At 54.1% G+C, this 115,343-nt stretch carries 100 protein-coding genes and 1 tRNA gene (1 of these 101 running past the window's edge); 53 read left to right on the top strand and 48 right to left on the bottom strand.

Annotation, left to right across the window (positions count from 1 at the left end; all coding sequences use genetic code 11):
* The 5 genes from IFT53_RS14565 to tssA all read right to left on the bottom strand — a co-directional run.
* Window positions 1-403, bottom strand: the 5' portion of a protein-coding gene (locus IFT53_RS14565; protein WP_192065665.1) for a type VI secretion system accessory protein TagJ. The gene continues 422 nt to the left of window position 1, outside the view; 403 of the gene's 825 nt are visible here — the first part of the coding sequence; the start codon lies at window positions 401-403; the stop codon falls past the left edge of the window.
* Window positions 400-1,794 carry a type VI secretion system contractile sheath large subunit gene (gene tssC, locus IFT53_RS14560; protein ID WP_192065664.1) on the bottom strand — a complete coding sequence of 465 codons (1,395 nt, stop codon included), beginning with the start codon at window positions 1,792-1,794 and terminating at the stop codon, window positions 400-402. Before tssC (IFT53_RS14560) ends, IFT53_RS14565 begins: the two co-directional genes overlap by 4 nt.
* 61 nt (window positions 1,795-1,855) lie before the next feature.
* On the bottom strand, window positions 1,856-3,337 hold the full coding sequence (gene tssC / locus IFT53_RS14555) for a type VI secretion system contractile sheath large subunit (RefSeq protein ID WP_192065662.1): 1,482 nt from the start codon (window positions 3,335-3,337) through the stop codon (window positions 1,856-1,858).
* A 93-nt stretch (window positions 3,338-3,430) separates the two neighbouring features.
* A complete protein-coding gene (gene tssB / locus IFT53_RS14550; RefSeq protein ID WP_192065660.1) occupies window positions 3,431-3,940 on the bottom strand; it encodes a type VI secretion system contractile sheath small subunit in 510 nt (169 codons plus the stop codon).
* Between the two features lie 66 nt (window positions 3,941-4,006).
* Window positions 4,007-5,065: a type VI secretion system protein TssA gene (gene tssA / locus IFT53_RS14545; protein WP_197980261.1), complete on the bottom strand. Its 1,059-nt coding sequence runs from the start codon at window positions 5,063-5,065 to the stop codon at window positions 4,007-4,009.
* A gap of 219 nt (window positions 5,066-5,284) precedes the next feature.
* Here tssA and tssH point away from each other — a divergent pair, with 219 nt between their 5' ends.
* From tssH to comJ (IFT53_RS14490), 11 genes are all read left to right on the top strand, one after another.
* Window positions 5,285-7,945 carry a type VI secretion system ATPase TssH gene (gene tssH / locus IFT53_RS14540; protein ID WP_192065658.1) on the top strand — a complete coding sequence of 887 codons (2,661 nt, stop codon included), beginning with the start codon at window positions 5,285-5,287 and terminating at the stop codon, window positions 7,943-7,945.
* Window positions 7,946-8,005: 60 nt separating this feature from the next.
* Window positions 8,006-8,482, top strand: a complete 477-nt coding sequence (locus IFT53_RS14535; RefSeq protein ID WP_042619944.1) for an Hcp family type VI secretion system effector — start codon at window positions 8,006-8,008, stop codon at window positions 8,480-8,482.
* A gap of 142 nt (window positions 8,483-8,624) precedes the next feature.
* Window positions 8,625-9,125 carry a hypothetical protein gene (locus tag IFT53_RS14530; protein ID WP_192065656.1) on the top strand — a complete coding sequence of 167 codons (501 nt, stop codon included), beginning with the start codon at window positions 8,625-8,627 and terminating at the stop codon, window positions 9,123-9,125.
* A 46-nt stretch (window positions 9,126-9,171) separates the two neighbouring features.
* On the top strand, window positions 9,172-11,283 hold the full coding sequence (tssI, locus tag IFT53_RS14525; RefSeq protein ID WP_192065655.1) for a type VI secretion system tip protein TssI/VgrG: 2,112 nt from the start codon (window positions 9,172-9,174) through the stop codon (window positions 11,281-11,283).
* A gap of 7 nt (window positions 11,284-11,290) precedes the next feature.
* Window positions 11,291-12,004, top strand: a complete 714-nt coding sequence (locus IFT53_RS14520) for a hypothetical protein (RefSeq protein ID WP_192065653.1) — start codon at window positions 11,291-11,293, stop codon at window positions 12,002-12,004.
* A gap of 223 nt (window positions 12,005-12,227) precedes the next feature.
* A complete protein-coding gene (locus tag IFT53_RS14515; protein ID WP_192065651.1) occupies window positions 12,228-12,611 on the top strand; it encodes a PAAR domain-containing protein in 384 nt (127 codons plus the stop codon).
* A 5-nt stretch (window positions 12,612-12,616) separates the two neighbouring features.
* The gene (locus IFT53_RS14510; protein ID WP_192065649.1) at window positions 12,617-13,837 is read left to right on the top strand and encodes a hypothetical protein; all 1,221 of its coding nucleotides are present in this window, start codon (window positions 12,617-12,619) and stop codon (window positions 13,835-13,837) included.
* On the top strand, window positions 13,834-14,328 hold the full coding sequence (locus IFT53_RS14505; RefSeq protein WP_192065648.1) for a hypothetical protein: 495 nt from the start codon (window positions 13,834-13,836) through the stop codon (window positions 14,326-14,328). Before IFT53_RS14510 ends, IFT53_RS14505 begins: the two co-directional genes overlap by 4 nt.
* An 8-nt stretch (window positions 14,329-14,336) precedes the next feature.
* Complete coding sequence (locus IFT53_RS14500) at window positions 14,337-14,786, top strand: hypothetical protein (protein WP_192065646.1); 450 nt, start codon at window positions 14,337-14,339, stop codon at window positions 14,784-14,786.
* 84 nt (window positions 14,787-14,870) lie between these two features.
* Window positions 14,871-15,434, top strand: a complete 564-nt coding sequence (gene comJ / locus IFT53_RS14495; protein ID WP_192065644.1) for a competence protein ComJ — start codon at window positions 14,871-14,873, stop codon at window positions 15,432-15,434.
* 73 nt (window positions 15,435-15,507) lie between these two features.
* Complete coding sequence (gene comJ, locus IFT53_RS14490) at window positions 15,508-15,981, top strand: competence protein ComJ (protein ID WP_192065642.1); 474 nt, start codon at window positions 15,508-15,510, stop codon at window positions 15,979-15,981.
* A 56-nt stretch (window positions 15,982-16,037) separates the two neighbouring features.
* Here the strand turns inward: comJ (IFT53_RS14490) and IFT53_RS14485 are convergent, their stop codons facing one another.
* The 11 genes from IFT53_RS14485 to argH form a co-directional block, all read right to left on the bottom strand.
* Entirely contained in the window at window positions 16,038-17,567 is a 1,530-nt protein-coding gene (locus tag IFT53_RS14485; protein WP_197980260.1) for a tripartite tricarboxylate transporter permease, read from the bottom strand.
* Window positions 17,567-18,007, bottom strand: coding sequence for a tripartite tricarboxylate transporter TctB family protein (locus tag IFT53_RS14480; RefSeq protein ID WP_192065641.1), 441 nt, complete (start codon window positions 18,005-18,007; stop codon window positions 17,567-17,569). The genes IFT53_RS14485 and IFT53_RS14480 overlap by 1 nt, the downstream gene beginning before the upstream one ends.
* Before the next feature lie 10 nt (window positions 18,008-18,017).
* Window positions 18,018-19,007, bottom strand: a complete 990-nt coding sequence (locus tag IFT53_RS14475) for a tripartite tricarboxylate transporter substrate binding protein (protein WP_192065639.1) — start codon at window positions 19,005-19,007, stop codon at window positions 18,018-18,020.
* Window positions 19,008-19,089: 82 nt separating this feature from the next.
* A complete protein-coding gene (locus IFT53_RS14470; RefSeq protein ID WP_192065637.1) occupies window positions 19,090-19,332 on the bottom strand; it encodes a sensor histidine kinase in 243 nt (80 codons plus the stop codon).
* Window positions 19,333-19,417: 85 nt separating this feature from the next.
* Window positions 19,418-20,515: a sensor histidine kinase N-terminal domain-containing protein gene (locus IFT53_RS14465; RefSeq protein ID WP_192065636.1), complete on the bottom strand. Its 1,098-nt coding sequence runs from the start codon at window positions 20,513-20,515 to the stop codon at window positions 19,418-19,420.
* Window positions 20,512-21,180 carry a response regulator gene (locus IFT53_RS14460; RefSeq protein WP_192065634.1) on the bottom strand — a complete coding sequence of 223 codons (669 nt, stop codon included), beginning with the start codon at window positions 21,178-21,180 and terminating at the stop codon, window positions 20,512-20,514. Before IFT53_RS14460 ends, IFT53_RS14465 begins: the two co-directional genes overlap by 4 nt.
* A gap of 151 nt (window positions 21,181-21,331) precedes the next feature.
* Window positions 21,332-22,354, bottom strand: coding sequence for a ribosome small subunit-dependent GTPase A (gene rsgA / locus IFT53_RS14455; RefSeq protein ID WP_244656331.1), 1,023 nt, complete (start codon window positions 22,352-22,354; stop codon window positions 21,332-21,334).
* Between the two features lie 172 nt (window positions 22,355-22,526).
* Window positions 22,527-25,166, bottom strand: coding sequence for a TIGR02302 family protein (locus IFT53_RS14450; protein WP_192065630.1), 2,640 nt, complete (start codon window positions 25,164-25,166; stop codon window positions 22,527-22,529).
* Between the two features lie 155 nt (window positions 25,167-25,321).
* Window positions 25,322-26,590 carry a diaminopimelate decarboxylase gene (gene lysA / locus IFT53_RS14445; RefSeq protein ID WP_192065628.1) on the bottom strand — a complete coding sequence of 423 codons (1,269 nt, stop codon included), beginning with the start codon at window positions 26,588-26,590 and terminating at the stop codon, window positions 25,322-25,324.
* Window positions 26,591-26,601: 11 nt separating this feature from the next.
* Window positions 26,602-26,799 (bottom strand): LPS translocon maturation chaperone LptM, encoded by a 198-nt coding sequence (lptM, locus tag IFT53_RS14440; RefSeq protein ID WP_192065626.1) that lies wholly within the window; start codon window positions 26,797-26,799, stop codon window positions 26,602-26,604.
* 137 nt (window positions 26,800-26,936) lie between these two features.
* Window positions 26,937-28,337 (bottom strand): argininosuccinate lyase, encoded by a 1,401-nt coding sequence (gene argH / locus IFT53_RS14435; protein WP_192065625.1) that lies wholly within the window; start codon window positions 28,335-28,337, stop codon window positions 26,937-26,939.
* A 24-nt stretch (window positions 28,338-28,361) separates the two neighbouring features.
* Between argH and tlpA the strand changes: the two genes are divergently transcribed.
* Window positions 28,362-29,030 (top strand): thiol:disulfide interchange protein TlpA, encoded by a 669-nt coding sequence (tlpA, locus tag IFT53_RS14430; protein ID WP_192065623.1) that lies wholly within the window; start codon window positions 28,362-28,364, stop codon window positions 29,028-29,030.
* 12 nt (window positions 29,031-29,042) lie between these two features.
* Here tlpA and IFT53_RS14425 read toward each other — a convergent pair whose 3' ends face one another.
* The 7 genes from IFT53_RS14425 to IFT53_RS14395 form a co-directional block, all read right to left on the bottom strand.
* Window positions 29,043-29,924, bottom strand: coding sequence for a 3-hydroxybutyryl-CoA dehydrogenase (locus IFT53_RS14425; RefSeq protein ID WP_192065621.1), 882 nt, complete (start codon window positions 29,922-29,924; stop codon window positions 29,043-29,045).
* Between the two features lie 120 nt (window positions 29,925-30,044).
* Window positions 30,045-30,974 (bottom strand): electron transfer flavoprotein subunit alpha/FixB family protein, encoded by a 930-nt coding sequence (locus tag IFT53_RS14420; RefSeq protein ID WP_192065619.1) that lies wholly within the window; start codon window positions 30,972-30,974, stop codon window positions 30,045-30,047.
* Between the two features lie 25 nt (window positions 30,975-30,999).
* On the bottom strand, window positions 31,000-31,746 hold the full coding sequence (locus IFT53_RS14415; RefSeq protein WP_192065618.1) for an electron transfer flavoprotein subunit beta/FixA family protein: 747 nt from the start codon (window positions 31,744-31,746) through the stop codon (window positions 31,000-31,002).
* A 229-nt stretch (window positions 31,747-31,975) separates the two neighbouring features.
* Window positions 31,976-32,704 (bottom strand): rhomboid family intramembrane serine protease, encoded by a 729-nt coding sequence (locus IFT53_RS14410; RefSeq protein ID WP_192065616.1) that lies wholly within the window; start codon window positions 32,702-32,704, stop codon window positions 31,976-31,978.
* 22 nt (window positions 32,705-32,726) lie between these two features.
* Window positions 32,727-33,314: a cob(I)yrinic acid a,c-diamide adenosyltransferase gene (locus tag IFT53_RS14405; protein ID WP_192065615.1), complete on the bottom strand. Its 588-nt coding sequence runs from the start codon at window positions 33,312-33,314 to the stop codon at window positions 32,727-32,729.
* A 17-nt stretch (window positions 33,315-33,331) separates the two neighbouring features.
* Window positions 33,332-33,529 carry a twin transmembrane helix small protein gene (locus IFT53_RS14400; RefSeq protein ID WP_042619921.1) on the bottom strand — a complete coding sequence of 66 codons (198 nt, stop codon included), beginning with the start codon at window positions 33,527-33,529 and terminating at the stop codon, window positions 33,332-33,334.
* A 68-nt stretch (window positions 33,530-33,597) separates the two neighbouring features.
* Entirely contained in the window at window positions 33,598-34,431 is an 834-nt protein-coding gene (locus IFT53_RS14395; protein ID WP_192065613.1) for an SDR family oxidoreductase, read from the bottom strand.
* A gap of 187 nt (window positions 34,432-34,618) precedes the next feature.
* Here IFT53_RS14395 and IFT53_RS14390 point away from each other — a divergent pair, with 187 nt between their 5' ends.
* Window positions 34,619-35,527, top strand: coding sequence for a YihY/virulence factor BrkB family protein (locus IFT53_RS14390; protein WP_192065611.1), 909 nt, complete (start codon window positions 34,619-34,621; stop codon window positions 35,525-35,527).
* Here the strand turns inward: IFT53_RS14390 and gluQRS are convergent.
* Window positions 35,498-36,394, bottom strand: a complete 897-nt coding sequence (gluQRS, locus tag IFT53_RS14385; protein ID WP_192065924.1) for a tRNA glutamyl-Q(34) synthetase GluQRS — start codon at window positions 36,392-36,394, stop codon at window positions 35,498-35,500. The two genes, IFT53_RS14390 and gluQRS, sit on opposite strands and share 30 nt — an antisense overlap.
* Window positions 36,395-36,440: 46 nt before the next feature.
* Here gluQRS and IFT53_RS14380 point away from each other — a divergent pair, with 46 nt between their 5' ends.
* Together IFT53_RS14380 and IFT53_RS14375 are read left to right on the top strand one after the other, a co-directional pair.
* Window positions 36,441-37,088, top strand: a complete 648-nt coding sequence (locus tag IFT53_RS14380) for a DNA-3-methyladenine glycosylase family protein (protein WP_192065609.1) — start codon at window positions 36,441-36,443, stop codon at window positions 37,086-37,088.
* Window positions 37,089-37,188: 100 nt separating this feature from the next.
* Window positions 37,189-37,746 (top strand): HNH endonuclease, encoded by a 558-nt coding sequence (locus IFT53_RS14375; RefSeq protein ID WP_042619917.1) that lies wholly within the window; start codon window positions 37,189-37,191, stop codon window positions 37,744-37,746.
* A gap of 5 nt (window positions 37,747-37,751) precedes the next feature.
* Here the strand turns inward: IFT53_RS14375 and IFT53_RS14370 are convergent, their stop codons facing one another.
* Window positions 37,752-38,267 carry a disulfide bond formation protein B gene (locus IFT53_RS14370; protein ID WP_192065608.1) on the bottom strand — a complete coding sequence of 172 codons (516 nt, stop codon included), beginning with the start codon at window positions 38,265-38,267 and terminating at the stop codon, window positions 37,752-37,754.
* Window positions 38,268-38,513: 246 nt separating this feature from the next.
* Between IFT53_RS14370 and IFT53_RS14365 the strand changes: the two genes are divergently transcribed.
* Window positions 38,514-38,598: transfer RNA gene (locus IFT53_RS14365), tRNA-Leu, on the top strand.
* Window positions 38,599-38,684: 86 nt separating this feature from the next.
* Here IFT53_RS14365 and IFT53_RS14360 read toward each other — a convergent pair.
* The 3 genes from IFT53_RS14360 to IFT53_RS14350 all read right to left on the bottom strand — a co-directional run bounded on the left by IFT53_RS14360 (window position 38,685) and on the right by IFT53_RS14350 (window position 40,042).
* Window positions 38,685-38,912 carry a site-specific integrase gene (locus IFT53_RS14360; RefSeq protein ID WP_192065922.1) on the bottom strand — a complete coding sequence of 76 codons (228 nt, stop codon included), beginning with the start codon at window positions 38,910-38,912 and terminating at the stop codon, window positions 38,685-38,687.
* Between the two features lie 44 nt (window positions 38,913-38,956).
* On the bottom strand, window positions 38,957-39,463 hold the full coding sequence (locus IFT53_RS14355) for a hypothetical protein (protein WP_192065607.1): 507 nt from the start codon (window positions 39,461-39,463) through the stop codon (window positions 38,957-38,959).
* A gap of 87 nt (window positions 39,464-39,550) precedes the next feature.
* On the bottom strand, window positions 39,551-40,042 hold the full coding sequence (locus IFT53_RS14350) for a hypothetical protein (RefSeq protein WP_192065606.1): 492 nt from the start codon (window positions 40,040-40,042) through the stop codon (window positions 39,551-39,553).
* 572 nt (window positions 40,043-40,614) lie between these two features.
* On the opposite strand from IFT53_RS14350, the gene IFT53_RS14345 reads away from it, so the two are divergent.
* From IFT53_RS14345 to IFT53_RS14335, 3 genes are all read left to right on the top strand, one after another.
* Window positions 40,615-40,920, top strand: coding sequence for a hypothetical protein (locus tag IFT53_RS14345; protein ID WP_192065604.1), 306 nt, complete (start codon window positions 40,615-40,617; stop codon window positions 40,918-40,920).
* Between the two features lie 144 nt (window positions 40,921-41,064).
* A complete protein-coding gene (locus tag IFT53_RS14340) occupies window positions 41,065-41,841 on the top strand; it encodes a hypothetical protein (protein WP_192065600.1) in 777 nt (258 codons plus the stop codon).
* A gap of 53 nt (window positions 41,842-41,894) precedes the next feature.
* Window positions 41,895-42,209, top strand: coding sequence for a hypothetical protein (locus tag IFT53_RS14335; protein ID WP_192065598.1), 315 nt, complete (start codon window positions 41,895-41,897; stop codon window positions 42,207-42,209).
* Between the two features lie 70 nt (window positions 42,210-42,279).
* Here the strand turns inward: IFT53_RS14335 and IFT53_RS14330 are convergent, their stop codons facing one another.
* Together IFT53_RS14330 and IFT53_RS14325 are read right to left on the bottom strand one after the other, a co-directional pair.
* Window positions 42,280-43,644 (bottom strand): glycosyltransferase family 61 protein, encoded by a 1,365-nt coding sequence (locus tag IFT53_RS14330; protein ID WP_192065597.1) that lies wholly within the window; start codon window positions 43,642-43,644, stop codon window positions 42,280-42,282.
* Window positions 43,645-43,658: 14 nt separating this feature from the next.
* Window positions 43,659-44,873, bottom strand: coding sequence for a hypothetical protein (locus tag IFT53_RS14325; RefSeq protein WP_192065595.1), 1,215 nt, complete (start codon window positions 44,871-44,873; stop codon window positions 43,659-43,661).
* A 384-nt stretch (window positions 44,874-45,257) separates the two neighbouring features.
* Between IFT53_RS14325 and IFT53_RS24135 the strand changes: the two genes are divergently transcribed.
* Window positions 45,258-45,749: an acyltransferase family protein gene (locus tag IFT53_RS24135; RefSeq protein ID WP_192065594.1), complete on the top strand. Its 492-nt coding sequence runs from the start codon at window positions 45,258-45,260 to the stop codon at window positions 45,747-45,749.
* A complete protein-coding gene (locus IFT53_RS14315; RefSeq protein WP_192065593.1) occupies window positions 45,674-46,123 on the top strand; it encodes a hypothetical protein in 450 nt (149 codons plus the stop codon). The genes IFT53_RS24135 and IFT53_RS14315 overlap by 76 nt, the downstream gene beginning before the upstream one ends.
* Here the strand turns inward: IFT53_RS14315 and IFT53_RS14310 are convergent.
* Together IFT53_RS14310 and IFT53_RS14305 are read right to left on the bottom strand one after the other, a co-directional pair.
* A complete protein-coding gene (locus tag IFT53_RS14310) occupies window positions 46,107-47,288 on the bottom strand; it encodes an acyltransferase family protein (RefSeq protein ID WP_192065591.1) in 1,182 nt (393 codons plus the stop codon). The genes IFT53_RS14315 and IFT53_RS14310 overlap by 17 nt on opposite strands.
* 842 nt (window positions 47,289-48,130) lie before the next feature.
* Entirely contained in the window at window positions 48,131-49,915 is a 1,785-nt protein-coding gene (locus IFT53_RS14305; RefSeq protein WP_446737678.1) for a methyl-accepting chemotaxis protein, read from the bottom strand.
* Between the two features lie 436 nt (window positions 49,916-50,351).
* On the opposite strand from IFT53_RS14305, the gene IFT53_RS14300 reads away from it, so the two are divergent.
* The 19 genes from IFT53_RS14300 to IFT53_RS14210 all read left to right on the top strand — a co-directional run bounded on the left by IFT53_RS14300 (window position 50,352) and on the right by IFT53_RS14210 (window position 72,126).
* Complete coding sequence (locus IFT53_RS14300) at window positions 50,352-51,029, top strand: isochorismatase family protein (protein WP_192065587.1); 678 nt, start codon at window positions 50,352-50,354, stop codon at window positions 51,027-51,029.
* Between the two features lie 22 nt (window positions 51,030-51,051).
* A complete protein-coding gene (locus IFT53_RS14295) occupies window positions 51,052-51,978 on the top strand; it encodes a polysaccharide deacetylase family protein (RefSeq protein WP_192065586.1) in 927 nt (308 codons plus the stop codon).
* Window positions 51,978-52,901 carry a polysaccharide deacetylase family protein gene (locus IFT53_RS14290; RefSeq protein WP_042619914.1) on the top strand — a complete coding sequence of 308 codons (924 nt, stop codon included), beginning with the start codon at window positions 51,978-51,980 and terminating at the stop codon, window positions 52,899-52,901. The genes IFT53_RS14295 and IFT53_RS14290 overlap by 1 nt, the downstream gene beginning before the upstream one ends.
* Before the next feature lie 36 nt (window positions 52,902-52,937).
* Window positions 52,938-54,344: a 3-isopropylmalate dehydratase large subunit gene (gene leuC, locus IFT53_RS14285; RefSeq protein ID WP_192065584.1), complete on the top strand. Its 1,407-nt coding sequence runs from the start codon at window positions 52,938-52,940 to the stop codon at window positions 54,342-54,344.
* A 7-nt stretch (window positions 54,345-54,351) separates the two neighbouring features.
* Complete coding sequence (gene leuD / locus IFT53_RS14280) at window positions 54,352-54,969, top strand: 3-isopropylmalate dehydratase small subunit (RefSeq protein ID WP_192065582.1); 618 nt, start codon at window positions 54,352-54,354, stop codon at window positions 54,967-54,969.
* Window positions 54,970-55,025: 56 nt separating this feature from the next.
* Window positions 55,026-56,243 (top strand): ABC transporter substrate-binding protein, encoded by a 1,218-nt coding sequence (locus tag IFT53_RS14275; protein ID WP_192065581.1) that lies wholly within the window; start codon window positions 55,026-55,028, stop codon window positions 56,241-56,243.
* 67 nt (window positions 56,244-56,310) lie between these two features.
* On the top strand, window positions 56,311-57,180 hold the full coding sequence (locus IFT53_RS14270; RefSeq protein ID WP_192065579.1) for a branched-chain amino acid ABC transporter permease: 870 nt from the start codon (window positions 56,311-56,313) through the stop codon (window positions 57,178-57,180).
* On the top strand, window positions 57,177-58,154 hold the full coding sequence (locus IFT53_RS14265) for a branched-chain amino acid ABC transporter permease (RefSeq protein ID WP_192065577.1): 978 nt from the start codon (window positions 57,177-57,179) through the stop codon (window positions 58,152-58,154). Before IFT53_RS14270 ends, IFT53_RS14265 begins: the two co-directional genes overlap by 4 nt.
* Window positions 58,147-58,887 (top strand): ABC transporter ATP-binding protein, encoded by a 741-nt coding sequence (locus tag IFT53_RS14260; protein WP_192065575.1) that lies wholly within the window; start codon window positions 58,147-58,149, stop codon window positions 58,885-58,887. The genes IFT53_RS14265 and IFT53_RS14260 overlap by 8 nt, the downstream gene beginning before the upstream one ends.
* Window positions 58,880-59,581: an ABC transporter ATP-binding protein gene (locus tag IFT53_RS14255; RefSeq protein ID WP_192065573.1), complete on the top strand. Its 702-nt coding sequence runs from the start codon at window positions 58,880-58,882 to the stop codon at window positions 59,579-59,581. Before IFT53_RS14260 ends, IFT53_RS14255 begins: the two co-directional genes overlap by 8 nt.
* Window positions 59,582-59,642: 61 nt before the next feature.
* The gene (locus IFT53_RS14250; protein ID WP_197980259.1) at window positions 59,643-60,536 is read left to right on the top strand and encodes an isocitrate lyase/PEP mutase family protein; all 894 of its coding nucleotides are present in this window, start codon (window positions 59,643-59,645) and stop codon (window positions 60,534-60,536) included.
* 16 nt (window positions 60,537-60,552) lie between these two features.
* Window positions 60,553-61,953 carry an FAD-dependent oxidoreductase gene (locus tag IFT53_RS14245; protein ID WP_192065569.1) on the top strand — a complete coding sequence of 467 codons (1,401 nt, stop codon included), beginning with the start codon at window positions 60,553-60,555 and terminating at the stop codon, window positions 61,951-61,953.
* Window positions 61,954-61,972: 19 nt separating this feature from the next.
* Window positions 61,973-62,746, top strand: coding sequence for an aspartate/glutamate racemase family protein (locus IFT53_RS14240; protein WP_192065568.1), 774 nt, complete (start codon window positions 61,973-61,975; stop codon window positions 62,744-62,746).
* Window positions 62,743-63,519, top strand: coding sequence for an aspartate/glutamate racemase family protein (locus IFT53_RS14235; protein ID WP_192065566.1), 777 nt, complete (start codon window positions 62,743-62,745; stop codon window positions 63,517-63,519). Before IFT53_RS14240 ends, IFT53_RS14235 begins: the two co-directional genes overlap by 4 nt.
* Window positions 63,520-64,239: 720 nt before the next feature.
* On the top strand, window positions 64,240-65,028 hold the full coding sequence (locus IFT53_RS14230; protein WP_192065564.1) for a metallophosphoesterase: 789 nt from the start codon (window positions 64,240-64,242) through the stop codon (window positions 65,026-65,028).
* Window positions 65,029-65,179: 151 nt separating this feature from the next.
* Window positions 65,180-66,874 (top strand): type I secretion system permease/ATPase, encoded by a 1,695-nt coding sequence (locus IFT53_RS14225; RefSeq protein WP_192065562.1) that lies wholly within the window; start codon window positions 65,180-65,182, stop codon window positions 66,872-66,874.
* A gap of 1 nt (window position 66,875) precedes the next feature.
* Window positions 66,876-68,198: an HlyD family type I secretion periplasmic adaptor subunit gene (locus IFT53_RS14220; RefSeq protein WP_192065560.1), complete on the top strand. Its 1,323-nt coding sequence runs from the start codon at window positions 66,876-66,878 to the stop codon at window positions 68,196-68,198.
* Window positions 68,199-68,407: 209 nt separating this feature from the next.
* Window positions 68,408-70,675 carry a polysaccharide biosynthesis tyrosine autokinase gene (locus IFT53_RS14215; RefSeq protein WP_192065558.1) on the top strand — a complete coding sequence of 756 codons (2,268 nt, stop codon included), beginning with the start codon at window positions 68,408-68,410 and terminating at the stop codon, window positions 70,673-70,675.
* Window positions 70,676-70,767: 92 nt separating this feature from the next.
* A complete protein-coding gene (locus IFT53_RS14210) occupies window positions 70,768-72,126 on the top strand; it encodes a TolC family protein (RefSeq protein ID WP_192065556.1) in 1,359 nt (452 codons plus the stop codon).
* 235 nt (window positions 72,127-72,361) lie between these two features.
* On the opposite strand, the gene IFT53_RS14205 is transcribed toward IFT53_RS14210, so the two are convergent.
* The 6 genes from IFT53_RS14205 to IFT53_RS14180 form a co-directional block, all read right to left on the bottom strand.
* The gene (locus tag IFT53_RS14205) at window positions 72,362-73,873 is read right to left on the bottom strand and encodes an O-antigen ligase family protein (RefSeq protein ID WP_192065554.1); all 1,512 of its coding nucleotides are present in this window, start codon (window positions 73,871-73,873) and stop codon (window positions 72,362-72,364) included.
* A 141-nt stretch (window positions 73,874-74,014) separates the two neighbouring features.
* Window positions 74,015-75,010, bottom strand: a complete 996-nt coding sequence (locus IFT53_RS14200; protein WP_192065921.1) for an NAD-dependent epimerase — start codon at window positions 75,008-75,010, stop codon at window positions 74,015-74,017.
* 39 nt (window positions 75,011-75,049) lie between these two features.
* Window positions 75,050-76,357, bottom strand: a complete 1,308-nt coding sequence (locus IFT53_RS14195; RefSeq protein WP_192065551.1) for a UDP-glucose dehydrogenase family protein — start codon at window positions 76,355-76,357, stop codon at window positions 75,050-75,052.
* Window positions 76,358-76,474: 117 nt separating this feature from the next.
* Window positions 76,475-77,434: a glycosyltransferase family 2 protein gene (locus IFT53_RS14190; protein WP_192065550.1), complete on the bottom strand. Its 960-nt coding sequence runs from the start codon at window positions 77,432-77,434 to the stop codon at window positions 76,475-76,477.
* Window positions 77,435-77,533: 99 nt separating this feature from the next.
* Window positions 77,534-78,868, bottom strand: coding sequence for a lipopolysaccharide biosynthesis protein (locus IFT53_RS14185; protein ID WP_192065548.1), 1,335 nt, complete (start codon window positions 78,866-78,868; stop codon window positions 77,534-77,536).
* A gap of 151 nt (window positions 78,869-79,019) precedes the next feature.
* Window positions 79,020-85,253 (bottom strand): cadherin domain-containing protein, encoded by a 6,234-nt coding sequence (locus tag IFT53_RS14180; RefSeq protein ID WP_192065546.1) that lies wholly within the window; start codon window positions 85,251-85,253, stop codon window positions 79,020-79,022.
* 211 nt (window positions 85,254-85,464) lie between these two features.
* Here IFT53_RS14180 and IFT53_RS14175 point away from each other — a divergent pair, with 211 nt between their 5' ends.
* Window positions 85,465-87,774 carry a cadherin domain-containing protein gene (locus tag IFT53_RS14175; RefSeq protein WP_192065545.1) on the top strand — a complete coding sequence of 770 codons (2,310 nt, stop codon included), beginning with the start codon at window positions 85,465-85,467 and terminating at the stop codon, window positions 87,772-87,774.
* A 20-nt stretch (window positions 87,775-87,794) separates the two neighbouring features.
* Here the strand turns inward: IFT53_RS14175 and IFT53_RS14170 are convergent, their stop codons facing one another.
* Both IFT53_RS14170 and IFT53_RS14165 read right to left on the bottom strand, forming a co-directional pair.
* A complete protein-coding gene (locus IFT53_RS14170) occupies window positions 87,795-89,180 on the bottom strand; it encodes an O-antigen ligase family protein (RefSeq protein WP_192065543.1) in 1,386 nt (461 codons plus the stop codon).
* Between the two features lie 74 nt (window positions 89,181-89,254).
* Window positions 89,255-89,968: a serine O-acetyltransferase gene (locus tag IFT53_RS14165; RefSeq protein WP_197980258.1), complete on the bottom strand. Its 714-nt coding sequence runs from the start codon at window positions 89,966-89,968 to the stop codon at window positions 89,255-89,257.
* Between the two features lie 352 nt (window positions 89,969-90,320).
* On the opposite strand from IFT53_RS14165, the gene IFT53_RS14160 reads away from it, so the two are divergent.
* A complete protein-coding gene (locus IFT53_RS14160) occupies window positions 90,321-91,511 on the top strand; it encodes a glycosyltransferase family 4 protein (RefSeq protein WP_192065541.1) in 1,191 nt (396 codons plus the stop codon).
* A gap of 55 nt (window positions 91,512-91,566) precedes the next feature.
* Window positions 91,567-92,715 (top strand): glycosyltransferase, encoded by a 1,149-nt coding sequence (locus IFT53_RS14155; protein ID WP_192065539.1) that lies wholly within the window; start codon window positions 91,567-91,569, stop codon window positions 92,713-92,715.
* Between the two features lie 60 nt (window positions 92,716-92,775).
* Here IFT53_RS14155 and IFT53_RS14150 read toward each other — a convergent pair whose 3' ends face one another.
* The 3 genes from IFT53_RS14150 to IFT53_RS14140 all read right to left on the bottom strand — a co-directional run bounded on the left by IFT53_RS14150 (window position 92,776) and on the right by IFT53_RS14140 (window position 96,620).
* Window positions 92,776-94,122, bottom strand: coding sequence for an HlyD family type I secretion periplasmic adaptor subunit (locus IFT53_RS14150; RefSeq protein WP_192065537.1), 1,347 nt, complete (start codon window positions 94,120-94,122; stop codon window positions 92,776-92,778).
* Window positions 94,122-95,789, bottom strand: coding sequence for a type I secretion system permease/ATPase (locus IFT53_RS14145; protein WP_192065535.1), 1,668 nt, complete (start codon window positions 95,787-95,789; stop codon window positions 94,122-94,124). The genes IFT53_RS14150 and IFT53_RS14145 overlap by 1 nt, the downstream gene beginning before the upstream one ends.
* A gap of 231 nt (window positions 95,790-96,020) precedes the next feature.
* Window positions 96,021-96,620 carry a transglutaminase-like cysteine peptidase gene (locus tag IFT53_RS14140; RefSeq protein WP_192065534.1) on the bottom strand — a complete coding sequence of 200 codons (600 nt, stop codon included), beginning with the start codon at window positions 96,618-96,620 and terminating at the stop codon, window positions 96,021-96,023.
* Between the two features lie 381 nt (window positions 96,621-97,001).
* On the opposite strand from IFT53_RS14140, the gene IFT53_RS14135 reads away from it, so the two are divergent.
* The 5 genes from IFT53_RS14135 to IFT53_RS14115 all read left to right on the top strand — a co-directional run bounded on the left by IFT53_RS14135 (window position 97,002) and on the right by IFT53_RS14115 (window position 103,290).
* Entirely contained in the window at window positions 97,002-98,198 is a 1,197-nt protein-coding gene (locus IFT53_RS14135) for a polysaccharide biosynthesis/export family protein (RefSeq protein ID WP_192065532.1), read from the top strand.
* 119 nt (window positions 98,199-98,317) lie between these two features.
* Window positions 98,318-99,001 (top strand): hypothetical protein, encoded by a 684-nt coding sequence (locus IFT53_RS14130; protein ID WP_192096935.1) that lies wholly within the window; start codon window positions 98,318-98,320, stop codon window positions 98,999-99,001.
* A 100-nt stretch (window positions 99,002-99,101) separates the two neighbouring features.
* Entirely contained in the window at window positions 99,102-101,384 is a 2,283-nt protein-coding gene (locus IFT53_RS14125; RefSeq protein ID WP_244656330.1) for a polysaccharide biosynthesis tyrosine autokinase, read from the top strand.
* Complete coding sequence (locus tag IFT53_RS14120; protein ID WP_192065528.1) at window positions 101,371-102,093, top strand: hypothetical protein; 723 nt, start codon at window positions 101,371-101,373, stop codon at window positions 102,091-102,093. Before IFT53_RS14125 ends, IFT53_RS14120 begins: the two co-directional genes overlap by 14 nt.
* Window positions 102,094-102,261: 168 nt before the next feature.
* Window positions 102,262-103,290: a hypothetical protein gene (locus IFT53_RS14115; RefSeq protein WP_192065526.1), complete on the top strand. Its 1,029-nt coding sequence runs from the start codon at window positions 102,262-102,264 to the stop codon at window positions 103,288-103,290.
* Between the two features lie 748 nt (window positions 103,291-104,038).
* On the opposite strand, the gene IFT53_RS14105 is transcribed toward IFT53_RS14115, so the two are convergent.
* Together IFT53_RS14105 and IFT53_RS14100 are read right to left on the bottom strand one after the other, a co-directional pair.
* The gene (locus IFT53_RS14105; protein WP_244656329.1) at window positions 104,039-104,698 is read right to left on the bottom strand and encodes a sugar transferase; all 660 of its coding nucleotides are present in this window, start codon (window positions 104,696-104,698) and stop codon (window positions 104,039-104,041) included.
* A 1,063-nt stretch (window positions 104,699-105,761) separates the two neighbouring features.
* On the bottom strand, window positions 105,762-106,529 hold the full coding sequence (locus tag IFT53_RS14100; protein ID WP_082249989.1) for a GntR family transcriptional regulator: 768 nt from the start codon (window positions 106,527-106,529) through the stop codon (window positions 105,762-105,764).
* A 368-nt stretch (window positions 106,530-106,897) separates the two neighbouring features.
* Here IFT53_RS14100 and IFT53_RS24130 point away from each other — a divergent pair, with 368 nt between their 5' ends.
* On the top strand, window positions 106,898-107,137 hold the full coding sequence (locus IFT53_RS24130) for a prolyl oligopeptidase family serine peptidase (protein WP_192065523.1): 240 nt from the start codon (window positions 106,898-106,900) through the stop codon (window positions 107,135-107,137).
* A 199-nt stretch (window positions 107,138-107,336) separates the two neighbouring features.
* Window positions 107,337-108,131: an SDR family oxidoreductase gene (locus IFT53_RS14090; protein ID WP_192065521.1), complete on the top strand. Its 795-nt coding sequence runs from the start codon at window positions 107,337-107,339 to the stop codon at window positions 108,129-108,131.
* A gap of 46 nt (window positions 108,132-108,177) precedes the next feature.
* Here IFT53_RS14090 and IFT53_RS14085 read toward each other — a convergent pair whose 3' ends face one another.
* Window positions 108,178-109,143: a magnesium and cobalt transport protein CorA gene (locus IFT53_RS14085; RefSeq protein WP_192065519.1), complete on the bottom strand. Its 966-nt coding sequence runs from the start codon at window positions 109,141-109,143 to the stop codon at window positions 108,178-108,180.
* Between the two features lie 340 nt (window positions 109,144-109,483).
* Here IFT53_RS14085 and IFT53_RS14080 point away from each other — a divergent pair, with 340 nt between their 5' ends.
* Window positions 109,484-109,927 carry a hypothetical protein gene (locus IFT53_RS14080; RefSeq protein ID WP_192065916.1) on the top strand — a complete coding sequence of 148 codons (444 nt, stop codon included), beginning with the start codon at window positions 109,484-109,486 and terminating at the stop codon, window positions 109,925-109,927.
* Between the two features lie 212 nt (window positions 109,928-110,139).
* Here the strand turns inward: IFT53_RS14080 and IFT53_RS14075 are convergent, their stop codons facing one another.
* Together IFT53_RS14075 and IFT53_RS14070 are read right to left on the bottom strand one after the other, a co-directional pair.
* Window positions 110,140-110,859, bottom strand: a complete 720-nt coding sequence (locus tag IFT53_RS14075) for a hypothetical protein (RefSeq protein WP_197980257.1) — start codon at window positions 110,857-110,859, stop codon at window positions 110,140-110,142.
* A gap of 113 nt (window positions 110,860-110,972) precedes the next feature.
* Complete coding sequence (locus tag IFT53_RS14070) at window positions 110,973-112,439, bottom strand: metal-dependent hydrolase family protein (protein WP_192065518.1); 1,467 nt, start codon at window positions 112,437-112,439, stop codon at window positions 110,973-110,975.
* Between the two features lie 323 nt (window positions 112,440-112,762).
* On the opposite strand from IFT53_RS14070, the gene IFT53_RS14065 reads away from it, so the two are divergent.
* Window positions 112,763-114,595 (top strand): sensor domain-containing diguanylate cyclase, encoded by a 1,833-nt coding sequence (locus IFT53_RS14065; RefSeq protein ID WP_342365812.1) that lies wholly within the window; start codon window positions 112,763-112,765, stop codon window positions 114,593-114,595.
* Window positions 114,596-114,952: 357 nt separating this feature from the next.
* Entirely contained in the window at window positions 114,953-115,300 is a 348-nt protein-coding gene (locus IFT53_RS14060; RefSeq protein ID WP_192065516.1) for a hypothetical protein, read from the top strand.
* The last annotated feature ends 43 nt before the right edge of the window (window positions 115,301-115,343 follow it).

Genomic DNA, 115,343 nt, shown 5'->3' with positions numbered 1-115,343 from the left:
CGGCACGCTTCTCATCCAGCTCGGCCAACGCCTTGCGTGCGGCTTCCAGCTGACCTTCACGAGTAGCGATATTGGCCCTGATGGCAAGCTGGTCCAGCTCGGATGGTCCATGTGTAAAGTCCGGAACGGCACCCTTCTCGAACCACGCTACCCGCGCCGCCATGGCCCGCAAATGCTGGCGGAAAAGGGAAAAGCCGACGGCATCCTGAGGGGAGAAGGTCGAGGCCACATTGCATTGGGCGTCCGCCTTCTCAAGTTCACCCGCCAGTATCAGAAGATCGATGTAGAGATAGCGCCCCTCTTTCTCGGATGCGTTTTTCTTCACATGGTCCCGAGCATGGGCAATCGCTTCCTGTAATTGGTCGGCATCGATGAGGCGGGTGATGTCGTCGCGAAGTGTCATGCTTGTATCCTTTGTGGCTCAGGCGAAGACCGCGTAATCGATGCGGTTGGCGTGGTTGTCTCGGCGATGAGGTGAAAGCTGGTGGATACGTCGTCCAGCTGGAAATGCGGCTGCAGCCGCACCGTGCAGGAAAAGCTCCCCGGCTTTCCGGGGATTTCGTAAACCTTGATGCCTGCTGAGCGCAGCGGATAACGGATGCGAAGCGAAGCTTCGGCATCGTCGTTGCCCAAAGTGTAGGACGACAACCAGTTTTCCAATTTGCGCTCAATCGTCAGGGCATCGCTGAGCTGGCCGATATCGTCGCGCATGATGACCTTGAGGTAGTGCGAGAAGCGCGAGGCGCAGAGCACATATTGCAGCATGGCGGCCAGCCGCGCGTTCTGACGGGCGCTTTCCTTGGAATAGTGGCCGGGGGCGTGAAGGGACTGATTGGCATTAAAAATCGCCATGCTCGACAGATATGTCGTTGAGACAGGCACGATGCCGAGATCGGAAAATTGCTGCTCCTGTCCCATGGTCAGCTGCATTTCCACCGGCGGCTGGGCGGAAAGGCCGTTGCTCTCGATGCCCAGATCAAGCGGTGGCAGCTGCCAGGACGACAGCATTCCGCCGTCGATCTCATCCTGCGTTACGCCGCGAATATCGGCAAACCAGCCTGAATCGATGAAGTTGCGCACCACCACTGAGGCGAAGGCGAAAGCGGGGTTGCCCCACAGCAACGTATCTCCGTCTTCGCCAATGTGTTCGCGAAATGGAAACGGGTCTTCGCGTCGGCGGGAAAAGGGTTTGTGGGGCGAGCGAAGCAGGATGCGCGGCGCAACGAGGCCGATGAAGCGGCTGTCATCACGGGCGCGCAAGGCATTCCAGCGCAGGCGCGATTTCTCCTGCTTCAGCCATGAGAAATCCTGCACGCGGGCCAGTTCCGAAAAATCTTCTAATCCGATTGTGGACGGAGAGGCACCGGCAATGAACGGGCAGAACGCGGCAGCAGCCACCATGCCGATCTGCGACAATGTGGTGATGCCGTCTACACCATCAATATCCTCAGGGGAAAATGCGTAATCACCCACCATCAGGCCGATGGGCTCTCCACCCGGCATGCCGAATTCACGATTGTAGACAATTTCAAAAAGATGGCTCTGGTCGAAGTCGGTCGCTCTCTCCATGCTGCGCGCCAGTTCACGCCAGCTGGCATTCAAAAGCTTGATCTTGACCTCAGGGCTACGGCTCGCCTCGCGCACGATCATGGCAAGGCCACGCCACCGTGCTTCCATGGCCTGAAAATCGGCATGGTGCAGAATAGCGTTAACCTGGCGGTTCAGCGCGTCGTCGATCAGCGCGATGAGCTGATCGGCCTGACTGCGAATGTCCGAAACGGACCGTGGCGGCATGAATGGGCTCCGGGCAAGAAGGCCGGGATGGGGGCGGGAAAGCCCCCATCACCTGTTTGGTTCAGTTCTTGGTTGGAATACGAGCAACCATTCGCAACGATGTGGTCAGTTCTTCCATCTGCAACCACGGACGCATCCATGCGACTGCGTTATACGCACCCGGCTTGCCCGGAATTTCCTGAACGGTCACCTTTGCGTCCCGCAGAGGATATTTCGCCCGCGACTCTTCGCCCGCCTCGTCATTGGCGTTGACGTAGTTGGAGATCCAGCGGTTGAGCCAGACTTCGCAATCGGATGCTTCCATGAAGGAGCCGATCTTGTCGCGACCCATGACTTTCAGGTAATGCGCGAAACGAGAGGTCGCCATCATATAGGGTAGGCGTGCGGAAACTGCGGCATTGGCAGTTGCTTCCGGGCGGTCATAGAGTTTCGGCTTATGGGCCGTTTGCGCTCCGAAGAAGACGGCATAATCCGTGTTCTTGTAATGGCACAGCGGCAGGAAGCCGAGCTTGCCAAGTTCAGCATCGCGACGGTCGGTAATGCCAACTTCAGTCGGGCATTTCAGATCCAGATCGCCGTCATCGCTGGAGAAGACATGCATAGGCAGGTTTTCAACCTTGCCGCCATTTTCGGCCCCGCGAATGGCCGTGCACCAGCCATATTTGGCGAAGGCGTCTGTCAGCTTCGTTCCCATGACGTAGGAAGCGTTCATCCAGCAATACTGGTCGTGCGGCAGGTCACCATTCGGGGAACCATTCGTCTCATCATAGGCAAACTCGTCCACAGGATTTGTCTTCGGGCCATAGGGCATGCGCGCCAAAACACGTGGAAGGGCCAGCGTGACGAAGCGTGAGTCGTCGCTCTCGCGGAAACTACGCCATTTCGCATATTCCACCGTGTCGAAGATCTTTTCTAGATCGCGCGGCCGTGCCAGGTCGCGGTAATCGTCAAAGCCGAACATGTGCGGGCTCGCAGCCGAGATGAAAGGCGCAAAGGCGGCAGCGGCAATGGATGACGCGCCCTGGAGCAGCTGGATATCATCGAACGAATTGTCGAATTCGTAATCTCCGATGATGGCACCCATAGGCTCGCCACCGGGTGTTCCGAACTCGTCTTCGTAGATGGATTTGAACAGCCGTGACTGATCAAATTCCACAGCCTTTTCAAGATCGCGTCCCAACTCACGCTTGGATGCGTTGAGAACGCGGATTTTGAGGTTCACGCTGGTTTCGGAATTTTTGACGAGGTAGTTCAGCCCGCGCCATGTGCCCTCGAGTTTGGTGAATTCCGGGGATTGCATGATGGCCGAAAGCTGACTGGATATGGCCTTGTCGATTTCGGCAATGGCCTGGTTCAACGTAACGGTCAGGTTGCGGTCATATTTGACGGTGCCTTTCAGCGCCTGGTCAGTCAGCGTGCGCAGCAGATTCTGGGCGCGATCCGGTTCGGTCTGGCGAGTGGCAGCGACAACCTTGGACAGCAGACCGCCGTCCTGTTCGGTTGTTGCCTGTGTCTCATTCTTCAGCAGGCTCTCAGCGCTCATTTTTCAATCCTTCCAAATGCGGCTTCTTTCGCCGCTAGAACAGGTGAAGCCCCGTGCGCCGGGGCCATCAAAGACAAGTTGAACCGCAGCGAATTACTGTGGTGCGCCATTTTTCTCTTTCAGTTCGGATACGAGCTTGCCGAGATCCGTCTTATTCTGAAGGATGTCCTCCAACAGCCGCTCAAGGTCTTCGGACCTGTCCGCCTTCGACAGAAGGTCACGCAATTCATTGCGCGCATCGAGCAACGCTTTAAGCGCAGGCACCTGGTCGACAACCGATGCCGGAAGGAAATCGTCCATGCTTTCGAACTTTAGGTTCACCTGTATATCGGTGCCATCGTTATGCAGCGTGTTGGGGACGGCAATGTTCAGACCAGGTGTCATACGGCGCATGACTTCATCGAAATTGTCGCGGTCGATCTGAACGAATTTCCGCTCGCCGAATGGCTTCAGCGGCTGCGTCGGGTTGCCGGAAAAATCGCCGAGAACGCCAACCACGAATGGCAGTTCCTTCACCACCATCGCGCCTTCGGTTTCCACCTCGTATTTAATGTGAACGCGGGGCTTGCGAACCCGCTCCAGCTTTTCGTGCACACTTGCCATTCAAACCTCCTTGATGCCTTTTGGGCATTGCTGACTGAAGAGAGCGCACACGCTCCCGTGGTTTCACTATTTTCCGTTGTTCTCGCCGCCGGGCTTGATGCCCGCAGCCGTCAGCACAGCGTTGCGTGCCTGCGCCTCGGGTAAAAGCTCCGCGAGCAATTCTGAAAAATCCATGCGCCCCCTGCGAACCAGTGTTTCAATGGCCAGCGATATTGGAGAATGTGGCTCCATTCGGCGGAAATAACGCGCAACTGTAAGAAGAGTTTCAAACGCGTCGTCCCGTGAAGCGATTTCTTCTGGATTTTTTATCGCTGGTTTCTGAACCGCTGGCTGTGCTGGTGCGCCGCCATCCTCCGCTATCCGTGCAATCTCGCCGACGGCAGCAGGAATTTCGTCGCGCCCGCCAAGCGCGCGGATAGCGGCTGCGACCTCGATCAGGGCGTTGCGAATGTTGGAACTGGCAGGCGCATTCGCCCCGCATTTCTGCGACAGGATCGTGCTGATCTCATCAAACAGCGACAGACACGCATTGACCTGCGCAAGATGGGCCGACATGGCCGCAATGCCTGCTTCGGACGCCGCATTATACAGCTCCTCCTTGCGTTTGGTTTCGGATGACCTTTGCGCCAGCTGGAAATCCCACAGCGTGTTCTCACCGAATTTGCCGCCAGGAATGAGAGAGCTGAGGCGCAGAGGCTGAATGAGCGTTCCCTCGCTTCCAATGCCGTTCAAACCGGCAAAGGGTGCAAATCTTTCGTCATCATCCTCGTCGCTGATAGAGCGAACCGACTCCCACTGGTTGCAAAATATATCATATGTAACGCGGTAAACTTCACGCAGCCCGAGAAAGCCCTTTAAGCGTAGTTCTGCTTCAGCAAGCCATGCTAATATTTCAACGTCGCGACTTTCCGAATATATAATTTGCAATCCGAGATTGCTGACCTCTATCCATTTATTAGAAACCCGAAGAACTTCTTGTGGTGAGACAGTGCGCTCTTCTGCTCTTGCTTGGTTTCTTTCGTCTTTAATTTTGTAATATAGTTCGCGAGTTCTTTGGTTGGAGCGAATATTTTCTCCACAATCGCCAAGGTATTCTTTAACTGAAATGTCTTCATTGAGATCCAAAGCCAGTTTATCCCCCGTAAAAAATGATAGTTCTGTGACAGTTACTTCCGTTACGTAAGGTTATTCACTGAACAGACTTATGGAAAATGAGGCATAATTGTGACCACCCTTTTTTAAACTCGCCAAATAAAAATGCAACTTTCGGCTAGACAAGCGAGTTTTAGCAACCTAACTATGCCACGTCACGTTGTGGAATGATCCAAACTGGAGGCTCGCTGCATGTCGCAAATTGATCTCAATCGCCTTGTAGAAGCGCTTGAGCCGGGGTTGCGCGTGTCGCTTGAAAGCGCTGCATCTATAGCTGCGCGGCGCGGTCATCAATTTGTAGATATTTCTCACTGGTTGTGTGCAGTTGTGGAATCGGACACCAACGCTGACCTTTTCCAGCAACTTCAGATACCGACAGACAAGCTCCAATCCGAGATTGATCGTGCTCTCGATGAGGCTGCGATTGGTGATGGAGAAGCGCTGGCGCTCTCGCAAAACGTGTTGACTGCAGGACGTGAGGCCTGGCTTCTGGCATCCCTGCAGGATGGCCGCCCAAAGATTGCGCTGCTGCATCTTTTGCTGGCTTTGGACGAGGACGCATCGCTGCGCAGCATGGTCCGCGCCGCTTTTCCGTCGCTTAAACTCATGGATCGCGGCGCTTTAGAGCGTTTGCGAAGCGAAGATGTGTCGCAACCGACAGAGAATCGGACAGATCCGGCGCTCGGCGGTGCTGGCAAAGAGCAGAATGATTTCTTGCGCCTCTACACGCAGGACATGACGGACGATGCGCGGACGGGAAAGCTGGATCCTGTCATTGGCCGTGACGACGAACTTCGCCAGATGGTTGATATCCTGACTCGCCGTCGGCAGAACAACCCTATTCTGGTGGGAGAGGCTGGCGTTGGCAAAACCGCAGTCGCCGAAGCTCTGGCGCTGGAAATCGTGTCAGGCAACGTGCCCGAAAAATTGCGAAATGTTCGGCTGTTGAGCCTCGATCTGTCGCTGCTTCAGGCCGGGGCTGGCGTTAAGGGAGAGTTTGAGAGGCGGTTGCACGGGGTGATTGACGCGGTAAAGCGTTCAACTGATCCCATCATTCTTTTCATCGATGAAGCACATGGTCTGGTTGGTGCGGGTGGCGCCAGCGGGCAGGGCGATGCAGCAAATATATTAAAGCCTGCACTTGCCAGAGGTGAAGTTCGGACTGTCGCCGCCACCACCTGGGCTGAATACAAGAAATACTTCGAGAAGGATGCGGCTCTGACCCGGCGGTTCCAACCTGTGCATGTGCGCGAGCCGGATGAAGCGACGGCCATTCGGATGTTGCGTGGTGTTGCGGATAGTTTTGTGCAGCATCACGGCGTCGTTATCCGCGATGAGGCGATTGTCGCCGCGGTGCAATTGTCCGCTCGTTACATGCCCGCCCGCCAACTGCCCGACAAGGCCGTCAGTTTGTTGGATACGGCATCTGCCGCTGTGTCGCTGGCACGCCAGACGCTTCCTGAAAAGCTGCGATCCATGGAGAATGAACGAACACTCCTTTCCACCGAACTGGAATGGCTGGCGCGTGAACCAGCAAGCGAGGACATAACCGCCCGCATTTATGCGACTAAGTCCGAAATTGGAAATCTGGACACGGCTATTGAAGGGCTGCACTCGCGCTACGACGCCGAAATCGCCGTGCTGAGTGCTCAAGAAGACGACAAGGGCAGGGCGCCCGATAGTTCTGCCAAAAAGAAGCGCAAAGCTTTGGCAATCGCCCCTGACAACAGTGACGAGAGGTTGGTCCCGACCGTTGTTGATAGGGAAATGATCGCCGCTGTCGTCTCGCGCTGGACTGGTATCCCCCTCGGCAAGTTGCTGGCGGACCAAATCGAAAGTGCGAGATCGCTTGACCAGCGCATGAAACAACGGGTTGTGGGTCAGGATTGGGCGATTGATCGTATTGCCGATGCCATGCGCGCCGCCCGCGCCGGTCTGTCTGATCCGCGTCGCCCGCCTGCAGTGTTCCTGCTGGTTGGCATGTCAGGCACGGGCAAGACTGAAACCGCGCTTTCGCTAGCTGACATGCTCTACGGCGGTAACAGCCACCTTACGACGATCAACATGTCCGAATTCAAGGAAGAGCATAAGGTCTCGCTCCTTCTCGGTTCACCCCCCGGTTATGTCGGGTACGGTGAAGGCGGCGTGTTGACTGAGGCGGTCCGCCGCCGCCCGTTCGGGGTCCTGTTGCTGGACGAAATCGACAAGGCACATCCCGGCGTTCAGGATATATTTTATCAGGTTTTCGACAAGGGCATGTTGAAGGACGGCGAGGGCCGGGACATCGACTTCAAGAACACGACCATCTTCATGACGGCGAACACAGGTTCGGAACTGTTGACTGCGCTCGCTGCCGACCCGGATACGATGCCGGATGGAGAGGCGCTTGAAGCGCTGCTCATGCCGGAACTGACGAAACAGTTCAAACCGGCATTCCTGGGACGAACGGTCATTCTGCCGTTCATGCCTTTAGGGCCGGAGCAGCTTTCCCGTATCGTCGATATGCAGATCGCTAAGGTCAGCGGACGCGTTCACGATGCTTACGGCACGGAGTTGGCTCTTTCAGATCGCGCCCGTGATGCGCTGGTCGGACGGGCGGGCTCGAGCGAAATTGGCGCACGCGCCATCGAAATCATGATTGGCAGGGATTTGTTGCCGCCACTCTCCAGTTTTTTCCTCGAAAAGGTCATCGCTGGTGAGAAGGTGAAGCGGATTACTGTCGATTTTGGTGAAAGCGGTTTCGACATCATTGTCGGAGCGGCTGGGGAAAGTGATGAATTCGCAGCAGCCAAAAAGGGTGCAGTGGATAAAGTTGCCGCGTCGGATGGGAAGTCCCGGCGCATGCGGCAGTAGTTGAGAGGCAAACACGACCTCGGAGCAAGAGGTCTTTCATTAGCTACAGGAGCATTAAGCATGCCAATTTATTTGCAGATCGACGGTATTCAGGGTGATGCGACTCACGAAGAACACCGGAAGTGGATGGATATCGAGGCCATTCACTGGAATGTTTCCCGCAACATGAACACCTCTGCTGGTTCTGCTGCAAACCGTGAAGCCTCCGAGCCCACCATTTCGGAAGTCATTCTCACGAAAGTCAGCGACTCGTCCTCCACAAAGCTTTTCAGCGAAGCGTGCTCTGGCCGTCAGGGCAAGCTTGCAACGATCCATCTCGTTACCACGGGTGACCCAGGCAACACCTACATCCAGTACCTGCTGACGAACACACTGATCGCCAGCTACTCCGTCGATTCCAGCGGTGATCGCCCCGTGGAGACCATCAAGCTCAACTTCACCAAAATGGAAGTTAAGTACACGCCTGCCGATGAAAACAACACGCAGCAGGCGCCAATGATCGCTTCTTACGATCTGGCAACAACCAAGGCCGGCTAACAAATCGGTTTGGCCCGGCGCTTCCATAGGGCGCCGGGCCAGCTCTTGCGTCATCGCAGTTCCGACAGTTCGGATACGCGCAGGTTCCATTTGTGCCAGGTGTTTACCGTCCGCTCTCGGACGCTGCTGGGAGAAGTTATCAATGCCAAATTTCGCTGTTTCAACGGACTCTTTCGTCGTGCGCCCGGTGCGCCAGGATGAGGTCGTACCTGTTCAACGCATGGGTAAGGGTCCTGACTCATCCTATATGTCTCTGCCGGATGGGCCTCGCCAATTCAATTCGCGGATGGCCGCTGGCGGTGCTGTCGCTGCAGTTTTCAGCCAGATCTCGGGTGGGGTCAATGAATACTCGCTATCGGTCTGGCTCAAGAAGTGGCTGAAGGCGAATGATGCCAAGATCAAGCAAGCCCTTCTCCAGAAAGGCCACGGTGCATTCGCCTTGCAGGTCAATTACGCGATCGGCAATTCCTTCGGTAATCAGGTGTTCATGTCGCGAGACATCTACCTGCTGGGAACTGCGCAATCGGGAAAAGAGATCGGCACCGTTTTGACGCCTGAGCTGATGTTCGGTCCAAAAATCGATGACGTCCCAAACAACGCGACGAAGTTCAAATATGCATATCTCGTCGGAGAGCGTCTCTAATTGCGTTGAGCTCGAGATTTTTGCGTATGTATAGCGGAGATAGACTGTGACCGAACAACCATCGTCGTCCGATTTCATCCAGGCCAGTCGTGTTTTGAAGGTCAAGTCGCCGCTCGGCGAAGACCAACTGCTGCCCGAGCGGATGGTCATCAACGAGGGTGTTTCGCAACTGTTCGAGATACAGCTGAATGTCCGTGCCAAGAAGGAAGCAGTGAAGCCGGAAGAGCTGATCGGTCGCTTGGTCGATGTGTCAATCGAGGTGCAACAGGGCGATGGCGAAGAAGGAAGCGGCATCCGCCGCCCCTTCAACGGTTTGGTGACCGACCTGCATGAGGGGCCGCCGATCACTCGTGGTCTTCGTTCCTACGCCATGACCATCCGCCCGCAAATGTGGCTTCTATCCCGCCGCTCCGATTGCCGCATCTGGATGGACAAGACATCGGTTGATATCGTTGAAACGCTTTTTTCCGAGCACGGCATTCCCGCCCCGGATACTTCAGGCATCATCAAAGTTCCGCCTGTGCAACACTATAGCGTGCAGTTCAACGAAGATGACCTGTCTTATTTACTGAGACGTTTCGAAGAAGATGGGCTGTTTTACTGGTTTAGCCACGAGGACGGTTCTCACAAGCTGCATGTGGCCGATACCGCCAATGGATGGCTTGGACCATCACCTTCAGCACAAGGCGAAGGCAAGGTGAGGTTGGCACAGGGTTCTTCGGATCGCAACCATATCAATGACTGGGCACGCCGCTTTTCCTATGTCTCGGGCCAGCGCGCCGGTGCAGATTGGAATTTCGAGACACCTGGAATGGTGCCAGGCAATATGACGCCGTCACTTGTACAGATGCCGGACGCGACCAAGCGTGAGCTTTATGAATATCCCGCCCGCATCAAGACCGTGGAAGAGGCAGAGCGCGCCCAAAAGCTGCGTGCGCAATCGATCGAAGCCGACCACGACCGCGTCTTCGGCGGATCGACCTCCCGCATTCTCGAAGCCGGTCGCCGCTTCACCCCATACGAGGTTGCCCACCCCGAACACGAATACGAAGAACACGTCATCTTAAAAGCGAGCCACACCATTGTGGATCGCTCCTATGAGACCAACAGCAACGAGCCGGAATACCGCAACACCTTCGAAGCCATCCCCGCCCGCGTACCCCTCACCCCGCACCGCTCGACGAAACGCCCGAAGATTGAAGGCACGCAGGTCGCCATCGTCGCCGGTCCCGAAGATGAAGAAATCCACCCGGATCAATACGGCCGTATCAAGCTGTGGTTCCCGTGGGACCGCAAGGCCAAAAAGGATGGCACCGATACTTGCTGGGTCCGCGTCGCCCAAAACTGGGCAGGCTCTACCTGGGGCGGCCAGATCATACCGCGCATCGGCATGGAAGTGATGGTTGCGTTTGTGGATGGTGATCCGGATAGGCCTTTGGTGACGGGGGTGGTGCCGAATGCGCGTCAGACGGTGCCGTATGATTTGCCGGCTAACAAGACGCGTTCAACATTCAAAACCAAGACGCACAAAGGGCATGGCTTCAACGAGTTAAGATTTGAGGATGCGACAAATGAAGAAGAAATTCGTGTTCACGCCCAGAAGGATATGAACACTATCGTGAAGAATCATCGTTCCGCTGTAGTCGAACAGAACTCACTTGATACCGTTGGGCGAAACAGGATGAGTGAAACAGCTGGCTCGGCATACAATGTTGTAGGCGGATCTATGACGCTAAACATTGGCCCAAGCCAATTCGCATCATCCGCTGTTCATAATCTGGGAAACTTGACAAATAAGGTATCGGCCGGAGCTTACACTTTGGTCAACAACATGATGCCAATATCCGATCCAGGAGATTACACCGTCGGAATAGACGGTCGCCACACGGTTTCGGTCGGTCGCGGAGCTTTCGAATTCATCAAGGGTGATAAGACCGAGAACATTGGAATGAATTATTCGATCGTAACGAGAAAAAACAAAAGTGAGAACGTTAACGGCAATTTCACTGTGACATCAGGTGGAGCTTACTACCTTTCCTCAGCCAAATCACTCACGCTCAGATGCGGAAAAGCAAGGCTTTCAATGAAAGCAGATGGCACGATTACGTTAGACGGCGTGACGATCTCGATTAACGGTCAGAGAATCAATCTAAATTGAGGTAGTTATGTCGTTATCGGCCGAAGAAAATAAAGTATTGGTGAGGTACTGCGGGATTTTCGCGGTTGACCAGACGCACATTGCTGACAACCGAAAACATGCCTTCGGAATTCTTGGCGCCATGTATGCTTATCCATCTGTTCGCAGTCAGTCTGACCGACACAAACTACGGGATGCTACGCTTCAAGAAACAGCACGCGTATGGGGACAAGACTCGCTTTTCTTTGCCGACGTCATCCGGATTGTTTCGCTCTCTATGCACCAAGCTGAATATTATGTACGGCGCCACAAGAGTAACGACGAACTGATAGAAGAGTTCGGATACCAGTTGATCGCTGTGATAGTTCTGGAAGTCATAGGAGTGGGGGGGCTTGGGGGGGCGGTTCGGGGCTCCTTTAACGCCGGTGCAGCGAAAGCCATCAGTGAAAACAGTCTTCGGGCCGGACTTGAAGCCGCAAAACGGCGGATGCTTTTGGGAGCTGGAAGCGCAGTCTTGGAAGCCGCCGCCATAAGATGGGGGGCGGCTTTGGGTATCTGGGCGGCAGCATTCGTTGCAGCTTTACTTATCGCTCATGAAGTAATGGTAAGTAACCTCGAGGAAATCAGGTCAGAAATAACCGAGCGCCATGGAAAAGGGGAAGCTTCAGATGAAGAGTTGGAAAAAGTACAGAACACATCGTTCCTAGACATAATCAACCGAGGTCTAGAGCCTTACTGGTAGAGGTAAAATGAAAAAATATGGATTCTTGAAGGCTGTCTTCAATATCGTCTTGTTGTTTTCACTGCCAGGGGCATTTGTTCTGGGCCAGAATAATCCGTCGACGACTATCACTCCTTTGTATCCATATGTTGCGATGCAACTTTTCTGCGCCTGTGTAGTAGCGACCGCATTTTGGTGGCTCTTTGTGAGAGATCGATGAGTATCAATGAGAGGAGGATGCAACTTGCCCCCAGCCCACCGCCGCACTGACAGAGGCTCCGGCCACTCCTGCCACTTCCCGCCAACCCTCGCCACTGGCGGGAGCCCCAATGTCTTCGTCAACAACAAGCCGTTGATGCGTGTGGGTGATGCCTATGTGCCGCATGGTTGCCCGGTGTGCCCGGAGCCTGTCCATGGGCGCAAGTTGGCTGCTGGGTCATCCACTGTCTTCATCAACGGCAAGCCTGCCGGGCGTATCGGTGATGCTATTGATTGTGGCGGGCAGGCGCAGACGGGTTCGGGCAATGTCTTCATCGGTGATGAGGGTAGTTCCGGCTCCGGTGGTGCGGGCGGGACGGAGTGTCAGAAAAGCATGGCGTCTCAGTCGATGCCGATGGTGCGAGGGTAGATTTCATGACACCTGATGCTATTGACGAGACCCAACTGTCTTCAGTCGCTCAGGCTTTGCTGAAAAGTGTTTCAGAACTTGTGTCCGATCCAGACCACCGCGTTTACGTCGCAATGGACGGATCCCAATTTGATGATCTTCCCAAGCTGTTGAAGGCAGCCAATGTCTCTCACAGGCCGCTCTATCGTTACGGAGGTGGTGACTATACGGTTATCGTCGGAGGTCCATGGCTGATCGACCCGTATCAAGCCGCGCTCCCCAAAACGATTGACCAGACCTTGGTCGATGAGGGCGCAGACTACATTTCTGATGAGGACCTCGAGGCACACTCTGCCGCACTTTCTGCAAACATGGTCTCGGCGCTTGAGGCGGGTGATGCGACCGGCGGCGGAATGCTGCCTGCACAGTTTAGCCATGCCCCGGGTTTGGTCATCGAGCGTCTTCGGCAAATCGTGGCGCTTTGCGATGGAAAGCCCGCGGCTGTTTTCTGGTCGGGTGAAAGATCTTTGAATTCCGAGGACCTCTATAAACACCTGCGGGGCCTCAACCGCATATCCGTGCCGAAAAACTGGAAAGATAACCAGTCTCCAAACGAAGTGTCGCGCGTCCGGAATGACGAGGAGGTTGCCACCGCAGGCGATGTGTGGCCGTCAGAACACCTGACATCCGCCGGGCAGGAAATGGTCATCTTCAGACACGCGGACGCAAATGTCATGATGCAGATGATCCCGGCTCTGGATGAGGCTCAACTCGCGCGTCTGTTCGGCCCCGCGACGCAGATTATCTTCGCGCCGGATAAGGTTTGGGGCGGCGGCGTCAAGAGGGCAAGACAAGCGTCGTCTGCGCAACATCACGGCAAAGACGTACTGAGGCTTTCCCCAGTTCAGATTAAGAATATCTCTCTGCTGCGAGATGAAGTATCCTCCCAACGCATTTCACACTATCTGGAGCGGAATGCTTCAAGCCACCTGCGTCACCTCAAGCAGCAAGATCGTGACCGCTGGATAGCATCGCATATGACAGAAGCGAGATCGCTCGGCGTGCGGTCTGAAGCGGATCTCGGTCGTTGGTGTTATTTGCAGGCCATCGCTAAGGGCCAGCTCATGCGCCAGCCCGGTGTCGTCGAGTACATGAGAAATGGCGGTGAACACGCGCCCGACACCAAGGTTCGCTTGTTATTCAGGTCGGTGGAAACCGCAGCAAGCAACAGCGAGGTGTCTTCATGACATCACTTGCGCTAGGCGCTCCACTTCTGGCAGGTGGGCCACCAGGCTGGGTTGCTTATGGTCTCCTCGCCGTCGCCACCATTGGCGGCATCTATATCGTCAGCGAAATGTCAGAGGCTGATAGTGACGCGAGCAACACGTTGAATAACAGTGATGCATCTGAATGCACGGGAGATTGCACCGAGGAGAAAGCAAAGAAAGAAGAAGAAAAAATCGCTGAGATGGATGCAGATTCGGTTCAAAAGCCCGGTGATAAGGACTTCAACAAGGACCGGGCCGGCACGTTCGATGATGCAAATAAAGACTTCGATGACCTCGTAGAAGGCAACGAGGTTGACAAGGGCAACGGTGTACGAATTGGTAAGCTCACTGATGGCCGCACGGTGACGGTCAGGCCCAATAGTAAAAGCAACGGCCCTACACTGGATATCATAAAGCCGAACGGAAGACCCTTCCGGAAATATAGATATCCCGGCAGCCCGTCGAGTTGAGGTTTACGATGAAATTTGATCGCTTTGGTATCGATGAAGAGTTCTGCGCGGAGAACGATTACAAGATTTTTTTCGGCGTTGATTGGTTGAGCGATGAAGAATATGAGTCTTTCGATGAGTTCTTTGCGGGTCGCGACCTGTTTATTACGGTCGCTGGAAAGCCGGACGACCACGTAAAAGTACAATCCTTTTCAGAAGCTGTAAAAACTGAAAGCGAATTTGTAGATCAGGACAAATTCATTTTCTCTCCCGGATACGCGTGCATCTACGTCAGTGACGACAGGGATATATTCGTCGTCGCCTCATCTCCAGAGAGAATTGGTAAGCTAATCTCGAGTATATCGGATAAGGGCGGTGTAACGTATTCGGCACTGGTGAAAAACGGAACTAATTCTCCCAAAAAACAGGTTAAAGAATTTTTCGATCATTGGCGCACCTTCAATGTTGAAGTCTCTTGATGTTGAATATTTTCACCGGTGTTGTGATGATTCAAAGTATTATTGCGAGATATGAGTCGTGAATTACTTGAGAAATGCGCCAGCATGACCAAGAAAGGCTTTAGTTTTCCGGTAAAAACACTCCGGAAAAACTTGAGGCCGGTGCGCAGGGTGATGACAATCACGAAAATTACTCCTCTTTTTATAAGCCACCAGCAACTGGCAGTTTTCAATCACGGTCTCGACAATCCATTTAATGATTGGAAACCGCGTCACGTCTCGCAAGGGTTTTCCTGGCGCGCCGAGAGCGTCTCGTTCAGAGTGCCCGAAGGTGAGAACTACATTGTGGAAGTGCTTCAGAATTCGGAGGCGTCAGCCCTCGTTGGTGAACCGACGCGGATCATTCTGACGCCGTTTGTTCGGATCAAAGACAATTCCGTTACTGTTGGCTCTATCACGGAAGAAAAAAGGGTCTCGATTGGAGAGGCCGCGAAATATCAATTGTTTTTTGAACTGCTGGCTCGCGGCGTTCACGAGTGGAAGCAGTTCGAGCACGGCATTCGGCTTAGGTTTGTAAAAGACGATAATCCTGTATTTGAAATTCGCAAAGCAGACAACGAAATGGATGTGTCGTCCGAATTGGAGTTGGTGGCTCAGCCCGCGGAATAGATGTCTCTGGCTGATCTGGAAAATTCATGTTCTTATATTCTGAATATAATTTTCTAGCCGCGAGATTTCTGCTGTGCTTACAGAATTCGATTTAACAATATTGTACACCCAACTTGTCGTTCATCACGCTGAGCTGCACCTGCCGGGCTTGCTTTGGGATGATGATCACGTAGATCAAGGCTTTGCTTGGTCGGACGGCATAGTCAGTTTCGGAGTGCCGGATCACGATGGGCAGTGCTTGCTTCGCGTTAATGTCTCTGATGAACTGAAACTGGATGCTGGCGCTGAGTGGGCGGTTCAGGTTCCTTTCGAGGTGAGTGCACTTTTGAAGATCGGTACGGTCACAAATATGCGTGACGTCTTCGTGCCAAAAGGGCTTTATATCCTTGTTTTTCAAGCCTTGCCCGGCTCCGCCATGCCGGGCGCTGGATATACCTACGTGCTGTGGCTGACGTTTATAAAGTCTGCGGAGCCATCCTTTGAAGTTCTAAAGCAGGGGCGACTTGCCACCGACAAGGTGTTGCGTATGGATGCGCAGCGCACCTGACAAGTCGTACCTGCTTTTGCTTCTCCGGTGAGATGGGACCGAGGATGTGCGCGTCCTCAGTCGGTTTCCACCGCGCTCTTTTCCCGCCATTTTCTAAACCGTGGCATCAGAAGGGGTGTGAGCAGGACAGCGACAGCCATGACCCAAAGAGCGATAGAAATTGGGCTAGACCAGAGGATCGCCACGTCACCCGCAGAGAGGGAGAGTGCCCGCCTCAAGCACTGCTCCAGTATTTTTCCAAGCACGAGCCCGAGAATGAGCGGTGCCATGGGTACGCCAAACCGTCTTAGGAAATAGGCTCCCACGCCAAGCACCACCATCACCACCAGATCAAAAGTGGTCGACTTGCCGGAATAGACGCCGATGGTGCTGATGATTACGATGAAGGGCACAAGCACCCAGGCTGGCACGGAGAGCATTTTTGCAAACAGGCCGACTAAGGGAATGTTGATTGCCAGCAGAATGATGTTGCCAATGAACAGTGATGCAATCAGGCCCCATATCAGATCCGGCTGCGAGCGAAAAAGTGCAGGTCCGGGTGTGATATTGTAGAGCGTGAGGACACCGAGCATGATGGCGGTAGTCCCCGAACTTGGAATACCCAGCGTCAGCATAGGGATGAAGTTGCTGTTCGAAGCGCTGTTGTTGGCGGCTTCAACAGATGCGAGGCCGCGCATATCACCTTTGCCAAAAAGGCTGCCTTCAGGATCACTCCGCTCAACCACGCGCTTTTCGGTGGTGTAGGAGAGTGCAGAGGCAACCGTTCCTCCAGCACCGGGGAGGATACCCACGAAAAAACCAATCAGAGATCCACGCAGTGTCGCAGCATTGGTGAACTTCATCTCTGCACGGTTGAAAAGCTGTCGCCCAAGCTGCTTGATGCGCGGGGCGGCTCCACCTTTCATGCTCTCAAGCATGATCAGGAGTTCGCTGATGGCGAAGAGACCGATGACGACGGTGGCAAACTGGACGCCATCCACGAGATTGGGTGAGCCGAAGGTGTAGCGATAGACGCCGGAATTTGCGTCAATGCCCACTGTCGAAATTGCAAGGCCAAGCATAATGGCAAGCAGTGCCTTGACGGGTTGGTCCGTCAGCAGGCCTGTCAGGCATGCGAAGGCAAACACCATCAGCGCAACATATTCTATAGGGCCAAAGGCGAGCGCCCAGCGCGCCAGAACGGGAGCCGCCAGTACGATGCCGACGGTGGCGATCGCTGACCCGACGAAGGACGTCCAGGCAGATAGCGACAGAGCGATACCCGCCTTACCCTGCCGAGCCAGCGGATATCCTTCTATGGCGGTCATGACGGCCGACGCTTCGCCGGGAACGTTCAGAAGGATTGCACTAATTCTGCCGCCATATTCCGAGCCGATGTAGATTGCGGCCATCAGGATCAGGGATGACTCCGGTGTGAGACCGAGTGCAAAGACAACGGGAACCAGCATGGCAACGGCGTTGATCGGGCCAAGACCAGGCAATACGCCAACCATGGTCCCGACAACGGCCCCAATGGCAGCCAGGAAAACATTGGTTGGCTGCAGCGCAATGCCGAAGCCATGGCCCAGATAAGACAGGGTTTCCATCAGATCATTCCCCCCAAGGGCCCAACGGGCAAGATAACGTCCAGGACTTTGTCGAAGAGGAGGTAGGATGAAACGGCAAGCAGCACACCTGTGATCGCGCCCTGCCACCACAGCGCTCCAAACACCATCGCAATCGGAACCATCATCACCGTTGTCGATAGGACAAAGCCGAGTGGCTGGAAAAGGAGAGCGTAGGACATAAGGCAAACAGCAAGAACGAGGATCGGGCGACTGATGCCCGATCCGTCTGTCGTATCAGCTTGCCCGGGTTTCAGCACAAGCAGCAACCCGCATATCGCAGTGACGCCTGCGGCCATCAATGGAAATGCGCGTGGTCCTACCGGTTCGTAGGCAAATGGCGCTTGCAGATTATAGCCATTAGCTATCATGAAAGCGGCCAACGCTAGCGCTGCGACGCCGAGGAAGCGATCCTGTGTCATTGTTGCAATCCTACTTTGTCGTCAGGCCAAAGTCGGCGGCAAGTGTTTTATATGCGGCGACCTGTTTGTTGACGAATGCAGTGGTTTCGTCCGCCGTCATCGGCAATGGAAACAGATTGCGTTCCTCAAGCAGCTTTGCATATTCTGGAGACTTCATGGTCGCGGCAAAAGCATCACCCCACCATTTGTAATCCGCATCGCTAACCTCTGGTCCGACATAGAAGCCGCGTGCGATGGGCCACTTGATGTCAAAACCCTGCTCGACAGCGGTCGGCACATTGGCGAGCTTCCCGGCAAGGCGCTGCTCAGAGAAGATGGCGAGAAGTTTCAGCGGTGCGCCGCCATCGATTGCCGCCTGGCTGTCACCGACATCGTTCATGCAGACGTGGACATGGCCGCCTTGAAGAGCCGTCGCGCAATCACCGCCACCTTCGAACGCGACGAACCGCATGGCTTTGTAATCAACGCCCGCAGCCCGTGCTGCCATGGCCGCTTTCATCCAGTCCTGACTGCCGATAGTGCCGCCTGCACCGATGATGACAGATGTCGGATCGGCTTTGATGGCAGCCATCAACTCGGTGAGGGATTTGTGTGGGCTGTCCTGTTGCACGACGACAGCGCCGTAGTCGGTTCCAATATTGGCAACCCAGCGAACATCTTTTTCGGAATATGCGCCGAATTTCCCTTGGGCAATATTGAGAAGCGAGCCGGCAGAGAAGGCAACGATGGTACCGGGTTCTGCGCGGCGCTGGCCAACGATGGCATTATACGCAACCGCGCCAATTCCGCCCGGCATATACGAGACGCGCAACGGTGCCTTGAGTGCGCCAGACTTCTGCAGGGATGCCTGGGCGAGCTTGCAGGTAATGTCGAAACCACCGCCAGGCTGTGCCGGTGCGATGCATTCAGGTTTTGCGGGTTCCGCAAGCGCGATAGTTGGAATAGTGAAAACAGCAGATAGAATAGCGGCCGCGGACGCTGCGCGAATATAGGCGCTCATAAAAATCTCCTCCGGAAATCAAGAATGCGGACCTCCATCCGCATTGCCTCCGCTATATCCGATTGCAGCTTTCAATCAGCTTTCAAAGCGGGGACGAGTTTAGATTTGGCAAGGAGATGCGGACGATGAGCCCGCTCTTATCTGCGCGATTGCGCACCTCCATCGTTCCGCCGGATGCACGCGCCACGGTCAAGGCAATTGCCAGACCAAGGCCGCTGCCATCGCCAGACCTCTTTGTGGAACCCCGTCTAAAACGGGTGCCGGCATGGGAAATCTCTTCTTCGCTCATCCCTGGACCCTCGTCCATGATCATCGATGATGGCATGTTTTTCGTCCGCCAGCAGTCGAATGGAAATGACGGATTTAGGTGGCGAATAAGCAATAGCATTATCGATGATATTGACGAGTGCCTACTGCAAAAGCCCGGCATTGGCGCGAACATGCACAGTGTGGGGTGGTGGGTCGAACACACATTCCATGCGTCGGGCGCGGATGCGAGACCACAGCATTCGAACTGTGTCGGCTATGGTCTCTTCAAGCGATATTCGCTCCTGTGGATATGTGTCATAGCCATGGGATGTTCGTGCGCGAGCAAGTGCCAGAAGCTGGTTTGTCGTGCGGACAGAGCGGTCAAGCACATCGCGTGATGATGTCAGCGTCTTTCGAACCTCGTCCAGTTCCGTCTGATGAAGCGCAACATCGATCTGTGTTCTCAAAATCGCCATTGGCGTTCTGAGTTGGTGAGAGGCATCGTCTAGGAATCGCCGTTGCTGATCGGCCTGCTCGACATTGCGCTGCATCAGCCGATTGACCGCCTCCACCAATGGGCGCACTTCAAGCGGCAGAGACGCGACTTCAATGGATGTCAGATCGTCCGGTTGCCGCTTGTCGATTGCTTCACGCAGACGGTTGAGTGGCTTTACTGCCACATAGACACCAACAGCCAGCAGAACGGACAGCGCCACTATGACCAGCAGATCGCGCAGAATGGCGCGCGTGATCAATTCATTCTGAAAGCCGATGCGCGATCCTTTCGTTTCGGCAACCTGAATGATGATCTGCGTACCGTCCGGCGCCTTTGACGAAAGAGGGCGCTTCAGTGAGCCGAGCCGGATTTGCTGACCAAGATAGGTCTCATCCTGAAACCGCAGTTCGCCTTTCGCAAGGGCTGGAGCAGGTGGAAGCAGGACATCACCGATTTGAACCAGACCATCATCTGTATAGACGTTGAAATAAACCGCGCCCTGAGCCGTCAGCTCGAAGAATTTGAAAAGCTGGTAGGGCTGTTCAACGCCCACCCCTCCGCTTTCGGTGGAAATATTGGCGTCGATGGCCCGTATTGCACCGGCCAGAGAGCGATCATAGGCGCTGTCTGCAAGTTCGTTGATTGTGGTGGCGCTGAACCAGAGCGTAGACATCATGCCAAGCATCAATGCTGGCAAAGTCCACATGACCAGCGTGACAATCAGTCGGCGACCGGCCTGGTCTTTCCGCGCTTGCCCTCTCACGTCGGGTCGACCTCGAGAACATATCCGAGGCCCCTCAGGGTACGGATGTGAATATCATCGCCCAGCTTCTTGCGAAGGCGGTGGGCGATGACCTCCACGGCATCCAATTGGATGTCGACGTCATAGGAAAACATCCGATCGATGATTTTCTGTTTCGACATGGGCTCTCCCGCATGTTGAAGAAGAATACGGAGCATCGAATGCTCCCTCGGTGTCAGTTCCAGTGGCTCGCCATGAAGGGAAAAACGCTGTTCGGAAGAATGGTAGCTGAGCGGACCGGATGAAAATGTGCCAGCATTCTTACCATGCGAGCGGCGCACGAGAGCCACCAGTCTCGCCTCCAGCTCCTCGACAGCGAAAGGCTTTGCAAGAAAATCATCGGCGCCCTGATGGAGGCTCTCTATTCGTTCAGCCAGTGTGTCTCTTGCTGTGAGGATAAGCGTTGGCGTGGCATCTCCACGCGCTCGCATGGTCGATAGCAACGATCGACCTTCCATTTCCGGAAGTCCCAGATCGAGGATAACAGCGTCAAATTCTTCTGTCTGGAGACGCTGGTTGGCGATGGCCCCATCTTCCGACCACTCCGTCATGAAGTTGTAGCGAGCCAATGCTTTCAGAAGCCACTCCGCAAGCTCGGTATCGTCCTCAATCAGCAATATCTTCATCAACAGCTCCGTCCGAACGGGATGAGAGGGCCTAAGCTTTTTGCGATCTAAACAACGGATTTATTGGTGAGAGGTTACAATCGCTTACCTGCCCACAGTTCGGCGTGTGCCGCACGCCACCGCATGTTGCCGGTCGATCAATTGCAGGCACTCAGTATTTCTTTTTTTTGATCGTTTTGTTGCCCTTGGCCCCGGTGGCAACGGGTGTCCTGTCGCGATTTTCGGACAACAAGCTGCGCCAGCGTTTGACACGTTCGCCATCAAGTTCTCCACGCGCGACCGCGGCCTGAACGGCGCATCCCGGCTCATGGGCGTGAGTGCAATCGCGAAATCGACATGAGGGGGCCAGCTCGGTGATTTCTGCAAACAGCGTATCGATACCGTCGCTGGCATCGCTGACAAAAAGTGTCCTGATGCCCGGCGTATCGATGATCCAGCCGCCATTGGACATGGCATGCAGTGATCGTGCCGTTGTCGTGTGGCGTCCCTTCGCATCCTGCTCGCGGATGGTCCCAGTCTTCTGCATTGCGTCTGGTCCAAGGCCTGAAAGCGTGTTGACAAGCGTTGACTTGCCGACTCCCGACGAGCCAACCAAAGCCAAAGTCTGACCTTCACCACACCACGGCCGTAACGCGGAGACCGCATCGGCTGAACGAGCATTCAGCACAATAACGGGCAGATCCCGCTGCAGCGCCTCTGCTTGTTGCTGAAACGTTGTTGCGTCGTCAGTGGTATCAGCCTTGGTCAGCACGATGACAGGATTTGTTTCGGCCTGATTGGCCATAACGAGATAGCGCTCCAACCGCGTGAGGTTGAAATCTGCGTTGCATGACGTGACAATCAACAGCGTATCGATGTTGGCTGCGGCGAGCTGGTGGCCGTGACCGCCCTCCAGCCGACGTTGAAACACGGATTTTCTTTGTAGCCGTAAGACAAACATGCCCGTTGCAGGGTCAGTCAGCACCCAATCTCCCACAGCGAAGTCTGCAGTGTTGGAATTGGGAGGTAGTTCAAGCTCGACTTGCCCGTTGACATTGACAGCTTCAATACGGGCGCGGTGAACAGAGGCAATGCGCGCGGGTACCAGGTCCACCTGATCTTGCTTGACCTGATCTGCGAAGAAATCTGACCATCCCAGCGTTTCCAGTGAGAATGGCGGGTTGGAAAGGGCCAAATCGTGATCCTTGTGTCGAGCGCGCAGGGCATACGGCATGATTGAGCTGTTTGATGCTGCGTTCTATACTGAAAATAGAGCAACTGCCACAGACACAGCACCGTTCTCATCATCTAGCAAGATGTTTGCGCAGGAGACCAGGTTGTCGCCGTCGGGCACTCCGCTGTACAGCTTACTGAATGTCCAGTAGGCGCTCCAGATAGCGACGCTCGATCTCGCCGGGCGGGTTGTTGCCCAGCTTCTCTCGGATGGCTTCTAGTATTTCGCGGGCACGCTGAACGTCGATTTCATCGGGAACCCGGACCTGATTATCGCCAAAATCCGGGCCGTTGCTTTCGCGCGGCCTTCCAAGCGGATCGCGACCGTTCTGGCCGCCCTGTCCCATCATGCCTTCTTGGCCTTGGCCGGGCTGTTGACCCTGCTGGCGCATCGCCTGCATGATCTGGCCCATCATATCCTGCGCGCCCTGACGCAGCGCATTCATGGCGTTACCCTGTCCTTCGACAGCCTGTTCGCCCTGTCCATCGCCAAGCGCCTGGCCTGCGCCCTTCATTTCCTGTTCGGCCTTGCCGAAGTTCTGGCCGGGCTCCATACCCAAATCGCGCAGACCCTTCTGCAATTCACCGAGTTGCTTTCCAAGTCCGTCCTGCTGCTGGCGCAGCTTCTTCAAGGCTTCGCGCAATTGCTCGGCCGTCATCTTGTCTGTCGGGTTCTGCTGTGGCTGGCCCTGTTGGCCATTTTCACCCATTTGTGGATCGCCACCTTCTTGCGCCCCAGGCTGATCGCCTCGCTGCATGCGATCACGCAGTGCCTGATCCAGCTTGAAGGTCTCGTCCATCAACTTTTGCTGTTGCTGCATGATCTCCCCAAGCTTGTCGACTTGCTGGCGCAACTGGCTGTTTTGCTGCTGCTGTTGGCCTTGCTGCCCGCGCTGTGGACGACCGGCCTGAAGATTGTTCATCATGCGCTGCAATTGCGAGAGCATTTCCTGTGCTGCTTCGCGGTTGCCGGAACGCGCCAGATTTTCGATCTGGTTCATCATGTTTTCCAGATCGCGCTGACGCAGCACGTTCTGCGCCTGCTGGTTCATGTTGTTCTGCGGAGTGTTCTGCATGCGTTGCGCAAGTTCACGCATGAACTCGTTCATGGCGTCGCGAAGCTCCTGCATCAGCTTGGCGATCTCTTCGTCGCCCGCTTTGCGATCCATGGCATCCGCGAGGGCATCCTGTGCATCGCGCAGTCGCTTCTCGGCTTGTGAAAGATCACCGTCTTCAATGCCGAGTGCGATTTCCCACAGGTAATCGGCGGTGTTTTTCAGCATCTCCTCATTATACGCAAGCTTCATGCGTGTCTGTGCAGACTGCAGCAGAAGGTAATGCGTGGAGTTTGGAATTGTCTCGGCAGGTCTCATGCCCACGGCTTCGTTGAAGGCGACGGCTTTGGGCATCTGTCGTGTGTCGAGTGAAAAGATCTGGCGCTGCTCCACAATGGATGCGGCCAGAGGCTCTGAAAAATTCCTGCCGGGAAGCGTCAATTCCTGTGGAGGGCTACGACCGATTTGTCCGGCACCATCTGTCGCGACAAGGGTTATACGGACCCTTTTGCCGGCCATCGGGTGCTCTGTCAGGTTGCGACTGGTCACACCCTTCATGTCGCGGGGATTTTGGCGCGGCAGGTCCAATTTGAATTCTGGCGGGGGATATAGCGGCGTGGCGCCTGTTTCGACGCCAAGGGGTTCAATCACCGCATGGGCCTCACGAATGCCGTAGTCATCCTTGGCAGTAAAGCCGATTTCCAATGCGCCATTCACCGCACGGCGCGGCAGATTATCAAACGCAATGGTCGGAGTTTGATCCGGGATAATATTGAATTGCCAACGCTGGCCATTCGCTTCCACCAAGCCGCTTTCCGACACATCCATGCCGTAGGTGCGTGGTGCGCGTGGCGCTGAGGCGTCCTTGGTTTCAGCTGTCGCGACGGTTTGCGCATCGGCCTTTTCAGCGCCTTCGGGGATAAGCGTTTTCACCTCTCCACCCACATCCGGCTCAAAGGTAATGACCTCTTCGCCACTGCCGCCTGTCATGCGAATGGTGAGCCGCGATCCCTGCGGAAGAGACACGACATCATTTGTTGCGGCATTGGTGCCTGTTAGGAAGATCGGCGCGCGTCCAGTATAGGAGGGCGGAGTGGCCCAGGCATCTAGGCGAATATCCGGATTGGTCAGTCCGCCTGCGGGACGGTTGCGAAAAGCATCAATAAAGTCCCCGGCACCATTTGAGAACGAGAAGCCGAAAGCCCCAAACAGCACAAGCGCTGGAATGGCGCGCAGCGCCATAGGGTCCTGGCGGGCGATGTCAGGCTTTGGCAGCCCCGCATCGAGCTCCGCAATCCGCTTTGCCATGCGCAGTTGATGCTCTTTCCAAAGCGCCCGCGCAAATGGCGTATCGAATGCGGGCTCGTCTTCCTGAACGCCGACGGGTTGGTGAGCCAGGCCATTGCGCTCTTCCAGCAAGCGGGAGGCCTCGTCCTTCGTCGGCCATTTCAGGCGAGCAATCGGCAGAAGTGAACTGATGAACGCAAAGATGAGAACGAAAACGATGGCGAGGCGCAGCAGATCGGGCATCTGCCGGTAAAGGCCGAACCATGACAGGGAGACGAACAGCGCGGCGATAGAAAGCGGGAGCAGGGTTTTGGGCGCGATCCGCTCTGAAACAATGACCAGCTTTGCGATCAGACGTTTGGAAGCAACGCGCCGCGCAAGGTCAGGCCTGTTTTCGAAAGCCCCTTTTCCGCCCTTTCCCGATGTGGTCATCAATCCGTTCTCCCGGTTCTGGCCACCCGATTTCACCATCCCGAGACAGCAAAACATTTCCGTGCAACGAGCGTCAGGATAACACTCTTTATGGCGAAGACGAGGGGAAGCCGACACTAACCCCCGTTATTAAAGGCCTATTCGCTCAATTGTGATCACTCAAGCCAGGCGGGCACAGAATCCAGGGCGATCAGTTCCTCATAGGTCCCGCGAGGGCGCACGACATGAAACTCGCTTCCTTTGACCAGAACTTCAGGCACCAGCAGGCGAGAATTGTAGGTTCCGGCCTGAACGGCGCCGTAGGCACCGGCGGAACTGACAGCAATCAGATCACCCGGCTGCGGTGCCGCCATATCTCTGTCGAGCGCCAGATAATCGCCTGTCTCGCAGACAGGGCCGACAATATCAGCCTTGATTCGCGGTGCGTCGGGCGCGGGCTGCACAACGGGGCGGATGCCGTGATAGGCTTCATACAAAGTTGGACGGATGAGGTCGTTCATCGCGCCATCGACGATGACGAATGTCTTTTCGCCGCCATCCTTCACATAGATGACTTCTGTGACCAAAATTCCCGCATTGCCGACAATCAGGCGACCGGGCTCGGTCACGATCTTGCAGTCCAGGCTCTTCAGCTCGTTCTTGACGATGTCGGCATAGGCATCTGGCAGGGGTGGCGGATTGTTGTCGTCTCGGTAGGGAATGCCAAGGCCGCCACCAATATCCACATGGCTGATCGTGTGGCCATCGCCGCGCAGCGCTTCCACAAGCGCACGGAGCAATCGGAACGCAGCCTCGAACGGCTGCAATTCGGTAATCTGGCTGCCGATATGCATATCAATGCCGCTGACCTCGATGCCGGGCAGGGAGGCCGCATGGGCATAGACCGCGCGGGCCCGCTCATAGGGAATGCCGAACTTGTTTTCCTTCTTGCCCGTCGAAATCTTGGCATGGGTACCAGCATCGACATCGGGGTTGATGCGGAAGGAAACGTGAGCCTTCTTGCCGGCCTTGATGGCGCGCAGGTTCAGAACCTCCAGTTCGGGTTCAGACTCGATATTGAAACAGTAGATGCCTGCACTCAGCGCGAAATCCATTTCGGCTACGGTTTTGCCAACGCCTGAGAACATGATGCGGTTTGCTGGAACACCTGCCGCCAACGCACGGCGCAACTCGCCACCGGAAACGACATCAATGCCAGCGCCAAGCTTTGCCAGCGTTTTGAGAACGGCCTGGTTTGAGTTTGCCTTCATGGCGTAGCAAACCATCGCATCCACATCGGCGAAAGCATCAGAAAACACTTTGTAATGCCGCTCCAGCGTCGCTGTGGAATACACGTAGAACGGTGTTCCGACAGCCTTGGCGATTTCAGGCACAGCAACGTTTTCGGCGTGAAGCACGCCGTCGATATAGTGAAAATGGTTCACAGCGATGGACCTTAAAGAAGCTTGTCGAGAATAAACGGCCGCTCTGGTGTTGGCTGCACCTTGTCATCCGTCGAGCGGATGTTGCGCTGTTCCCGGGGCGTGCTTGGCGGATCGATATCGCCTTTGCGGCCGCAACCTGAAAGAACGAGGCCGACGGCAAGCGTCATGCCGACTGGAACAATGAAACTACGCAAGGTTTTTAAAAACATGGGCCTATCCAAAGGAAATCTCTGCATTCCTGATAACGAAAAACAGGGCACTTGTGCACCCTGTTTCTTTTGATGCTGGCATAACGTTGCCGTGCTGGGCATCTGCGGCTGTCCGCTGCCCTGCACGTTGGGCAGTATCAGTTCTTGGTCCGCCACCAGGCGATCTGTTTGCGCACTTCCGATGGTGCCGTGCCGCCGAAGCTGGTGCGGCTGGCCACAGAGGCTTCAACCGACAGGACATCGAAAATGCCATCCGTTATCGCCGGATTGATGGACTGCAATTCTTCCAGCGAAAGGTCGCTCAAATCGCATCCCTTCTTTTCTGCTAGCGCAACGGCGTGGCCGGTGGCGTGGTGGGCATCGCGGAAGGGTAGGCCTGCCTCACGCACCAGCCAGTCGGCCAGATCTGTGGCGGTCGAGTAGCCGGAACCCGCCGCTTGGCGCATCTTGTCGGCGCGCACTTCCAGGTCGCGAACCATGCCGGTCATGGCGGCGATGGCAAGCTCCAGGCTTTCAGCGGAATCGAAGACCTGTTCCTTGTCTTCCTGCATATCCTTGGAATAGGCCAGCGGAAGGCCTTTCATGATGGTCAGAAGAGCAATCAGCGAACCGTTGATACGACCGGTCTTGGCGCGAACCAGCTCTGCAGCATCAGGGTTTTTCTTTTGCGGCATAATGGAGGAGCCGGTTGAGAAGGCATCCGACAGACGGATGAACCCGAATTGCGGTGTCGACCAGATGACGATTTCTTCGGCCAGACGCGACAGATGCGTAGCGCAGATCGACGCAATCGACAGAAACTCCAGCGCAAAATCGCGGTCGGATACAGTATCGATCGAGTTGCGGGTCGGTTCGCGGAAACCGAGCGCCTTTGCCGTCATATGGCGGTCGATGGGGTAACCGGTGCCGGCCAGTGCGGCAGCGCCAATCGGGCTCTCGTCCATATGTTCGATGGCGTGGCGAACACGCGCGCGGTCCCGGCCGATCATTTCCACATAGGCCATGCAGTGATGGCCAAAGGTCACCGGCTGGGCGGTCTGGAGGTGGGTAAAGCCCGGCATGACGGTGTCGGCATGTTCTTCGGCGCGATCCAGAAACGCCTCGATCAGTCCCGTCAACATGGCTTCGGTCTTCTGCAGCTCTTCTTTCACCCAAAGGCGGAAATCGAGCGCGACCTGATCGTTGCGCGAACGGGCCGTGTGAAGACGTCCAGCTGCCGGGCCGATGAGATCGGCGAGGCGCGCCTCGATGTTCATGTGAATGTCTTCGAGCTTGCGCGAGAACACGAAGGAACCGGCCTCGATTTCTGACATAATCGTGTTGAGGCCGTGAATGATCTTGTCTTTATCTTCGTCAGAAATAATGGCTTTTGCGGCTAGCATCGTGGCATGCGCTATTGAGCCGCGGATGTCCTGCGCATAAAGCTTCTTGTCGAAGCCTATTGAGGCATTTATCTCTTCCATGATGGCAGAGGGACCGGAAGCGAAACGTCCGCCCCACATCTGGTTGGAAGATTTCTGTTCGGTGCCATCAGCCATGTTTTGCCTGCCCTGGAGTATTCAATGACAGAAAAAAGGCCTTTCAGGCTTCCTTCCGCCAGACTTGTTGCAATTGCTGCCCTGGCCGGCATCGTCTGCGGCGCGGGCGTCGTGATGTTCAGGCTTATTGGGTCTGAAGATCAGGTTCAAGGGGAAGTCGCGGCACAATCGGGTTTATGTGAAGGTGCGGCACAGCGGATTGCGTCCTTGAAGCCATTTCTGAAGGGTGATGTCGCGGCCATGTCGGCAAGCGAACGCCCTCGCGTCGTTCCCCTGTCCTTCAAGGGGCCGGATGGGGCGGCGATGTCCCAGGCAGACTTCAAGGGCAAGACCGTTCTTCTCAATCTCTGGGCCACGTGGTGCGTACCATGCCGCGAGGAAATGCCAGCGCTGAATGCTCTGGAAAAGGAGAAGGGGGCGGATAATTTCGAGGTCGTCACCATCAACATCGATACGGGTGACGATGAGAAGCCAAAAACATTTATGAGCGAATACGGGATCGATTCGCTTAAGCTCTACCGCGACAGTTCAATGGGCGTGTTCAACGCCCTGAAAAAGGAAGGCCTTGCGTTCGGCCTTCCCGCTACATTGCTGATCGATGAAAGTGGATGCCTGCTCGGCTCCATGAACGGTCCAGCTGCATGGGACAGCCAGGACGCCAAGGCACTCGTGGAATTTGCGAAAGCAAAGTAAGTCTGGTTCGATTTACCGTGTCGGGACCGGTGTCTCGCCACGGTAATCGTAAAAGCCGCGACCAGACTTGCGGCCAAGCCATCCAGCTTCGACATATTTCACCAGCAGCGGGCAGGGGCGATATTTGCTGTCGGCCAAGCCATCATGCAGCACCTGCATGATCGACAGGCAGGTGTCGAGGCCGATGAAGTCTGCCAGTTGCAGCGGTCCCATCGGGTGGTTTGCGCCGAGCTTCATGGCCGTGTCGATGGCTTCGACCGAGCCGACGCCTTCGTAAAGCGTATAGATCGCTTCGTTGATCATCGGCAGAAGAATACGGTTCACGATGAAGGCAGGGAAATCTTCCGCCACCGTAATCGCCTTATCGAGCGAGCGAACAAAGTTCTTGGCTGTCTCAAAGGTCTGTTCGCCGGTGGCGATCCCGCGCACAAGCTCCACCAACTTCATCACCGGAACTGGGTTCATGAAGTGGATGCCCATGAATTGCTCAGGGCGGTCGGTGGCAGAGGCAAGGCGTGTGATAGAAAGCGAGGACGTGTTCGTTGCCAACAGCGCCTCGGGCTTCAGCACCGGGCAGATCTGCGCATAGATCTTGCGCTTGGTTTCTTCATGTTCCGTTGCAGCTTCGATCACCAGATCCATCGCCGCAAGGTCGTTGACGTCGGAAGAGCCGGAGATCAGCGCGAGTGCTGTCTTGCGCTCCTCGTCCTGCATCTTGCCGTTGCTGACCTGCCGAGCCAGATTGCCGTTGATGGTTGCGAGACCTGCCTCGATGCGGTCCTTGGCAAGGTCATAAATGTGAACCTTGTAACCGGCCAGTGCCGAAACATGCGCAATGCCGCACCCCATCTGACCGGCTCCAATAATACCGACATTCTTGATTGGGGCTGTCATGGTGTATTTCTCCTGTAGGGCATGGTCTGGGCACTGCGGCTCGGCCGTGATGTTACGCATATTGCCGAAAAACGAAAGCGGCGCGTTGGAAAAACGCGCCGCTTTCAAAAATAGACGGGATCAGAGTGCTTTTTCAAGCTCGGGTAGGGCGTCGAAGAGGTCAGCCACGAGGCCGTAATCCGCGACCTGGAAGATTGGCGCTTCTTCATCTTTGTTGATGGCAACGATGACCTTGCTGTCCTTCATGCCGGCGAGGTGCTGAATGGCACCGGAAATACCAGCCGCGATGTAAAGCTGCGGCGCGACGACCTTGCCGGTCTGGCCCACCTGCCAGTCGTTGGGTGCATAGCCTGCGTCGACAGCTGCACGGGATGCGCCGACGGCAGCACCCAGCTTGTCTGCGACGGGCAGCACCAGTTCCTTGAACTTTTCTGCCGAACCCAAGGCACGTCCGCCGGAAATGATGATCTTTGCAGATGTCAGCTCTGGACGGTCAGAGGATGCCAAGGCGTCCGATACGAACGAGGAAACGCCTGGATTTTCTGCAGCGGCTGCCACTTCAACCGGAGCGGAACCGCCTGATGATGCGGGGGCAAATGTTGCCGTGCGCACAGTGATAACCTTTTTCGCGTCTGTCGACTGAACGGTCTGAATGGCATTGCCAGCATAGATCGGGCGCTTGAATGTATCAGCCGAGATGACTTCGATGATTTCAGACACCTGCGCAACGTCCAGATGTGCAGCCACGCGCGGCAGAACATTCTTTGCCGATGCTGTCGCTGGTGCGATGATGACGTCATAGGAGCCAGCAAGCGAAACGATCAGCGCAGCCAGCGGCTCCGCCAGCGCGTTGGCATAGGATGCGTCATCCGCAAGCAGGACCTTGGAAACACCGGCAAGCTTGGCAGCTTCATCGGCGATAGCCTGTGCACCGGAACCAGCAACGACAATCGTCACGTCGCCGCCGATCTGCGTTGCCGCCGTCAGCGTTTTTGCTGTCTGGTCGGAAAGGGTCGCGTTGTCGTGTTCTGCCAGAAGAAGAATGGCCATGGTATAATCTCCCTTTCGCTTATCCTTAAATGACGCCGTCAGCTTTGAGCTTCGACACCAGTTCGGCAACAGAGCCAACCTTTACGCCAGCCTTGCGGCCTGCGGGCTCTTCGGTCTTCAAAACCTTGAGGCGTGGGGCAATGTCGACTCCGAAATCAGCCGGTGTCTTCTTGTCCAAAGGCTTTTTCTTGGCCTTCATGATGTTGGGCAGCGATGCGTAACGCGGCTCGTTCAAACGAAGATCCGTCGTCACAACTGCGGGAAGCTTCAGCTCAACCGTCTGCAAACCGCCGTCGACTTCGCGGGTGACGGCGACCTTACCGTCCGATGGTTCGACCTTGGAGGCGAAGGTGCCCTGGCCCCAGCCCAGAAGAGCGGCCAGCATCTGGCCCGTCTGATTGCTGTCATCGTCGATGGCCTGCTTGCCCACGATCACCAGACCCGGAGCTTCCGCTTCAACGACGCCCTTGAGGAGCTTTGCAACGGCCAGCGGCTCGACGGCTTCATCCGTCTCGATCAGGATGGCGCGGTCTGCACCCATGGCAAGCGCGGTGCGAAGGGTTTCTTCGGCTTTAGCAGGGCCAATCGAAACGACGACGACTTCCTCTGCCTTGCCCGCTTCTTTCAAGCGAAGCGCTTCTTCAACGGAAATTTCGTCAAACGGGTTCATCGACATCTTGACGTTGGCAAGCTCTACGCCTGAACCATCCGACTTGACCCGGATTTTCACGTTATAGTCCACGACACGCTTTACAGGGACAAGGATCTTCATCGATAACCTTCCTTCAACTCCTGACCACAGGCGTAAACACCGCATGGTCCTCCTGACAATCAAGTTGCGACATGGATACGCATTTTTTCCGTGAATTCAACGGAGCAATGCTCATGATCTCATGCGCTGTGGAGATATCTTACGTTAACGTGAACGTAAATATCAATCCTCGTTCCAATCTTCATGGATTACCATCGCAACGCCGTCCCGTTTGCGACACGACGCAGACCTACGGCCGGTTATTTACATGCTCGACAGCGCGTGGTGTGACAATTTCACGATCGAACAGCGGAACATCGCGTCTGCGCAGAATGATGACGAGAACGGCACCCGCCAGAATACCGCCCACATGCGCGCCCCAGGATACCTGCTCCTGCAGTCCGAAGGCGAGCATAAAGAATTGCTGACCGATCCAAAGCGCAAGCGGAATGTATGCGGGCAGGGGAATCGGAATTCGCATGAATACTAAAATCCACACACGCACCCTGGGGTGCAGCAAAAGATAGGCGGCGACAACGCCAGAGACCGCACCTGAGGCACCAATCAGCGGACCTTGCGAAGACGGTGAAACAACTCCGTGGAACAGCGCGCCCGCAGCCGCGCAGGCCAGGTAAAAGACTAGAAAGCGAAAATGCCCCAGCGCATCCTCCACATTATCCCCGAAGACCCAGAGGAACAGCATGTTGGAGGCCAGATGCCAGAAGCTCAGATGCATGAAAGCATAGGTGACGGCTGTCATCTGATCTGGAATGATTTGAAGTGCGGGATCGAGTTGCGCGCCGTCAAAAATCACAGCGGGAATGAACCCGAACCCAAGCATCGCGGCATTCCCGTCCTGGATGCTGGCAAATACATCTACCAGCACCCAGACGAGGACATTTGCTGCAATCAGCGACAGGGTGACCCATTGCAATTTGATATGCTTGAGCGAATTCGCATCGTGCAATGGAATGAACATGCGAATATGCCCTGTTTGTCGATTAGCGGTTCTTACCTGGAACCCACAATATGTCAGGAACATCCGATTTCGTCGCGTTGTTGGCGTATCGCGCCGCAACGAACAGAAAGTCGGAGAGCCGGTTGATGTATTTCAGCGCGGCAGGGCTGACGACTTCACCATCCATCCGCGAAAGCTCCACCATCTGGCGCTCCGCCCGTCTCGACATGGTTCGGGCAAGATGGAGATAGGCCGCTGCTGGGGTGCCGCCGGGCAGAACGAATGATTTGAGCGGTGAAAGATCGGCATTCAGTGCATCGATCTCATTTTCCAGACGCGTGACCTGTGTCTCCACGGCTCGCAAAGGCTCATAGGAAAGAACTTCGCCGGTTTCAGGCGTTGCGAGGTCAGCACCAAGATCGAACAGATCGTTCTGGATGCGAAACAGCATATCATGGAGTTCAGGCAGGCCTGATGTGTGCAAACGCGCAACGCCGATGGCGGAATTCGTCTCGTCCACGGTGCCGTAGCTTTCGACGCGCATGTCATATTTTGTGCGTCTCGGTCCGGAAACCAGCGCCGTCGTGCCGTCGTCACCGGTGCGGGTGTAGATTTTATTCAGCTTGACCATTTTTTACTCCTGCGATCCTATCGCCCGCCGCCTGTCAGCCACAGCACGAACATGATCAGTATGATGGCAATCGCCTGCAACAGCAGTCGCAACTGCATAAGCTTGTTGGATTTGTTGGCATCGGTACCTTTGAGCATGTTGAACAGCCCGCGTATCAACACAAGCACAACCAGACCCATCACGATGACTGCAAGAACCGTTGCGAAACTGGACATGCTCTACCTTCCCGAAAATGCCACCTGTGCCTATTACGTGCGTTGTAGCTGATTGGATTACGCGAATGCTAGTCGAACTTGCGCAGCAGACGGTAAAACAATCCGGCAGGCAAAAGCCGCTTCAGGATCATGGCTTGCTTGGCCGGTGTGGTGACCAGATAGTGCGGCTTGGGGTTGGGTGCAGTCAAAGCATGTTTCAGTTGTTTGTAAACCGCATCCGGTCCAAGCTTGTGCTTGTTCGGCGGTCCCCTGCCATCCAGCCGGGCCAGCTGTCGCTTATAGTCTTGCGCATGGGCGGAGTTTTCGAGATCGATATTTCCCCTGATATGGGCCAGCGCCGTTGCCGTGAATTTCGAGGCAATAGGGCCCGGTTCGATCAGGCTGACATGAATGCCGCTGCCTTGCAGTTCCATGCGCAATGTCACGCCCAAGCCCTCAAGCGCAAATTTCGATGCCGTATAGGCACCGCGAAAACGGTAGGGTACGAGGCCGAGAATGGACGAGCAATGAACGATGCGGCCTTGGCCGCGCTGGCGCATGAAGGGAATGACTCGGCATGTCAGGTCGTGCCAACCAAAGACATTGGTGTCAAACTGCTGGCGGAGCACATCGACCGATAGATCTTCGACAGCACCCGGTTGGCCATAGGCTCCGTTGTTGAACAGCGCGTCGATCCTACCGCCGGTCTTTGCAACGACCTCGTCGACCAATGCGGCGATGGTTTCCGGCTTTGTATAGTCCATCAGCACGGTCTCTATGCCCTGCTGCTCAAGCGCTTGCGCATCTTCCAGCCGCCGCACGGTAGCAAAAACCCGCCAGCCGTCATGGTGAAGCGCTTGCGCGCAAAATGCACCAATCCCAGATGAACAGCCGGTGATGATGATGACCGGTTTTTCAGTCATGGAAGGTCTTTCTTCAGAACGAACATCGCATAAAACATCGGTAATATCAGCGGGCAAATTTCCGTAGCGCGCAATTCTTTTTCTGAATCTTTGGAACCGGCGCACGGTTTCACGCGCTGTACAAGCGATGCTTGCCTTCCCATATATTGCCGTGGGTTACAATTGAAATGTCGATTTAGGAGGTGACATGGTCGCCGCATTGGACATCGTCCGTAAGGTCGCCTGGGACGCCTATATCCACTTTGCAGAGGACGACGGCTGGGCAATGGCGAGCCATGTGGCACTGTCCATCCTGCTCGCCTTGTTCCCCTTTCTCATCTTCGGAACAGCGCTTGCCAGTTTTCTGGGCGCCGATCAGTTTGCCGCAACGGCCGTCCATATCATCTTCGATACTTGGCCGGAGGCCATTGCAGCCCCTCTTGCTGCACAGGTCCAGCAGGTCCTGACCATTCCGCGTGGTGGATTGCTGACGATTTCGGTGCTCGCGGCAGCCTATTTTGCGTCCAACGGCGTCGAAGCCATCCGAATTTCACTCAATCGCGCCTATCGGGTCAGCGAGACGCGCTGGTGGTACGTCACGCGTCTGCTCAGCCTGTTCTATGTCGTCATCGCCGTGACAATATTTACGGTCATCAGCATTGTTCTCGTTGCCGTTCCCGTGGCGCTGTCTTTCGCTGAAACCCGCTTTCCGCTTTTAAAAGACTTCCTGGAAACGGTCTCCAATCTCGGACTTTACGGTACGATCATCGTGCTGGCTGTGGGGCTGGCGGCGGCGCATTTGTGGCTTCCAGCGGGAAGACGGCGGATATGGGATGTTTTGCCCGGCATCGTCCTGACACTGCTCTTCTGGGTTATTGGTGCCGCCATATTCGCCTATTACCTGGCCACCTTCGCCAATTACGCCGCGACCTATGCCGGTCTGGCATCGGTCATGATCGTGCTGGTCTTTCTCTACATGGTCGGCGTCATCTTCATGCTGGGCGCGGAGGTCAACGCGGCCTTGATGAAGTACCGCGTTCGCCACATCATCAAGGCGGGTTACCACAGCGGCAGCCTGCGAGAAGCATTAGATGCCGAGGAGGCTGCGGATATCTGACGGCCGCAGGCCGCGGTCGCGAAGGGCATTCAACGAGGTGCTCGCAATGCTCTTGGAAAGCTTCTTGCCCTCATCATCAAGGATGAGGCCGTGATGATGGTACTTTGGGGCAGGCAGTGAGAGCAACTCCTGCAGCAACCGGTGAACGGATGTTGCGTGGTATAAATCCATGCCGCGAACCACGTCAGAAACATCTTGCAACGCATCATCCAGAACGACAGACAGATGATAACTCGACGGCGCGTCAGAGCGAGAGAGCACGACGTCGCCCCATGCCGCAGGTTGCGCTTGAACAGTCGTCATCGTCCCTGTGCCGTTTTCCTTCCAGGTAATTGGATGCTGAAGCGTCGAAATCGCCTTGCCCATATCCAGCCGCCAGGCATGTTTGCTACCCGAAGATAGAAGCCTTGTGACTTCCGCGGATGATCGTTGCTTGTCCAGCGGTGGGTATAGAGGCGCCCCGTCGGGGTCGCGTGGCCACGTTTTGCCGCCAGCCTCGAAGCTCGCCACAAAGGCTTTCGTTTCCTGCCGGCTCAAGAAGGAAGGATAGGCCAGTCCCGCCTCGATCAAATGTTCGAGCCCTTCTTTGTAATGCTCGAAATGATCGGATTGCCTGCGCACAGGCATTTCCCATCCAAGACCGAGCCATTCAAGGTCCGTATAGATCGCTTGTTCAAACTCAGCCGTGCACCGTGTGAGATCAATATCCTCAATCCGCAGCAGAAACCGTCCGCCCGTGGCCTTTGCCATGTCGTGATTGAGAATCGCAGAAAACGCATGGCCAAGGTGAAGCCGCCCATTGGGGCTGGGCGCGAAACGAAAAACCGGGTTTTGACCTGAAAGCAAAGACATGGTTTCTTCTGCCATGGTTTCTGGTGCTTCGCCAAGATGAAGTCCTGTGTGGTGAGATGCCTTGGTCAAGATCATTCGAAATGCTGATGATATCGAAGAGGGGTTGGCGGTGCTTTTGCAAATCGACCCCCGCCTTGAAAGCGTGGCCGCAATAGCGGGGCCGTTGCCTTTGCGGTTGAGCGAACCTGGATTTGCCGGTCTGGCGCACATCATCGTTTCGCAGGTCGTATCCCGCGCCAGCGCGGACGCCATATGGCGCAGGATGCTGGAAAATATGGAGGTGGTGACTGCGCAAAATTATCTTGCGGCAGTAACCGGCATCGAGCCGCAATTCGGGCTTTCGCGGGCAAAAGCGAAAACCTTGCATGGTGTTGCCAGCGCCATAGCCAATGGCTCGCTGGATCTCGGCAGCCTTGATGCTCTTGATGAAGCCCAAGCATTTGCTCGGCTCACCGCGCTTGATGGCATTGGCCCGTGGACTGCTCAGGTCTATCTGATGTTTTGCATTGGACATGCCGATATCTTTCCATCCGGTGATGTGGCGTTACAGGCTGCGGTTGCTGGAGCGTTTCAGATGGATGCTCGCCCCAGCCAAAAAGTGCTGGCAGAAATCGCGATGCGTTGGTCGCCTTACAAATCCATCGCAGCCCGGCTTTTCTGGGCCTATTATGCATCCACAACGCGCCGAGAAGCGGTTCCAATCGCCTGAAATAAGCCTTTCTTTGAGAGCTTCATTTATGGGCTTCACAATCCTGTAACAACAGACCTAATATACAAGATGTAGATGCAGAATCGGTCAGGAGACGCCCTTGACGATTGCCGTTTCACCACAGGCTTTGCCTGCGCTCGTATTGAACGCAGACTACCGGCCACTGAGTTATTACCCCTTGTCGTTGTGGTCCTGGCAGGACGCGATCAAGGCAGTGTTTCTTGACCGCGTGAACATTATTGCAGAATATGATCACTCGGTATGTTCACCAAGCTTCTCCATGCGGTTGCCGAGTGTCGTCAGCCTCAAGACATATGTGCAGCCCACACGAAATCCCGCATTCACACGTTTCAACGTGTTTCTGCGGGATAAATTCGAGTGCCAATATTGTGGCTCGCATGATGACCTGACGTTCGATCACGTCATTCCTCGTGCGCATGGTGGGGAAACGACCTGGCAAAACGTTGTTGCGGCCTGCTCGCCCTGCAATCTCAAAAAAGGCAGCAAGCTGCCCAAGATTGCAGGCATGATACCGCATCAGAAGCCATACCAGCCGACGGTGCAGGACTTACACAATAATGGCCGGTCATTCCCGCCTAACTACCTGCACGAAAGCTGGGTGGACTATCTCTACTGGGATACCGAATTGCAGCCGTGATCGGCTTAAGCAGCCTTGCGGGTCGCGCCAAAGAAGGCGATGCCCGCAAGCAGAACGCTTGCAATCACGTTCCAGCCGGCAAAGGAGAGGCCAAGCACACGAAGCGCCGCGTCATTGCACGATGGCGGTTTGACGGCGTTAAGGTCGCTCAGTAAACTGCCGGCATTGGTGGTAATCGATGGCGCGCCGGTAGCGCAAGTAATCGGCCCCGCCCAGAAGCCCCATTCCACGCCGGAATGATAAACACCAAGTCCTGCACCAATCACCATGGCAATGCCAACGAGTATGAGTGCCGCGCGCGTGATCCAGACAGGCAGTTTGAAAAGGCTGGCCGCAATGGCCAAAATGCCGACTGGTATGGCGTAATAATAGGGATCTCGCTGCAAAAGGCAAAGCGCACAAGGCGTATAGCCGCCAATATGCTGAAAGCCGAGCGCCGACCCCACGGTAAAGATCATCCCCGCTGTCACCGCAATCGCCGACATGCTGCGGTTTTTCTCAGGTGAGACTGAACTTGCCATGATCTTTTCCTCAATATTCGACGCGAGATTTAAAAGCACCTGATCAGGTGAAAAACAAGGCGGGACCGGGTATTTTCGAATTAACACGCAAAGCCTCTATTCGACTCTCCACGCGCTTGCAAATCACCCGCACCCGAGAGCCTCAACAAAGTTTCACCAAACCAAGATTTTCGCAAAAATCTGTTGACCTGACACCATCGGTTCGTATAGTCCCGCCGCATACCAAGGAACAAGATTTCCAAAGTTGCCCCTTTGGCGGAATTGGTAGACGCGCCTGACTCAAAATCAGGTTCCGAGAGGAGTGCTGGTTCGATTCCGGCAAGGGGCACCACTACAGCTTAAAATTAATTGAAATCGTTGAGCTTTTAAGGTGTTTTTGCCCCACCTTTTACTAACCCCTGATCGCGTGGGACATTTTCAGTGATGATTTGTTCCGGCACCAGATTCGTTACAGCATTTTTTGGCGGTGCGTTTTCGGTTCGCATTCTTCGTGTAAGTTGTTGTCTGCGCTTTCGTTACCCAGCCATAAATCACCATCAATTCCTCGTCGGTCGCGCCGTTTTCTGCGGCTATTGTTGCGCCCGTTTTTCGCAATCCGTGGGTCGAGCAATGAAAGAGGCCAGCCTGATCACACCAATTACGCATCTTGTTGCCAAGCCCGTTTACAGTGAATGGCTTATTGAACTCAGTCACAAGGAAAGTGAGATTTTCGACCGGGCTTTCTCAATGGTTTTTTGGAGTTCCGGCAAGACTGGAATCTCCACAAGTGCGCGGCTTGATTTTCGTCTCTTTCCGGGCCTGATCGTCAGCCAGTTATCCTTGACGTGCTGCCGCCCAACAATTGAGAGGTCTGCCAGCCGCAAGCCTGTGTACATCGCGAGATGCAACATGAGGCGTCCTCGGGTGCCTCCGGGGTGATGTCCTTCGTACTGGCGGATCTTGCTGATCGTCAAAGTGTGTGTTGCCTTATCGATTTTCAATCTTCTAAAGCGGGTGGCTGAGTTCGTCTCAGCAAGCCCCACCTCGATTGCCCATGTGAAAAGAGCGGATAACGACTTAATGACGTTATTTCGTGCGCCTGGTGTATTTCTCAGTTCGTCACGAATTTCCGTCACATGGCGGCGTTCCATTTGCGCAAATGGTAGATCGCGCCGGCGCGTCTTGCCCAGCTTGCTCTCGCAGATCTCTTCATACATGCGTGCACGACGACCGTAGAGCCCCGGATTGATCTTATCTCCGATGCGGCGTTTGTATGCGGTGACAAGCCACTCGAATGTGCCCTCTTAAGCTGCGCGGACAAGAACCGGGGGTTCTTCAACTTCATTGGCCGGAATGTAAGGAATGCCAAGGCGAGCGCATGCCACCTCCTGTTCAAAGTCGGCTGTGCCGGGTATTTCACGTAATCTTACTTTCGGCTTGCCCAGCGCCCTGAAATAATAGCGCGGTTGCTTCTTGCGAAAACCACGGTCAACGCTAACGCCCTTCGGCAGGTTGTTATACTTCCTTGGCATTGTCCCATGCGTTCCCGTTAGACCTACTGAGGTCAAGATTCTCGACTGATTTTTATGCGGAATGGCTTTGAAGCTCGCAACGAGTTCATCGGCATCCCAAATATTACGTGTCGCTATGGTACGAGGCTGCGGCATTGTTCCAGCCTCTACGGCTTTGTCAAACAGTGTTGGCGAAATCCCGACCATTGCTGCCGCCTGTTCTCGATTACGCCCAAGAACCAAGGGCAACGGGCAAGCAGTGATGCGTTCTGTTTTTTGCGCCATCACAGCACTACCCCGTTTCCGCGTGGACAATGCTGTATGGAAACCAAAGTGAGCCTCCATGCTCGACCAAGGCAGGTTTGGCAACGATCCCCTCCGTGCTTTCGTCATATCTGGTCGATGGCGAAACGTACCGATTTCGCTTGAGGGCTTGGGGTGGCGGCACGCCATCAGCGTGGACTGATTACCAGTTTGCGACTGCTACGTCTGATCCCGTCGCACCTGCGGTTGTTTCTTGTGCAACGGTTACGGAAGGCGTGGGGCGTGCAATGTTCGAATGGAGTGCGCCGAATTCCGCAAATTACTACGCTTGCCAAATCCGCATTGGGACGACCAATAATATCAACTCGTCAAATCTGGTTGCCACCGAGTATGGGCCACCCAGCGCCGTCGATAACCGCACTGTGCTGGGCCTCTCTGCTTGGGCGTATTACGGGTGGCTTCTTGCGATAAACCCTTCCGGCCGTGCCGCAGCACCCGTAGCAATCGGACCCTTCACCATAACCTGACCGCATATGTGCGCCGTTGAAGACCTAGCGAGCCTGCATGCGGGCCGCTTTTGCATGGAGAATTTCATGGCATTTTTGATGAGGGCTGGAGACGTCTGGCGAGACTTCGTGACTTCCGGAGTTCCCAGCTCCGGTAAATGGAAACCGAACAAATCTGACGTCCGTGGACGGGGACCCTGGGTGGAAGGCGTTATCTCAGCCTTCTTCTCCACCGGCGGCAAGATTTATCAAACGCGTGCGCTGATGAACGCTGATCTCACGCCCGCGGCGAATTCGATTGCCTGGGTAATGCAAGATGGTGTTGTCGCAAACAATGGTGTCTATCGCAAGGTGGGGGGGCGCTGGCACAGGTTCGTGGGTGCGTGTTGGTGATCTGCCTTATTCATTCATCTTCGCTTCAAACCCTAGCGCTGGTATTGCCAATTCAATTCAGGCAACGACCTCTATTCCGGTTTCTTCAAGTGCGTTGGTTATCTTGGACTTTCGCGACTTATCTTCCCTGTTAGTGATGGGATCGTGCTTGACGCTTCGTCATTTCAGCACACTTTTAACCTGACAGGATTTTCTATGTTGGCTGGCTCAGAGGGAACGCGCACGGGATTGAAAGTGCGGAACACCTTTGCTTACTTTGGCGAGTATAACGACAAGAACAATTTTGATATCGATCTTCGCGGCGCTGACGGCATGGGGAACCAGAAATTCGCGGGAACAGCTATCGATTTTTTTAACGTCAGCAAGGTTAAAGGCCGGGGCTCTATCTCTGGAACGGTACGCGCTGCGACTGATGCGAACGATGCGAACTACAAGAGTTTTGGCGTCGGCCTTCGTTTGGCGAGCGATACAGATCCAGACAACAATCCAGCAACCCCGAATTCAACAGAACCGGGCTATGGCACTCAGTATGACATCGTTATGAATTTCGATTTAATGGGCTTGGCCGTCGAAATTGGTAAGGGCATTCAGGACGTGTCGTTTGGCCCTGGATCCAAAATGCTGATTGGTTATACGGTGCTTGAAGTCCTCCCCGGCGTTACAGAAGTCCGTCAAATCAACCTTACAGACGTTACGATATCTGGCAAAGGCAACTCGATACGGTTGCGTTCCGGCGTTTCCGCTTTAAGCGTTCAAGGTGGCTATATCGGCTTCGTCTCTGGCAAAAATGGCATCATTTTTGAAACCAACACAGGCGCGTCTAGTGGCGCTGGGTCTGAGTCTCGGGCGTTAAATTCAACGCCGATACGGGTGGCGCTTCTGACGCGATGTACATTAACACAAAGTTCAACTCAATCGTGATTGGCCCCAACTCCTACAATGGCATAGACGGTAGCACCGCTAGGGCGAACCAAGTGCCGCCCAAGCTCGACAAAGGCGCGGTAATGCAGCTTACTTCGAAGACAACGGCCGTCACGCTCAACAAGCGCCAAGGTGTCATACCAACAAACTTTGCAGCTCTGGCGGCTGGCGCTTCTGCTGTGTTTACGTTGAATAATTCTCGCTATTTGGTTGGCGACGTTGTTGTGGTTAGCACCAACAATCTGAACGATTTCGCTCGTGCAGGCGGCAACGCGAATGGCGTGATTAGTGTTGCAGTGAAGAATGAGACCGCCGGTGCGCTTGGTGATCCAGTATTCATCAACTTTGAAATTCGCCCTGCGAGCTGATCAATCAAGGTATTTAGAAGAGTAGTAGGCATCCTCGCGTTTCGTGAGGGTGTCTTCTATTCCCGAAGCCTTAGACAGCCGGTTGATCTTGAAAGCGCCGATCCCGAGTAGAACTGCGATGATCGCCAAGAGGGCGTTGGTTATCATGATGGGACCTTTCGGATTTTGCCGCCTCGACGGCTTCGTTCAGCAGCTTGAGGCTGATTTTGAAATTCTTATGATAAATGGTGCCGCTGCTGCTCGCAACCTGGGGGCCGAGAACAAAATAAAGCTTGTGCCCAGCTGCAAGCATCAAGTTGACCCAATAGAACCAAGTTGCGTTTGGATAGCGTGGCGAAAGCATAATCACGGACAGGCCGGGTTTGCAGAAAACAAGGTTGGCGCACGCAGCACCGAGGGCTGAAACAACTATCTCTGCATCTTGGAGGGCCATAACCTGCTCTTCGAACGACAGCGCATAGGTATCAACAACATCGAACGCTTGCTTGCGCAGTTCCCCCTCAATAACTGCTTCATTGGATATATGCCTGCCGTTGCCTGTTGTTCCTTGGCGTCGCTGCAAGAACACAAGCCGTGGATCGACAGGTTTAGAACCGCGAGTGACTGGCTTAGTCTGTGTCGATTTCGGTGCCACGTACTGCGAGCATTCGGAAAGGGCGAGATTGCGGAGAACCTCAAGAGCATCAGGCGAAAACTGGAATTGGTCTCTATCAGGAGGCGCGATTTTACCAGTGGCAAAAAATTGGCGGGTTTCTGGTGGGGTAAAGCTTGGCGACGTTACGGAAAACAGTCTTTTGAGCTTGACCCGTTCTGCATCACGAACCGGGATCACTTCTCTACCGGTGGCATTGAGAACGTCTAAGGCATCCATCATCTTTTCATGTATGGGTGAATCTACGAGAAGCGGAAGGCCTTTGAGTTCTGGAAGCGTGTTGATGATCGCAAGCCGCGTCAATACCTCGAGGATCCAGTGCGCGTAGTTCCCATTGCACTGGCCTAACAGGCTGATGGCAGTGTCTACCTTTCTCGTCTTGCTTCGGAAGAGCATTTTAACCCGACCGCGCTTTAGGTTTACGCGCGCGCGCTTTTCCCCCTCAAGCATGAATGCGTAAAGCGCTGGATCGAATGGGCTGGGGTAAAGAGCATTGCTGCCGTGCAAGACGAGCTCAGACCGCCCTATTGCCGTTACATTTTCGAACTCTGTAAGCGTAACCCTTGGAGCAACCTGCTGGCCTTCGTATAGGGTCAAGTCAACACTATCGATGCCGCCGAAGAATTTTGGTTGCGGCCCCGAGATAACTGATCGATCAAGCAAAGTAGTGTGCTTGATCCCATACCGGTCTGCGAAGGTCTCCATAAGCTGAAGTTGATAAGCTCGTGCATTCAGCCTCCACTTGGCAGCTCTGAATATCTTGCTCAGAATTCGTAATTTCATAATCTAATCTCGGATCAACGAGGTTTCAAAAACGACAGAAAGTTCCGTCTCGGTTTGCTCGCATTGCTACTGAAATGCTGCTCTTTAAGGGCAATGTTTTTTTCATCCAGCATAGCGATATGGGCTCTGAGTGAACGTATTGTTTCATCTTGCATTTCGATGTGCGCACGAAGCGACGGCACCAGGGCATTGCTTTCTGCGATCCGACCCTTTGCCGTCTCAAGTTCTGAAAGGCTTTTGCTAAACTCGTTGGCTAACTTTCCAGAGAAGCGCCAGAAATTCTCATAAGACATAATGAGAGTTTCTTGTGCTTCCTCAACAAGCTTCTTGCCAGATTCGGTCTGCGGAATTGCGAATATTTCGGGGAATGCACTCAGGGTATCTCTGAGTATTTCAGTTCCACCGATATCCACCAAGGAGAACGACTTGGTTTGCTTTGCACTGCTGAAGTCAACAGCCAGCCCGCTTGAATCCTTGATCAGCTTCTCAATTCTATTGCGGACATCGTCGTCAGCGGCGAGCTTGTCAATGTCGACGATGTCTGAGGCATGGTCTGCAGCGCGCGCGTACAGATAGAGGTGTAACAGGCAGAAGGCTAAGAAGTTCTTCGGGTCAGTTGGGGAGCGAGATTCTGTGGCGTAAACGCGCCCGATCTTGTTTGCCAGCTCGTCTCCATGGCTGCCGTTCAAAGCCAGCCAGATGGTTTGGATGAACCCGCTGTCACCCTTTAACCACTGATCAGTGTACGAACACCATTGATCGAAGATGTTTCTGTAGATCATCAGGTGTAGCCCTCCAAACTCGTTTTTGAGCGCTTGCAGCCTTCCGAGGCTTCGTGTGCAGGTGATAACTGGAACACGATCATGCTTGTGTGCCAGCTCGATCAACTGGCCGATGTAAGCGGCTTCTTCCGTTCTGAGTTCACTCCCAGAGAAAAAGGTCCCGTAAGACATCGAGCGATCATAGAGCTTAACCCCGTTTCCAGTGTCCCAAAGCAATGACTGGAACTCTAGAAAATATGGGGCCATGGACGGGTGCTTCGAGTGCCAACCGCCAGGGTTGAAATGTCCAATCATCTCTGGGGTCATGTCAGCAAGATTTTCGTTGAACACCTCTTGGAAGCTTAACGCTCTTGGATCTCTGCGAAAACATGACCTGACAAAGGTACTGCCAGTGCGAAAAGATGAATGAACGAACACCACATTGGTTTGCTTACTTTCATCTATCATTGACTCGTTTGCCTCCAACACTGAACAACAGCAGCCACGCATATATTCACGAGCATGGTATGTCGACTGTTTTACAATCAACATATCTTTCCGCGATCGCAGATTGTGACAACGCTGTCTACTGCAGTTTGAAATTTCACGATTTTTAAAGCGTGAAGCGACAGAGGCAGGGCTTTGTTTGTGGTGCAATGAATGTGTTTCGCTGCGCCGTTAGGTTGCGCGAGCTCTATTGCATCGATAAAGACGTGGCTATCTTTTTGGCAGGGGCGGCAAATGTTACAAAAGAACGCGCAAAGTAAAGACTTAGGATGGAACTTTTTCTCCCCGCCTTCAGCATAGGAATACAAAAAAATCAGCAAAACGGAGCATTTCTACGGCGTGCATATGCTCAGGGGTATTGCTGCCGTCGCTGTTTTATTTTGGCATTACCAGCATTTCTTTATGGGAGGCAGTTTGCTGCATGGGCCGCCACCTCCTGGGATGATAATTCCTCGATCAGACCAGCCATCATATTCAATTTTATGGCCGATCTACGAGCATGGTTTCTGGGCCGTGCAAGCCTTCTCGATTATCTCAGGCTTCGTATTCCCTCAAGTTTATGCTGGCAGGAAGGTTGATGGGCGTAAATTTGCAATCGCACGTTTTGCACGCCTCTATCCGCTTCATTTGATAACTTTGCTGGCTGTGACCATTGCTCAGTTCCTTAGCAAGAAACTTGATGGAGGCTTCCAGATCGTCAGTTACAATGATTTGTATCATTTTATTCTGAACGTGTTTTTCGTCGGGGCTGGGGCTTTCATATGGGGAATGCCTTCAACCCGCCGTCTTGGTCTGTTTCAATTGAGCTGGCGGTTTACGCACTGTTCTTCTTATTAGCACATCGTATTTTTTCTTTAGGGGTCGTCATTCCGCTGCTGTTTTTAGGATTGGGAGGTGCAATTAAGAACCAGGGGACGCCGCTGTGGCTGTTTGGATTGTGCATTTTCTTCTTTTTTGAAGGCATTATTACCTATTCCGTCCTCATCAAGATGCGCGACCGCACCCCGATGCTGTTGACTGGCTGCGCATTGAATCTGTTGTTCTTTGCGTACGTCTGCGTGTCGGGTAAATTTCCAAAGTTTGCCTTCCACAATATCCAGAGCTATCTGTTCATTCCTATCGTTATCGTTATCGCTATCGTTATCGCTTTCTCTTTCGCTTTATGCGATCTGAAGGGGAAATTCCTCACCGCAATCAAGTCTTTGAAATAGGTGCACGCGACTTAATCGACCCATTGAAAAACAGGCTAAGGATTCGAGACTTGTCGACAACGACATATCCGACGTAAGCCAGAGCGAGCGTCAGAAGGCAGATAGCCAAGAATTCAACAAAGATTGGTGCGTCTACATAAAATGCCATCATCCCTAGCACGCCGATGATTGGCTGATGCAGAACATATATTGCCATAGAGCCCAGCACTAGGCGGTCAATGATTGGATTAGGCTTATCGTACCACTTTTTGCAGGCGCTGAGCACGACGTGTGCCATAAACAGCCCTGCGAAGGAGCTACTGACGAGTTCGGCAATAGTCTGAATATGTTGGTTTTTGATAAGGAGGGTACTCGCCGCGTAGGCCGGGATGCTTACTCCCGCTCCCAACCAAACTGCCGGAATTGGCTTCACAAAGCGCTCCAGTATTTGACTATCACGGGAAAGGAACGCGCCAAGGAGGAAAAACGGCGCGAATATGAGCGTGTTTCGGAGTTGGAGCATGCTCAAAATTCGGTGATTATTAAACCCGGTAAAACTCATCCCAATGACGGACGCAATGGATACCGCCGCGATTAATACTGCCGCGACGAGGAGTGAAGGGAGGGGGGTCCTGCTGACCAGCGACGAAACTCTCTCTTCCGGGCGCCAATAAGCAAGCTTCGGCCAGGCAGAATGCGCGAACGCTAGCAGCGCTGATAGTTCAAGAAGTACGACAAGAAACCAAAAATGGCGGAGCCAGTGTATTCCAGATGTGGTGATTTCTTTCAGCAATTCCGCTCGCACGTCTCCGAGAGTCGCCAGCGTAAGATCAAGTCCAGCAGCTGCTGTGATCAGCATCTGAAAGGGGTTGATTAGGATCACTCCGGCAATCAGTGGTGCGCCTATTCTAATGACTCGGGATTTGAGCCAGGCGCCCGCTTCCTTTCTGACGAGCAACATTCCGGCGAAAAAACCAGCAACGATAAAGAACGCCTGCATCCGAAACGAGTGGATAATGAGATATATCCAGTCGAACAAGACGTTGCTGGATGTGGCTGAAACGGCCCAGTCTATATGGACCGCATAAAGTAGAGACGCATGCAGAGGGATCCCTAAAAGCATTAAGAATGCACGCGACGTATCCCAATACCGCTGCCGGGACTTCGGCGAATTGCTGACAGGCATGTCGGTCCCCATGGAAAAGTTAAGTTGCGGCAGCGTCGCCTTAATTCCTCGGGAAGCTTTAATATCGAATTTTAGACTATGTAAAGTAATGTAAGTGCGTTGTTGATAGAAAAATACGCATTCAATTGTATATGTTATCAGCTTGCATCAGAATATTGTTTTTTAATATTATATAATATGAGTGATATCTACATAATGAGACACTAAAAGATCGTAGTATGCTTTTCCGTAACAGCAATTATTATGTTTATGGCATGTTTTGTAGAGATGATGATATAAGTATGTGAATTTAAATACTTAACCATGCTTTAGCTTGGCAATCGGTTCTGCGGCAAAGTTTCAGCCAACCGGAAACGGTCGTGTGAAGATTCGGACATCACATTCACCAACGATTGAGACTTGTCTAAAGAATTTATTAAAGACGTATCTGCAAATCCGACCGGCACCTTCTCGTGTGAATACCCTCCGGCGTCTTCTGATTTGCTGCTTTCGTGTATCTGGTGACCTCTTTGGAAGTCGTGTGGCGGGGGATCGACATAATCTCACGTTCAGTCGCGCCACTGTTTGGAGGCCTGGTTCATCAACCGATCAAAAGCGGCATAGCATGACCTTCAAAATCAAAGAGTGGCTGACCCTTGCCGGTGTCTCAATCACGTTTGCCGTGACGCCATGCATATTCGACGCCTCGGCGCTGCAAACCCGGCATGTCCTTTCCGGCGTCTTCAAGGAAACGCGGGTGTTATCATCGACAGATAAAACAAAGGGCCGGAGGCAAATGCCTCCGGCCCTTTCTGATTCCTGTCTGATTGTGATCTTTCAGGTGCGAGTGCCAATAGCTAGGTTTAGAACTCCTGCCACTCTCCACCATTCGCAACTTTCTTGATCGGTGCGGCTGTGGCCCGCGAAAGCTGTGGCCGAGAGGGTTTGGGAAGGTCTGCGGGCCTGGAATTGCGTGCTGTCGAAGGCGAGTTGGTTGCTTTTGACGTGCGAAATTGTCCGATGAGGGCGGCAAGGCTGTCAGCACGGGCTGCAAGCTGATGGCTTGCACCGTTCTGCTCCTCGACGCTGGCGGCGTTCTGCTGCGTTCCCTGATCGAGCGCATTGACCGCTTGATTGATTTCCTTGATCCCGATGGTCTGCTCGCGGCTCGCCTCCACGATTGCCAATACGTTGCGGTCAATTTCCATCACCCGAACGACGATAGTCTCAAGGGCTTTTCCTGTGCGATCGACAAGATCAACGCCGGACTTAACATGGTTGGACGACGTCGTGATCAGATCCTTGATCTCTTTGGCTGCCTTTGCAGACCGTTGAGCAAGTTCACGCACCTCCTGGGCGACGACTGCGAAACCCTTGCCCGCTTCTCCAGCGCGTGCAGCCTCGACGCCTGCGTTCAGCGCCAGAAGATTGGTCTGGAACGCGATCTCGTCGATCACGCTGATGATATTGGAAATTTCCTTCGAAGACTGCTCAATCTGCCCCATGGCGGCAACCGCAGCAGAGACGACCTGGCCTGACTCCTCCGCTGACTGGCGTGTCTGACGTACCAGATCACCAGCTTCCGAGGCGCGCTGGCTGGAATCGTGCACTGTCTGCGTGATCTGCGTGAGTGCTGAGGACGTTTCTTCAAGCGCTGCGGCCTGTTGTTCAGTTCTCTTGGCAATCGTTCCGGCGTTATCCAGCATTTCTTTCGCAGTCTCTGCGATGTCATGCGACGCGCCAGCGATCTCGCTGACGACCCGGTCGAGTTTGACGACGGCGGTATTGAAATCCTGGCGTGTCGTCTCCATCGAGCGATCTAATGGGGTCGTGAGTTGCGAGTTCAAATCACCGTCGGCAAGATTACCGATTGCAGAACTCAACATACCAACTGCGTTCATGCGTTCAGTGATATCTGTGGCGAATTTCACGATACGGTAGATGACACCGCGGGAAGAGAAAACAGGATTGTATGTCGCCTGTATCCAAACATCACGGCCATTCTTGCCCACGCGACGATAGGTGTCTGAAAAGAAAACGCCCGCCCGGAGTTTATTCCAAAATTCAGTATAGTCTTCCGAAGCAACATAGCTCTGTTCACAGAACAGCCTATGCTTCTGTCCGATGATTTCACTGCGCTCGTAGCCCATGACCTTGCAGAACGCGGAGTTGGCTTCAACGACTACACCTTCAGGGTCGAACTCGATCATTCCGACAGAACGCTCCAGCGCTCTCAGAATATTTTCATTGTGAAGTGCAGCGATTTTGGTGGCGGTAATGTCTGCGGCGATCTTGACCACGCCGACTACCTTGCCGTTCTCGACGATCGGATCATAGGATGCCTCGATCCAGACATCGTCACCGTTTTTTGAAATGCGGCGGAACTGGCCACGATTGTGCTTTCCGGCGGCAAGGTCACGCCAAAAGGAAACATATTCATCAGAATCTTTAATTGCTGCCTCAACAAACAACCGATGATGCTGACCGACGATTTCCTTTAGATCATATCCCAGCGCCTTGCAAAAATTGGCGTTAGCGCCGCGTATAACGCCCTCGGGGGTGAACCAAATCACTGCGTGCGACTGTGATATTGCATTGTAATGCGAGACTGCTGAGCGGTCAGAAGAAGAAAACCAGAGCATATTCATCCCTTGGGCGTTGTTTCTACATGCTAATATCCTAAAATTGTTAATAATCAATTTGCAGCGTCATCACCCCAGAGTACGCCTCTAGTATAAGAATGAAGGTTGCGGCTATCTGGCAATGATGTGTTGCATCACTGGCGGTTTTCACTTGGATATAGTCCAGTCATTGTCCGCTTCTTGGTTTGATGTGTCGGGTGAAAGACCCGTCGCTCTCATCTCTGAAATAGCATTTATTGCTCACTTTATCAGCAAAAAGACAGTCATTTCCGAGGCAATTGCCCAGTCAAAAAGCGTCTTCTAAAAAGAGCGGAACGCTTGCGAGATTGGGCTTTACAAATGATATAAAGTGATAACAATAGAAATAATAAAGCGATGCCTTTGCTGAGGAAGCGACCTGTATTTCGGTCGTGTGAAGGGTCGTCATGCACTGGAGGTCGTCATGGAAATGTCATCGCTTACCGCGCGTCAGATTTACGAGAACGCCAAGCAAAATCCAACACGCAAGCGATTTGGATTCGGTCGTAAGCCAATGCTGATCAACATTGATCTGCAGTGTGCCTACACGTCTTTGGGCGAGTTTGTCTCCGCTTACGAAACCGATCCTCGGCAGCTGGAATATGTCAATACGCTGTCGAATCTCGCTCGCGCTAAGGGCCTTCCGGTGACGTGGACCTATGTGGCCTACATGGAATCGGGTGAGGACTGCGGTGTGTGGGGTACGCGAACCAACACGCCGGACTCGCTGCAAAACATCAAGGTCGGTTCGCGCAGAGCCGAGTTCGATCCGCGCCTGGAGATTGATCATGTCAAAGACATCGTCATGAATAAGCGCATGGCATCGCCGTTTCATGAGACTAATCTTCAGTCGCTGATGGTCTGGCACCAGTGCGATACGGTTGTTTTGACCGGTGGCTCGACATCCGGCTGTGTTCGCGCCTGCGTGGTGGATGCAATCTCGCGCGGCTACCGGGTCATTGTTCCCGAGGAATGTGTGGCGGACAAGCATGAGAGCCCGCATTTCGCCAATCTCTACGATATCTCGGTCAAGTATGGCGATGTGATCCCCGTTGCGGATGCCATTGCCTGGTACGAGGCCTACCAGCCGGAGGTTCGCTGAGATGGCCGCTGAGGGTACCGCAATGAAGTCGGATCTGGGGCTTTACGACTACCTGCCCTGGCCCAACCGTCCCAAGATCGTCTGGCCCGGCAATAAGAAGATCGCCGTCTGGATTGCTCCGAATATCGAGTTTTACGAATACAATCCGCCCAACAATCCAACCCGCACGCCGTGGGCGCGGCCAAATCCGGATGTGTTGCAATATTCCCATCGTGATTATGGCAATCGTGCCGGTTGGCAACGAATGATGGCGGCGATGGACAAGGCCGGTTTTCGCGGCTCTGTCTCTCTCAACGTCGCCCTGTGCGATCACCATCCTGAGATCATCAAGGCTTGCGCGGATCGCGGTTGGGAATTCTTTTCCCATGGCATCTACAACACGCGTTATGTCTACAATCTCGACATAGAGCAGGAGCGCGCCATCATCCGCGATGCGTTCGATACGGTGCGCAAACACACCGGCCAGGAACTGGCTGGTTGGCTTTCGCCGGCGCTGTCCAACAATTTCTGGACGATGGATATCCTTTCAGAAGCGGGCATTCAGTATACCTGCGACATGTTCCATGACGACCAGCCGATGCCGGTCAAGGTCAACACAGGCAAGCTCATCTCCATGCCGTACTCGCTCGAGATGAACGACGTCATCGTCTATAACAGCCAGAAGGTCACGCCGCGACATTACGGCGAAATTATCAAGCGGCAGTTCGACCAGCTTTACAAAGAAGGCGATGAAAGCGGCACCGTTATGTGCATTCCGCTGCATCCCTACCTCGTCGGCCAGCCACATCGTATCGACGCTTTTGCAGAAGCCATCGAATACATCGCGGGGCACGACGGCGTGTGGCAGACGACTGGCCGCGAAATCGCCGCAGCCTATCACGCCACCGGCGCTTATGACGCCATGAGTGCCGCGATGGCGACCCACAATTCCGGGAAGGGGGCGCGCTGATGTCTATGCCTGAAGACTATCTCAACTATCCCAACCGTCGGTATGGCATGGACCATGATCGCTATGAGTGGAGCGATCTGTTCTCTCGCAAGCCGATTGCCTGGCCAGATGGCGCGCGCATTGCGCTGTCGATCGTGACCCATGTCCAGCATTTCCCGCTTGATATGCCGTCCAAGCCATTCAAGGCGCCCGGCGCATTGTCCATGCCTTACCCGGATTTTCGCTATTACACGAACCGCGATTATGGCAATCGCATCGGCATTTTCCGCGTCCTCAAGCTTCTTGCCGAAAAAGAGCTTGAAACCAGCTTCGCGATCAATGGTGTGATTGCTGCGCGTTATCCGGCGCTGATCGACGCTGTGGTCAGAGGCGGCCATGAAATCATTGCGCATGGACTGGATATGGGCAAAGTCCATCACTCCGGGCTTGGTGAAGACGAGGAAAACGCCATCATTGCCGAGGCTCTGACGCTGCTTCGCGAAGCAAGCGGGCAGAAGGTCGAGGGCTGGCTCTCGCCTGGCCGTGCGCAGGGCTTCAATACGCCTGATCTGCTGGCGAAGAATGGCATTGCCTATAGCCTTGATTGGGCCAATGACGACCTTCCTTACGAGATGCAAACTCGCAATGGTTCGTTGCTGGCCATGCCGATGGCCTACGAGACGGACGACCGGGTGGTTGCCGACGAGTATTTCCACTCTGAAGCGGAATGGGTGCAGCAGGTCAAGGACCGCTTCGACGTGCTGTACCGTGAAAGTGCGCAATATGGCGGTCGCGTCATGAGCCTGCCGCTGCACAGCTGGGTCTCGGGCATGCCGTATCGCGTGGAGTATCTGCGCGAGGCGCTGGATTACATTCTGTCGCATGAAGGTGTGTGGAATGCACCCACAGGCGACATTTGCGCGGCATTCCGCGCCGCTGACTAAAGCCGAACGTCGAACTGATAACAGAAAGACAAGGTCATGGCGCAAGCTTTTGCACCGCGCACAATGTTGGGCAAGATTTGGGATGAGCATGAAATATTGCGCCATCCGGCAGGCCCATCGCTGCTCTATATTGATCGTGACATGATCCACGAAGGCAGCTTCCATGCCTTCGCCGATCTGAAGCGACGCAACCTGAAGCCACGGCGTCCGCAACAGATTTTCGGTGTCGCAGATCACTACGTGCCCACACTGGGGCGAACATCGAGCGATGCGGCAAGTCCTGCCATCGCCCACATGATCGATACTTTCGATGAAAACATGGAATGGGGCGGCATGCGCCATTTCGGCCTGTCCAGCCGTGAGCAGGGTATCGTCCACGTGGTTGCGCCGGAACAGGGTATCACGCTGCCAGGGCTGACCATCGTTTGTTCGGACAGTCATACGTCGACGCAGGGCGCGCTAGGCGCGATAGCGTTCGGTATTGGCCAATCCGAAAATGCCCATGTTCTGGCAACCCAGACGCTATGGCAGTCTCGCCCCAAGACTATGCGGGTCGTGATTGATGGTGTGCTGGGGCAGGGCGTGACTGCCAAGGATGTCATGCTGGCGTTGATTGCGAAAATCGGGGCAGCCGGTGCCGGTGGTCATGCCATCGAATTTGCCGGGCAAGTGGTGCGCGATCTTTCTATCGAAGCGCGGCTGACGCTGTGCAACATGTCGATTGAAGCCGCAGCCCGCTTCGGGATGGTGGCAGCCGATGAAACGACCTTTACCTATGTCAGGGGACGCCATTTTGCACCATCGGAGCAGGAATGGGACGGTGCGGTTGCCCACTGGCGCACGCTCGCCACCGATCGTGACGCTTTCTTTGATGCGGAAGTGGGAATGGACGGTGCTGATATTGCGCCCATGGTGACGTGGGGTACCAGCCCGGAAGATGCCGTTTCCATCAACGGGCGCGTTCCCGATCCGGCAAGTTTCGAAAGCTCCGACAGGCGCAAGGCCGCGACGAAATCGCTTGAATACATGGAGCTTGCCCCCGGCACGCCTCTGGATGGCTTGAAACTGGACAAGGTCTTCATCGGTTCCTGCACCAACAGCCGGATCGAGGATTTGCGGGCTGCTGCCTCCATCCTCAAGGGCCGCAAGGCCGTAATCCCGGCCATCGTCGTGCCAGGGTCGACGCAGGTAAAGGCACAGGCGGAAGCCGAGGGTATTGCTCAGACGTTGCGTGAGGCCGGTTTCGAGTGGCGTGAGTCAGGTTGTTCCATGTGTGCGGCCATGAACGGCGATGTGGTTGGCCCCGGCGAACGTTGCGCCTCCACCTCGAACCGCAATTTCGTTGGCCGCCAGGGCCCTGGTGCACGTACGCATCTCGTCAGCCCAGCCATGGCGGCCGCCGCTGCCATCAGCGGCTGTCTGACCGACGTCAGAAAAATGTGAGGGCGGGATGATGAGAGCATTCACACGCGAAACGTCCACGGCAATTGCGATCCCTGGCGTCAATTGCGACACTGACCAGATCATTCCCGGCCGCTTCCTCAAAGCTGACCGCGCGCAGGGCTACGGCCAGTTCCTGTTTCATGACATCCGTCGCGATGAGCATGGGGAAATCGATCCTGCATTTCCGCTCAATAAGCCCGGCGCCGATGCCGCGACCATTCTTCTTGTCGAGGACAATTTCGGCTGCGGTTCATCCCGCGAGGGTGCCGTATACGCGCCTGTGGATCATGGCATAAGGGCGCTTATTGGCCCAAGCTTCGGCGACATCTTCTTCAACAACGCTCTGAAAAACGGGTTGGTGCCAGTCCGTTTGGCTGCGGAACACTGTGAGGCGCTGGCGGATTATCTCGCTCGTTGTCCTGACGCTGAGGTCACAGTTGATCTGGAGGCTGCAGAGCTTGTCTTGCCGGGTAATCTCGGCATTCATCCCATTGCCATCGATCCCTTCGCTCGGGACTGTATCTTACGCGGTCTTGATGAGATCGAGATGACGTTCACTTTCATGGAGCAGATCACCGCCTTCGAAACAGATCGAATGGCGTCGCATTCCTGGCTGAGCCGTTGACGGGCGGACCAGCGAGTTTCTTTAGCCGTCTCATAAAAAAACTGGGAGCATAAAAAATGACATTCAAAATCGAAAGACGCGACCTTTTAAAAGTATCGGGAGCGCTGGCTGTCGGCCTGGCCGCACCCTCCATCCTGCGTGCGCAGACGCCAACCGTAAAGGTGGGCGTGATTGAGCCGCTGACCGGCAATCTCGCCTATAACGGTACGCAAAGTGCGGCCGGTGCAAAGTTCGCCGCAGAAGCGATCAATGCAGCAGGCGGCATCAAAAGCATGGGCGGCGCCAAGATTGAACTCGTGGTAGTTGACGCGCAAAGCCGCCCGGAAGCAGCCGCTTCCGCCGTCGATACGCTCATTCAGGCGGATGCCTGTGCCTTCACCGGCGCGACGGCTTCTGCGCTTGGCCTTGCATCCTCTCAGGCCGCGGCAAAATACAATCTCGCTCAGGTCTTCTCGATCGGCACAGCCGAAACTGTTGTCCAGCGCGGCCTGCCAAACGTGTTCCGCTTCACGCCGGGCGTCAACAAATGCACCAGCGTTGCGCTTGAAAACCTGAAGCTTCTCAATGAAGGAACGGGCAGCACGGTCAAGACCGCAGCCATCGTGCATGAAGATGGGCCTTTCGGTTCCAACATGGCTAAAATCCTTGCCGAGCAGCTGCCCAAGCAGGGAATCGAGGTTGTAGAGACGATCTCACATCCGACGCCCCAGCGCGACTTTTCCAACATCGCGCTGCGTGTGAAAGCATCGAAGGCCGACATCCTCATTCCGTCCAACTACATCAATGAATACACCCTGATGGCCCGTGCGCTGAACCAGCAGCGTGTGGAGTTGAAGGCGATTTATTCCATTCTTGGCGGTGCTGCATCCAACATCAAATTCGTGCGCGAAAACAATGCGGTCGCGCAGTACGTCATGGATTGCAATCATTGGTACGATCCCTCCAAGGAGCTGTCCAAAGCGCTTGCCGCCAGCGTTGCCGCTGCAAAGCTCGACATGACCTATGACGTTATGGTGTCCTATGCGACAATACAGGTCATCGCGGATGCGCTGGAACGCAGCGGCTCTGCCGATCGTCAGAAGATGATCGAAGCTTTGTCGGCCTCCACCTTCGACCAGTCGATCATGCCCTATGGACCGACGAAGTTCGTCAATGGCGACAATGTCAATTCGCGGCCTGTGAATACCCAGATCCGTGGCGAAAAGATCGAGCTGGTCTTCCCGAAGGAATATGCTACCGCAGAGGCGGTCTTCCCGATCCCTGCCAAGAAGTGACACGGTCTCGCCCCCATGACCCCATGGTCATGGGGGCGCTCTTCAAACGACAGAGAGGCGAGCCCTGATGTCAAGTCTGATCTTACCTGCCGTGTTGAGCGGCCTGATGATGGGAGCCATCTATGCGCTTGTGGCGCTGGGATTGACCCTCATTTATGGCGTGCTCCACATCATCAACTTTGCGCATGGCAGCCTGTTGATGCTGGCGCTCTATGCCGTCTATTTTCTGTATTTCTATTTGGGGGTTGATCCGTATCTGGCCATTCCCCTCGTTCTTCCGGCCTTCTTCGCACTCGGCTACGTCTTGCAGCGTTTTCTGATTGCGCCGATGAGCAGCGGCTCGGAACAGAACGTGCTTCTCATTACCCTTGCGGTATCGATGATTATCGACAATCTGGCACTCTACTTCTGGACATCGAATACGCGCACGGCAGATATTGCCTATGCCTATGACACTGTTGAAGTGCTGGGTGCCTATCTGCCGCTCGGTCGCGTCATCGCGTTCGGCGCAGCCCTTGCCGTCGCACCGCTGCTCTGGTGCTTCATGGCCTATACCCGCACCGGCTCTGCCATTCGCGCCGTTGCCATTGAAAAGCGTGGAGCTGAACTGGCCGGTATCGATGTCAATCACACCTATGCCGTCTGTTTCGGCATCGGCACCGCCTGCGTGGCACTTGCCGCCTGCCTGCTGTTGCCAACCTTCTACATCACCCCGCAGGTTGGCTACACCTTCGTGCTGGTCGCCTTCACGACGGTGGTGCTGGGCGGAATGGGCAGTCTTCTGGGTGCCTTGGTCGCCGGTCTGCTGCTCGGTGTCATCGAGTCGCTGTGCGGCCTGTTCCTTGGCGAAAGCCTCGGACAGATCGGCATCTTTCTCGCCTTCATCCTCATCCTTCTCTTCAAACCATCAGGGCTTCTTGGGAGGGCAAAGACATGAGACCTCAATCTGTCGGGCAGATTGCCCTTATTGCCGCGGCTCTTGCCTATCTCTTCGGGGTCTATTTTGCGTCGTCGCCAGTCTGGATGGGCTTTACCATCAACGCGCTGATCGTGGCGGTCGTCGCCCTTTCCTGGAACATCACCGGCGGTTTCGGCGGCCTGTCGTCCTTCGGTCATGCAGCACTTTACGGCACTGGGGCCTATGCGTCGGCCATCCTTCAGGTTCAATACGGCGTCAACGCCTGGGTTGGCTTCGGTGCTGGCATTCTTGCCGGTGCCCTCATGGGTGCCTTCATCGGAGCCTTGGCGTTTCGCTATGGCCTGAAGGGCTCTTACTTCGCGCTCGTCACGCTGGCTTTCGCCGAAGTGCTGCGCATCTGCGCATCGTCCTTTGATTTTACAGGCGGCGGCAGTGGGCTGCAGTTAAAGCTCGACCCCGGCGTTGCCAACCTGCAATTCAACGACCGCGCCATTGCCTACACCGCTCTTCTGGTGGTGGTGGCACTGGTCATGGCGCTGACGGCGCTCATCAAATACTCCCGCTTCGGTGCCTATCTCATCGCTGTCAGGGAAAATGAAGACGCTGCACGCGCCCTTGGTATCGACACCTACAAAATCAAGGTGCAGGCAATGGCGATATCAGGTGCCTTCGGTGGTCTGGCTGGTGTGCTGTACCTCCAGCTCTGGCTCTTCATCGATAGCAACGTGGTTTATGGCAGCGCCGTTTCCATCGAAGCGCTGATCGGCCCCATCATCGGCGGTACCGGAACCATCTGGGGTCCGCTTCTTGGCACACTCGGTCTGCATCTTCTTGGCGAAGGTGCGAAACACCTGCTGCCCAATGCGCCCGGCCTGAACTTCGTGCTTTACGCGATTGTGCTGATCTGCGCGCTGCGCTTCCTGCCAAACGGTCTTGTTGGCCTCGCTGGCAAGCTCGGCACCTTCAAAAAGAAGGAGGACGACAATGCTTGAGGTTCGTAATCTTTCCAAAAGCTTCGGCGGATTGAAAGCCGTCACCGATGCCTCGCTCGATGTGCCCGAGGGCTCCATCGTTGGCCTACTGGGACCGAATGGTGCGGGCAAGACCACCTGCTTCACCATGATTGCCGGTTTTACCAAGCCCGATGAAGGCGCAGTGCGCTTTCAGGGCAAGGACATTGTCGGGCTCGCCCCGCACAGCATCTGCGCGCTGGGCATGATCCGCACATTCCAAATCGTTCAGCCCTTTGCGGGTCTGACCGTTCAGGAAAACATCGCGGTGGGTGCCTATCTTCACCACCACGATCGGCGCGAAGCCATGGGAGTGGCGCGAGATGTCGGCAAGCGGCTGGGCATGGGCGCGATGCTGGATCGGCCCGCGTCTTCGCTGACCATTGCCGGACGCAAGCGGTTGGAGCTTGCACGTGCACTGGCAACGGGTGCGAAGCTGCTGCTGCTTGATGAGGTCATGGCGGGGCTGATCCCATCGGAGATCACCGAGATTGTCGGCATCATCAGAAAGATCCGCGAAGAGGGGCATACGTTCCTGATGATCGAGCACGTCATGCAGGCCGTCATGCAGCTTGCCGAAACGGCCTATGTGCTGAACCAGGGCAAGATGATTGCCCACGGAACACCACGTGAACTCGTCAAGGACCCATCCGTGGTGGAAGCCTATCTCGGCCACGGTGCGGCCGCACGCCTGCAGGAGGAAAACCATGCTTGAGATTTCCGGTATCCGCGCAGGCTATGGTTCGATGAGCGTCCTGCAAGGCATCGACATGAGCGTCAACAACGGCGAAATCGTCGCTCTCCTCGGTTCGAACGGTGTGGGCAAGACCACGCTCAACAATGTCATTTCCGGCTTCATCAAGCCCAGCGCCGGGTCGATTTCCTTCAAGGGCGTGACGATTACAGGCAAGAATGCGCGTGACATTGTGGCGCTCGGCATCGCTCATGTGCCCGAGGGGCGAAAGGTTTTCCCTAACCTTTCGGTGGCAGAAAATCTCAAACTCGGCGCGTTTCGCCGTGCGAGCAAAAACACCAAGCAGAACTTCGAGAAGATCTGCGAGATTTTTCCAAGATTGCGCGAAAGAATGAACCAACTGGCGGGCACGCTGTCTGGCGGTGAACAGCAGATGCTGGCGATTGGTCGCGGCATGATGTCAGAGCCGGAACTGCTCATTCTGGATGAGCCGTCCCTCGGTCTTTCCCCCATCATGGTGGAGGAGATGTTCGGCCTGATCACCAAGATCAATGCTGATGGCGTTGCCGTGCTGCTGGTCGAGCAGAACGTCATGCAATCATTGACCGTCGCCCAGCGCGCTTATGTCATCGAGCAGGGTCGCTTCGTCATGCAGGGAGAAGCCGCAACCCTGCTGGCCGATCCGCAGTTGCGCCAGGCCTATCTCGGAATGTGAAAAGTCGCCCCGGACAACATAAGCCGGGGGCGCAGCCAATTTACGGAGAATGGAGAATACAATGTCCCTAACACGTACCCAACGTCTGCGGCAGTTGCTCGCAGGCGAACGAGCCCTCATGGCTCCCGGTGTCGTTGATGCCATGTACGCCCGCCTTGTCACGGAAGCCGGTTTCGATGCCATGTATATGACAGGCGCTGGCACCTCAGCCACGCGACTTGGTTACCCGGATGTCGGCCTTTTGACCATGACCGAGATGGTTGATAACGCCACACGCATTGCCGACGCCTCCGATATCCCCCTGATTGCCGATGCCGATAATGGCTTCGGCGGCCCGCTTAATGTGCGGCGTGCCATCCAGCTTTACGAGCGCGGCGGTGTGGCAGCTGTTCATCTTGAAGATCAGGTCTTGCCGAAGCGCTGCGGTCACCTGGCGGGCAAACAGATTGTGCCAGTCGAAGATATGGTGGCGAAGGTCAAGGCGGCAGTCGATGCCCGTATTGACGAGAACTTCGTCGTGATTGCCCGCACGGATGCGCTGGCATTGCATGGCCGAAACGCCGCATTCGATCGTGCCGAAATGTACCGCGAGGCGGGCGCCGACGTGATCTTCATCGAAAGCCCCGGCCCGGATGACTTGGCCCATATTGCACCGCGCTTTCCCGGCATTCCGCTGCTCTACAACATGGCAACCTCCGGCAAGACGCCTTTCCTGACCCGCACGGAAATCGAAGCGTTGGGTTTCAAACTCATCATCTACCCCAACTGGCTGCTACTCTCCGCCTGCGAAGCGGCGCGCAAGACGCTTCAGGTTCTAAAGACGGAGGAGACCATCGCGTCTGTCGCGCCCAACGTGATGAATTTCAAGGAATTCTTCGATATGGCGCGGATGCCCGAAATTCAGGAGCTGGAAGCCCGCTACGGCACGCCGGACGCAAACCGCACAACCTATTGAGCAGGAGATTTGAGCCATGGCAGTGCTACAAGCCGAAGGCGTGACGTTCGATTTTGAAGTACCTGTCGTGGTCGTTGGGGCCGGGGCCTGCGGTCTTGTCGCAGCCCTTGCCGCCCATGATGCGGGGCAGGAGGTCATGGTGCTGGAGCGGGATCAGAACCCCACCGGCTCCACCTCACTGTCTGCCGGTCTCATTCCCGCACCCTGCACAAGGCTGCAGAAGGACGCGGGCATCGAAGACAGCCCGGAGCTCTTTGCACAGGATCTGGTCGCCAAGACCCACGACCACACGCCGTACGACATGGCACTGGTAGCGGCCCGGACAGCCGGTCCGATGATCGACTGGTTGATGGATAGCCATAAGGTCGAGTTCGAACTGGTCACGGGCTTCATGTACCCCGGCCACTCCCGTCTTCGCATGCATGGGCCGAAAAGTCGGACCGGCGCTGACCTGGAGCAATCGCTTCTGGCAGCCGTGTCCAGTGCCAATATCGATCTTGTCACCGAAGCGTCGGTTGAAGACCTTTATGTGGATAGCGCCGGTCGCGTGACCGGTGTTCGCTTCCGCAGGCCCGATGGCGCACTGGAAATGCTGGGCTGCAAGGCGCTCGTTCTCGCTTCCTGTGGCTTTGCAGGAGACGTCGCGCTGGTGCAGACATACATTCCGGAGATTGCTGAAGCCGAATGTTGCGGCCACCTCTCCAACACCGGAGACGCCGTAAAGTGGGGGCTGGAGATCGGCGCTGCCGTGGCCGATATGGCAGCCTATCAGGGCCATGGGTCCGTCGCTTACCCGCACGCATTGCCGTTGACATGGGCTGTCATTACCAAAGGCGGCATTCTTTTGAATGTGGAGGGACACCGCTTTTCCAACGAGATGCGCGGTTATTCCGAACACGCCGCTGAAGTCGCCGCCCAGCCCGACAACATTGCCTGGGACGTCTATGATGCCAAGGGTGAAGAGGCGGCAATCGGCTTTTACGATTACCGCGAGATCCGCAAGCTGGGTGCCGTCAAAACCGCAAACAGTTTGGAGGAACTTGCTTCCGTAACGGGTCTTTCGCTCGCCGCCATCCGTGAGGAGTTCGAGGCCATCGAGACCTCTGTACGCACCGGCGAGCCAGACCGTTTCGGTCGCAGCTTTACCCAGGATCAGGTGCTGGTTGCGCCCTATTATGCGGTCAAGGTCAACGGCGCACTGTTCCACACTCAAGGTGGCCTTGTCATTGATGCTGAGGCCCGTGTGCTGCGCGAAGATGGAACGGCCTTGCCAAACCTGCTGGCTGGCGGTGGTGCTGCGCGCGGTGTCTCTGGAGATTCCAACTACGGCTATCTTTCCGGCAATGGTCTTTTGACGGCGACAAGCTTCGGCCGCTTGGCTGGCATCACGGCTGCCCGGATTGCTGCTGAAAGATGAAAAACAAGACGAGGACGTCATGAAGAAGGTTGTGGTCATCGTACCGTTTCCCATGGGGCAGGACGATATCGCCCGCCGCCAAGCGCAGATGAAGGCGGTCGATCTCGGTCCCGGCATCGAGTTTCACTATCGCCCGGTGCGGGTTGGGCCGAAGAATTATTCCAGCCAGCACGACATGGCGCTCGCCGATTTCTCGATCCTCGACGCGGGTCTCGATGCCGAGAAGGAAGGCTTTGATGCTGTCTGCATCGACACCATGTCCGATAGCGGCATGTCGATGCTGCGCTCCGTCCTGACCATACCCGTCATCGCGCCGGGTCGTCATTCCATGCTGCTGGCGCAGATGCTGGGCGACAAGTTCTCAATCCTGATGATGTGGGACCGCTGGAAAATGCTCTACACTAAAACGCTGGGCGAGCTTGGAATGGAGCATAAATGCGCTTCGATGCGTTCGATTGGCGTTACGCCTGATAACAAGAGCCTGCTTGCCGGCAAGGAAGATGAGGTATTTCCTCTTCTGCTGGACGCCGCCAAAAAATGCGTCGAGAAGGATGGAGCGCAGGTTCTGATCCTTGGCTCCACCACCATGCACGAAGCGCATTCCTGGCTCGCCTCCCGCATCGGCGTTCCCGTCATCAACCCCGGCCCACTCACCTACAAGCTGGCGTCTATTGCCCTGGACTTGAACCTCACGCACAGCAAGGCGACATGGCCGACGCCACTTTCGCCCAAGCATGACATGATCCGCGCCATTGGCGCTGCCGGTGCAGCCTATCTGGAGGGCAGCCAATGACCCGCATTCTCGTCATCGTTCCCTTCGCGCTGGATGCCGAGGGCGTGCGTAACCGCGAAGCGCAATCGCAATATGTGCCGCTGCCTGCGGATTGGGAACTGACTTATCGTCCCGTCACCTGCGGCCCGACCTCCTTCATGTCCCCTCATGATTGGGGCCTGATGGACCTCGCCATTTTCGAGGCAGGATGCAACGCGCAAGACGAGGGGTTTGATGCGGTCTGCATTGATACGATGTCGGATAGCGGCATGGTCATGCTCCGTTCGGTGCTCTCCATTCCCGTCATCGGCGCAGGCAAGGCATCTATGCTCTATGCGCTTACACTCGGTGGCAAGTTCTCGGTACTCGCGCAATGGGCACCCGCGTTACCGAGATACCGCAAGGCCATCCGTGAATATGGTTTCGACCGGCAATGCGCCTCGGTGCGCAGCTTCGATCAGCCGCCGGATTTCTCCAACCTGCTGGGCGGCAAGGAAGACAGCGTCTTTCCCCGGATGCGCGATGTCGCCATGCGCTGCATCGAGGAGGATGGCGCGGAGGTCATCTGCCTGGGTTCAACCACCATGCACCAGGCAGGTGAATATCTCGCTGCCAACCTCCCGGTACCCGTCGTCAATCCAGGTCCACTGACTTACAAACTGGTCGAGACCTTTCTCGCCCTTGGTCTCACCCACGGCAGAGATGTCTATCCGCCGCCGGTTGAGCCAAGACTGGATATGCTTCACGCCATGATGAAGGCGGGAGCGGAGGCCGAGCGGAAGGGGAAAGAGTGAGAACGTCTAGAGGCGCTGCGACTGGGACGCATCAGCGATGGTCTGATAACTTAAACGAAATGGCCTCCTGCAAACCCGGTTCGGTCCACAAGGCTCCCGTTATCGAGTACTCGCTGTGTTGAAATTATCGATGCCCTGGTATCCACTTCCATACAATGCTGCGACACCATAGATTATCGTGGCCCACATGATGGTGGATATCGACAACACCGTGACAAAAGCCTTTGCTCGTGTGGACATGATACCTCCAATTACTCATTCTTGTTGATAAGCGGAAACAACCTAAAAATGGGTAAAGTTGTTTCCGAACCGACATGAAGCATTAGATGGGTCTACCGAAGAAGGCGGATGGGCTTCCTATTTTTATGAAAAACTAATATATTGGCTTATGGATGCTGCCGGTTTTTCGGACGCCGAGTTAAGATGTCACGCTCCGCCTTCTGCGTTGCCACTTCTCTCTGAAGCCTATCCATCTCAATCTGCTTGGCCTTGATCTGTCCGTGACGAGAAAAAGCCTGCGCAAGGCTGACCCCCTTAGTCTCGTCCCGTCACCGCCGCAACATTTGGCGGACATACATGCAAGGTTGAATAACTCCATGAAATCCGTCGCACATCTTGCCAAAGCCTTAAGACGAATCTGTCAACTATTGTGTATGCGTATCGCGGCAGTTCAAACACTGCTTTCAACAAGGCGCACGGTGAGGCAATAAGCGGTCATCCATGATTAAGAAGTTCTGGAGTTTTTTCCGAAGATCGAATCCTAATTCGTTCGTCGCACCCGCGCGTCGGCGCCTTGATCTCGGAGATAGCGATCCTGCTTACCCCATCTACGCCATAGGTGATATTCATGGCTGCATGGATTTGCTTGAGGCGGGTGAAGAAAAGATCATCAACGATATCAGAAATACTGGCCGTAAGGGGTTGGTTGTTACGCTTGGTGACTACGTTGACCGAGGAAGAAAGTCTTCGGCAGTAATTTCCCATCTCTCATCGCCAGACGTTAAGCCGTTTCGGCGTATCGCACTTTGCGGCAACCATGATCAGGCGTTCCTCTATGCGATAGAGCATCCGGAAACCATTGAAGAATGGCTTCGCTTTGGCGGCAAGGAAACCCTGCTGTCCTATGGCATAGATATCGACCATATGCGTCAGCGCCGGCAGCACATGCCCCTAATCATTGGTAGGCTTTTGCGGGAAGCTGTGCCCGATGAGCACATTAATTTTTTGCGGAATCTGCCTGTGAGCTTGAAAATCGGGCGGTACCTTTTTGTCCATGCAGGCATTCGTCCCGGCATCGCACTTGGAGATCAGAGTGACGAAGACCTGATGTGGATTCGGGAGCCATTCCTATCGAAGGGTTCAGGGCTGCCATTGACAGTCATTCATGGCCACACTCCGAGCCCAGCGCCATTCATGTCACAAAGTCGAATTGGGATCGATACCCAAGCTTACTCAACCGGCAGTCTGACCATCCTTAAAATCGACGGCCAGAACGTGTGTCTCTTATGATAAATACAGATCGATAATTGGAATTACTCGACTTGGGCGTCAGGTTTTTCTGTGATCCGAGTAGCGTTAATGATAAATCAATTATATCATTGAATGCGTAGAGCATAAGCTTCATACGTCCGAGGTCTTATAACGGTAAAGATACCTGGATATGAATAAGAAATCTGTGAAGATGGATCTGCTTGGTCCAGCCTCTGCTCTAGCCGTTTTCACTGTTCTCACCAATGTGCTTCTGCTCGTCATGCCGCTTTACATGACCCAGGTCTACGATCGCATTCTGCCGACACACAGTGTGGAAACGCTGATTTATCTGAGTATTATGGCCGGCGCAGCGCTTGGTCTTTTCGGCCTTATCGAAACGGTTCGGCAGACCCTGGCCCGGAAGCTTGCCGCACGGTACGAGTTGACCGTTCTGCCATATCTAATCAGCGGTTCAGATAGTTGGGTCTCCGCTATTGATCCGCAACTGGCAAGCAAAGTTGGAGCGGTCAAGCGCTTCGTGTCTTCAAGCGCCTACATCAATCTCTATGACTTGCCATTTGCTCCATTGTTTCTGCTCTTGATGTTTCTCGTCCACCCGCTGCTGGGCGCTCTCACGGCTGGAGGCATGGTCTTGCTTGCATTGGTCACTCTGATGAACGAGTGGCTTTCCCGTCGGGCGTCGGCTGCAGCATCGGCGCAGCAATCCATTGCGGCACGATACGCTGAGGAAGCGCTTGGTGCGCATGAAGATTTGAGGGCCATGGGAATGGGGCCAGCAATGGTAACCCGCTGGATGGGCAGCGCGCTTTACGCCGCAGATGCTACAGACCGTGCAGGCGCGGTGCAGGCTCGATTTTATGGCTTATCTCGCTTTATTCGCCAAACACTACAAATGGCCACACTTGGTTTTGGCGCCTGGCTAGTTATCCGCGGTAATATGTCTCCAGGTCTTATTTTTGCATCTTCCATCGTCTCAGCACGCGCCCTCATGCCAATCGAGCAACTTGTAGGGGCGTCAAAGGTCATTTCGGAAGCTCGCAAGGCCAAGCGCGACATTGATACGGTCATTAATCAGGTTGGTGTGACAACAGATGCTCGAGTCGATTTGCCTTCACCGGCCGGGCATGTCTCGGCGCGCAATGTCAAACTCGCCCTCGGAGCAGGGGCCGACGCCCCGCTCATTGTGAACGATGTTTCCATTGATTTCGCTCCAGGTCAGATCAGCGTTATCGTCGGCCCTTCCGGCTCAGGAAAATCGACACTTTTGAGGTTGCTGTGCGGCGCAGGCCTTCCAACTGGTGGTGAAATAAGGTTGGACGGATTCCGGCTTTCTGAGTGGCCTACCAAAGCTCGAGGGCAAGCATTTGGATACATGGCCCAGCAGACAACGTTGTTCGAAGGAAGCGTAGCGCAAAACATAGCTCGCTTTGATTTGGCAGCCAGCGATAGTTCTATTGTAGAGGCTGCGCGCCGCGCTCACGCCCATGAATTCATTTCCACTCTTCCCCAGGGTTACAACACCCGCATTGGGCCGCGCGGCGTCAGGCTTTCTGGTGGCCAGGCTCAGCGCATTGCACTGGCTCGCGCTTTACATACCCAACCCGCAGTACTGGTGCTGGATGAGCCGAATTCAAATCTGGACAGCGCGGGTGAAGACGCCCTGATTCAGGTTCTGGTAAAGGAAAGGGCAGTTGGTCGTACGATCATCGCGGTCACACATCGCTCAAGCCTGCTTGCCATAGCCAACACGGTTTACCTGATGGAAAAGGGCAAGGTCCGCCTCGCAAACTCACCAGTCCTTGCGCGTGGTCAGATGCTAACGGTTTCCGCCACCCCAAGTGGCGGAGCGCAAGCAGGAACGTAACATGGACCAAAGAGATCTCAATAAAATCCGGCACCGTGTAACGTCCATCAATGGTACAATGTTGGTTGGCGCGTTGATGACGGCGATTTTTCTTGGCGGCTTTGCTGCATGGGCGTTCACCGTTCCACTCTCTGGTGCAATCATAGCCCGGGGCTCTATTATTACGGATGGTAATGTCCAGGTTGTAAGGCACGAGCGCGGCGGTGTTCTGGCCAGCCTGTCGGTTCGTGAGGGGGAACAAGTCAAGCAGGGTGACGTTATTGCAGTCCTCTCGCGTGCAGAAGATGAGGCTGCGGTAAAGGAGCTTGAAACGCGAAAGGTTGGTTTGCGTCTGAAGCAGGCTCGCCTGGATGCGGAAATGCGTCAGGAGCAGAGTCTTGATCTGGATATCAAGTCCTTGATGGAGGCTGAGCCTGCAATCAATCCGGCAGAAGTTGAGCAGTTGCTGGAGGACCAGACACGGGAATTCACGACCAGACGGACGCAGTTAGACGATATGCTGGAGATTTTCCAGTCGCAGCGGCGGGCGTTGACGGGTCAAATCGCTGGCTTGTCGGGTGAGCTTGACTCCCTTCGTAAGCAGCGGGAAAGCATGGCAACGGACATTGCTCTCAGGCAACAAGCCATTCGTAACGGCCTTGGCCGTGAAAGCCTGCTGCGTGAAATTGAGCGCCAGTCCGATGCATTGTCCGGCAATGTCTCTAAGACAGAAGCGGCAATTGAGGCGATCAATCACCAGATCAGTGAAACTGATAACCGCATTGCAGCAGAGCGCTCGGTTTTCTACCAGAAGATCAGCGATGAAATGTCAAAAACCCGCTCCGACTATCTGGAAATCAGCGAAGGCCTCAAGGGCAAACTGGATGCGACTGCTCGTATCGAAATTCGTTCGCCAGTTACGGGCGTGGTCAACAAATTGCATGTCAATACAATCGGAAGTGCGGTTGAGCCATTCAGTCCGCTCTTCGAAATCGTGCCAGTGGACCAGCCCTTGCTCATTGAGGCCAAGCTTGATCCTTCAGATGTTGACGATGTTTATCTTCGCCAGAACGCACGTGTCGTCATTTCTGCATTCAACCGGCATCTTTACGATCAGATCTCTGCGCATATTACCTTTGTCGGTGCGGATGTACGTCAGGATCGTGCCGATTTGCCGCCTTACTATACAATACGGTTGGCAGTGGATGATGGGGAACGGGCCAAGATTCCTGAAATCGTGCCAGGCATGCCAAGTGAAGTGTTTTTGGCCACTCATCAAAGGACATTTTTTGAGTATCTGGCCGAGCCCTTCGTGCAAAGCTTTCGCAGAGCTTTCCGGCAGTAAAAAAATCAGCGCAGAGGCATCTTCGATAAATCATAATTGAGACACGTGACAGGAATCTTGTTATCAGGACTCGATGCTGATCGTAATGGAGAAGCGAGAATACTGTAGCTCTGGTCTGGTTACTTATTCTGAATGATTAAAAAGATACTCTTGAGAAAGCCATTTGGATTTCGAGAGCCTAACCATTGAGGGCGACCGTGGTGAATGAAATGCCGACGTTTCAGCAAAGGCCTGCTTTCAACGACAATACAGATGTCGAGGGTGACGGGGTGATCGATCTCGAACGGTTGTTCAAGGCCGTAATGAGACAGCGGGTCATTGTCGCGGCGGTCGCCGCTTTTATGATGGTTGTTTCAGGCATCTATGCGATTACGGCCGTCCCCATGTTCACGGCCACTTCCAGTGTCATGATCGACAAGGGACGGAGTCTGGTTCTCCAGCAACTCACCGACCTTGGGGGCAGTTCTGATGATGAAACGACCGTTCTTAGTCAGATCGAAGTCTTTCGCTCACAAGCGGTTGGCTACGAGGTGGTTGATCGGCTGAAACTCGTCGATAATGCCGAATTCATGGCTGAAGACCGTTCGATCATCGACGTGCTGAAAAGCGGGTTAGCGGGCATTTTTGGCTCGGATGAGACCGAAGGCTCGCCGGATGCGGACCAGCTTCGGGATTCCGCGCTTTCTCGGCTGCAGGCAGGCATGGATGTAGAGCGCGTTGGGCAGACATACATCATCAATATTTCCTACACGTCGCCCTCGCCCGAACTTTCCGCGAAAATTGCGACAGGTATAGCAGAAGCCTATCTCAGGGATTCGCTGAACTCAAAATATGAGGCGACCCGTCGTGCAAGCAAGTGGCTGCAGGAACGCATAGCCGAATTGGAGCAAAAGGCCCTACAATCTGATCTCGCGGTTGAGCGCTTCCGGGCATCGAATGGCTTGCTCAGCACGGGCAATGGTCTCGTCACTGACCAGAACCTAGCACAGATAAACAGTGCTTTGGGCACTGCGCAGTCCCAAGCGGCCACAGCGAGGGCACGTTACGAGGAGATCACGAAAAACATCGAAGCAAACGACGTCGATGCCGTGGTCAAGGAGGTTCTGGACAGCCCGATCGCTAATAATCTCCGCGAACAATATTTGCTGTCTGCAAAAAGCGAGGCGGAAATTTCGGCTCGACTTGGGCCAAACCATGAGCAGGCAGTTCGACACCGCCGAAACATGGCGGAGTACAAGGCCCTTCTTTTTGGTGAACTCGGTCGTATCGCGCAAAGTTATAACAACGAAGCGCAGGTGGCGGACGGACGCGTACGAAGCCTACTGGCCAGTCTAGCAACATCAAGCTCGCAAAGCGCTGTTGCAGATCAAAGTCAGGTCAAGCTGCGTGAACTGCAGCGCGAAGCGGAGACATATCGCAACCTCTACCAATCATTCCTGCAGCGTTACCAGCAAGCTATCCAGCAGCAGTCCTTTTCAGCGACCGGCGCTCGCATTATTTCGCGCGCTGCCCCTCCGTTGATTCCTTCTTCTCCGAAATTGATGCTGAGCATTGTCGGAGGCCTCCTTCTCGGCGGCATCCTTGGCGGCGCAATCGGCGCATTACGTGAATTTCAAGAACGCTTTTACCGGACAGGCGATGGCATCAGAGAGGACTTGGGCAAAGAGTTTCTCGGCATGCTGCCGTTGGTTGATGATCGCGATAATACCGCTCTGCCTGTGGTTTCCGAACAAGCAACGGAACGTTGCGTTCGTGCAGGAAGCCTGACCTCTCGATATTCGCTCAGCAACCCATTGTCCTCGTTTGCGGAGACACTGAGAAGCGCAAAAATTGCCGTCGACTTCAGCACGAGCCCAAATGCAAACCGCATAGTAGGCATTGCTTCCACATTGCCAGATGAAGGTAAGTCCACTGTTGCCGTCAACTTCGCACGTCTTCTGGCGAGCCAGGGTCATCAGTGTGTGTTGATAGATGCAGACCTTCGGAGCCCGGGAGCAACGCGGATGATTGCTCCACACGCCAAGGCCGGTTTGGTTGAAGTGCTTCTGGGCGAGGTATCTGTGGAAGATGCGTTGATGACAGATCCCCTGAGCGGCATGAAGTTTATGCCAACGGTCCTGCGCGAGCGACTTCCTTTTTCTGCCGAACTTCTGGTTTCGCCAGCAATGCGCGGTGTCTTTGCCAATCTTCTTAGTAAATATGAATATATCGTGCTCGATCTTCCGCCTGTTGGGGCGGTGGTGGATGCCAGAGCGCTCTCATCCACAATCGACAGCTTTGTCTATGTCGTGGAATGGGGCAGAACAGCGCGACGTGCTGTTAGGAATGCATTTCAAACCGAAGAACAGATCTCTCGTAAATGTGCAGGCGTTATTTTGAGCAAGGTCGACCAGAAAAAAATGCGTCTTTATAGCTTACACGGGGATACGGAATACTACGCTTCCCGTTATTCAAGTTACTACGAGGAGGCCAGTTGATGACTATGCCTATCTTCTTTCTTAAGAATTCATTAAGCAATATTGTTTAATATTCGGTAACCATCCGGAGGTTATCGATGCGACACTTGGGGTTGACCCTGGCGCCTGTTCTGCTGCTGGCACTGATGCTGATGACCGGCTGCTCTCAGACGGCCTCACAGGCGTCGTGCCCGGCTCCAGACAGGACGTGCGCTAGCGGCGTTCCAGCTCAAAATCGAGATCTGGCGAACCTTGGCCCTCTTTCTCAATCGGCCGGACAGACCGCGGAGGTTCGAGCATCGCTTGCGCGTCAGGGAGCGGCAAGCAGTGAAATTGATTCAGCGCGAGCGATGTCACGTCCGACCGTTTCTCTGGAAGCAAATTACAAACTGACGCCATTACAAAACGGGACACGCAATCTGAGCGGAAACGAGCAGAGTACGGCGCTTGTTATGGATATCCCGATTTATCAAGGTGGCAGGGACACCGCCGCATTAGCGCTCGCTTACTCCAACTATCGTGCGTCCAGCGCAACGACCGCGACTACATTTCTCTCAGTTTCGGTAGCCATATTATCGTCTGACCTCGAACTGCGTCGCCAAGATCGCACGAAGGCCATTCTGACGCAGCACGGCAAGGCTTTAGCTCAATTGCGCCGTGCGGTTGCTTCGGAGCAGACTGAAGGATCTGCAACGCGCGTGGATATTACGGATGTTGACAGGCAATTACTTCAGATCGAGCTGAACCAACGCCAATCCAGCTTGCAGCGGCTTGAGGCAGAACGGACCCTGGCAAGGCTACGCGCCCCGGCTTCGATTGAAGCCAGCATGATGTTGGCGAAACTGGAGTCCCGTTTCCCAAAAGCGATAGCGGAGTTGCAATCGCTCGCGGCTGCGAACAATCCTCGTATTGCTGCAAGGCAAGCCGAGATAGAGGCAGCATATGCTCGGCTGAGTCAGGCCGATGCAGCTTATAAGCCGCGCCTTGGCCTTCGAATTTCTGCGGGTTTGGATCGTGAGAACTACGGCCAATCAGACAATTCCACAGATGCCAGTGCAACCTTAAACTTTTCGATGCCTCTCTACACCGGAGGTGCACGAGAGGCGTCCCTTCGCAGCCGCGAAAAGGAAATTGAGGCGGCTACGTTCGATAAGCACGCTATTTTACAAGATGTCGGAACCACACTTGCCGCTTCCATGCAACGTCTCGAGACCGCTCGTGCGATACTTGCACTTGCGCAAAAGCAAGAGAATGGTGCGCGAATGAGGTCGGTCGGCGTGAAAACAGAAAGAGAACTGGGTGAGCGGAGCGTTTTCGACGAAATTCGTGCCATTTCGGATATTGCGGACGCGCAACTAGCAGTGAATAATGCACGTTATGAGGCCGACATGGCTCGTCTCACCATCGCAGCGGAATGCGGCCTACTGAGTGACGATTCCATCAGCCAAGCCGTTCAAATTTCGGGGCTCTAATTAGAATCTTTTGGATCTATTAGATATTGCGGTCCTTTCCATCTGGATCAGTCCCTGTGTTTGTGAATACAGCTGGGCACGTGAAGCTAACTGAAACCCTTTGAAAATCGTAGCGCGCGCATGAGACCCCGCTCGGGCTACACCCTCCTGCGGTTCATGGGCGCGTAAAATTGCGACAATAGTGCAGCCGAGTGGCCCGCTTTAGCCCGCCGTTCACCTAAATGGCGCCGGGGCTTTATCGGCGCCGCGTCTTATTCGGGGGCAGGGAGGACAATGCTGCCAGGATGCCGGATGCTGATGCAAACCAGACCGCAAATCCAGGTATCTGTAATGAGAAGTCTAGGGCGCTGTGCAGCATCACCAGAAGCAGAACTGAAAGCCCCAGAATGCCAGCGAAGCGGAATCTGCGACGTTTGCGAATACCATGTATGAATACTGATGCAAGAACGGTAATCGTAGTGACGATCATTGCCAGCCCCATCGCGCCGAAACCCACTATGGCCTCCAGATAAACGTTGTGCGCGCGGTCAAAAACGCCACCCAAGCCGCAGGCCGGATCGCGATAGGCGGGAAACACATCTCGAAAGCTCGTTAATCCAGCACCCATTGGCCAGGTGTCAGACAGCATCTTCATGATCCCGGGCAATATACAAAAGCGTGAATCGGTGAGACCACTCTCCTTGGCGCGCAACACTGCTTGCCCTGAAAACGTGCCGAAGACAGCGCCGACGATCAGAAGCATCAAAGCGGCTACCAACGAGCGTTTCATCCAGGTGTTTAATGGAGCTTTGGTTTCCGCAGTTTTTCTTTTACGCGTATCAACCAGTGCTGAAATGACAAGAAAGAACGATACTGCAATTGCGGCAGCACCAATGCCTGCGCGTGATCGCGTCAGAAGCAAGGCAGTGAGCACGACGAGTGTCAGAAATGCGATTAGCCATGTTCGCCGGACCATAAAGCTGTGCTGAAGGTCAAAAATTGTCGCCAGCACCCGACCGCGGCTCAGGTCAAGTGAGCGCCAGCATTTCAGCAGCAAAGCTGTGAGAATGAGCAGTAGGATGCCGTAGAATGTTGCTGCGGTATTTCGGTTCACGAACGGTGCCGTCAAACTGTCGAGATAAAAGGCCTTCTGTCCGAACAGAAGCGACCTCGGCGCTATCGTGAATTGTAGGACTGCAAATATAGCCAGGGCTCCGCCACCGAACGCCAGCATTCTCAATCCATGGCTCGCGCGGTCATCATTGTTGAAGAGCAGCAAAGTCAGAATGAATACAGCAAAAGGAAGTGCGAGTTTCATTATGCCCGTTTGTGCATCGCCCGGAGTCAGGCTTACTGTGCGCTGAATGTCATTGGTCAGAAGCCCGCCGGTTTGATTCCATACCAGGTCTGCAAAGGCGGAGCTGTAGCTGGGCAAAGCTTGGAAATGAGCCCATGCGACGCCAGTTGCAAGGGTCAGGGTCGTGAGGAAGAACAGACCACGGATATGTTCAGGTATGCCTCGATTGCCGACGACAACAACTGGAAGGTACAGAAAGGCAAAAATGGTGACTGCGGCGACCGCAGTGGTATCCACTGCGCCATAAGTCACAAGTGAAAAACAGATGATCAGCCAGTAACCGACCTCCATAACCCGGAATAGAAGGTCTTTCGATTGCTGCGTCCCCGCGGATTCGACGTCTTTAGTTCGCTGCAAAGATAGCGGCTCTAGCGGCGCGGACGGGCCTGTCGACTGACGATCTTTCAACATACCTACTCCTCACCGCCTCTGCTCCGTCAATTCAACTGCAGCGATTTAAGCAAGGGCGAGGTTGTTAAAATTTAATTGCGCAAATGCCGGAAGACAAATCTCTTCACTGGTCTCACATCAATCGACATGGCGGCCGCGAAACTAGTTAAAGTAAGATTTGTACCAATCCACAAATCTACCAACACCGGTTTTTACATCGATTTGCGGTACGAAGCCGGTAAGTGACTGTAGCAACTCTGTTGCAGCAAAAGTTCGAGGAACGTCGCCCTGCTGCATTGGCAACATGTTTCGAATGGCTTTCTTGCCCAACGCCTCCTCGATCGTGTCGACAAAATCAAGCAAGGCGACCGGCTGTCCGCCGCCGATATTCACGATCCGGAACGGTCCTTGAGCCGAAAGCGTGTCTCCTGCGACGCGGTTTTCAGGGGAGGGCGGGATATTGGCCAGCCTGACGATGGCTTCTACCAGGTCATCGATATACGTAAAGTCCCGGCTCATCTGGCCTTCACCATAGATATCGATTGGCCTGCCGTTCTCGATGGCATCGACAAACTTGAACAGGGCCATATCCGGCCGGCCCCATGGTCCGTAAACAGTGAAGAACCGGAAACACGTCGTAGGAATCTTATAAAGGTGGGCATAGCTATGCCCCATGACTTCCATCGACTTTTTGGTGGCAGCATAAAGCGTCATGGGCTCATCTGCGCGATCGGTTTCCGCAAACGGAATCTGCTCGTTGGCGCCATAAATAGAGGACGTTGATGCCATCAAAAGATGCTTGGCGCCAACCGTCTTCGCCAGCTCAAGTATGTTCCAGGAACCTATCAAATTACTGTCGACGTATGCCTTTGGGTTTTCCAGGCTATATCGAACGCCAGCCTGAGCAGCCAGATGGATGATGACATCTGGCTCCCCAGCGTCCGCGGCTTCAGCAAGTGTCTTCTTGCTTTCCAGCATCCCGATAACGGGTCGGAAACCGTTAGAGCGCGCAAGTATCGAATGGCGGGCCTCTTTGAGCCTGACGTCGTAATACGGCGTCATCCCATCGAGTCCGGTCACAAAATGACCTTCATCCAGCAACCGCTTTGCAACATTAAAACCGATAAATCCGGCCGTTCCAGTTATCAGATATCTCATGTTACTGCCTTTCGCATTCGCCATTCACGCCGCTAATCCCTATTCAGGGCGACCGATACTGCTGTAGGTGAAGCCATGTTTGGTGACCTCATCGCTACGATAGATATTGCGCAGATCCACAAGCACGGGTTGGTTCATTATTGTCTTGAGGCGATCAAAATCCAGCGCACGGAACTGGTTCCACTCTGTCACGATGACCAGCGCATCCGCGCCTTCCGCAGCGGCATAGGGGCTCGATGCATAGGAGATGTCGTTCATCATGCTACGCGCGTTTTCCATACCTTCGGGATCATAACCAACAACCTTGGCGCCGGCATCTGTCAGCGTCTGTATGATGGTAATAGCCGGACTATCGCGCATATCGTCCGTATTCGGCTTAAATGTCAGCCCGAGGATAGCAATGGTCTTGTCACGTACATCACCGCCGGCTGCGGCGATGATTTTACGACCCATGGCTCGTTTACGGTTGTCATTGATTGCAACCGTGGTCTCGATCAGACGTACCGGGCTGTCGTTGTCCTGAGCCGTCTTGACCAGCGCCAGAGTGTCCTTCGGAAAGCAGGAACCGCCGTAGCCGGGTCCAGCATTGAGGAACTTGGAGCCGATGCGGCCGTCTATACCAATACCACGCGCAACTTCCTGAACATTCGCGCCGACCTTTTCGCACAGATCCGCCATCTCGTTGATGAACGTGATCTTCATGGCCAGGAAGGCGTTGCCAGCATACTTGATCAACTCAGATGTGCGGCGAGTTGTAAACAGCAGCGGAGACTGGTTGAGATAAAGCGGACGATAGACTTCCGTCATAACCGGACGCGCTCGCTCGTCATTCATGCCGACCACAATTCGGTCGGGGCGCTTGAAATCTTCGATAGCGGCGCCCTCGCGCAGAAATTCGGGGTTTGAAACCACCGCTACATCCGCATTCGGATTGGTTTCTTTCACGATACGTTCTACTTCGTCGCCGGTCCCGACCGGAACCGTTGACTTGGTTACAATGACGGTAAAGCCGTTTACGTTCTGCGCGATATCACGTGCTGCAGCATAAACGTAAGAAAGGTCTGCATGTCCGTCGCCGCGGCGTGAAGGCGTGCCCACTGCGATAAACACCACGTCTGCTCCGCTGACACTTGCTGCCAGATCCGTAGAGAAACTCAGTCGTCCTGCTGCCACGTTTTCCGCGACCAATTGCTCCAGGCCCGGTTCAAAAATCGGAATCTTGCCGTTCCGTAAGGCTTCAACCTTACTTTCGTCTCGATCCAAACAAATGACGTCATGTCCAAAATCTGCAAAGCAAACACCGGACACCAGGCCAACGTAGCCTGCACCAATCATCGTAATCTTCATAGCGGGTCTCTGCCTCTTAAAACCATACGGGTCATTGTTTCTGCAATGCAGCAATTGTCGCCTATCATTGCAAGTTTTAATTTAGTGCCAACAAGATATGAGCTTGTCGATTTCAGATTAGGGACGGGCATTTGTTCTGTTGACAATCCGCGACATCACTTCGCGCGTCGCCCCTATAGTTGCAAATGTCAGCATTTTGACGAAGGGTTTCAATCCACCGTCGTACCGATAAGCCTTGAAAAATCGCGGGTTGACGTGCGACTTGGCACCCGCCGAGTAACGCGCATACTGCATAAGCTCAAGATTTATAAGCCGCTTTAGCAGCTTCAGCGAAGGATCCGGGGTATCCTTGATCAGTTCCAGCGCACTCGTAACTACGATAGGCACAGCCCCATGCCGTGTCGTACGCGTTACGCGGTTTACCGTATCCTGACGGAACTCTGCAGTTTCCTTGCCGCTGAATGCAGTTTTTGCGCGTGCAGTCGCACGCAACCACATATCCTTGTCACCGCCGCGTCGTGCCTTGCCAGCAGGAAACAAGCCAGCCTCGATCAATACAGAGCGGCGGAATGCCGATGCGCCCGTCCATATGGGGCAGAGACCCGTCTGGAGCCAAGGCTGTAATATGTCATGGAGTGCGAGTGCCTTCCCCACAGGGATCGGCGCAAGAGTGCCGGCATAGCTGCGCTGCTTGCCGCCCTCTACTATCTTGACCCCTGAAAAGCCACAGCCAACATCTGGCCCCGCCGCCACAATGGCAGCCGAGAGAGTTTGCAAATGATCGTTATGCCATACGTCGTCCGCATCAAGAAAAGCGATCCAGTCGGCGGTTGATGCCTCGATGCCGAAGTTGCGCGCTGCATATCCGCCTGGCCCGGGAGGTGAACGGTGCAGCAACCGGATACGATTATCCCGCGCTACAAAGCTTTCGACAATCGAAGGCCCTTCATCTGAAGACCCATCATCGATCACGATGATTTCCCTAGGGGCTAGTGTCTGTTGCAGCACGCTCTCCAAGGTTTCCGCGATATGAGGTCCCTTGTTGAATAGCGGAATGACGACTGCGATATCCTTCAAGCTCAAAATCCTTTGCCGCAGTTAAAAAAACCGCAAACGCACACGCTCTGCAATAAAGAAACGCCGGAAACGTTGGAAGATTCGCGTCTCACTTTCGTATCAACCCTCAAGAGCATGGCGTGTAATCTCCTTCTTCAACATCGTCACCGTCGTCAACAAGATTGTACCGTAATGGACAACAAGGAGAAGACTATAAAACGCAATGACGTATTTTGGGTCCATAGCATAGTAGAGGGCAAAGACAAATGGGATGACTGAGAGACAGCAGCGCTCAAAGCTTATACGCAGGTTATATTTGTTTTTGTTGAGCACTGAAATGACGGAGGCGGTAGGAGATACGAGCAACTGCGCGAAAAGGAGTGGTGCCAGATATTGAGCGAAGGTGCCGGCCTGAGACCACTGTCCTCCGAAAGCAAACTCGAAAAGCGGCCTGCCGCCAATGAGAAGCACAAGAACGGGACCGGCAGATATGATTGCGGATTTCTTGCACGTGCTGATCAACAGCGAGAGAATTTCCTTTGGACGGTGCCTGCCGATTTTGGAAAGGATACCGATAAAGGCCTTGCTCGTTGTCTGTCCTATGAGATTTACGGTCGCAAAAAGAATCGAGAATGCAAGGCTTAGCTGTCCAACTGTTTCCGAGCCATACGCATAGGCGATCATCAAAATTGGGATTTGCGTCGCGAGCCCCGCGAGAATCTGGGCGGGCAAGCGAAATGTTGGCATTTCCCGGTAATAGCGGAAAAAGAAGAACAAACGGCCGAGGCTCGCACGGGTAAACAAAGATGGGATATCCATTTTGGTCATTCCGCGCAGCAGCGACAGAATTCCCATGGTGCGTTCTGCCACGCCGCCGATGAGCAAGTTCAATGCAGCCGGGTGCCACCAACCCAATGCTATCTTGATGACTGCGCCCGAGATGCTCTGATTAAACTGAGAGCCTGCGATATTCTTGAACCTGCGACCGCGGATGGCCCACTGAAGGGCGACTTCGTAAAGACCCGCTCCAGTGGTTCCGAGTACCAGAATCCACCAGTATGTGCCGATCTGCGGCGCCCCGAGCGCATTCCCCAGATGTTCACCAAAGATCAATAGTCCCACAGAAATGATTGGCGCAGATAGCAGCGTCATTGCGAGACAAAGCGCCAGAAGCAGAAATGCTGATCTTTCGCGCCTGGGCAGCGGGATGGCCAAGACGTATCTCAGGGTCACGAATGGATAAAGAAAGTTCACGACAGTGTTGAAGATTGCGTAGAGACCGAAATCTTCTGGCGTGTACATGCGTGTCAGAATGGGCATCACAAGGATAGTGATGAGTTTGGCAGATGTCGCACCCAATAAAAGTACAATAAACCCTTTTTGCATTCCGTGGGCGTCATTGCCCAGCAAGCCGCTCAACCGCCTTTTGACGGCACTAAACAATGTTCGTGACATGAGATTTCCGGAAAATCGGTTATGTTTGGGTAAGGTATGGCGGCAATTTTTTGCAGATTTCGGCTGAAATCATCGCGACGAGTAGAAGTTGAGCTTCCAACTTATACTCCTCACGTTGTTAAGGCATGAAGAACTTTGGTAACCCCACGATTTACGAGAACAGGAAGTCATCGTGGCCGGGTGCATTAAGTGATATCACATTGATTATCAGATCCGCAGTTCTGTCGCCGTTTACATCGGCACTGACTTCGAAATAGCCTGATTTGGCTTGGACCGACACTTCGCCCTGATGGCCGGAAAATGCAGCGTTGTTTATAAATGTCAGGCTCTCCCCCGCCTGATGCAACGATGTGTTGATATCCCGGAGATCTATCTTGTCCGCACCTTTCTCAAAGTCGGTAATCAGATCGATGCCCGTTGCAGCGCTGCTGTCACTAACAGAATTGTATACAAAGAGGTCGGCTCCCTTGCCACCGGTGAGTGTATCAAGCCCCCCCTTGCCGGAAATGACGTCATTTCCATCGCCACCGATGATGCCGTTGTCCTGACCATTTCCAATCACTGTATCGTTTCCAGCACCAGCATCGATCGCGCGTGTGATCCTGTCGAAAGAGACCGATGAGAAGTCAAGGTAATCTGCATCGGCCGACCCCTTGATCTGTATGCCAGCTTTGCCGCCGCTCGAAATCCGCTCGATGTTGGAAATAGAGGTCAGGCCGATCGTGGCATTGTTCATATTGCTCATGATCGTGTCGAAACCCTCGCCGCCGTCCACGCGGTCGAAACCGTTGTTCTGGAACGTGTAGTAGATAAAGTCGTCGCCACCGCCCGTGTTTATGATGTCCTGACCTCGGCCACCACTGATCTTGTCATTTCCCCCAAGCGTGGTGATCGTATCGTCCCCGTCGCCGCCATCAATCGTCCAGTGATCGGAGGAGGGCACCTGGATAACGTCATTGAAAGCACTGCCGACAAGGTTCTGGTTTTCGACAACGTTGCTTAGGTTGACGACCACCTCTAACGGTGCGGAGCGCCCCTGATCGTTCGATGCCACAACTGAGAGCGTGTAGCTTTGCTGGGCCTCGAAATCCAGCACTGCCCCTGCTGCCACGCTGATGACGCCGGTTGCGCTATTAAGAGTGAACCGCCCGCTAGGGTCGATCATTTCATAGCCGGTCGCACCATAGCCGGAGAGGGTGGCTACAACGGTACCCGCAGCTGAGTTTTCTGCGATACTTCCTCCAATGAAACCAACTGCACTTGGAGCCTCGACAACGTCATCAACGCCTATCGAAAAGGCCTTGTCGATGAAGCTACCGGCGGTATCGGTTATCCTGACAACAATGTCGTGGGACGCTGATGTTTCATAATCTAGTTGACCAACTCCCGCCACAGTGATGAGGCCCGTTGCCGCGTCTATCGCGAAGCGTCCGCCAGCATCGTCAACCATGGTGTACGACAAGCTATCACCGGCATCCGGGTCCGCGGCAACAATGACACCGGCCACGGTTCCAATTTCGGAATTTTCCGCCACATGGCCGCTAACGAGGGAAGCCGAGCTTGGGGCCTCGTTAATGTTGCTGACCTCAACGGTGATGGTGCGTTCCACAAATTGGCCCGCCGGGTCTGTAGCTCTGATGATGATCGCGTGGCTCGGCGAGGTCTCGTAATCGAGAAGCGTGCTGTCCTTGACCGTCAAGGCACCAGTTGTCGGATCGATTGAAAAGCGTCCACCAGCATCGTCGCTCAGACTATAGGAGAGGATATCGTTTGGATTTGGATCTTGTCCAAGCGCAGTTCCAACGAGTGTGCCGTTGACGCTGTTCTCCGCGATGACTGTGGGAAACAGCTGAACATCGGTCGGTGGCAGTTCCAATCCGCCCACAACATTTGCCACGGTAAGATCACCATCAGCGAAGCGGACCGTTTCGAACCCTACAATAATGTCGGCTCCGTCAGGCGAATCCTGACGGATATCATTTATGTGCAATTGCCCATCGACAATGGCAAAGCCGTAATCTGAAAAGGCTCCACCCAGAACGAAGGTATCGTTGCCGCTTCCACCGTCAGCAAAGTCATTGCCGCCGCCGCCAGTGATAACGTCGTCTCCACCGCCACCGTACACAGCATTATCGGAAGCGTTTCCGATGATTCTGTCCGCATATCTGGTGCCAACGATATTCTCGATGGCAATCAATTCATCGCCTTGCGCATCGCCGCCGACGCCCTTGCCGCCAGCCAGATTGACGGAAATCCCGTAGAGACTGTCAGAATAATCGACGGTGTCGATTCCCTGTCCGCCGTCAAGAATGTCGGCCCCACCACCACCGATCAGGCGATCATTTCCATCCATACCCATCAGGTGATCAGCGGCTGCGCCGCCGGTTATGATATTATCGAGACTATTACCGGTGCCGGTAAAGGTTCTGGTGCTGGTATGGGTAAGGTTTTCGACATTGCTTGTCAGGCTGTAGTTATCAAGGTTTGTCTTGACAGAGTCGGTGCCTTCATCCGCCAACTCATTTACAACATCGCCTGCATCATCGATGATATATGTATCATCGCCAGTGCCGCCGACCAGCGTATCTGCGCCGGCACCGCCGTCCAGCACATCGTTGCCATCCATGCCGTAAATGGTATCCGCTCCACCCCGTCCATAAATGGTATTCGCAAACTCGTTGCCGGTCAGCATGTCGGCGTAGTTGCTGGCACCCATGTTTTCAATGCTGTAGAGCAGATCTCCTGCGGCCGTATCGCCGAGATTGATGTTCGTGGTCAGGTTAACCGTGATTGCTGTCGCAGCCTTAGAGTAATCGACGTAATCGTTACCTTCGCCACCGTAATAGGTGTCAGCTCCCAAAGAACCGTTGAACTTGTCAGCCCCGTCGTAACCGTAGAAAGTTTCCGAGCCGCTGCCGCCGGAAAACGTATTCTTGTCGCTATTCCCGTACCCGACAAAGGCTTGTGTGCCGGTATAGGAAATGCCTTCCACATTCGCACCGAGCGTATAGCTCTCGAGCGAGGTTGAGATGAGGTCGGTTCCACCGCCGATTTGCTCTGCAACCACATCATCGTAGGAATCGATAATATAAGTATCATTCCCCAGGCCACCGATCAGCAGGTCCGCGCCTGCGCCGCCATCGAGCGTGTCGTTGCCATCCCCGCCCTCCAGCCGGTTATCCGCACCGTTGCCGGTAATGACATCGTTGAAGGCGGTGCCAATCACATTTTCTATCGAACTGAACACATCGCCCGTCGCATCGCCGCCTGTCGCGACGCCACTTGCTAGATTGACGGTAATGGCCAGACTGCTGCTGCGATAGTCTGCGGTGTCATTTCCGGCCCCGCCATCCAGCCTGTCAGCGCCGGCGCCTCCTGCGAAGATGTTGTCGCCATCATCGCCAGTCAGGCTATCGTCATAACGCGTGCCGATAATTTTCTCGATGCTGATGAGTTGATCGCCCTCTGCATCCCCTCCGAGACCTGTGCCGAGAGCGAGGTCCACCGTTATAGCGGCCGCACTGGCGCCGTAATCCACGGTATCGATCTGATTGCCGCCATCAAGAACATCTGCCCCTGCGCTGCCGACAAATATGTTGGCTTCGTCATCACCGGTCAGGTTATCTGAAAACGCCGAACCAATAACCCGCTCGATGCCGTTTAACGTATCGCCTTCGGCATCGCCGCCGGAACCTACACCCAGAAGCAGGTTGACCGTGACGCCTGAAGCGCTGTCCGCGTAGGAGGCGGTGTCGAGACCTTCTGCTCCTTCAAGAACGTCAGCCCCCGCTCCACCGCTGAAAGTTTCATCGCCGCTACTGCCAATCAACGTATCGTTGCCTGCGCCGCCACGAGCTTCAATAATGCTGCCGCCAAGCCGGATCGTGTCATCATAATTTGAAGCGGAAACAATTTCGATGCCCTGCAATGTGTCGCCAGCAGCCTCTCCGGCTGTGCCTGCACCAAGTGTGCCATCGATTGTGATGCCAGCCTCTGCCGTCGAATAGTCTGCCGTATCAATGCCTTCACCGCCTATGAGAGTATCTGCGCCAATACCTCCCGACAGCAGATCGTTGCCGCGTCCGCCTTCCAGGGCATTGTCGGCAGCATCACCGATCAGGACATCATCCAGTGCAGTGCCTATGACGCGCTCTATCTGCGAAAGCACGTCACCCTGTGCGTCGCCCCCCAGACCTGTTCCAAGAGCAAGATTGATGACGACTGCCGCGTTGCTTGACGAATAGTCGGAGGTATCAAGGCCTTCGCCGCCATTCAGGCTGTCTGCGCCTTCTCCGCCGACAAGGATGTCGTCACCGTTGCCGCCGTCTAAAATATCCCCGTCCAAGCCACCTTCCAGACGGTTGGCACTGTCGTCACCTGTCAAATTGTCAGCAAAGTTCGAACCGTGCAGATTTTCGATGCCTGTGAGAATGTCCCCCTCGGCGTCTCCACCAAGATTGACATTGGTTTCCAGATTTACAGTTACGGCGGACTGGCTGGAGGTGTAGTCGGAATAATCCAAGCCACCTCCGCCTTCGATGGAATCTGCGCCTGCGCCGCCAATAAAGGTTTCGTTAGCGTTGCCGCCTATGAGCGTATCATTGCCACCAGAGCCGACGACGATTTCTATGCCGCTCAGCAAATCGCCTTCCGCATCGCCACCGCTGCCGGTCCCTTGTTCAAGGTTCACAGTGACCGGAGCCGCGCTCCCCGTATAATCTGCGGTGTCGATTCCTTCGCCGCCGTTCAGAACGTCTGCACCCTCGCCACCACTCAAGGTGTCATCACCACCACGGCCTTCGAGAACGTCATTGCCCGCGCCGCCGATCAAATAATTGGTGTTGTCCGATCCAAAGAGTTGGTCATCGTAACTGGAGCCGACAAGCCCTTCTATATCGACGAGAAAGTCGCCCGCCGCGGCACCGCCAGGGGCTCCACCGGCCAGATCGACCGTAACGCCGGATGTGGCCGAAGCGTAGCTCGCCAAATCGAAACCCTTGCCTCCGATCAGCACATCTGCGCCGGCGCCACCATCCAGAACATCGTTTCCGGCCCCACCGATCAGAAGGTCGTCGCCTTGCCCTCCCTCGAGAAGGTCATTGCCATCGGAGCCGCGCAGCACATCTTCCCCATGGCCGCCGACCAGGATCGCATTGCCGGCGTTGCTGTAGAGGTAAACGTCTTTCGTAGAACCTGAATAGATATAGGGGTCAGACAGTGTCGCAGCATTGATGCCACTGTCCTGGCCGTTTACGGTCAGGACCGAACCGGACCCTTTTCGCAGCCACGAACTGGTTGAACTGACCGAGGAAGTCAGGTCCGTTACTGTCAAGGTGGCGTTTTTCTCAGTCAGGTTGAATACTATGGTCGCCGGATCGGTATCTGAAATATGGGCGCTGTTAATCGTCGCCTTTGCGCCCTTGGCCAGCCAGAAATGGTTCTGGTTGCTTGCTCCGCCCTGAAGGTTAGGGTCGAGACTGACCACATCCTCCAGCACGGTATCAGTTGCCCAGAGGCGGTAATTGCGGCCATTGCCTTCCGATATCGTTCTGGTCAGCGTGGTGGATTGCGACTTGATATCATATCCGCCATCCGAATTGTTTGCCGAAACGGTGTCAATGAAATGAACGTTGTAGACGCCCCGTTCCGTCGCGAACCCGTCTCCATTCCAATAGGTGTTGATGGTATCAAGCGTGTTTGAAACTTCGACGCGACGGACAATGATATCATGCGCGGTTCCATCAATGTGAACGCCGACCGCGAAGTTGTCGCCGTCCTGGAATTGGCTGTCGGCCTTTACGTCCTCAATCACCACGTCATGCGTGTCGTATTGAAGCTTGATAGCGGCTTTAGAGAATCCATTAATATCGACATCGCGGATGGTCAGTCCTGAAATCGTCGCAGATGTTGCGTCGCCGGAAGCATTGTTTTCGAAGAACCGCTGCACATTGGTCGCGGTGATATGTTCGATTGTCAGGTTCTTGATATCGTCGCCAACGCGGATCGCGCCATAGCCGATATTGGTAAAGCCCAGGTCGGAAAATGTTAGGTTATCGGCGCCAGCGATCAGGCGAAAGCCTTGTTCGCCTGCAAAGCCAGCGGGATCGTAAGGGTCGGACCGTGTGCCGACTATGTTGGCTTCCATCGCGTTGCCGTTGCTGTCAACGCCGTGAATCCATACGGGTTGACCGTCCTCGCCGCCGTTTGTGATCACAATCGGGGTCGAGTCAAGCTTGTAGTCGCCCTGGTCAGCAATCATGCGCACTTCGCCGCCTGGGCCTGCCGCTGCTACAAATGCAGGGATATCATAAAGGCTGCCCGCGTTTTCGATGCTAGACCCATCCATAAGTCCCGCCCCAGTCGGGGAAACATAAAATGAAGCCATGGTCAGAAATCCTCGACGGTCCGGTTTATCTTGCACTGCGGTGAATGAGCATTCCATTAATAATTCGTTAAGCAAATAACGCAAGTAAACCTTGACTGTCATTGCACCGTACCCCGTGTTTTTTAGAGACATGGTAAAATTCGAAATATATTGGGAGGAATTCATTTGGATGTTCATGGGATATTTGGCCCAGATCCAGAAGGAAGCCCCAATGACCGATTTCTATATTTCTCCGACAGGTTGCGGTGACAAAAGCGGAAGCAGCATTGAGAACGCGGCATCGATCAACAGCATTAATACTGTGGTTACGCAGGCATCCGGTGGTGATCGGGTTGTGCTGATTGCTGACCAAGGTGACTATAACATTGCGAAGTCGATCAATATTTACAGCGGTGGTGACGAGGGTAAGCCCATAACCATTGTCGGGATGTCATCGACCGGTCAGGAAATGGACGCGACTTTCGTCAGCAATCGGGCTGAAGTCTATTCTCCGACTGCCCAACAGGGCATCGAGATATTTCGGCTCAACGAAGGTTCCAACAACCTCGTCTTCGACAATGTCAATTTCAAAAATGTAGCAACCGCATTCCGCCTGGGCGGAAATCTGGAAAACATTACGATCCAGGACTCTTCTGCAGAGAATGTGAGCCGATATGTTGAAAACCTGGCCACAGGCAAGAATGTCGCTGCGTCCGTGGACGGGCTTACCATTCGCAATGTCGAGGTTGATGGCTTCGCCAAGGGTGTTGTCCGTCTGCAGTATGACAGCCAGAATGTCGTGATCGACAATGTCAAAGGTGACAGCCAGCATATCGACGGAGCAAGTTTCGCGATCGGCGTCCACATCGATGGAACTGCACATGACATCGTTGTTCGCAATACCGAGATTGGCAACATCACTGACACCACGAGCAGCTACTATAATGGCGATGGATTTGCCACAGAGCGCGGAGTCTATAACGTCGTCTTTGAAAATACACGGGCCTACAACAATACCGACGCAGGCTACGATATCAAATCGACGTCAACGCAATTGATCGGTGCCGTTGCCGACGGTAACAGCAGAAACTTCCGTATCTGGGCAACAGATACAGTGGCCGACGGTATTGTCGGGTTGAACCCCACTTATCACGGCGGTAGCAGCACCAAACCCGCCAATGTCTGGCTTGCTGCCGGTGCGCATGCAGATATCACAAACTCTCAATTCCTGGATGATGACGGTCTCGGTTTCCTGTTCGATCTCGCTGAAAACGGTGCGTCACTCGCCATCGGCGGCGTTGAGAGCAACCAGTCGGCAACCGGCAACTCGAAGCTCACAAATCCGGTCATCATGGGCAAGACCGCGTCGTTGATCGGAAGCGTGGAGCAAATGCTGGCCAAGCCAGCGGAACTTCATGCAGCAAAGAATGCTATCCTCGAAAACTCTGCGGCTGGCACATCAGTTGCCAAGGTCAGTTCCGAAGGGGCAAGCTCTTTCAAGCTTTCTGACGACGCTGGCGGCATGTTCAGCATCAATTCCCGTACCGGCGAAATCTTTGTGGCAAATTCGGCTGGTCTCGATTACGAAAAGGCACATTCTTTTGCAGTTTCTGTCGTTGCATCGAATGCTCAGGGCGCATCAACAACTGCCACCTTCATGCTGGAGTTGACGAACGTCGTTGAGAACCAGAGAGTGATCGGCACGGGTGCAAACGATCGCATGATTTTCACTTCGGCCGACAATTGGACGATTGATGGTGGTGATGGCAATGATTTGATCGTGACATCGAATGGCGTTGACCGTGTTCAAGGCGGGCGCGGTGACGACATCATCAACACGGGCGGCGGTGATGACACAATTACGTTTAGCCTACAGAGCAACGGGTTCGACACAATCGACGGCGGTACAGGGCGCGACACCATTCTCGCGGACAAGAACAACGCGGTCATCGGCCTGCATTCCTTCACGGGTATTGAGGTTATCTCCAGCGGCGGTAAGGCTGGTATTCGTATCATGGGCTCTGCCGACGCGGACTATCTTGATTTCTCCAATACGGTCATAGACCGAATTACTCGCCCGATTGATCTTGGTGCCGGAGATGACGTTGCAATCGGAAACGCCCAGAACAACAGTTTTGCTGGCGGCGCAGGCCACGATATCATCATCGGGGCAGGCGGGAATGATGTGATCGATGGCGGAACTGGCAACGACTGGCTCTACGGCGACATGAAGGATGGATCTCCGCTGGCTGGCGGGGGCAATGATACGATTACCGGTGGTGCCGGTGACGATCACCTGTTCGGGGGACGTGGCGATGATACCTTTGTCTATTCAGGCAAGGGCTTTGGCCATGACACCATCTATGACTTCAGTCAGGCAAACGGCAATCACGACCATATCGATATCTCGGGTACGGGCCTTCACTACAGCGATCTTTCCATCAGCTATGGAGCCGCTGGCGCGCTTGTGCTGTTCAATTCTGGAGACAGCATTCTCTTGAAGAACGTCGCTTCTCTATCAGCTAGCGATTTTATCGCCTGATTTATACTGTCTCGGCGCGATCAAGCATCGCGCCGTAGAACATTCTCCTGGGATGCGAAATCGTCCCGAAAACCGGGGAGGCGTGGGCCGATGGGAACAGAGGGTCTTTTCTGTGCAGGAACACGGACGGCTTCACTGAAGGAAAGTCCGACGAGTAATGAGTAGAAAATAAGCCCTTCGATGCTCCATATGGGCATGGTGGACATGTTGAGAACGAAAAACCCTACATATGCCAGCAGTATGAGAATGCTGTGTCTACCCTGAAGACTTCTTATGGACATCACGAGAAATAGCGACAAGAAGGACAACGATGCAAGGAAACCGAAAATCCCTGTGTCGTAAAGCGCTGATACCAAGGTATTGTGTGCATATACCTTGAAGCTCCCCTCCCAGGATGAAGGCCCGAAGCCAAACAGCAATTGCATATTGCTTCCCTGCAAATACGCGCTGAGATATTGACTCCAGATATAGGGGCGACCGCTCATCAGGCGCCTTGCGTCAGTTGTATAATGATCGGGAATCACGAAAAGGCGGTCGAACTCTCCTGCCGACGCAAACAAATCCACGAAGCGGTCCTGGAAATGGATGCCTGCGAGTATCACAAGACCGATCATCGGCAGCATGATGATTGACAGTAGGATCTTCTGCTCGTTTCTGACTCCGCGCGAGGTGGTGACAAGGACAATTGCCGCAACGATTGGTAAAGCTGCGATCAAGGCTGTGCGATAGTTCGCCAGCACGATTGATGCAACGCCGATAGCGAGAAGACCCAGTCCACGCGCTTTCCAGTTGGCTGCGAAGATTCCCGCCACGAGAATGAATGTCAGTGAAACCATTGAGAAGCCGGATTCGTGATTGAAGCCGCCAATGACGCTGGCCGAACCATCGGTTTCATTGGCCTTGGCAACACCGAACACGAATCCAATAAACTGGAAAGCGACCGGCACTGCAAGTGCCAGCATCAGAACGCGTGCGACGCGATAGGTTCCGACCTCCAGATATGCTCTCATTGCTGCCGTGGCGATCACCAGGAAGTAAACGGCTTTGATCGAGCCATCTATTGCTCCTCCCATGAACCCGTTGAGAATGCCGCTGCTTAGATTTGCGAAAATCAACGCGTAACAGGGGATTGCCATCGGCGACCGAAAGGCCCGGAACCCGACCAGCAAAATTCCAATGCCAATGGTGGCTAGCGAAACCAGGGATATTATGGAAGCGCCGCCAACCGAGCGAAAGGTGTAGATCGGGAATTCTGCGGAAATGAATCGAGCCCACAGGGCGAGTGCGAGAAAACGAAGCATCACGCTTCGCTCCGTCCGAATGATTAAAAAGAAGCAGACCAATGCCACGCAGAGCCCAAGCAATGCAACGTGGGGGGGCAGCACACGCATAACGCCGACTTCCATAGCTCTACTTTCTCGCCATCAATAATCGGCACTAGCAATGAGTAAGGTTTGCCTGTCTGGCAATCAGAATATTGTCACCGGAAACGGGGAGGGTAATCAGCTACTGGTCCGGCCTTGTTATTGATATAGCCTTCGCTACCTTGCGAAGAAAGAAGTTTGGCGGGTATGCCGCCGACTACCGAGTCATCCGGAAAATCCTTGGTGACAACAGCATTGGCACCGACCGCGCTACGTTTGCCCAGACGGATGTGTCCAATAACCTTAGCCCCAGATCCGAGGAAGCTCTCATCTCCCACGATCGGCGCACCCTGGCGCTCGCCTCTGTTCATATATCCCAAGACAACGCCATGCGTAAAATTCACGTTCGAACCGATTACTGAATCGCCGTGAACGTAGATGCCGCCAAATCGGTTAATAAATAAGCCCGGTCCGATGACTGTATATTCAGGAATAGCAATCCCGAATTTATAACGGCAACGCAAAAGCATATACTTCACAAAATAGTAAAGCCAATGACGTGTCACTGGGTTTACCTTCAAATATCCACAAAGGCGCATCCATACTGTATATTTGAAGCCTGGCGTCGCAATAAAATGCTTCAGGAATGACTTTGTATCGGCGCGACCAGAATAACGTGTGAGGTCGGCAGCCAGCAGATCTTTCAGCTGCCTGAAGGATCTCGCGCACCCTTCAGTATGTGCTTTACCCCAGACCTTTTCCGGTTCATCCATAGGTATGGAGGTGCTATTTTCGGAACCGGTAGCTGTGGTGGTCTGCATATCGGACATTCTTGTTCTCCGGTCTCTCTATAGCATTAGCAAACAAATCAAATTCCATAGGGCTTTGCCCGCAGAAATCAAAGCGCCAGCGTAGTGATTTCATATCCGTCTGGTTTATATTTCTATTAATCTTCCTGAATGCTTGACGAAATCGCAGGCACAACTTATCAGCCTTAACGATATAAAAAGATTCCAATCGACGCAATTCTTAAATCCGAATATAACCACTTCCATCTCAATCCTGGCCTGCGGGTTCGGCAGGAGCGTAATTCGGCCAGTGCGTAGACAATGACACGCGATCAATGGTCGGATTTGCCGTTCGTTCTGCATCGCAGCCACCTTACCGCAGGAATGGCTCTGAATGAACCGACCCGAAAATTCCAGTACATCAGTTCATGAGCCGATGTGCGTATGTGTGGTAGGCTTGCGTGGAATTCCAAATGTAATGGGCGGTGTGGAAACGCATTGCGAAGAGCTTTATCCCCGTCTCAAGCAAATTCTAGGGGACAAAATTCGAGTTAAGATCCTGGCAAGGCGGGGTTACGTCAGTGCACCGAGCATTTATAAAGGTGTAGAGGTCGTTCCGATCTATTCCCCGGCCAACAAATATCTGGAAACGATCGTGCATACTGCTTTGGCGATCATCCATGCGAAATTCCGCCACAAGGCAAATGCTGTCCACATCCACGCTATAGGCCCCGCATTGATGGCTCCGCTTGCCCGGCTTCTAGGTATGAAGGTTGTGGTCACACACCATGGTGAGGATTACCGCAGGGCAAAGTGGAACTGGTTTGCCAAGACAATGTTGATGAAGGGCGAGGCGATGGCCGTGCGATTCGCTTCAAAGCTGATCGTCATCACGCACAACATAAAGGATCGGCTGAAATCCGAGTACGGAATAAAGGGTCAGCGGATATCTTACGTTCCAAACGGCGTTTCCATCGGTGGTGATGTGAGCGTTGATGAAAGCATTCTCGAGGAATTTGGCCTGGGTCGTGGCGAATACGTGCTGGGCGTTGCGAGACTCGTACCGGAAAAAGGCTTTCAGGATCTGGTCAAAGCCTGGGCCAACGGGCGAGGCCGGAACCGCGCGAGGAAACTGGTCATAGCTGGTGACGCCGATCATCAGGACAAGTTTGCTCTGGAGTTGCTGTCTCACGCCAGCGAGGACATCATTTTTACTGGACGGCAGCCGCGCTCAAAGGTGCTGGCGCTTTTCAAATCTGCATCGCTGTTCGTTCTTCCTTCTTATCATGAGGGTCTTCCCTTTGTCGCACTGGAAGCCATTGCCTGCGGTGCGCCTATTGCGTTGAGCGATATACCTGGAAATCGCGAATTGGGGTTGGCAGAGCATGCCTATTTTCGCCCGGGGGATATGGAAGCGATCACAGCCCGCTTGAGTGACGACCCAAAAACATACGAGGCCGACAAACGGATACTTGACAACTACAGCTGGGAATTTATCGCGAGCCGGACAGCTGCCCTTTATGCTGATCTGTTGAGTATGGAGCCGCCGCCTGCAATCTATGCAACGACAGCTGCCAATCCGTGACCGTTCACTGCCCCTGCCTCGTGTCTCCAGCCATTCCAGTACGATTGAGAAGAAGATGACGACTATCGCCAGATCGCCAAAGCTGATGTTTGTTATTAATTCTTTGGAGGGTGGCGGCGCCGAGCGCGTCCTGTGCACGATTGCGCGCGAATTTGCAGCCTCTAACCCTGGCGTCGATGTCCATATTGCAACGCTGGATGACGTAGAAGACAAATACAGCGTACCTGACAGCATAAAGCGGCACCGTCTGGATTCTAAAGGCGCGATGCTGGCGAGCCTGACAAATTTGCGCCGGGTGCTGAAGTCGGAAAGCCCGGATGCCGTCGTTACGTTTCTGACTCGATCCAACCTTGTTGCCGCCCTTCTTGGCAAGACATTGGGTATCCCCACATTGATTAGTGAGCGCGTCAATACGACGAGCCATTTCTCGACGAGGCGCGCTGCGGGTATCTTTAAGTTTCTCATTCGCCTTATCTATCCGCTCTCCCGGCGCATCATCTGTGTCTCGGGTGGAGTGAGCGAGGATCTAGCCATCAATTTTGGCATATCCCGGAGTAAGCTGGTAACCGCTTTCAATCCCTTGGATATTGAAAGGATCAAGTTGCTGGGTTCGCAAGAGCCCGCCATTGCTCTTCCATCAAATTACTTAGTGTCCGTCGGTCGGCTTATGCCCAACAAGAACCACGCGCTGACCATCAGCGCACTTGCCAGGTCCAAGACCGATTTCAACCTTGTGATCCTGGGCGAGGGGCCGGAGCGTTCCTCCCTCGAGGCACATGCTCGCAACCTTGGTCTGGCCAGTCGCGTACAATTCGCCGGTCATCTTGCGAATCCTTATGCTGTTGTTGCGAATGCGCAGGCTTATGTTTCCTCCTCGCTTGCAGAAGGCTTTCCCAATGCCCTTGTGGAAGCAATGTGTCTTGGGCGGCCCATTCTTTCGACCGACTGCGACTCTGGACCGTCGGAAATTCTCGACGGCCGCGCCACTTTAAAGGTCACCAGCTGTACTGAAGCTCCCCACGGACTTCTCGTGCCGGTCCTGAACGAGGAGGCGCTGTCCGATGGTATCCGGAAACTGTCCGATCAGTCATTGAGAGCAGATTATGGCCTGCGTGCAACAAAGCGCGCGCAGGATTTTTCCATGGAGAAAGCTGTAGAGGCTTACTCCGCCATTATCCGGTCGGTCGCTCCCTTGGAAGCGTAAGGCGTCGCCTAGAGCTGAGTACAATCAAACGTTTGATTGAAATATTAGACTTGCCTCGGTTTACTGACGAAACGCGCGTCGGAAGCTTTGCACGAAGGGTTCAGCGATATATTCAGCAAATGTCCGGTCACCCGTGACCAGATAAGCCTCCGCTGGCATGCCGGGTACAATCGGTGGCAACGGTTTGTCACCCGTTGCATCTACCGCCAGACGGACGACGAAATAGCTCTGCCCCGTCGCCTCGTCTTTTGTCGCGTCTCCTGCCACAAACTCGACGTGCGCGTCGGCAGGGTCGAACAAATGGCGATTGAAAGCAGACAGGACAACCTTCGCTTTTTGTTGCGGAAACACATTGTCCACATCGGTAGGCTGTATATGCGCCTCGATGAGGAGGGGGCGACCCTCCGGCACTATCTCAAGCAGAGGACGGTAAGGCTCTACCGCGCTGCCTATGGTGTTCACATGCAGTGTCTTTACGACACCGGTAACGGGCGCTCTGATATCGACACGGGCAGCGGTCTCCGCTTTGCCGGCGAGTGTTTCAATCGCTTCGATCAATTCCGAACGCGTCTTGGATAGTTCATTGCTGACCTTCTCTTTGAATTGCGAACGGGTCGAGCCGATGCGCTGATCTATCTCCTCAATCTGGTGGCGTAATGCCGCGAGCGTTGAGTTCATTTTTGCGATTTCGCCGCGGGCCGAGCCCTCCTGCCGCTCCATCTCCCGCAAGGCGCTTTCACGCCCGAAGCCATCCTTTATCGCTGTACGTCGCAATTCAACATCGGTGGCAAGACTTGAGAGCTGGCCGTTAAGGGCATCAAGTTGCCCCTGAGATCCGAGCATTTGCTCCTCGAAAGCCCGACGCTGCGCCAAAAGAACCCCAAGCGTATCCGAAAGCTGTGTGCGACGGTCGCGGAATTCGGTCATCTGGTCATTGATGAGATAATCGATTAGGGTTGCTTCGAGACCCTCTACAGATTTTGGAAGGGTATCTATCGATATGACAAGATCATTGCGATCAAGCTGCTCAGCGGTAAGTCGCTGCTGTCGTGCAGCCAAGCCGGCAATCCTCGCCCGTAGCTCCTGAAGCGCGGATTGTTCCTGAGCGCGCTGCAACGTCGCAACAATGTCGCCTTCCTGGACATGGCTACCCTCACGGACCAGCAGCGCCGCCAGTACACCGCCTCGCTCATGTCGAACAATCTGGGCATTGCTGTCTGTAACAATCTTGCCCGTTGCAATAATTGCCCCCGACAACGGCGCGCTGAAAGCCCAGGCGGAAAAGCCGCCTAGAAGGAGCGCGATAACCCCAAGACCTGCCATTGCAGGTCCCCGGATAGAGGTGATTGCGTCAATGGAGCCCGGCAAGCGGTTCGCCCCGCGAGATTTAATGCCACCCTTCTTCATCAAAGCGCACCACTTGCAGGCAAAGCCTTTGCCCGCACCATATGCACATCCGCCACTCTGCCCGGTGTCGGGCGGGGTGCAATCGCCGTCAATTTGCCCTTTTCCATCATGTAGACTTGGTCTGCCACGGAGAGAATCCGATTCCGGTGGGTCACCATCAAAATTGCACAACCTCTAGCGCGCTGCTTTACCAGCGCCTCGGTCAAAACAGTTTCACCCATGCTATCCAGGTGGCTGTTCGGTTCATCCAGCACCAGAACCTTGGGACTACCAAAAAATGCGCGTGCCAAAGCAATGCGTTGGATCTGCCCGCCAGAGAGCCGCAAACCTCCGGCCCCAACGCGTGTACTATAACCGTCCGGCAATGTTGCGATGAAACTATGGGCCCCTGCCGCCATGGCCGCTTCCAGAACGGCTTCGTCGGTCACAGACGGCCCAAAGCGACCAATGTTTTCGGCCACCGTCCCCTCATGCAATATGCTTTCTTGTCCCATATAGCCAAAACTTGCGCCGCGCTGGGCACTTGGCCAATGACGTAGCGGAAATCCGTCAAGCAGTATTTCTCCTGCGGTTGGAAGCATCGTCGCTGCGGCAATCCTTGCCAGCGTGGATTTCCCCGAGCCACTTGGGCCGACAAGCGCGGCAATCTGGCCCGGTTGAAGAACAAGACTTACATCTTGAAAGAGAGCGGGACTCGACGCGTCGCGGCTGAAAGAAAATGCGGCCTGGCGGATTTCAAGACGTCCAATTGGCTCAGGCAGCGTCATGAGGGGTCGCGCGTTTTCCGTTGTTTCGAGTTTTGTAAACGAGCGGTCGACTTCCCGAAACGCCATCAGCGCCTCATTGATCTGGCGCCATGACCCGACAACTTGTTCGACGGGCATGAGGGCACGAGAAGATACCAGCGACGCTGCGAAGATCAGGCTAGCAGACATTTTGCCTGTGATCACCAACCATGCACCGGCACCCAGCACCAGCACCTGAATACTTTGCCTTACAAATCGGGACATACCGTAAAAGCTGGCGTTTGTTTTGGCCAAGGAGTCGATCGGCCTTGATGCGGCCAAGGCAGCGTTGCTCCAACGCTGAACCATGTTGAACCCCATTCCCATAGCTCGAATTTCTTCGCTCTGGCGCAGGGCATCCCCTGCATGGCGCATGGCCTTGCCTTGCAGGAATGAGAGATTGCGCGAGCCTCTGTCTGCAATGCGCTGATTGGCGAAGGTCACAAGAACCAGCAGAACGATACCGCCGACCGTCGCCCAACCAATGACAGGATGAGCAAGAAACATGAGGCCCAAAAATAACGGTGCGAAAGGGAGATCGAACAAACCGGTGAAACTGCCACTCGCAATGAAACGCTTGACGATTCCCACCTTGCCTATCGACCCGGAGGTCTCCGACAGGATTTGAGCGCCATGCCCATCCGACGCGGCCATAATCAGCTTTGGCATGACCGAGAATTCGTAAAGGGAACTCAATCTCTGGGCAATGATTTGTCTGACTGATTCAATACAGCCAAAAACAAAAAGCCCTCCGCAGGCGATAATAGTCAGGAAAACGAGTGTCTCCACGCTACTGCTTGGTAACACACGATCGTATACCTGCGTCATGTAAAGCGGAATGACAAGAAGCAGTAGATTTGTGAAGGTCGTAAACAGCAGCATCCAGAAAACGCCACCCCTCATACCCTTCGAATGGGAGATTGAGGTGAGTAGGGACCGATCTCCGACTGACATTTCGCACGCTCCAGACAGGCATAATACACCAACGCAAGAGCACAATATCGCTGTTCAAGGTTTAGAAAGTATTCACAGTCTCAAAAAAATTGAAGGGCTGGATTAATCAGATGTCCAACTTGGTCTGTTGCCTAGAAGTTTGATACGTGTCCTGAAAGGTTACATCGTGTACCACAGATGCGGGTTCGAGCCCGACTGTATCTTGACCCAGCGTAGATCCGCATTTCTCCAGGACTTTATAACGTTCGTCCGGTTGTCCAAAACCACGTCGCCGGTCGCGGTCTTTGCAATAAGAACCGCATGACCTTCGCCAGAAGATGTGTAGGCAACTGCAATACGCAGTGCTGCTGCCGGATAGCCTTTGGACATTAGAATGCGCCGTTTGGTCAAAGCGTAATCTTCGCAATCACCCGATTTGGCGCCGACCTGCCAGATGTCAACCGACTTTCCGTTCTTCTTGTCGTTTCGACCTATGATCGATGAATTCACCTGAACGTTCACCTGCTGCAACATCTGTCGCGCTGTTTTATCTTCAGGTGCGGCTGGCTCGACGTCGCTTTTCTCGCAATCAACGGGATTACTAAGACAAAAGCGAACCTGGGCAAATGGAGCTAGTGTCGGGCGCCCTTCGGAAACGAAAGCACCTTCAATTGCGGTGCCGACACGACGCATGGCATTAGGTGAGGCGGCATTCGCAGCACTCAAACTTGCTATCACGGCACCAGCTGTCAATGCAGTTTTAATAGAAAGCTTGCCCATTTCTACTTGCCCTTCCCGTAACGATCTATAAGCGTTGGCTCGGTGTCTTACTGTGGGACAAGCTAGCAGGGCTGAATTGCTCCGAAGCTAAGGATTTAGATCGAATTTTATGAATTTCCGCTTTTCCAATTTATCAAAGAGATGATCGCCTACATCGGCGTTGTTGCTTCAAAACAACAACTAAAGAACAGGATGTGTACAATGCCACATAGCGCGCTTGCCATGTGGCGCAATTGCGGCTAGAGACTGTACCAAGTAACGTGCTGATGAGGGGTCTCAGCCTGAAACAAGCTAAACACTCAGTTAACGTTATTGCAATGAGAATTTCTTAATCAAGTTCTGCCATACTTGGCGAACACTTAATATATGGACTCGTGAATAATGCGCTCAGCTTTGACGGGAACTCTTGTACTTGCCCTGCTGTCGGGGTGTACATCTACACCAAGTTCCGGTCCCACCTTTCGCGATATTGAGAGCGGCGCTTCACTGAAGGTTTCCAGCAAAGATTCAGTCAATAAGGTTGTTGGAGTAGACTATGCTCTGATAGACTTGGATCAGCGTGTGCTGAATTATTTCGAGGAAAAAGGCGTTACTTCTCTCGCTGGCGGCTTTGGTGGTGGGCGCGGCAGTGCGCCGGGCATCCCGCTTGGTGCGGGGGATGTGGTTCAGGTTGCTATCTTTGAATCGCAGGCTGGTGGCTTGTTCATTCCGTCGGATGCGGGTAGCCGTCCCGGTAATTTTATCACGCTACCAGAGCAGACAATTGACCGGAATGGGCAGATCAATGTGCCCTATGCAGGTCGGATCAAGGTCGCGGGCAGATCTGTCGATCAAGTTCAATCCGAAATCCAAGATGCTCTTGCCAACCGTGCAATCGAGCCTCAGGTCGTTGTGACAAAAGTTCGCAATCGTTCGGCTCAGGTGGCCGTTGTCGGTGACGTTAACACGCCAGCAAAATTCGAGCTTACCGAGGCGGGTGATCGGGTTCTGGATGCTATTTCCCAAGCGGGCGGCCTGAATGCGCCAGGCGTGGAAACTTACATTACACTACAGCGTGGCGGTCGTTCAGCGACAATCCTTTATGATCACCTTATCAACACGCCTGCAGAAAACATTTATCTCGCGCCAAATGATACCTTGATCGTGAATCGTGAACGCCGGACCTTTATTGCCCTTGGGGCGTCGGGGATCAATGGTCGTCTGGACTTCGAGGATGCCAACCTCACGCTTGGTGAAGCAATGGGTAAGGCTGGAGGCCTTCTTGATGGTCGCGCCAACCCATCTCAGGTTCTTGTCTATCGTGAGGTTGACCGTAAGTCATTGTCGGGTCTGGGCATAGATACGTCCAAGTTCAGAGGCGACTCGGTTCCTGTCATTTTCCGTGCCAATGTTCGTGATCCGTCTGGCTTCTTTGCAATGCAGAAGTTCCCGATGCAGGACAAGGATATCCTTTACACGACGAACTCCGATTCTGTTGAACTTCTCAAGTTCCTGAACGTCGTGAACTCTGTATCAACGACTGTATCAGGTGTGCCGATCGATGCCGCCAATGCGAAGGATGCAGTGCGCTCATTCTAATTGCTGTGTACTAGGTGCGCGGACAAATTAACGAAATTTCAACATTGAGATTTAAGTATTTGTCCGGCACGTTAGGCGATGGTATGTAGTGTCCAATTCAACGAACTGGAAGATAAGACATGCGCCCGAACGTTTTATATTTAAGTGTGAGCATTGGTCTTTGCCTTGTAGCGGGAAGCGCATTTTCTGCTCCGGCGGTCACTGATTCCACTCAGCCAGCCTCATCAGGTCCTGCAGGTGCTGTGAGCTGCCTAGTGTCCCCGGCCCGGGTGTCAGATGAGAGTATTGTTGCGTTTCTAGCTGCTCCAGAAGATATATACCGTGATGTTGCCGGTGATCGGGACGTGAATGCACTCGTGTTATCTTCGCGCATCAGATCGCTAGCGGCATCTTCTTCAGATACCCTGATCCCGCTGCTTGAGTTGGCAAAAACCGCGACCCCCAGCCAGCAAGCTGCAATTGGCGCAGGGCTCGCACGTGCGGCAACGTCGTGTGTTTCGGCAAATGCAGAATATGCTTCGAAAATTCAGGTTGCTGTTGCCGAACTCAACAGTCCGGTCCTTGCTGAGGCATTCGCCGGAGGTCTTGATGACGTCCAGACGTCTGCTCTTGCCGGTGCTTCTGGTGCAGGACCCTCCGCATCATCAATCGGCGGCGGCGGAGATGCCGGTGGTGGAACCCGAGGAATTGTTCCAGATGATGTCTATACGAACGGTGATGATCCGCTTTCGTTCACATCTCGCAAATATTCCGGCAATGTTGTGACCACATCTTCTGTCAGCCCGAGCGATGTTACGCCATAACTGATTTTTTGCTTCTTCGAACATATTGAAGGCCGCGTTTACGCGCGACCTTCTTTTTCATTAAGCACAGAGGGCTGGCGGCCTCCAGAGAGGTTCAAAATTGAATATCCAGAGCCACAGCGATACGACGCGTCACCAGTTGGATCAGAAGTCGATTTTGCCGCAAATGCCGGTAGTCGATTTCGAGAAACTGGTTCAGATTGCGACTCGACGATGGAAAATCTTCGGTGCCGCATGTTGCGCTGGCCTGGCATTAGGGCTGGTTTATCTTTTCGCCGCTCAGCAACTTTACACATCTGAAGTCACCATCTTGATGGATGATGGCAACGCCAGCGTGATAAACGAGCTGCGCACGGTACAGGATGCGGTAGACAACGAAAATTCCATATTAAGTCAGGTGGAGTTGCTGCAATCGGATGCGGTTATCGGCGGCGCAGTTGATCGCCTGAAACTGGCAGATAACGAAAAGTTTTTGAAATCGGATGGATTTCTATCTGATGCAATCAAGACGATGCGGAAGCTCGTTGATGTAAAAAATTGGTTTGTGCCTGATGAATTGACCGGTGACACCGCTACTGCACGGCGGAGGGCAGCAATTAATCAGATTGTTGCGAATCTAGATGTTGTACGCGTGCCTCGCACCTATGTCTTGAACGTAAGCTTTACTTGGGCAGATCCTGTTCTCGCCGCACAGATTACGAACGAAATTGGGCAAGGCTACTTGCTCGATAAGCTCAATTCGAACTTCGAGACGACAGAACGCGCCAGCAGCTGGCTCAATAGCCGTATTGCAGAGCTGCGCGAGCAGTCACGTGCTTCAGATACGGCCGTCCAGAAATTTCGGAGCGATAACAATCTCCTTTCTGCAGGCAGTGTTTTGGTCTCGGATCAGCAACTCGATGAGTTGACCCGTGCTCTAGTCGTTGCACAGGATGCTGCGGCAAAAGCAGAGGCGCGCTACAGCCGTATCATGGAAGTGCTGGATAAAGGCGATGTCAACGCTGTTGTTGCCGATTCCTTAGACAGCAACATATCCAACGATCTGCAGAAGAAATATCTGGAAGCTTCCAAGCGCGAGAGTGAAATATCCAATCGCCTCGGACCCGACCATATTCAGGCAATACGGCTTCGAGCGGAGATGGAGCAATACAAACTCCAAATGTTCGGTGAACTTCGCCGCATTTCGAACTCATACCGAAATGAACTCGAAGTCGCAAAGGCGCAGGAGCGGATAACAACAGAAAACCTGGATAAAGCCAAGGTTGTGACAGCTGTCGCTGGCGAAAAGCAGGTGGAACTACGCCAACTCGAACGGACCGCAGAAACTGACAGCAACCTACTGAAGCTTTTCCTTGAGCGCTATCAGCAAGCTCTTCAGCAGCAGTCCTTTCCCGTCACAGATGCACGCATTATTGCCAAGGCGAAAGTGTCTGACGTTCCAAGCCATCCACGCAAGCCACTCCTGCTGGCGCTTTTCCTGATGGCCGGAGCTGCGGTTGGTTTGTGTCTTGCTGCATTTAAGGAGTTCCGCGACCGTTATTTCCGCACTGGTGAGCAGGTGACGGCTGAACTGGGACTGCAGTTTCTGGGCGCTGCGCCCTTGCTGACGCCGGCCAAGGGCGAGAAAGCACTAGCTAACCCGTCCGCAAACGAGATTGAAAAAGTCAGTTCAGTCACAAACTACGTCGTTGAGCATCCCCTGTCAGGTTTCGCCGAAACCCTTCGCCGTGCGAAGATTGCTGCTGACCTCGCTATTCCGGGGGACGGCTGTAAAACGATTGGGATAATCTCCACTCTTCCAGGAGAAGGCAAATCCACCATTGCAGCAAACTTTGCTGAATTGCTGGCAAAGCAGGGAAGCAGGACGGTACTCGTTGACTGCGATCTCCGCAACCCAGGCTCAACCCGCTCCTTGGCGCGCAACGCTCGCTATGGCCTGTTGGAAGTAATTCTGGGCAAGATGCCGATTCAGCAGGTTTTGGTTCGCAATAGCAAAACCAATCTAGGATTTATCCCTGCAGTTATTTCGCAGCGGGTGCTCCATTCGTCGGATCTTCTTACATCTGCAGGAATGACTGAAGCATTGTCCGCGCTCGCGGCCGATCACGACTATATCATACTCGATCTACCACCGCTTGGCCCAGTCGTGGATGCGCGAGCGATGGCGCGCAAAATCGATGCATTTGTATATGTTGCCGAGTGGGGCAAAACATCGCGGCGAGTCGTCCGCCATACATTGGAAACTGAGAATCTGATAGCTTCGAAATGCCTGGGTGTAATACTCAATAAGGTCGATGAGCAGAAACTGCGCCTTTACAGGTCGTTTGGCTCACTGGAATTTTATAATTCACGCTATCAAAAGTATTATATTGAACAAGCTTAGGCTGAACATATTCACCTTATTCGGGTCTGCCTTATTCGGTGTAACGGCGTTTTATATCGTCGTTCTAGCGTCAAATTCCTTGATGTTAGATAGTGACTATAGCGGGGTAAAGTTTTACTCGCGTACGGTGCTGTCGGGCGAACCGCGCACGCGCAAAGACGTGGTAAAGCTAAGCACTATCTCTAATGAGATCGTGTCTGAAAATGTCTGTCGATCTGATATTCTGAAGGCTGGTCTTGTCCTTGTGCTGAGCCGGATAGAGATCAATCTTGCTCCGCAGGATTATGATTCCTGGCTTGAGGCGGTTTCCAATGCGAACGGCTATATCGCTCACGCAATCCGGTGCACACCGACAGACGGAAATTTATGGCTACGGATGGCAATGGTAACTCGTGCGGGTGCGGAAGACCCGGAACGCATTGCCGAGTTAATGACACGGTCCCAGAACTTGGCACCAGCAGAAATCTCGGTTGTGATGGACAGGGTCAGGTTCTACAACTCACTCGGTGCCAGCACATTGGAAAAGACGTCATTGGTGGTGGAGAAGGATATTGCCATCTCACTTCAGCAGGAGCCCAAGCTGCTGCGTGAGGTCCTAGAGAAGCCAAGCAAAGCACTGACGCCATATCTACGTGCAGCAATCCGTAAGGCTGATTTCGTTTGCAGAACGGACTGGCCTCCCTGTAAAAACGCAGAGAGCGAGCTCTAAGTAGCATTGGGAGGAACCGTTGTATCGACGGAATTTGCTTTTGTTGTCATTGATGCAGGATGCGCAGAGGATTAGGGTCGCTAAATTTCATCCAACTTGAGGTTGGGTTGCTTCTACATAGGTTTGATACTTCCTCGCATTACAAAACAAACGAAGGTGGCGGTGGATATGGATAAACTGCTTCGACGTGATTTTCTGGGAGTTCTCGCGGCTGCGGTCTTACCCTATGGATCAGCGCTGGCTACAGACGACAAAGTGGAGCAGGCGGCGCCTTCCGCACCCAATCTACCAAAATCCGCGCAGCCACAAATCAGCAAAGGCTTTGCTGCGCAACCTGCGCAGAGGATTGCGTCCAAAAAGTTTGCCGATAGCCCTGTTATCCTGAAGGTCCGTCCTGGGAGCGTAGTCGAAGGTGTTAGTATAACCAATGTCGAATTGCTTCGCTCCGGCCGCTTGGTAAGCTGTGATGGCGATAAAGGGCATGAGATAATGAGCAGTGCCCCGGGCCTTCGCGTCAATCGGGTCCGCTCTATGGATGCAAGATCCGGTGGGCTCATTCGTTTACGCGGGCGCTCGGACGACGTTATCATCCAAGATGTTCGCTATCAGTCCAGCGCGGTTAATACGGACCGCAAGAAGATCGGCGCCGTTATACAATTAGGCGGAAAGTCGGATCAAGATATCGGGAAGAACATCCTTATAGAACGCGTCTATGCCGAAGGCATGATCTCTGATTATGACGGATTTCTAAACGGAGATATATTCGCAGACGAAGCGGGCTGGAGTGGCGTTGTCTATCGGAATTGTTACGGAAAGAGAGCATCCGACGCTATCTTCGACCTGAAAAGCCAAAATACCGTGCTTGATCGCTGCACAGCGGAAGGTGCGCGGCGTAATTTCAAAATGTGGTACGACAAGCGTTCAACTCACCTCATCAGCATCAATCCGGGGCAAACCGGAAACGGTCGCGCCGCACACTATTTCGCCAAAGGCAGCGATAAAGAACTGTCCGTTCAAGTGATCGAACATATCGACTTCATTGCCGATATGCCTGTCCCACTTATTGTGGTTGAAGAAGTTCCTGTAGAAATTCGAATTCGGAGCTACACGTGCCAAGTTCCGGCCGGGACTCCGATCATCGGAGGAAACACGGATCTTGCCAACGTGATATGGGAAACAGGGGCTCCCCGCCTTTGATTTCGTTGTTGGCGTTGTAAGGCGACAGACTGCGGAGAAAGCTGGAAGGCCGAATGCCGTTCCTTAGACGCTGTATCGCGACCAACCTGTATACAGCAACCGGTCTTTTCCTGGATCCGCGGAGCTGGTCTGCATACCTAAAATGTTTCCGATTTGAAGTATGGCTATGAGCCGAAGTGGGACATTGAAGTAGCAATGAAAACACACGAGGCGAAAGATATCGTCACAAAGCGTCGTCAGGTTGACGTGCTGAATGCACAGTGCAATTCTGTGGCGCAGATTATCCGTTCGATAGGGGTGACGGAAGGTAAAGACTACCGTTGGTCAGCAGAATAAGGTGGCCTCAAAGGCGATCAGGCAAAATGCTTTAACGACTTGTGGGCCGACAACGCTCGCCTCCGCCGCGCTTTTTCCGATCTAACCCTAGCCAAGATGATCCTAGCAGAGGCCGCCAGGGGAAACTTCCTCGCACCGTCTGCATTCGTTTTCACCGATATAGGATTAAACATTGCAGCATCATGGTTAAGGGCGGATATCTTCCAAAGGAACGCCCGTCGCATGCTTTCCTATAAGCAGAAACGGCGCGTTACTAACAAGATGGCTAACAATTTGGACGCAACCGTCGTATGTGGTCGCCGACCGTTGCAAAGACAGTCGTGCAACTTGTTACGCGGCAAAGCCACTCAGCGACAATCGAGAGGTGCTACAAGTCAGCGGATAGCCGCTGACCCAAATTTTAAGCGCGGTGTCAAAACCCTTTGCCACCTTTAAGTTCCGAAATCACAGTGCCGAACATGATCCAAAGATCCAGACGAATGGAAAAGTTCTCGATGTAATACAAGTCGCTGGCGATACGAGCACGAGCCTTACCTGGCCTATCAGTTGGTCCACGTAGGCCTCGCATCTGAGCTAAACCCGTCAGCCCTGGTTTCACGGCATGTCGATCGTGATAGTGAGGAACAAGATCCTCGTACCGAACCCCGGCAGCTAGCATTCCAACAGCATGACACCGCGGGCCGACAAGTGACATGTCTCCCCGTAATACGTTAAGAAGCTGCGGCAATTCATCGATATTGGTCTTGCGAATAAATGCGCCAATACGGGTCAGGCGCGGATCATTCTCAACGGTTTGGGCTACACCGCTCGCATCTCCCGCATCAGCCCGCATTGATCGGAATTTATAAATTCGGATCCTGCGACAATTCTGCCCCCAGCGTACTTGCGTGAAGAGAGCAGGTCCGGGGCTATCAAGCCTAATGAGTAATGCTATGAGCAGCAGGACTGGAGCAAGTGCGAGAAGAATAGATGCGGCGATAAAAACATCTAATGAACGTTTCGTCGCGAGCTGAACAGGGGAATAAGAAATCGACGATGGACCTGCTCCAACAACTTTAGCAGACTGGTACAAGTGGCGCTCTAATCCGCTAGATTTCGCGTACTCCACGTTTTGTCCTAGTTCCGATATCCTCATCTAGATCAACCTTTGAATATACTTTTACGAAATGCCCTGTCTCCTTAGTACAATTTAAAGACAGAGTCATTAAGAATATTAATGAAAGGTTAATCATGGAGGCGTCTCTGAGGAGATTGTAACATAATCTTTAATATGTACATTCGATGATTGTATAATCTATCTATTGCTTGTGAATGGTTGCGCCCAAGCGAATAATCATGACTGGCTCCGCGAGCATACTGTCGCCGACGCTGATTTCAGCGCGGTTTACACTTTCTATGCCCTCTTTGGTTTGGTGGATATTTGGCATGGTTGTAGCAAATCGTGCGTGCTCTTCGAATCGTCTATAGGCGCGGCCACTACGATGGTTCCGATCGGGTGGCTTATTCGAACCGGCAGGCAAGCCTCTCAGCTGTTTGGTCCCAGCATGTGCCTGCACGGAGTTTCGGTGAAGATTTCAGGTTTTCACGCTCAGTTCCTGTACCGGTTCGAAATGCGTTTTGAAGCGCCAGCAGTCCCAACTGCGTAAGTCCGCGATTGAGGCGTGATAGAATGATTCGACGGTCGCCTCTTTGATCGTTCTGGCCATTCGTTAAGCCTGACCATTGGTCCAGAGGTGCGTGGTCTTAACCTCCTTCGCCATTTCCCACAACGTAAGAACTCTTACTGCTTGGACGCCTAAGGGTGATAGGCTGATCACCTCACTTATGCACAGGTCATTGTTTCATCCTGGCGCACTTTCTCGTATCGATGCAATATTAGCATGGGGAATTTAGCAAAGTGTAAGCTATGCTTTTTATTGGCTGTTTAACCAGTGCCAATGCTGAGGCATAGTCGCGTTCATGACGAAGCGATTTAAAAATTATGTGGTTGTTTTATGCGTGTCGCTCATAATGTGGGTGGTTATCGTCGGGGCGATTGTTTGGCTGGTTTAGTCACACAGTGGTGGCTCGGGAAACGTGCAAAGGTAGGACAAGTGCAATTTCTGCCTGACAACGTCTTAAATTTCGGGGAGACGTCAATTGCCGAGTGAAAAATCCTTGCCGTCTTCGCGCTTTAGCGAGACCCGGTATTCGTAGCGGTCAGCTCTGTAGAATATTTCGGCGGCATAGAAAGGCTTCAGTTCCGCGTTAAAAAACAGCCTGTTCACCAGCATCAGCGGTGCGCCGATGGGTATTTCGAGGTGTTTTGCGGCATAATCGTCTGCCAATGTAGCGGTAAGCGTTTGTTCAACCTGTTCCACAACAGCGCCAGCTTTTTGAACCAGATCAATCATATTGGTCGTCGCTAGATCCTGTCGCTCCAACGTCTTGCCAATTTCCGGCAACAGATAAGCCGTCGAGAGTGAGTAGGGGCGGCGGTCCAGCGAGCGTACACGCACAGCGCGAACCAGTTCTGTGGTGGGGAACACGCCCATCTGCTCGCAAATGCGTGGAGGCGCCTCGCCGAGATCGAGGCTGATAACTTTCAGGCGCGTGCTTTTCCCCACCGTATTCAGGTAGCTGAACAGGCTGTTTATGTTTGAAACGACGACACGGTTGAGCTTATTGTCCTTTGTGCGATCGGTAACATAAGTACCGCGCCCCCGAGTACGCGTCACCAGTCCTTCCGCCGTCAACATCTCCATGGCTTTGCGGATGGTAATGCGGCTTACCGAAAAGTTCTCGGAAAGCTCGGCCTCGCTCGGAACCGCTACGTCAGCCGGGTAATAACCTTTGACGATGCGCTCGCGCATGACCGCGTAAACTCGATGGTAGAGCGGGGTCGGGGAGTGTCGATCTGCCATCTATTATGAAATCCAGAAAATAAGCGCGTTTAAGACAACGACTTGAGAAGTTCGGCCTCTATCAATGCTGCCGACTTGCCATCTTCCTTCATGTCGTTCATTCGCGCGGTGGGATTACGTTGTGTCCTTCCTCGAAATAATCTCACAGGACAGAGGGCAGTGCAATTTAAAAGATTATAAGGTTATGTCATTTATATCATTTGACGTTCGACGCTGCAGTTTACCAAATCTGGATACCGTGACGGCCAGCAATTAATCTGAACCTAACACGCAAATTTCTGAACTGAGCTTCAAGCCTGTCAGTAACTAACCGATTCAGGAGGCTCGCTTTCTCTTTATTTCTGCTGAGGTTCCATGTCGGCGCTCTCGTGACCTTTGCAAGACTGTTGCCCCTTCCGCCGACTGCACCTTCGACCCAAACAGATATTCTGATGATGCATGGTTCTGCTGACAGGACCATACCATCCGCCGCGACAACGGCTGCGGCGAACCAGTTGCAATCTTCGGGCTTGAACGTATCGTCCAAAATCTATCCAGAGATCGGTCACACGATTTCATCAGAGGAGGCAAGGGACACCGTAATTTTCCTTCGCGTCCGTTTCAAATAGCAGCGTGACGGTAGTATCATAGGATGTAGGTTCGCCCTCCATTTCTTGACTGGTTATCCGGGCGCGGGTAGAAAACATTGGCTCACAGGAGTCTATGACCATGGACATTGCTCACCGGTAGTCCGGACCAGCACCACTGATGTCGCGTCTTACAACATCGTGAATCTTGAGTTCTCATTCACACTATAAGGATCTACTCATGCCCAGACTTGAGGGGAAAACCGCACTCGTAACCGGGGCTGCGCGCGGCATTGGCGCAGCTATTTGCCGCGCTTTCGCTGACGAAGCGGCGAACGTCATTGTCACTGACATCGATGTGGAAGGTGGCCGAGATACAGCAAAAGCCATTGGAGCGACCTTCATTCGAGTTAATGTGTCTTCGGAAAACGATTGGATGGAAATCGCCCGTCAGTTTCCAAGGATTGACGTGGTTGTCAACAATGCCGGGATCACGGGGTTTGAGGTACCAGTCGACAGCACTCCGCCTGCTCATGATCCGGAAAACGCCCAACTTTCTGATTGGCGCGACGTCCATGCCGTGAATTTGGATGGCACTTTCCTCGGTTGCCGTTATGCCATCGGGGCCATGCGCGAAAATGGAGCGGGCTCGATCATCAATATCTCGTCCCGCTCGGGCTTGGTTGGAATTCCGATGGCTGCGGCCTACGCCTCATCCAAGGCGGGGGTGCGCAACCACACCAAGAGCGTCGCTCTCTATTGCGCTAGTCAAGGCTTGAACATCCGCTGCAATTCGATCCACCCGGCCGCGGTGATGACTCCTATGTGGGAGCCGATGCTGGGCACAGGCCCGGATCGTCCAGACCGCGAGGCCGCGTTGGTCAGGGACACACCGATGCGCCGGTTTGGAAGGCCGGAGGAAATCGCCGCATTGGCTGTGTTGCTGGCTTCGGACGAAGCCGCCTATATGACTGGAGCCGAATTGACCATCGATGGCGGTATTCATGCTGGATCAGCCGCGGCGCCGGGGAGCTAGAAAAGGTCAGCGCCTTACCATAGCGGACGGTTGTAGGCTATCTGGACTAGAGCCACCGGGCTCGTTTGAAGCGGTAATACAGAATACCACAGAGAACGAGGATGACTGCCAAGACGATGTAGTACCCGTATTGCGCCTTCAATTCAGGCATGTTTTCGAAGTTCATTCCGTAGATGCCCGCAATTGCCGTTGGCACCGCCAGGATCGCCGCCCATGCGGCAAGCTGTCGAGTAATTGCGCCTTGCCGCTGTTGCTCCAGAAGATTTGCGGCCTCGAATACTGATGTTACGATCTCACGCAGCCCGATCACCATGTTTTCGACACGACGGACATGATCATGGACGTCCTTGAAGAACGGCCTGGCATTGTTGTCGACGCATGGCAGTTCAAGGTGGGCAAGTTTGCTGGCAACTTCGGCCATGGGCCCCATCACCCTCTGGAACTTGATGACCTGCCTACGCATTCGGAAGATCCTGCGGATCTGCTCCGGCTCAAGGAAAGATATGAGAACGTGTTTCTCAATTTCCAGAACCCTGTCTTCTATCGTTTCGACCAAGGGAAGATAGCCATCGACGATGAAATCGAGGATGCCGTGGAGGACGTAGTCGGGACCATGCGATAGAAGCTGTGGTGCCTGCTCGAGTTGTTCGCGTAGTTTCTGGTGTGATCGTGCCGACCCATGTCGCACGGTGATGACATGGTTCTGGCCGACAAAGATACAGGTCTCGCCATAGGCGATCCTGTCGTTTTCGAGATACGCGGTCTTGGCGACGACGAATAGCTGGTCGCCATAGATATCGACCTTCGGGACCTGTTTGCCATTCAGCGCGTCCTCGACAGCAAGGGAATGAAGGCTGAACATCGCCTTCAAACATGCCATCTCTTCGACGATCGGATCGGTCAGCCCGATCCAGACAAAGTCGCCTGCGTTCGTGTCGAAAGGCTGCGAGGAGAGTGTGACCTCATCAGTGCGCTTACCGTTGCGGTATAGATAGGATGCGACAACTGTCATCTTTTTCCGTTTAAGCTCTTATGGCAGGAGGGAATATGGGTGAAGATTGCACGGAGTGAATACACGCGATGCTGACGTGTAGGTAGCGCTTTGAGATCAGTCGCCAAGTATTTACGCCTTCTGCCACTTAAACATGAGGACTGACAAGACTGGTATGACAGCGATCAAGTCGCCATTAGTGCGCACGACCTCGACGCTGCTGTGGCTATAATCTTTTCTGAAAGTGACTCGCTTGCTGCCTGAACTACCGGAAGTCCGGTTCCTATTTGGTGTGCGCGTCAACGGCGCAGCACACACAGTCTTCTAACGTAAGATGCGTTAGAAATCGTGCGCGCGTCGCATCCTCCTGGCAAGCAGACCAACAGGTCAGCCTGGACAGGACAATTTCCGTATTGAAGACTTTGAATTGCTAGAGGCAAATGAGGGGGAGGTCACTGTCAGGTCGCTGTATCTTTCGCTTGATCCTTACATGCGTGGTCGCATGAGCGATGCGAAGTCCTATGCTGCACCAGTGCCCATTGGCGGCGTTATGGAAGGCGAGGCGATTTCCGAAGTGGTCAAGTCACGACACAACGGTTTTTCGCCGGGCGATCTCGTCCGGGGAAGGACCGGCTGGAGCAGTCACGCTGTGATCAAAGGCGACGAGTTCCGTGTCGTCGCGACGCACGGCGCGCCGATCACGACATCGCTTGGTTCGCTGGGAGTGCCCAGTTTCACCGCTTGGGCAGGACTGAAGTTCACTGGACAGCCGAAGCTACGGTCGAATGCTCTACCTCAAAATTAAGGCTGAGACTTTTGGCTCTGCAGGATATGGTTGGGATCAGGTAGGTTTCGTGGCCTATACCTTTGAACAGTTTGTCGTAGGTTTAAGGACAGATTATCTTTGGACACGCTTGTCCGCTTAGGGCCAACAGCCGCCAATGCGGTTTTGGCAGCAGTGCGGTAAAGGCGGTCATGTGGCAGCTAAGGTCACTGGATTTGCCGATCACTCGTTGATCAAAACAGCATTGAAAATCCAACGACGGGGCCATGTTGGGTCACATTCCAGCGAAATTTACTGGCCCCTGTAAAGTCATCACCTTCATAATCTTGGTACAGAAGTCGATACCCGACCCTCATGATCGCCGGTTTACCGAACATGGATGTCCGATAGCCAAGATAAGTTTGCGCGTTGACGCTGATTTTTGATCCGACATCGAACCCTCCTACGTCGACTTCAGAAAAGAGGTTCCATCGATCCGTGAGATCTGCATTCAATCTCAAACCGATGAACGGGTCGGTCCAGTCGGCGCTTTTCTTTGCGCGGATACCGAGAGCTGAAACCTCCGCCTTGAGTTGCGTCCATCGCACACCAGCGGTGGGCTCGATGGTTAGCGTCCGTGGTTTGCCGAATACCGTATCACCACCAAGCTCTGTCTCGTAAGCCACGAAGAAAGCGCCTGTCGACAGCGTAGTGGTTTTAATGCCTAGTCCTACCTCGTTTTCGAGGATGTGCTCTTCTTGGGTTGTTTTCACATGTTGGCCATCGAAATAGACGCCCCATCGATCATTTGTGATTTCGACATTACCCAAGACTGCCAAGTCTAGATGGCCGAGAATTTCAGAAAACGGAATATCAACATCAGTATCGAACCCGGCGAGCGACGCATTACCCTTCAGTGAGGCCGCCCAAGCATATGGACTGACGACGACTGTCCATTCCTTTTCGGGTGCCATTCGCAACTCATCGAAATCCCCGCTCCGAACAATTGTTGGCGTTAATAGAAGAGTAGAAGCGCTGAGCGCGATGGTGAGATGATGTAGCGATTGATACACAGCGCAGCCGCCTGTCACTGTTGCAGTTCGTTTTTATAAAAACGGCCGTCCTTCATGATAATTTTGAAGTTCTGGACAGGATCGGCAACGATATCGATGTTTGTTGTCGGGTCGCCGTCCACGAGAAGGATGTCAGCAAAAGCGCCAGCCTCTAAAACACCGATTTTACCGGGATATGGATTTCGCGGACCCGACATTGCCAGCAATTCTGCATTTGTGCCCGTGGCCATCTTCAGAATTTCAATTGGCGTGTACCACCGTTTCATCTTCGCTAGCTGTGCACCTTGGCGGCTCGTCAGTTTAGGTTCGAACAGTGTGTCCGTTCCCCAGGCAGTTTTGAGCTTATATTTCTTCGCGAAACCGTACGCCGTATCGGTTCCCGCCGACATCTCAAGCTGCTTCGCCCTGTTCGGCGAGCCTTCCGGCTGAGGGTTCGCGTCGTCGTCGTCCAAAAATGGTTGTGAACTGAACCACGTACCCTTTTCCGCGAGGAGGGCGGCCGTCGCTTCGTCCATCAGTTGCCCGTGTTCCAGGCAGCGCACCCCACTGTTAATGGCCATTTGGATCGCCCGTGGCGTGTAAGCGTGAACCGAGACATAGGTACCCCAGTTTTCGGCAGCCTCCACCGCGGCTCTGAACTCGGGCTCCGTGTATTGACTGACATCCAGTGGGTCGTAGTTTGAGGCAATCCCGCCTCCTGCCGACAGCTTTATCTGGGAAGCCCCCAGCATCAGTTGCTCGCGGACGCGCTTGAGAACTTGATCGACACCATCGGCAATCATGCCGCCGCCCACCGCCTCGCCACGGCTCATTGGAGCATCATAGGCAGCGGGAACCTCGTAAGGGAAGCGGAAGTCACCATGCCCGGAAGTCTGGGAAATCATTGCCCCCGATGGCCAGATGCGCGGGCCGGAAACCAGCCCCGTATCGATTGCCCTTTTCAACCCGAAGACCGGGCCTGCCATATCCCGTACGCTGGTGAAGCCTCGGAGCAACGTTTTTTCTGCTTGATCTGCCGCGACGAGGTTGATGTACCCAACGTCGGCAGTCAGTAGCTGGTTCAGCCCGATGGCCGCCATCATGGCATGCCAGTGGTTGTCGATAAGACCCGGCATCAAAGTTCGGCCACCGCCATTGATAACCTGAATGCGTGTTTCAACCGAACTCGTGCTGGGTCCGATGTGTTTGATCTTGGTACCTTCGACCAAAACAGTAAGGCCGTCGCGCAAGGTATCGGATTTTCCATCAAAAACCTTCACATTGGTGAAGGCTATGGGCTCCGAAGGAGCTGGAGGCGCGGTGGCGAACGCATTGGTCGGGATAAGTGGGAAGGCCGCCATTGCTGCAGCACCCGTTAAGAACGAACGACGCGAGACCTTCTGTGAGACGATCGCATTCACTCGTGCAAACGCTGGATGGTGGCAGAGGCAACCGAAATTAGACTGTTCTGTCGCGGCGATTGGTTTGCATGAAAACACCATGCGGAGTCCTCCGGCAGCAATTTGCAGTGGAAAATAACACAGAAATTTGAAATGTCGAAAGCTATTTGCGAACAGATTTTAGCCTGCTCCGATCGCATTCAAGTCGCTACTATAAGGCACCACTGAGGTTTGCAGCAGCTTTGGCGGCAATGCGCCAAGACCAGATATTCGCTTCAATCTAGGCACTGTCCGACTTGGGGCAGCAGGTAAAAGTCCGCTCTAAATTTGGCGTCTACAAAAGAAGTCATTGATCAAAGGATGAGGTTTAGGATAGGCCTTTGCGAATAGGAAACCCGTGCGCGGCGTCTGCCTGAAGCTTGTGCGTGTCGTTCGCCAAATTGCAGATGCTCACCTTGCTGCCCTCAACGGCATTAAAAGTATTTTACGCTATGCCAAAGCCTATGACATCGGGCGGTTTTTTTAAACATCTAGCTGTATATCTGCTTCTGGTGATGTTCACCCAATTGGGGGCCAACGTCGCCAGCGCCAGCGACAACACCAGCATTCGAACCTCATGCTGGGCGGCCGCCACGCTATCGGAAGACATCGTCGCACTCGCTCGCGATGAACCCAGATGGAACTGCTCCGATGCAGACCACCAATTCTCCATTGATGCCGAACGAGTGCTCCTCCGCTTCGACATCACACCCAGTCAAGAACTTCCTCGATATCTGCTTTCAAGGCGGAGCGCGCTTCAAGCGGTGCATCTGCTGGCCATCGACCAGGACGGCACGGTTCGGCAGACGTCCTTTCCTGCCGCCGCCTTGCACAGTTCCATGGGCGGCGGATATTTCAAGGCAGAACTACCAAACGTAACTCGAATGACTCGGCAGATCGTCGCTGTCGTTGATATGCCGAGCCACCGGATGACGTTGGAGAAAGCATATCTTTCACCTGTTGACGCAGGCGCTAGCGTCGACGATCTTCGGCTCCTGCTGATCATAGGTGGGCTCGCCGGCATGCTGGTCATGCCGCTCATATTCAATGCTGCATTCTACCGAGCCCTGCGTGAAACGTTCATTCTCTGGCACTCGGTCTTCACCTTTTCGCTGCTGACGACGATCTTCGTTACATCCGGTCTGTCGGTGGTGTTTTTCGATCCTCCGGCTATGGCGCTGAGTTGGATGACGACACTCATCTTCGGGATTACGATCAGCTCGGGCGCGATGTTCACCTACAGCTTCATCGAGCCGGGAAAGATGCATCCCCTCCTGCGGCGCCTTCTACCCTATTGTGCTGCGTGGGCGCTCTTTCTGAGCGTCTTTCATGCGACCTTTCCCTTCGTTGCTCGCCCGATCCAATCGACAGCTTATACGGCGGCGTTTGCACCGGTTCTTGTCATCTTCGTTGTTTCGCTGATCAATTCATTGTGTCGGGGAAGCCGTGCGGCTCGGTTTCAGGCCATCGGATACACACCATTGGCCTTGGTCGGATTGATACGACTGGTGACTGGCTTGGCTCCCGGACTGAACAGCGCAGACGCCATGCTCCTGTTCTATTTCGGCTGCATGTTTGAAGTGCTTTTCACAACACTTGGGGTGGCGGAACGCTTAATGTCCATCAAGCAAGAGCGAGATCGCGCTCGTAACGAGACCGAGCTGCTTGAACGCCTGTCTGAAACTGATCCACTAACCGGGTTACTCAACAGGCGGGCGATAGAGCGGCAGTTCGAGCGAGTTCTCGATGAGAGTTTTACCGCGCTCGCGGTCATAGACCTTGATCATTTTAAGGCCATCAATGATGGATACGGGCATAGCGTCGGCGATCAGGTGCTCAAGGCTGTCGCAGTCGCACTGAAGGCAAGCCCCAACGTGCGCGCCTATCGCCTTGGTGGCGAGGAGTTCCTGCTCCTCTTGCGAGGTCACGACGTGGATGCACAGGCGGAGTTTCGCCGCCAAGCAATCCCTGCGACCGTCGCCAATGCGGTTCCGGGTCTCGCAGGGCTCGTGACTGCGAGCATGGGCATCACGCCGATCTCTGGCGGTGAAAGCTTCACGACATTGTATGAACGAGCGGACAAGCTTCTCTACGAAGCTAAGAGTGCGGGACGAAACACTACCCACAGCACAATCCCACTGACACAGTCATCCAACTCCACCCCAATAAATCAGGCGATAGTCGGCGGCAACGAAGCAGCGCTGGCTGGCACCGGCTAATAGCCCTCAAGGTTTCAATGCAACTGGATGCCGTACTCTCTGGTGGAGACCACGAATCCGCACCAAAGACTGAAATCTTGTCTGACTATGTGAACGGCCGCGTCGTTGAAATTCAACAGAAGGCTGAACGACCGACTGGAAGGCGCAAAACTGGTTTTGGAGTTTCAGGCGGGAAAGTCCGCTTGGGGCCACACAGTGACAAGCGTGCTATAGTAGGCTGCCTGACGGAGGCGACGCGGTGTGATGATTGGCATAGGCTTTGGCATAGACACCGCCGTACTGCGTAATCGATATACATGTAACAAGGGAATTACGGTGGGGTAGAAGCGCCCACTGCAGCCGAAGAACATATGGTAGATGCGCGTTCGACTTGAGATGAGCGGCGCGATCCAAGAACTGGCGCTCTTTAACCTCGCCATTGACAGCAAGCTTCGCGCTTGTGACCTCGTCAAACTAAAGGTTGAGGATTTATGGTCCGGTAGTTCGATCCGAGATCGGGCCACCATCATCCAAAAGAAGACGAAGCGGCCTGTGCAGTTTGAGTTCACTGAACAGACCAAGATCGCGCTCGCGGCGTGGCTCCCTTCGTTCGGAGGAATGGCGCCAGCTATCTGTTCCATGCCGTCGGAAGATGTCGCATCAATTGTCCATGAGGCGAAGCAAGGCAGTAAGCGCCGTTTTGATGGCACGTGGTTTTACGCTTGACGGAATGGAATGACGTTGTTGCCGCGCATGAACGCGAGGGCAC

The organism is Rhizobium sp. CFBP 13644 (genome assembly GCF_014842165.1).
Classification (GTDB): Bacteria; Pseudomonadota; Alphaproteobacteria; order Rhizobiales; family Rhizobiaceae; genus Agrobacterium; species Agrobacterium tumefaciens_C.
Note: the sequence above shows the minus strand (reverse complement) of the source record. Positions and strands in the feature narration are given on the sequence as shown.

Excerpts from the sequence above, each read along its gene's own strand:
- IFT53_RS14255 (WP_192065573.1), top strand. The coding sequence starts at position 58,880 with ATGCTTGAGATTTCCGGTATCCGCGCAGGCTATGGTTCGATGAGCGTC.
- IFT53_RS14275 (WP_192065581.1), top strand. The coding sequence starts at position 55,026 with ATGACATTCAAAATCGAAAGACGCGACCTTTTAAAAGTATCGGGAGCG.
- IFT53_RS14415 (WP_192065618.1), bottom strand. The coding sequence starts at position 31,746 with ATGAAGATCCTTGTCCCTGTAAAGCGTGTCGTGGACTATAACGTGAAA.
- IFT53_RS14235 (WP_192065566.1), top strand. The coding sequence starts at position 62,743 with ATGACCCGCATTCTCGTCATCGTTCCCTTCGCGCTGGATGCCGAGGGC.
- IFT53_RS14200 (WP_192065921.1), bottom strand. The coding sequence starts at position 75,010 with ATGAGATATCTGATAACTGGAACGGCCGGATTTATCGGTTTTAATGTT.
- IFT53_RS14195 (WP_192065551.1), bottom strand. The coding sequence starts at position 76,357 with ATGAAGATTACGATGATTGGTGCAGGCTACGTTGGCCTGGTGTCCGGT.
- lptM (WP_192065626.1), bottom strand. The coding sequence starts at position 26,799 with ATGTTTTTAAAAACCTTGCGTAGTTTCATTGTTCCAGTCGGCATGACG.
- IFT53_RS14265 (WP_192065577.1), top strand. The coding sequence starts at position 57,177 with ATGAGACCTCAATCTGTCGGGCAGATTGCCCTTATTGCCGCGGCTCTT.
- IFT53_RS14345 (WP_192065604.1), top strand. The coding sequence starts at position 40,615 with ATGGCATTTTTGATGAGGGCTGGAGACGTCTGGCGAGACTTCGTGACT.
- leuD (WP_192065582.1), top strand. The coding sequence starts at position 54,352 with ATGATGAGAGCATTCACACGCGAAACGTCCACGGCAATTGCGATCCCT.
- IFT53_RS14145 (WP_192065535.1), bottom strand. The coding sequence starts at position 95,789 with ATGCTGCTGTTTACGACCTTCACAAATCTACTGCTTCTTGTCATTCCG.
- IFT53_RS14180 (WP_192065546.1), bottom strand. The coding sequence starts at position 85,253 with ATGGCTTCATTTTATGTTTCCCCGACTGGGGCGGGACTTATGGATGGG.
- IFT53_RS14450 (WP_192065630.1), bottom strand. The coding sequence starts at position 25,166 with ATGACCACATCGGGAAAGGGCGGAAAAGGGGCTTTCGAAAACAGGCCT.
- IFT53_RS14135 (WP_192065532.1), top strand. The coding sequence starts at position 97,002 with ATGCGCTCAGCTTTGACGGGAACTCTTGTACTTGCCCTGCTGTCGGGG.
- IFT53_RS14220 (WP_192065560.1), top strand. The coding sequence starts at position 66,876 with ATGGACCAAAGAGATCTCAATAAAATCCGGCACCGTGTAACGTCCATC.
- IFT53_RS14225 (WP_192065562.1), top strand. The coding sequence starts at position 65,180 with ATGAATAAGAAATCTGTGAAGATGGATCTGCTTGGTCCAGCCTCTGCT.
- IFT53_RS14500 (WP_192065646.1), top strand. The coding sequence starts at position 14,337 with ATGAAATTTGATCGCTTTGGTATCGATGAAGAGTTCTGCGCGGAGAAC.
- IFT53_RS14090 (WP_192065521.1), top strand. The coding sequence starts at position 107,337 with ATGCCCAGACTTGAGGGGAAAACCGCACTCGTAACCGGGGCTGCGCGC.
- IFT53_RS14325 (WP_192065595.1), bottom strand. The coding sequence starts at position 44,873 with ATGATAGATGAAAGTAAGCAAACCAATGTGGTGTTCGTTCATTCATCT.
- tssC (WP_192065664.1), bottom strand. The coding sequence starts at position 1,794 with ATGCCGCCACGGTCCGTTTCGGACATTCGCAGTCAGGCCGATCAGCTC.
- IFT53_RS14400 (WP_042619921.1), bottom strand. The coding sequence starts at position 33,529 with ATGTCCAGTTTCGCAACGGTTCTTGCAGTCATCGTGATGGGTCTGGTT.
- IFT53_RS14390 (WP_192065611.1), top strand. The coding sequence starts at position 34,619 with ATGGTCGCCGCATTGGACATCGTCCGTAAGGTCGCCTGGGACGCCTAT.
- IFT53_RS14310 (WP_192065591.1), bottom strand. The coding sequence starts at position 47,288 with ATGCCTGTCAGCAATTCGCCGAAGTCCCGGCAGCGGTATTGGGATACG.
- IFT53_RS14405 (WP_192065615.1), bottom strand. The coding sequence starts at position 33,314 with ATGGTCAAGCTGAATAAAATCTACACCCGCACCGGTGACGACGGCACG.
- IFT53_RS14215 (WP_192065558.1), top strand. The coding sequence starts at position 68,408 with ATGCCGACGTTTCAGCAAAGGCCTGCTTTCAACGACAATACAGATGTC.
- IFT53_RS14160 (WP_192065541.1), top strand. The coding sequence starts at position 90,321 with ATGAACCGACCCGAAAATTCCAGTACATCAGTTCATGAGCCGATGTGC.
- IFT53_RS14460 (WP_192065634.1), bottom strand. The coding sequence starts at position 21,180 with ATGAAGATATTGCTGATTGAGGACGATACCGAGCTTGCGGAGTGGCTT.
- IFT53_RS14395 (WP_192065613.1), bottom strand. The coding sequence starts at position 34,431 with ATGACTGAAAAACCGGTCATCATCATCACCGGCTGTTCATCTGGGATT.
- gluQRS (WP_192065924.1), bottom strand. The coding sequence starts at position 36,394 with ATGGCAGAAGAAACCATGTCTTTGCTTTCAGGTCAAAACCCGGTTTTT.
- IFT53_RS14410 (WP_192065616.1), bottom strand. The coding sequence starts at position 32,704 with ATGTTCATTCCATTGCACGATGCGAATTCGCTCAAGCATATCAAATTG.
- IFT53_RS14330 (WP_192065597.1), bottom strand. The coding sequence starts at position 43,644 with ATGAAATTACGAATTCTGAGCAAGATATTCAGAGCTGCCAAGTGGAGG.
- IFT53_RS14070 (WP_192065518.1), bottom strand. The coding sequence starts at position 112,439 with ATGGTGTTTTCATGCAAACCAATCGCCGCGACAGAACAGTCTAATTTC.
- IFT53_RS14425 (WP_192065621.1), bottom strand. The coding sequence starts at position 29,924 with ATGACAGCCCCAATCAAGAATGTCGGTATTATTGGAGCCGGTCAGATG.
- IFT53_RS14420 (WP_192065619.1), bottom strand. The coding sequence starts at position 30,974 with ATGGCCATTCTTCTTCTGGCAGAACACGACAACGCGACCCTTTCCGAC.
- IFT53_RS14470 (WP_192065637.1), bottom strand. The coding sequence starts at position 19,332 with ATGCCATCATCGATGATCATGGACGAGGGTCCAGGGATGAGCGAAGAA.
- IFT53_RS14175 (WP_192065545.1), top strand. The coding sequence starts at position 85,465 with ATGACCGATTTCTATATTTCTCCGACAGGTTGCGGTGACAAAAGCGGA.
- IFT53_RS14360 (WP_192065922.1), bottom strand. The coding sequence starts at position 38,912 with ATGCGTAATTGGTGTGATCAGGCTGGCCTCTTTCATTGCTCGACCCAC.
- IFT53_RS14170 (WP_192065543.1), bottom strand. The coding sequence starts at position 89,180 with ATGGAAGTCGGCGTTATGCGTGTGCTGCCCCCCCACGTTGCATTGCTT.
- IFT53_RS14305 (WP_446737678.1), bottom strand. The coding sequence starts at position 49,915 with ATGAATATGCTCTGGTTTTCTTCTTCTGACCGCTCAGCAGTCTCGCAT.
- IFT53_RS14085 (WP_192065519.1), bottom strand. The coding sequence starts at position 109,143 with ATGACAGTTGTCGCATCCTATCTATACCGCAACGGTAAGCGCACTGAT.
- IFT53_RS14475 (WP_192065639.1), bottom strand. The coding sequence starts at position 19,007 with ATGAGCGCCTATATTCGCGCAGCGTCCGCGGCCGCTATTCTATCTGCT.
- IFT53_RS14260 (WP_192065575.1), top strand. The coding sequence starts at position 58,147 with ATGCTTGAGGTTCGTAATCTTTCCAAAAGCTTCGGCGGATTGAAAGCC.
- argH (WP_192065625.1), bottom strand. The coding sequence starts at position 28,337 with ATGGCTGATGGCACCGAACAGAAATCTTCCAACCAGATGTGGGGCGGA.
- IFT53_RS14100 (WP_082249989.1), bottom strand. The coding sequence starts at position 106,529 with ATGGCAGATCGACACTCCCCGACCCCGCTCTACCATCGAGTTTACGCG.
- IFT53_RS14230 (WP_192065564.1), top strand. The coding sequence starts at position 64,240 with ATGATTAAGAAGTTCTGGAGTTTTTTCCGAAGATCGAATCCTAATTCG.
- IFT53_RS14060 (WP_192065516.1), top strand. The coding sequence starts at position 114,953 with ATGCGCGTTCGACTTGAGATGAGCGGCGCGATCCAAGAACTGGCGCTC.
- IFT53_RS14530 (WP_192065656.1), top strand. The coding sequence starts at position 8,625 with ATGCCAAATTTCGCTGTTTCAACGGACTCTTTCGTCGTGCGCCCGGTG.
- IFT53_RS14315 (WP_192065593.1), top strand. The coding sequence starts at position 45,674 with ATGGGGAATGCCTTCAACCCGCCGTCTTGGTCTGTTTCAATTGAGCTG.
- IFT53_RS14355 (WP_192065607.1), bottom strand. The coding sequence starts at position 39,463 with ATGTATGAAGAGATCTGCGAGAGCAAGCTGGGCAAGACGCGCCGGCGC.
- IFT53_RS14250 (WP_197980259.1), top strand. The coding sequence starts at position 59,643 with ATGTCCCTAACACGTACCCAACGTCTGCGGCAGTTGCTCGCAGGCGAA.
- comJ (WP_192065644.1), top strand. The coding sequence starts at position 14,871 with ATGACCAAGAAAGGCTTTAGTTTTCCGGTAAAAACACTCCGGAAAAAC.
- IFT53_RS14130 (WP_192096935.1), top strand. The coding sequence starts at position 98,318 with ATGCGCCCGAACGTTTTATATTTAAGTGTGAGCATTGGTCTTTGCCTT.
- IFT53_RS14115 (WP_192065526.1), top strand. The coding sequence starts at position 102,262 with ATGGATAAACTGCTTCGACGTGATTTTCTGGGAGTTCTCGCGGCTGCG.
- IFT53_RS14150 (WP_192065537.1), bottom strand. The coding sequence starts at position 94,122 with ATGAAGAAGGGTGGCATTAAATCTCGCGGGGCGAACCGCTTGCCGGGC.
- IFT53_RS14300 (WP_192065587.1), top strand. The coding sequence starts at position 50,352 with ATGGAAATGTCATCGCTTACCGCGCGTCAGATTTACGAGAACGCCAAG.
- IFT53_RS14165 (WP_197980258.1), bottom strand. The coding sequence starts at position 89,968 with ATGTCCGATATGCAGACCACCACAGCTACCGGTTCCGAAAATAGCACC.
- IFT53_RS14290 (WP_042619914.1), top strand. The coding sequence starts at position 51,978 with ATGTCTATGCCTGAAGACTATCTCAACTATCCCAACCGTCGGTATGGC.
- IFT53_RS24135 (WP_192065594.1), top strand. The coding sequence starts at position 45,258 with ATGCTCAGGGGTATTGCTGCCGTCGCTGTTTTATTTTGGCATTACCAG.
- IFT53_RS14295 (WP_192065586.1), top strand. The coding sequence starts at position 51,052 with ATGAAGTCGGATCTGGGGCTTTACGACTACCTGCCCTGGCCCAACCGT.
- IFT53_RS14270 (WP_192065579.1), top strand. The coding sequence starts at position 56,311 with ATGTCAAGTCTGATCTTACCTGCCGTGTTGAGCGGCCTGATGATGGGA.
- tssB (WP_192065660.1), bottom strand. The coding sequence starts at position 3,940 with ATGGCAAGTGTGCACGAAAAGCTGGAGCGGGTTCGCAAGCCCCGCGTT.
- IFT53_RS14480 (WP_192065641.1), bottom strand. The coding sequence starts at position 18,007 with ATGACACAGGATCGCTTCCTCGGCGTCGCAGCGCTAGCGTTGGCCGCT.
- IFT53_RS14075 (WP_197980257.1), bottom strand. The coding sequence starts at position 110,859 with ATGGCACCCGAAAAGGAATGGACAGTCGTCGTCAGTCCATATGCTTGG.
- leuC (WP_192065584.1), top strand. The coding sequence starts at position 52,938 with ATGGCGCAAGCTTTTGCACCGCGCACAATGTTGGGCAAGATTTGGGAT.
- IFT53_RS14485 (WP_197980260.1), bottom strand. The coding sequence starts at position 17,567 with ATGGAAACCCTGTCTTATCTGGGCCATGGCTTCGGCATTGCGCTGCAG.
- IFT53_RS14520 (WP_192065653.1), top strand. The coding sequence starts at position 11,291 with ATGTCGTTATCGGCCGAAGAAAATAAAGTATTGGTGAGGTACTGCGGG.
- IFT53_RS14350 (WP_192065606.1), bottom strand. The coding sequence starts at position 40,042 with ATGGCGCAAAAAACAGAACGCATCACTGCTTGCCCGTTGCCCTTGGTT.
- IFT53_RS14140 (WP_192065534.1), bottom strand. The coding sequence starts at position 96,620 with ATGGGCAAGCTTTCTATTAAAACTGCATTGACAGCTGGTGCCGTGATA.
- tssH (WP_192065658.1), top strand. The coding sequence starts at position 5,285 with ATGTCGCAAATTGATCTCAATCGCCTTGTAGAAGCGCTTGAGCCGGGG.
- IFT53_RS14155 (WP_192065539.1), top strand. The coding sequence starts at position 91,567 with ATGACGACTATCGCCAGATCGCCAAAGCTGATGTTTGTTATTAATTCT.
- IFT53_RS14185 (WP_192065548.1), bottom strand. The coding sequence starts at position 78,868 with ATGTCACGAACATTGTTTAGTGCCGTCAAAAGGCGGTTGAGCGGCTTG.
- IFT53_RS14370 (WP_192065608.1), bottom strand. The coding sequence starts at position 38,267 with ATGGCAAGTTCAGTCTCACCTGAGAAAAACCGCAGCATGTCGGCGATT.
- IFT53_RS14510 (WP_192065649.1), top strand. The coding sequence starts at position 12,617 with ATGACACCTGATGCTATTGACGAGACCCAACTGTCTTCAGTCGCTCAG.
- tssC (WP_192065662.1), bottom strand. The coding sequence starts at position 3,337 with ATGAGCGCTGAGAGCCTGCTGAAGAATGAGACACAGGCAACAACCGAA.
- IFT53_RS14505 (WP_192065648.1), top strand. The coding sequence starts at position 13,834 with ATGACATCACTTGCGCTAGGCGCTCCACTTCTGGCAGGTGGGCCACCA.
- IFT53_RS14535 (WP_042619944.1), top strand. The coding sequence starts at position 8,006 with ATGCCAATTTATTTGCAGATCGACGGTATTCAGGGTGATGCGACTCAC.
- IFT53_RS14245 (WP_192065569.1), top strand. The coding sequence starts at position 60,553 with ATGGCAGTGCTACAAGCCGAAGGCGTGACGTTCGATTTTGAAGTACCT.
- tlpA (WP_192065623.1), top strand. The coding sequence starts at position 28,362 with ATGACAGAAAAAAGGCCTTTCAGGCTTCCTTCCGCCAGACTTGTTGCA.
- IFT53_RS14205 (WP_192065554.1), bottom strand. The coding sequence starts at position 73,873 with ATGTTGAAAGATCGTCAGTCGACAGGCCCGTCCGCGCCGCTAGAGCCG.
- IFT53_RS14240 (WP_192065568.1), top strand. The coding sequence starts at position 61,973 with ATGAAGAAGGTTGTGGTCATCGTACCGTTTCCCATGGGGCAGGACGAT.